This is a genomic window from Pseudomonas sp. TR47 (genome assembly GCF_044143025.1).
Taxonomy (GTDB): domain Bacteria; phylum Pseudomonadota; class Gammaproteobacteria; order Pseudomonadales; family Pseudomonadaceae; genus Aquipseudomonas; species Aquipseudomonas putida_E.
Genome location: NZ_JBHFCS010000007.1, coordinates 1 through 113,114 on the forward strand (window position 1 = coordinate 1; position 113,114 = coordinate 113,114).

Below are 113,114 nucleotides of genomic sequence, written 5' to 3' on the forward strand. Positions count from 1 at the left end.
GGTACAGCGCAGACCTCAAGAGCTGCGCGGTCCCTGTGAATGCTAACGCTTCTTGCCCCCGAGCAATGACCCCATCAACCCCCGCACCAGCTGGCGCCCCAACTGGTTGGCCGCCTGACGCACCGCCGACTTGATCGCCTGCCCCGCCGCGCTCTGCAAGAAATCCCCGGCCTTGTCGACCAGGCTGTCATCATCCGCCTTGGGCGCCGGCACGGGCTCTACCGGCTCGCCTTTGCGCCGGGCCAGCATTTCGTACGCCGACTCCCGGTCAATAGGCTTGTCATAGCGCCCCGCCAACGGTGACCCTGCTATCAGGGCACTACGCTCGGCCACACCCAACGGCCCGATTCGCGATTGCGGCGGCGCAATCAGCACCCGCTGAACCATCGCCGGAGTGCCCCTTTCTTCAAGCGTACCCACCAGAGCCTCGCCAATCCCCAGCTCGGTCAGCACTGCCAGAGTGTCGAATGCCGGGTTCGGGCGAAAGCCGTCTGCCACGGCCCGCAGCGATTTCTGCTCCTTGGCGGTAAAGGCCCGCAGCCCATGCTGGATGCGCAACCCCAGTTGGGCCAGCACGCTGTCGGGCAGATCGCCCGGCGACTGGGTGACAAAGAACACCCCCACGCCCTTGGAGCGAATCAGCCGAACCACCTGTTCCAAGCGATCCTGCAGGGCTTTCGGGGTGCCGTTGAACAGTAGATGCGCTTCATCGAAAAACAGCGCAAGTACCGGCTTGTCGGCATCGCCTCGCTCCGGCAACTGCTCGAACAGCTCGGCCAGCAGCCACAGCAGGAAGGTGGCGTATACCTTCGGGGCCTCATGCACCAACCGGCTGGCATCGAGCAGGTGAATTCGCCCACGACCATCAGCGTCCGTGCGCAACAGGTCCTCAAGTTGCAATGCCGGCTCACCGAACAGCGCCTCGGCACCCTGTTGCTCCAGCGTTGCCAAACGCCGCAACAATGCCTGGGTCGAGGCCGTGGTCATCAGCGCACTGTCTTCGCCCAGCAACTGGGGATTGTCTTTAAGGTGGGCCAGCAGCGCCTTGAGGTCCTTGAGGTCGAGCAGCAGCAACCCGTCACGGTCAGCCACCTTGAATGCGGCATACAACGCAGCCTGCTGGCTGTCGGTCAGCTCAAGCAGATTGCCGAGCAACAGCGGCCCCATCTCACTGAGGGTGGTGCGCAGCGGGTGGCCGGACTGCCCGGCGATATCCCACAGGCTCAGCGGGTAGGCCTGCGCCTTGTAACCCAGCCAAGGCATGCCGGCAATGCGCTCGGCCACCTTGCCCTGGGGCGCACCCGCCGCACCGACACCGCACAGGTCACCTTTGACATCGGCGGCGAACACTGCCACACCGGCATCACTGAACACCTCCGCCAGGTGTTGCAAGGTCACGGTCTTGCCGGTACCGGTGGCACCGGCAACCAGGCCATGGCGGTTAGCCAGGCGCATGGCTTGAGTCACAGGCTGGCCATCCGGGCCAGCGCCTACAACTATGGTCGAAGTTTCCGACATCTTTTTAATCCTCTGCTCAAGCTTGACCACCCACCAGCCGATAGCTCTGGATGATATTCGCCTTTGAAGACAGAACACCCCTGAAAGGACTTTCGGGATGTTGCACTGTTTTAAGCGGTACTCGTGCGAACGCCCGATAAAAACCTTAGCGGAACCGATCACGCCATGAACAAAAGCCTTCGTTTCAGCCACAAGATTCTTTTGGCCGCATCACTGATCGTGATACTCGCCTTCAGCCTGTTCACCCTCTACAACGACTATCTCCAGCGTAATGCCATCCGTGAAAACCTGGAGAATTATCTGGCTGAAATGGGCACATCCACTTCGAACAACATTCGCAACCTGTTCGAAGGCCGTATAAAACTGGTTGAAAACCTGGCGCAGAACATCGCCCAGCAACCTGCCAGCGCAGAAACGCTGATGGGCCAGAGCGCCCTGACGTCAAGCTTCCTGACCGTCTACCTGGGCAAGGTCGACGGTGGCTTCAGCGTGCGACCCGACTCGAAGATGCCTGATGGCTACGACCCACGCACCCGCCCCTGGTACAGGGATGGCATGAGCGCCCCGGGCGCCATCCTCACCGAGCCCTACATCGACATGACCACCAACCAGATGGTCATCGGCATCCTCAGCAAAGTGTCCGCGAGTGTCGGCGTAGTCGGTGGCGACCTGGCCCTGGACGGCCTGGTGCAGATCATCAACTCGCTGAACTTCGGCGGCATGGGCTATGCCTTCCTGGTCAACGACCAAGGCAAGATTCTGGTGCACCCGGACAAGGCACTGGTCATGAAATCGCTGTCGGACCTGTTCCCGCAGCACACGCCGAAACTGACCGGCGAGCTCACCGAAATCGAGGCCGATGGCCAGACCCGCCTGCTGACCTTCACCCCGATCAAGGGCCTGCCATCGGCCAACTGGTACATCGGCCTGTCGGTGGACAAGGACAAAGCCTTTGCCATGCTCAGCAACTTCCGTACGTCGGCCGTGATCGCCACGGCGGTGGCGGTCGTGATCATCATTGGCTTGCTGGGCCTGCTGATCCGCGTGCTGATGCAACCCTTGCTCACCATGACCCGCGCCATGGAAGACATCGCCGAAGGTGAAGGCGACCTGACCAAACGCCTGAAAATCCACAACCATGATGAGTTCGGCATCCTCGGCACCGCCTTCAACCGCTTCGTCGAACGCGTCCACGGCTCGATCCGCGAGGTGTCCTCGGCCACCGAGCAGGTCAACGAAGTGGCCCTGCGCGTGATCAGCGCCTCCAACTCGTCGATGACCAACTCGGACGAGCAGTCCAACCGCACCAACAGCGTTGCCGCGGCCATCAACGAACTGGGTGCCGCCGCCCAGGAAATCGCCGGCAATGCCGCCCAGGCTTCGCAACATGCAAGCTCTGCACGCCTGCTGGCCGAAGAGGGCCAGCAAGTCGTGACGCGCAATATCGAGGCGATGAATCGCCTGTCGGACCTGATCGTCACCTCCAGCGCGCACATCGAAACGCTCAACAGCAAGACGGTGAACATCGGCCAGATCCTTGAGGTGATCACCAGTATTTCCCAACAGACCAACCTGCTGGCGCTGAACGCCGCCATCGAAGCCGCACGGGCTGGAGAAGCCGGGCGTGGTTTTGCCGTGGTCGCCGACGAAGTACGCAACCTGGCGCACCGCACCCAAGAGTCGGCGCAACAGGTACAGGCGATGATCGAGGAGCTGCAGGTCGGTGCCCGCGAGTCGGTCGATACCATGGGCCAGAGCCAGCGCCACAGCCAGGACAGCATGGCGATCGCCAACCAGGCCGGTGAGCGCCTGGACAGCGTCACCGTGCGCATCGGTGAAATCGACGGCATGAACCAGTCGGTGGCCACTGCAACCGAGGAGCAGACAGCCGTGGTCGACTCGATCAACATGGACATCAATGAGATCAACATGCTCAACCAGGAAGGGGTCGAGAACCTGCAGGCCACCCTGCGGGCGTGCTCGGACCTGGAGCAGCAGGCCTCCCGCCTCAAGCACCTGGTAGGCAGCTTCCGCATCTAGCGCCAAGCGGCAAGCTGCAAGTAAAAGCGGATTTGGCGCCGCCTCTTGCTTGCAGCTTGCAGCTTGCAGCTCCCACCCAACCCAACCGAACAAACTATCCTTCAGGTAGGTCAACCTTAGGCGCGTCATCCCCGGCCTGTTACAGCCCGATGACGGACCAAAAGTCGATCCCGGAGGGATGCTGATCGTGCACATCGCTGACATCACCATGTTCTACGCCCCGGCCAGCGGCGGCGTACGCACTTATCTTGATGCCAAACACCACCGCCTCGACGCCATTGACGGCGTACGCCACAGCCTGTTGATTCCCGGAGCCAGCGCTCGCCAGGAAGACGGCATCTATCAAGTTCCGGCTCCGCCCCTGCCCTTCGGCAAAGGCTACCGCTTCCCAGTGCGGCTGGCCCCCTGGTGCAATGTGCTGCGCGGCCTCAAGCCCGACCTCATCGAGGTGGGTGACCCCTACCTGACCGCCTGGGCGGCCCTCGAGGCCCGGCGTCAGCTGGATGTACCCGTGATCGGTTTCTATCACTCCGACTTGCCGCTGCTGGTCAGCAACCGCATGGGCAACTGGTTCATGCCAAATGTAGAAGCCTATGTCAGCAAGCTGTACGGCAATTTCGACCGAGTGCTGGCGCCCAGCCAGGTGATGGCCGACAAGCTTCGCCGCCTGGGTGTGCGCGATGTCCATGTGCAGCGCCTGGGCGTCGATCTGGCCACGTTCAACCCGCAACACCGTGACCCGCAACTGCGCGCCGAACTGGGCATACCCGATACCAGTCGCCTGCTGGTCTTCGCTGGCCGTGGCTCGCGGGAAAAAAACCTGCCCGTACTGCTCGATTGCATACAGCGCCTTGGCCGCCCTTACCACCTGTTGCTGGTGGGCTCGAACATGCCAGCCAACGTCCCTGACAACGTCAGCGTGATCAATCGATTCTGCGCGCCGCAGGACGTCGCCAGGCTGGTGGCCAGCGCCGACCTGTTGGTGCATGCCGGCGACCAGGAAACCTTCGGCCTGGTCATCCTTGAAGCAATGGCCAGCGCCACTCCCGTGGTGGCCGTGCACGCCGGGGCCTTCGGCGAGATCGTCAATGAGCAGTGTGGGCGCCTGTGCCGGGCAAACGATGGGCAGGCCATGGCCACTGCAGTGCGTGAGGTGTTCGAAGCCGGCGTGCGCAAGCTCGGGGCCCAGGCCCGCAGCCACGTTGAGCAACATTATTCGTGGGACAATGTCGTCGCCGGCCTGCTGCAGCACTATCAAGCGGTGCTTGGCCATCAACCACAGGTACGCGCCCATGCTTGAGGCCAGCACCGCGCCGGGCAGCCTGATGCTCGTGCTGCACGATATCGCGCCTGAGACCTGGCCGGACTACCAGCCCTTCGTTCAGGCGGTCGACGAAATGGGCCATGTGCCCATGACCTGGCTGGTAGTGCCGAACTTCCATCACCGCAACCCGCTGGCAGGCTCCCCAGCATTCTGCCGCCTGCTCGAACGGCGCCTGGCGCGCGGCGATGAACTGGCGTTGCATGGCTTGTACCACGCCGACGATGGGCCATCGCCAAGCAGCCTGCGTGAGTACTTCATGCGCCGCCTGTACACCCATGAAGGTGAATTCTATGCCTTGAACCAGGCGCAGGCCATGCAACGCCTGGAGGCCGGCCTTGAAGTCTTCGCCCGGCAAGGCTGGCCCGTCGCAGGCTTCGTCGCCCCGGCCTGGCTGATGAGCCAAGGCACCCGCCAGGCCCTGAGCCAACTGCCGTTGCGCTACACCAGCACACCACAGCACCTGTATCGCTTGCCGGACTTCACTGCGTTCAATGCCCCCGGCCTGGTCTGGAGTGCCCGCAGCGCCTGGCGCCGCAGCGTGTCGCGAGTGGTCTGTGACTGGCAATGCAGGCGCTGGCGCAACGCGCAAACCCTGCGCCTTGGGCTGCATCCGGTGGACATGCGCCACCGCTCCTCACGAGATTACTGGCTGCGAACGCTGGACAAGCTGCTGATGCAAGGCCGCGCCCCCCTGACCAAGTCGGCCTGGCTACAGCGCCAGGCAAACGGATGAACCGTCTGGGCTGGCTGGCCATGGCTTTGGTGACGGCCATGGTGATACCGGCCCTGCTGGGGGGAAGCGAACTGCTGCCCCGGCTCAAGGCCTTCGACCCCGGCTTGATGCTGACCCTGCTGGGCATGATCCTGCTGTGCTGGGTGATCAATGCCGTGCGGCTGCGCCTGCTGCTTGGCCAGCAGGGAGCAAAGCTTGGGCACGTACGCAGCCTCGGCGTGGTGATGGCCACCGAATTCGCCATTTGCACCACCCCAGGCGGCAGTGGTGGGCCGCTGACACTCATGGCGCTGCTGGCCCGCGACCGTATCGGCCCGGCACGCAGCGGTGCGGTGTTTGCCATGGATCAGTTGAACGACCTGCTGTTCTTCTTCTGTGCCATGTTGGCAATAGCCGGTTACGCACTGTTCCACAGCCTTGGCCGCAGCCAGCAGAGCATGTTGCTGGGCAGCGCGCTGTTGCTGTGCTCGGCACTGGCGGCAATAGTGGCGCTGCTACGTTACCGACGGACGGTGATGCGCCTCAACGGGCGGCTTTTGCAGCGCATGGGGATGGCGCCGGCGCGCAAACGGCGCTGGGCACGCAAGCTGTTGCATTTCATCGATGCCTTGGCGCAGACCTGGCAGCTTCCCAAAAGCACGTTGGTGCTTGTGTTCACCCTCACCTGCGCGCACTGGAGCCTGCGCTACAGCGTGCTGTACCTGGTGTTGCAAGGCTTGGGCGTGGAGTTGTCGTGGATCCCGAGTTTTCTGGTGCAGATGCTCTCGCTCAGTGCCGGGCAATTCAGCCTGCTGCCGGGCGGAGCCGGGGCCGCCGAGCTGACATCGGCAAGCCTGTTGACGCCTCTGGTGGGCAGCTCCACCGCTGCCGCAGCGATCCTGATCTGGCGTGCGGTCACTTACTATTTTTACCTGCTGGCCGGGGGGCCGGTGTTCGTCTGCCTGCTGGCGCGCCCGCTACTGGAGCGCTGGCGGCGTCAGGCGGGTTGAGCTGGTGCCAGAGCTCGGCGGCACCGGGAAAATCGGTGCCGTCCTGTTCGCTCAGGGCATCGGGGTCATAGCGGGCAAGGCAGCCTTCACCAAGGGTGGGCGGTGCTGATGCGGTGGGTTTGTTGCGTGAGCTTGTCATGTTGCATCCCCTGCATAGCTGGGGCTGCGTTGCAGCCCCAAAGCCCGTATCAGTCGAACACGACAGTCTTGTTGCCGTGCACCAGCACGCGGTCTTCCAAGTGATAGCGCAGGCCACGGGCAAGCACCATCTTCTCGACGTCGCGGCCGAAGCGGACCATGTCCTCGATGCTGTCGGCATGGCTCACACGTACCACGTCCTGCTCGATGATCGGACCTGCGTCCAGCTCTTCAGTCACGTAGTGGCAAGTAGCACCGATCAGCTTCACCCCACGCAGGGCGGCCTGGTGGTAAGGCTTGGCACCGACGAACGACGGCAGGAAGCTGTGGTGGATGTTGATGACTTTTTCGGCGTAATCCTGGCACAACTGCGGTGGCAGGATTTGCATGTAACGCGCCAGCACCACCACATCGGCCGCATGTTCCTGAACCAGGCGCGACACTTCAGCAAACGCAGGCGCCTTGTCTTTCGGGTCGACCGGTACATGGAAGAACGGGATGCCGTGCCACTCGACCATGCTGCGCAGGTCGTTGTGGTTGGAAATCACGCAGGGGATCTCGCAATCCAGTTCATCGGTGTGCCAGCGGTGCAACAGGTCAGCCAGGCAGTGGGATTCGCGGCTCGCCATCAGCACAACGCGCTTTTTCTGAGCCGAGTCAGTAATGCGCCAGGCCATGGAAAACTCTTCGGCGATCGGCGAGAAGGCTTCACGGAAGGCCTCGATACCAAATGGCAGCGATTCGGCGCGGATTTCATGGCGCATGAAGAACCAGCCACTCTGCTCATCGGAGTGGTGGCTCGCTTCGTTGATCCAGCCATTGTACAAAGCCAGGAAATTACTGACTTTCGCCACGATACCAACACGGTCGGGGCAAGCGATCACCAGACGATAGGTGCGCATGAATAAGACTCCAGAACTTCGCAAAGGCGCTCATTCTAGCGGCCCGCCCGGAAAAACGCAGTAATCATTGCACCCCACCGCCGCCCGCCTCCTCGCTTACACGCAAGCTGCGGCACGCTGCAACAGCGAGGGTGAAACATGACGAATTGCCGGGCCTTATGTAAATATTTTTTTAACCTTGAGATATTTTGTCACAGCGACATAAACAGTTGAGGAACTGATTAATAGGTTTACTTGAGAGTTTCGCCTGTCTATTATTGCTCCACACATTTCCGAACACGCATTAAGGAACACTCCATGTCCCTGATCAACGAATACCGCGCCACCGAAGAAGCCATCAAGGAACTTCAGGCCCGCCTGGCCAACCTGTCGCAGGATGACAAGCTGAAAAAAGAACTGGAGTTCGAAGGCAAACTGCGCACCCTGATGGGCGAATACTCCAAATCGCTGCGCGACGTCATTGCCCTGCTCGACCCGGAGTCGAAACTGAGCAAAGGGCCACGTGGCGCCGTCAAGACCACCGCCACCAAACGTGCGCGCAAGGTCAAGCAATACAAAAACCCGCACAATGGTGAAGTGATCGAAACCAAAGGCGGCAACCACAAAACCCTGAAAGAGTGGAAAGCCAAATGGGGTGGCGATGTGGTTGAAAGCTGGGCGACCCTGCTGGACTGATTGTCCGCTCGATCGCTGTACTGCTAAAAACAAAAACGCCGGCACGATGCCGGCGTTTTTGTTTGCTTGTATAAAACCACTCAAACACTGATGGCAAACTGCTCCGCCAGTTGTCGGGCATGCGCCTGCCAGGCATCCAGCACCTGACGCCCGGCCTCGTCCGCGTTGGCCCAGGCGCTTTGGCGCGCCTGCTCGAAGTCACCCAGCGTGTTGGGTGCACCCCAATGCGGATCGCTCAGCCGCTGCTGGCAGAAACCATACCAGCGTTGCCGCTCTTCGCTATTCAAGGTTTCCGGGAAGTTGCGCGCCCGATACCGGAACAACAACTCAGGCATGCGCGGGTCATCGAACATCCAGTGGCCTTGCCCCAACTGTGCAGGGTCCAGCGTTCTTACTTGTTCGCACAGCCGGCGGTCGCGGTCGCCGAGAAACCCTTCATACAATTGCTGTTCCGGATCGTCACTCGGAACAAAGTCGTCCTTGCCGTAAATGTGTTCCAGCTTGTGTTGCCAAGCATTCTGTTGATTGGCCAACTCTTCAGCGCGTGATTGCACGAGCGCCAAATCGATACCGAGCCGTTGCTGATCGGCCGCGCGCAATACCGAGAGCGGCGCCACTACCGGGCAGCGATTGATCTGCACCAACTTCAGCGGTATGGGTAATTGCCCGTCAGACAATTCCTCACGACGCGTGTACAAGCGTTCACGAAGCACCTCGGCACTTTCCCTTAATAAGGGTAGGGTTTCCTGTTGCAGGTCGCACACAATCAGCGCGTTGCGATTACGTGGGTGCCAGGCCAAAGGCAAGACCACCCCCAGATAATTGCGCGCCGCCGAGAACCGCCCCGATATATGCACCAACGGCTGCAGCAGACGGATTTGCTCCATCACTTTGTGCTTGCTGCGCAACTGGAACAGCCACTCATACAACTTGGGTTGCTTGTGCCGGATCAGACGCGCCAGTGCGATGGTGGCCCGCACGTCGGAAAGTGCCTCGTGTGCATGCCCATGCTCGATGCCATTGGCCTTGCTGAGCAGTTCAAGACGCAGGCTGGTGCGCCCGTCCTGTTGCGGCCAGACGATGCCTTCAGGGCGAAGGGCATAAGCAGTGCGTACCACATCGATCAAGTCCCAGCGGCTATTGCCGCCCTGCCACTCCCGGGCATAGGGGTCGAAGAAGTTGCGGTACAGGCTGTAGCGGGTAACCTCGTCGTCGAAGCGCAAGGTGTTGTAACCGGCGCCGCAGGTCCCCGGGAGGGCCAGTTGCGCGTGCACCCGCGTCATGAACTCGGCTTCGCACAGGCCTTGGCTGGCCAGTTGCTGCGGGGTGATACCCGTCACCAGGCAGGCCGCCGGGTGCGGCAGGATATCGTCGCTGGGGCGGCAATAAAGACTGATCGGCTCGTCGATCTCATTGAGCTCGAAGTCGGTGCGCACTCCGGCCACCTGCAACGGCCTGTCGCAGCGCGGGTTGATACCGGTGGTTTCGTAGTCGTGCCAGAAAATGCTAGAGGTCACGGGGACGTCCTGATCAAAGGTCGCCCCGATTCTAGCGGACATGGCCTCAGACGGAAGCGTTGGCCGGGTGGAAACTGAAATAGTCGCGCAACGAGCGCACGAATTCGTCGTATTCGCGTGGTGCCTGCAGCAGCATGAAGCCCGAATCGTAATGGCCAGGCGTCTGGTCCTCACGGCACCACAGGCAACTGGCGGTCAGGTTGATGAACTGAAAGCCACCACCGGGCAGCGGCAGGCGCAACTGCAACTCGAAATCCGGCCCCACCAGCACCGGTAACTGGCTGATCAACATCAAGCCATCTTCCGAGGCATTGCCCAGCTGCCCGATCGGCTGATCGGTAAAGCGGTTGAAGACCCTCAGTACACAAGGTAACTGATGGCGTTCGATATGACGCTGATTGAACATGGTCACAATTGCAGTCCGTACCCGATGCCAGGAATACGAGGTACTGGCGGTTGTTGTAACAACTGAGTTACAGGTTAACGCAGCGCACGCGGCAAATCCCGTGAAATAAACGATACCTTGGTGTTAACGCCAAGGAGAGGTATTCACCGGGCTGGCCATCGCACCCTCGCCAGCGCGGTAGTGGCCCAGCTTCTCCAGAGTCTGCAGTCGCGCCTTGGCCCGGTAGGCATACTCGTTGCGCGGATACTGCTGGATCAGGTATTCGTAGGTTTGTGCTGCGTCCACGAAAAGCTTCTGGCGCTCCAGGCACTGACCCCGCAGCAACGACACTTCCGGATGGATGAACGGCCGCGCGCGGCTGGTACGATCGACCTGTGACAGCTCGAGCATGACCCGCTGGCAATCGCCTCGGTCGTACGCACGATAGGCGTTGTTCAGATGGTGGTCCATGGACCAGCGGGTACAGCCGACGGCGCTGGCCGCCAGGGCAAAAACGATCAGGGCTCGCATGGGGATCTCCTTTAATAAAGAGTATATCGGCGTGCCGGTATATTTCTTCAGCTTGCAACTTGCAACTTGCAGCTTGCAGCTGCCCTATCGTACCCGCCTGCAGGTAGTGCAACGGAACAATGACTACAGGGCGATTCAGGAGTAGCCTTTCGCTGCGCTTCACTATAGGAGTCTGTGCATGACCATCCGCCGTACCAAAATCGTCGCCACCCTCGGCCCCGCCAGCAATTCGCCGCAAGTGATCGAACAACTGATCCTCGCCGGCCTGGACGTGGCACGCCTGAACTTTTCCCACGGCACCCCGGACGAGCACAAGGCGCGCGCCCGCCTGATCCGTGAAATCGCTGCCAAGAACGGCCGCCATGTCGCATTGCTGGGCGACCTGCAGGGTCCGAAGATCCGCATCGCCAAGTTCAGCAACAAGCGCATCGAACTGAAGATCGGTGACAAGTTCACCTTCTCCACCGCCCACCCGCTGACCGAAGGCAACCAGGACATCGTCGGTATCGACTATCCCGACCTGGTCAAGGACTGCGGCGTTGGTGACGAACTGCTGCTCGACGACGGCCGTGTGGTCATGCGCGTCGAGACCGCTACCGCGGATGCACTGCACTGCGTGGTGATCATCGGTGGCCCGCTGTCGGACCACAAAGGCATCAACCGCAAAGGTGGCGGCCTGACCGCGCCGGCCCTGACCGAAAAAGACAAGGCCGACATCAAGCTGGCCGCGGAAATGGACCTGGACTACCTGGCCGTGTCCTTCCCGCGTGACGCCAGCGACATGGAATATGCCCGCAAGCTGCGCGACGAGTCCGGCGGCAGCGCCTGGCTGGTGGCCAAGATCGAGCGTGCCGAAGCCGTTGCCGACGACGAAACCCTCGACAAGCTGATCGCCGCCTCCGATGCCGTGATGGTTGCCCGTGGCGACCTGGGCGTGGAAATCGGCGACGCCGAGCTGATCGCCATCCAGAAGAAGATCATCCAGCACGCACGCCGCAACAACAAGGCGGTGATCGTGGCGACCCAGATGATGGAGTCGATGATCCAGAACCCGATGCCGACCCGCGCCGAAGTGTCCGACGTGGCCAACGCCGTGCTGGACAACACCGATGCGGTGATGCTGTCGGCCGAAAGCGCCGCCGGTTCCTACCCGATCGAAGCGGTACAGGCCATGGCGCGCATCTGCCTGGGCGCTGAAAAGCACCCGACCAGCCAGAAGTCCAGCCACCGCCTGCACACCACCTTCGAGCGCTGCGACGAAAGCATCGCCCTGGCGGCCATGTACACCGCCAACCACTTCCCCGGCGTCAAGGCGATCATCGCCCTCACCGAGAGTGGCTACACCCCGCTGATCATGTCGCGCCTGCGCTCGCACGTGCCGATCTACGCACTGTCGCCGCACCGCGCTACCCAGGCGCGCGCGTCGATGTTCCGCGGCGTCTACCCGATCGCGTTCGACCCGGCTTCGCTGCCGGCCGACAAGGTCAGCCAGGCGGCGGTCGACGAACTGCTCAAGCGTGGCCTGGTGGCGCAAGGTGACTGGGTGATCCTGACCAAGGGCGACAGCTACCACACCATCGGTGGTACCAACGGCATGAAGATCCTGCATGTCGGTGATCCGCTGGTCGGCTGATCTGCCTCAACCGGCGCCGCTCTGCGGCGCCGGTTCAATCACTGCACACCGTCTTCAGGCATGCTCGACGAACACATCGGCAAATACCAGATTCCTCGGTACCCCCGCAATGAACAGCCGCCGCGCGAACCGCTCCACACTTCCCGGCGAGCCACACACCAGCGCAATGGTCTGCCGCGATGATGGCCGCAATGTCGCCAGCGCTGCATCCAGCTGATCCGCCAGTACCCGCTCGACACTCACGCCTTCGATCTGCATCAACGGCTCAGCCAGGTAATGCCCGGCGGCATCATGCGCCACATGCATCACCCTGATCTCCCCCCGATGCCCCTGCCGCACCGCCTCGCGCAAGATGCCCCACAATGGCGCAAGCCCGGTACCTGCTGCCAGCAACCATAGCGCCCGCCCCTGCCAGTCCAGGTCGTAATGCAGCGCCCCACCGCGCAGTTCCCCCAGGCGCAGCGTATCGCCAACTTGCAAACCACGGGCCTTGTCGCAAAAGGCGCCCGGGCGCTGGCAGTCGATATGGAACTCAAGGAAGTCGTCTTCGCCCGGCAGGCTTGCCAATGAATAGGGCCGGGCCACCGCACCGTTCCACAGCACCACATGCTGACCGGCCTGATAACGCAATGCCCGCTCCGGCCGCAGGCGCAAGCGCAGCACATCACCGAACCAGTCCAGCGCACAGACCTGTGCAGGGATGCCGTCCTGCAGGGGGTCGAACACCGCTACGCGCAGGTCGTCAATCACCCGGCACTGGCATGCCAGCCGCCAGCCCTGTGTGTGTTTTTCCAGCGCCAGGGCCTCGGGCCGTGCATCGGCGGGTTGCCCGTCCAGGCAATGCACCAGGCAGGCGTGACAGCTACCTGCACGGCAGCTGTAAGGCACATTCAGCCCGGCGTCGTTCAGGGCATCGAGCAGATTGCTGCCGGTGGGCACCGTCCAGCGGCGCTCGCCCACACAGAGTTCAGGCATGGTCATCACTTCTCCGGCTATACATCGCCACTCTAAGGCAAGCCGGCATCGGCAGCAAAAAGGATGCCCGTCGCCTGCAGACCATGGTCCAGACCACACGCAGGTGTTTCGCAGGCACAGGCGCGCTATACTGCCGCGCCTTTTTGCGTCGGCCTGACCTGTCGACGCCTTGCCAGGCGTTTCGACACGCAGGTGTGCAGTGTCGGAAGGCCTTTACGAATGTTCCCGTCTTTAAGAGGAGCGCGCTGCATGACCGTGATCAAGCAAGACGACCTGATTCAGAGCGTCGCCGACGCCCTGCAATTCATTTCGTACTACCACCCCGTCGATTTCATCCAGGCGATGCACGAGGCCTACCTGCGTGAAGAGTCGCCTGCCGCGCGCGACTCCATCGCCCAGATCCTGATCAACTCGCGCATGTGCGCCACCGGCCACCGGCCGATCTGCCAGGATACCGGTATCGTCACCGTATTCGTGCGCGTCGGCATGGACGTGCGCTGGGACGGCGCCACCCTGAGCGTCGACGACATGATCAACGAAGGTGTGCGCCGCGCCTACAACCTGCCTGAAAACGTTCTGCGCGCTTCGATCCTGGCCGACCCGGCCGGTGCCCGCAAGAACACCAAGGACAACACTCCAGCCGTCATCCACTACTCGATCGTCCCTGGCGACAAGGTCGAAGTCGATGTGGCAGCCAAAGGCGGCGGCTCGGAAAACAAGTCGAAGATGGCCATGCTCAACCCGTCCGACTCGATCGTCGACTGGGTCCTGAAGACCGTCCCGACCATGGGTGCCGGCTGGTGCCCGCCTGGCATGCTCGGTATCGGCATCGGCGGTACCGCCGAAAAAGCCGCAGTCATGGCCAAGGAAGTGTTGATGGAGTCCATCGACATCCATGAACTCAAAGCCCGTGGCCCGCAGAACCGCCTCGAAGAGATCCGCCTGGAGCTGTTCGAGAAGGTCAACCAGCTGGGCATCGGCGCCCAGGGCCTGGGTGGCCTGACCACCGTGCTCGATGTCAAGATCATGGACTACCCGACCCACGCCGCATCCCTGCCGGTGTGCATGATCCCCAACTGCGCCGCCACCCGTCACGCGCACTTCGTGCTCGACGGCTCCGGCCCGGCCGAGCTGGAAGCCCCGTCGCTGGACGCCTACCCGGAAATCGTCTGGGAAGCCGGCCCGAGCGCCCGCCGCGTCAACCTCGACGACATCACCCCGGAAGAAGTGGCCAGCTGGAAGCCGGGCGAGACCATCCTGCTCAACGGCAAGATGCTCACCGGCCGCGATGCCGCGCACAAGCGCATGGTCGAGATGCTCAACCGTGGCGAAGCGCTGCCGGTTGACCTCAAAGGCCGCTTCATCTACTACGTCGGCCCGGTCGACCCGGTCGGTGACGAAGTGGTAGGCCCGGCTGGCCCGACCACCGCCACCCGGATGGACAAGTTCACCCGCCAGATCCTTGAACAGACCGGCCTGCTGGGCATGATCGGCAAGTCCGAGCGTGGCCCGACCGCCATCGAAGCGATCAAGGACAACAAGGCCGTTTACCTGATGGCCGTCGGCGGCGCTGCCTACCTGGTGGCCCAGGCGATTCGCAAGTCCAAGGTTTTGGCCTTCGCCGAACTGGGCATGGAAGCGATCTACGAGTTCGAAGTCAAAGACATGCCAGTCACCGTCGCGGTGGACAGCAACGGTGAGTCGGTGCACATCACCGGCCCTGCGCTGTGGCAGAGCAAGATCGCCGAAAGCCTGGCGGTAGAAGTCAAGTAAGCGGTATCGGGGCTGCTTTGCAGCCCCAATCGTTCATGCACCCCTATGGTTCACTGGCAGCCCGCCACGCGGATCATATGGGTAGTTCCTTGAGCCAGAATGACATGATCTTGTTGCTGCTTTCCTGTTCGCCCAAATCGCGCCAAGCGTAATGAGTGCGCAGGGATGGGTCATGCAGGAAGCCCCGGTTTCGCCAGAAACCGTGCAATGGCTTGTAGTTGGCAGGCCGTCTGGGGTGCATGCCAGGGCGCTCGACGGTGCAAAACGCGCAGTAGTCGAATTCGGCCAGCTTGTGCGCGTAGGACTCACGCTCGATGAAGAAGCGCACACCCAGGCCTTGGCCACGGTATTCGGGCAGCACCAGCGATTCGCCGAAATAGTACACGCTGGCAGGGTCGCGCCCCTGCGCCAGGAACGGCTGCTGAAACTTGGGCGCAACGTCCACCAGTGGCAGGCCGGTCGAGGCGCCAACCACACGCCCATCGTCCAGGGCCAGCACTACCAGGCTGCGGCCGGAGCGGGCATAGGCTGCCATGTGCTCGGCCTCAAACTCTACTGTGCCGTCATACAGATAGGGGAACTCGCGCAACACAGTCAGGCGCAGGCGAGCGAGGTCATCGATGTAAGGCGCGATAGCGGCAGCGTGCAACAGGCGTATTTCCATGCTTGGCGGTCGTTCTGTCGAGGTGGGTGACGCGCTCGGCTAAGCCGGGCTTGAGGGGAAACCCTAACATCCGTACCAATGCCCCACCTTTTCCCCACACGACAGGAACTGTTCCAGGACCGCTACCGAACGGGTAAATGCCCACTACGCAGCTTTCAATGCCGGTGCACCCCAGCTTTCCTTGACTCGCTCAGCTGATACGCGTCCCCAGCACCTTGAGGAAGGCCGCAAGCCATGCCGGGTGCGCCGGCCACGCAGGAGCCGTCACCAGGTTGCCATCTACGTGAGCCTGGTCCACGGCGATGTCGATGAACTTCCCCCCTGCCAGACGTACCTCCGGCGCACACGCCGGATACGCACTGCACTCACGCCCTTCCAGCACGCCAGCCGCCGCCAGCAACTGCGCACCATGGCAAACCGCCGCAATCGGCTTGCCGGCCTGATCAAAAGCCTTTACCAGCGCCAGCACACGCTCATCCAGGCGCAAGTACTCCGGAGCTCGGCCACCCGGGATCAGCAAGGCGTCGTAGCTTTCGGCACGGACCTGGACGAAATCATGGTTCAGGGCAAAGTTGTGGCCTGGCTTCTCGCTGTAGGTCTGCTCGCCTTCAAAATCGTGGATCGCCGTGCGCACCGTCTGGCCCGCGATTTTTTCCGGGCACACCGCATGCACCGTGTGGCCCACCATGCTCAAGGCCTGGAAAGGCACCATCGCCTCGTAGTCCTCGACGTAGTCGCCCACCAGCATGAGAATCTTCTTCGCAGTCATCGCATCCACTCCTTCGGTAGTTTGGGGAACAACCACTGCACGATAGTCTGCTTCAGTCGCGACGGTCGAGCAGGTTGACCACAAGGCGGTCGAGCCAGCCCCACACCCGCTGCTTCACGCGGCGCCACAACGGCCGGGCGTGCCAGTGGTCAAGATCGACCTCGTCACTCAGGCTGAAGTCGCGCTCGAAGCTGGCGACCACGGCGGCCGTCAGCGGCGGGTCCAATGCCTCGACGTTGGCCTCCAGGTTGAAGCGCAGGTTCCAGTGATCGAAGTTGCACGAGCCGACGCTGACCCAATCATCCACCAGCGCCATCTTCAGGTGCAGGAAGCACGGCTGGTATTCGTAGATACGTACCCCCGCGCGTAATAAACGAGGGTAGTAACGATGACCGGCGTAGCGTACCGAGGGGTGATCGGTCCGCGGGCCGGTGAGCAGCAGGCGCACATCGACACCCTTGCCTGCCGCCCGGCGCAGCGAGCGGCGCACGCTCCAGGTAGGCAAAAAGTAAGGTGTGGCCAGCCAGACCCGCTGTTTACCGCTGTTGAGCGCACGCACCAGCGAATGCAGGATGTCACGGTGCTGGCGGGCGTCGGCATAGGCCACCCGGCCCATGCCCTGGCCCTGCACCGGCACCTTGGGCAGGCGCGGCAGGCCGAAGCCTTCAGCGGGGCGCCAGGCCGTACGGCGGTTGTTGGCCTGCCACTGGCGGTTGAACAGTAGCTGCCAATCGCTGACCACCGGGCCGCGCATCTGCACCATCACCTCATGCCACTCGCTGGTCGCTTCACCCGGCATCCAGAACTCATCGGTGACACCGGTACCACCGACCACCGCCAAGCGCTCGTCAACCAGCAGCAACTTGCGATGGTCGCGATACAGGTTGCGCAGGCCGCGGCGCCAGCGCAGGCGGTTGTACCAGCGCAGGTACACACCGGCATCCAGCAGGCGTTGGCGCAAAGCAGCATTGAAAGCCAGCGAGCCGTAGTCGTCGAACAGGCAACGCACGCGTACACCGCGCCGGGCCGCCTGCTCCAGTGCCTGGACCACCGCCTCGGCGCAGGCACCAGCCTCGACCAGGTACAGCTCAAGATCGACCTGGGCTTGAGCATTCTCGATCGCCTGGAGCATGCGTGGAAAGAATTCGGGGCCGTCGATCAGCAGCTCGAACTGGTTGCCATCGCGCCAGGGAAAGACCGGCCCCGGCATGTCAGCGGGCGTTGAAAATCAGCACCGCATTGACCGGTACCGTCGGGTTGATGGATTTGAGCTTGGCGAACTTGCGCAAGGTTTCCAGGCCGGGCAGCAGGCCGAAGTCGTGGGCGTGCAGTATCAACGGTTCGAGGGTCACCACCTGGAAGCGCCGCGCATCGAGGCGGGTTGCCAGCAACAAGGCGTTGTAGCTGTGCGACTGGCCATGCAGCGTAACGGTCAGTGGCAGGCGCAATTCGACCTGCGCGCCGTCGGCCAGGTCGTTTATCGGCCGCAGGTCGAGTTGGGCCTTGACCGTCGCTTCGGCAAAGCGGCCGACCTCGAACAGGTCGTCACGCATGCGCTCGTCCCGTAGCGGGATACCACTGCTCACCGAGTCCATCTCGATACGCAGCCCGGCTGCGCCCTTGCGGTCGACGGTGCCATGCAGTACCAGAAAACGATGGACCTCGGCCGTATCGCCGTCCTTGCCGGTGACGAATGAAAGGCGTGAGGATTCACCATCGAGGTGCCAATTGGCGTGGGCGGGCAGGCACAGAGCCAGCAACAGTGCGGGTAGAAGACGGGGCAGCTTGAACATGACAGATCTCGTGAAACCATACCGCCAACCTTACCCGGCCGTCTTCATGGCAGCAAGCGGCAGCCAGCCTGCGCCCCCTGCCATGCCGCCTGATTGCGCTGGCCCAGGCCCGCTGCGACAACCAGACGCTGCTGGCTGTCCTCCTCCAGCATGCTCAACGGCAACCACTGCGCGACATAACCCCGGCAATAGGCGGGGTCCAAGCCCATGACAAAACGGCAGGAGCAATATTCCTTGGCCGAATAAGCCGAAAGAATACCGGGGAAATCCGCCAATGCCTGGCGTTCCAGCCAGGCCCAGCCCAACAAGGCAACCATCACCAGCCCCAGCAGGCGCTTCATGCACCCTCCTTGGCCAGCGCTGCCAGCACACGCTTGAGCAGTTCGTTATGGTGGTAACTGCCATCACGGTCGTCGGCGTAGCGGACGATGACCAGCTTGTGGGTCGGCAGTATGTAAAGGGCCTGGCCCCAGTGGCCGAGGGCGGCATAGGTGTCTGCCGGCGCGTCAGGCCAAGGTGAAGCACTGCCCGGCAGTGGCTGGTTGAGCCACCAGTGGCCACCCGGGTTGGCTTCGCCGGGCAGCGGTGTAGCCTGGCTGAACAGGGTACGGTTGAAAGCAACCCAGCTTGCCGGCAGCAACTGGCGGCCACCCCAGCGTCCTTCACGCTGCATCAACAGGCCGATGCGCGCCAGGTCGCGGGCACTGAGGTAGAGGTAGGAAGAGCCAACGAAGGTGCCACTGCCATCGCGTTCCCAAACGGCGCTGTGAATGCCCAGCGGGGTGAACAGCGCCTCCCAGGGGTAGTCAGGGTAAGCACTGCCCTTGAGCATGCCGCGCAATGCGGCGGCCAGGACATTGCTGTCGCCACTCGAATAAATGAATCGCTGCCCGGGCTTTTCGGCGACGGGCCTTGAAGCGGTATAAGCCGCCATGTCATGGCGCCCGCGCGTGTAGAGCATGGCCACTACCGAGGATTTCAGCGGTGCGTATTCGTAGTCTTCCTGCCAGGCCAGGCCACTGGCCCAATGCAACAGATCGGCCAGACGCACGTCGGGGTGTGGCTGCATGGGCGGGTAAAAGCGGGCCGCAGGGTCCTGCAGCTGAAAACGCCCCTCACCTTGGGCCACGCCCAGCACTGTCGCCAGCACGCTTTTGCTCACCGACCAGGTCAGGTGGGCGGTTTTCGCGGTGGTAGGTGCGGCGTACCGTTCGTGCAGGATACGGCCGTCACGGATGATCAGCAGGGCGTCGCTGCGAATGCCGCTGCGCTTGGGGGCGTCGCGTTCAGGGAAGGCATAGCTGTCGACAGCCTGCCAGTCGATGGCCGTGATGTCGGCCTGCCAATCCGGCAGGGGCCAGTCCTCTGCCCTGGCCGAACCGACCGCCACCGCCAGGATCAACAACCCTGCCCTCAACATAAACGCCTCTTGGGGCCGCAAGGCGACCCGGGTTTTCAACGGATCAGGCGATCCTGGCAGGCGTTCATGACAATCCGGCAGCCTCCCAAGCCTTGGCCAGGCGCTTTTCCCGAGCAGCCGTCGCCAGCGCCATCACCCCCTGATCACGCTGCCACAGCAGCGCCCATTGCGCCGGCCCGGCCGACAGCGCTTTGTCGATGGCCCCTTTCAGTGCCTGAAACTGCGCAAACAAGCCCGCCAACAACAAATGGCAGCCAACACTGTCGGCGCACTGGCGGCTGGCCTCGGCACAGCCGGCCAACAAGGCAATCAGGCGCAACCGCAGCTCCTGTTGCCAGCCGCATTCCTGCGCTACGCCATACAACCAGGCAACCATCGCCGCCAGTACGTACAAATCTTCCAGCGAGCGAAACGGTTTGACGTACGCATCCCAACCATCACCTGCCAACAACTCGCAGGCAGCCTGGTGCAGTTGCAGGCGCCCGTGGCCGACCTCAGGCATCAAAGGCAGGGTCGGCAACGCCTCCAGGGTCACTCCTGGCTCACCCGGATAAACCACTCCCAGGCTCAGGCGCGGTGCTTCACCCTGCCCTTCGCTGCGCGCCGCCACCAGCAGCCATTCGGCGTCAAGCCCGGCGGTCACGAAGTCCTTGCGGCCGGTCAGGCGTAAACCCTCCAGGCGCGTCTGCATGTCCGCAGGGCGCACGCTACGCCGTTCGGTGGCGCATAACGCGCCGAGACTGGCCGGGGCGCTAGGCCACAGCATGCGCAAGGCGGCCTGGTAGCCAATGAGAAACGCCAGGCCGGGTGTGGCCATGGCGCGCCCACCCAGCACCGCCAGCTCGAACGGGGCGCACCCACCGAGGCGCTCGAGCTGCGCGGCATATGCCTCACCCAAAGTACCGGCCATAGGCTGGCGAAAGGGATCGTTGAGTCGTTGCAACCAGGCCATCGGACGCTCCTCGCTTGTCAGGGGGTGTCACGCAAGCATCACCAAAGGTTCACAGGGGTGACACCGCGCCTACCTAGGCTGACTTTGCACAACAAAGCCGACCGGCCGCAACCCTTCATGGCTGGCTTAGGGAGACTCGCAATGACTCGGACAGCTCGCTCTGGCGACAACAGCACTGAACGCCGTCTGCAAGCCGAACGCCTGGTCGGCGCCGCGGCCCTGCAGGAAGCACAGGCCCTGCGCTACAAAGTGTTCAGCGCAGAATTCAAGGCCAGGCTCAAGGGCGCTGAACTGGGCCTGGACATGGATGACTACGACGTACATTGCCGGCACATCGGTGTACGCGACCTGAGCACCGGCGAACTGGTCGCCACCACCCGTCTGCTCGACCATCAGGCCGCCAGCAGCCTGGGGCGCTTCTACAGCGAAGAAGAATTCAGCCTGCATGGCCTGCTGCAACTGCAAGGCCCAATCCTCGAACTGGGCCGCACCTGCGTCGACCCCGGCTACCGCAACGGCGGCACCATCGCTGTGCTCTGGGGTGAGCTGGCCGAAGTGCTCAATGAAGGCCGCTACAGCTACCTGATGGGCTGCGCGAGCATCCCCATGCAGGATGGCGGGGTTCAGGCCCATGCCATCATGCAACGCCTGCGTGAGCGTTACCTGTGCAACGAACACCTGCGTGCGGAGCCAAAGAACCCGCTGCCCACCCTGGCCCTGCCGAACAACGTCATCGCCGAAATGCCGCCGCTGCTGAAGGCCTACATGCGCCTGGGTGCGAAGATCTGCGGTGAACCCTGTTGGGATGAGGACTTCCAGGTTGCCGACGTGTTCATCCTGCTCAAGCGTGATGACCTCTGCCCACGTTACGCCCGCCACTTCAAGGCAGCGGTCTGATGCCCAAACTGCGGGTGTTCGCCCGCCTCGCAAGGCTGGTGCTGGTACTGCTTTTCGGCATGCTCATGGCCAGCGTGATCGCCATCGGTGAACGCATGGGCATGAAGGCCTCCATCGAGCGCCGCCAGCGCTGGACCTGCCTGTTCATGAAACGCCTGGTCGCTGCCCTGCCCTTCGACGTGCGGGTAATCGGTGAACTGCCCAAACGGCCGATGTTGTGGGTCAGCAACCACGTGTCCTGGACCGATATCCCGCTGCTCGGCATGCTGCTGCCGCTGTCGTTTCTGTCCAAGGCCGAAGTCCGCCACTGGCCCGTGGCTGGCTGGCTGGCGGAGAAAGCCGGCACATTGTTCATCCGCCGCGGCGGCGGCGATAGCCAGCGCTTGCGTGAACAGATCAGCGCACAACTGGGCGACGCCAGGCCGCTGTTGATCTTCCCCGAGGGCACCACTACCGACGGGCGCCAGTTGCGCACCTTCCATGGGCGTTTGCTGGCAGGCGCCATCGATCAGGGTGTGGCGGTGCAGCCTGTTGCCATTGAGTACCTGCGCAACGGCGAGGCTGACCTGGTTGCGCCGTTCATCGGTGATGATGACCTCGTGTCACACCTGATGCGGCTGTTCGCCGAGCCGCGGGGTGAGGTGTGCATCCACCTGTTGCAGCCGATCAGCAGCGTGGACAAAGAACGCGCGGCGTTGGCATTTCAGGCGCAACAGGCTATCCAGATGGCGTTGTTCGGGGTTGGCGAAGTCGAGGTGGCAGCGCGCCGGCAGGCCCGTGCTGCTTGATGCCTGATTGGCAGTACACCGCTATCGGCCAGACCTCTGTGCGGCGGCAAACGTCTGCAACTGCGGATAGAACTCACGGAAATCAGCCAGCAACGGCTCGTACAACCGCTCAAGCTCCGCCATCACGCCCATCATGCCCTCAGGCCGGGACAAGCGTCGCCCAATGCCGTTGAAGACCTGCTCCAGGGTGGAAAAATCGCCATACGCCCCCAGCCAGTCATCTGCGGCCATCAAGGGCGCAATGCGCGCCAGCCGCCCTGGCAACTCGGGCTCGGCCAGCAACACGCGATAGAACGCACCGGTGAACTGCTCCAGCGGCTGTTCGGCATAGTCGCCCCAGTGTTGCGCCAGGCAATGGTCGAAGAACACATCCACAATGATCCCGGCATAGCGGCGCCGCTCCCGGGGGAACCGCGCCAGCGCCGCCAATACCAACGGGTGCTGATCGGTGTAGCTGTCGATGTGCCGATGCAGCCGAATGGCAGCCTCCAGCGTCGGCGCAAAGCGCCCCTTCAGCGAGCCTTTGACGAAATCGCCGTACAGGCTGCCAAGCAGTTGTTGCGGCGCCGGGCCGCCCAGGTGCAGGTGTGCGAGGTAATTCATGGGCGCAGTTTAGCACTGCGCATCCGTATATCGTTATAACGCGATATAACGATTCGCGCTCAGCTCAGAACCACTTCATATTTCTATATCGCGAAATACCGATTTATATTTCGTCATATCGCGATATACCGCTACACCACGAGCCCCATACCATGCCTCTCGATCTCGACGACATAATAAAAGCCCTGGCCCACCCGGTCCGGCGAGAAATCCTCAACTGGCTGAAAGACCCGGCAGCGCACTTTCCCGCCCAGCACCACAGCACCGAGCACGGTGTCTGTGCCGGCCAGATCGATCAACGCTGCGGCCTGTCGCAGTCGACCGTTTCTGCCCACCTGGCAACGTTGCAGCGCGCAGGCCTGATCAGCAGCCAGAAGATCGGCCAGTGGCATTTTTTCAAACGCGACGAAGCCACCATCCAGGCGTTCCTCGAACAACTGCGCCAAGCGCTTTGACAAGGTAGGTAACCCGTTATGACCACGCTTTTCGATCCGATCACACTGGGCGATGTGCAACTGCCCAACCGCATCATCATGGCGCCGCTCACCCGCTGCCGCGCCGACGAAGGCCGGGTGCCCAACGCGCTGATGGCCGAGTACTACGTGCAGCGCGCCAGCGCCGGGCTGATCCTCAGTGAAGCGACCTCGGTCTCTGCCATGGGCGTCGGCTACCCTGATACGCCAGGCATCTGGAACGACCAGCAGGTACGCGGCTGGAACAACGTGACCAAGGCCGTGCACGGCGCAGGCGGTCGTATATTCCTGCAGTTGTGGCATGTTGGCCGCATTTCCCACCCCAGCTATTTGAACGGTGAACTGCCGGTGGCTCCCAGCGCCATCCAGCCCAAGGGCCATGTCAGCCTGGTGCGCCCGATCACCGAATACCCGACCCCACGGGCCTTGGAAAGCGAAGAAATCGCCGACATCGTCGAGGCTTACCGCAGTGGCGCAGAGAACGCCAAGGCTGCCGGTTTCGATGGCGTGGAAATCCACGGTGCCAACGGCTATCTGCTCGACCAGTTCCTGCAGAGCAGCACCAACCAGCGCACCGACCGCTACGGTGGTTCACTGGAAAACCGTGCCCGCCTGCTGCTGGAGGTGACAGACGCCGCCATCGGCGTGTGGGGCGCAGGCCGTGTCGGCGTGCACCTTGCGCCGCGCGCAGACTCCCATGACATGGGTGATGCCGACCGCGCCGAGACCTTCACCTATGTAGCGCGGGAACTGGGCAAGCGGGGTATCGCCTTCATCTGCTCTCGGGAGAAAGAAGCCGATGACAGTATCGGCCCGCTGATCAAAGCAGCGTTCGGTGGCCCTTACATCGTCAACGAGCGGTTCGACAAGGCCAGTGCCAATGCCGCGTTGGCCAGTGGCAAGGCGGATGCGGTGGCATTTGGCGTGCCGTTCATTGCCAACCCGGACCTGCCGGCACGGCTGGCGGCCGATGCGCCGCTGAACCAGGCGCACCCGGAAACCTTCTATGCAAAAGGGCCGGTGGGGTACATCGATTACCCGCGGCTGTAGGGAAGATCGCCGGGGCCGCTTTGCGGCCCTTCGCGACACAAGGCCGCCCCGACAGTCGACCGCTCAATTTCGTGTAGGAGCGGCCTTGTGTCGCGAAAGGAGGGCGAAGCCCTCCCCAAAGGCCCAAAGGCCCTAAGGCCGAGCATTGATCTGCTGCTGCAGGTTCTGAATCTGGCTCTGCAAGGTGTTGAAGTTACGCGTGGTCTGCCCACGAAACGCATCGAACTCCTGCACCGAAGCGCCACTTGCTGGCGCCGCAGCCGGGCGATTGTCCACCTGGCTCTTCAATACCAGCACGTCCTGCTCCAGGCTCTCGATCGCCGCTTTCGGGTTGCCCTGCTTCTTCAGTGCGGCCACCTCCTCGCTAAGGCTCTTGAGCTGCCCATCGAGCTTGCCGCCATCCACCTGGCCTGACTTCAACGCCGCCAGCTCGGCATTCACCGCCTTCAACTGCGCCTGTAACTGGGTTTGCAGCTCAGTTACCGCCTTTTGCTGCTCGCGGGTATCGGCCAGCACCTGCTCCAGACGCTTGCCCAGGTCACCCGTCTGCCCGGCCACCCCCTGCTGTTGCTTGCCCTGCTCGGCCAGGCTGGCCTGCAGTTGGCGGATCTGCAGCTTGAGCGCCTCACTGCCGGTGCTGGTAGAGCTCTCGGTGGCAGCGACCTTGCCACTGATCGCCTGCAAGCGCCCCGCTGCTTCCTCGCTGATGCGCGCAAAGCTTTCCTGAGTGGCCACCAGTTGCTGCTCCATCAGCGAGATCTGCTGAAAGCTCCACCAGCCGAGCCCGGCCAGCGCGATGAACGAAGCCCCCAGCAACGCCCACAGTGGGCCGGTACTGGCGGGCCTGGTGGCCTTCTGGCGGTTGCGCGACACACGCGCCGGCAACAGTTCGTCGTCATCCGGGGTGCCGGCACGCAGGGTTGGCACATCATCAAAATCGTCGTGGGCATCGTTACGCATGGATAGTTTCAACCGCGGTAGTAGCAAAGAGACATGAGTATAAACCGCTCACGCGGCGCACTGATGACCATCATCCTGGCGCCTGGTTCACTGGCCAAGGGGCTGGTGCTTCCACCACGCGCAAAATTCATCCAGCGCCGTCCACAGGCTGACCTTGGGCTGATAGTCCAGGTACTGCCGGGCGCGGCTGATATCCAGGGTGAAATCGCGGCTCATCACTTGCATCCCCAGGCGCGTGAGGGTGGGCTGGGGTCGCCCGGGCCAGAGCATGCAAGCGGCCTCGTTCAGCGCCGCCATGCTGTAGGCCATGCCGTAGGCGCGATAACGGGTCACCTGGGGCAACTGCATCTGGCGCATCACGTAATTGACCACATCCCACAATGGCAACGGTTGACCATTACTGATGTTGTAGGCCTGCCCTAACGCGCGATCATCGGCGAACAGCGCGCCAAGCAGTGCCTCATTGAGATTGTGCACGCTGGTGAAATCGACTTTGTTCAGGCCGTTGCCGATGATCGCCACACGGCCCTTGCGCTGCATCTGCATCAGCCGCGGGAAAATACTGGCATCACCGGCTCCGGTTACAAAGCGCGGGCGCAGGGCCAGAACTTCGAGCCCGAACTCCTGGGCGCCGAAGACCTTTTGTTCAGCAAGGTATTTGGTCTGCGCGTAATGATGGTGAAAGCGGCGCGGCACCTGGTCTTCGCGGATATCCAGGCGCGAACGGCCATTGAAGTAGATCGACGGCGACGACAGGTGTACCAGGCGACGGACATGCTCCTTCAAGCAGCCCTCGACCACGTTCTCGGTGACCACCACATTGCCCTGGTAAAAATCCTGATAGCGCCCCCAGGTGCCCACCGCCCCCGCGCAATGCACCACCGCCTCGACGCCCTGGCACAGGCGCCGGGCCAGTTCGGCGTCACCGAGGTCGCCGGGGATGAACTGCGCACCGCGCTTGACCAGGTGCTCGACGCCCTCGGCGCGCCGGCCGCTGACCCGCACATCCAGGCCTTGCTCCAGGGCGAAGCGCGCAAAGCGCCCGCCGATGAAGCCGCTCGCGCCAGTGACCAGAATTCGCATGTAACACTCCGCCTCAGATTTCAGATGCAACAGACGCCAGCCGCCACTACAAGGGCACCAGCCAATGCTGTGCCGTGTGCCGCAGGTGTTCGGTCAGTTGCGCGAGCAGTTGCCCGCCGTTACGCCAATGATGCCAGTACAGCGGCACATCGATGGGGGTATCGGCACAAATTTCCACCAGTCGCCCACTACTCAACTGCTCACGGGCCTGCAACTCAGGCACCAGGCCCCAGCCCAGGCCGGCTTCGGTCATGCGCAGGAAACCTTCGGACGACGGGCAAAGGTGGTGCAGGAAGCCATCTTCGATACCGAGAGAAGCGAGGTATCGGTGCTGCAGAAAATCGTCCGGGCCGTACACGATCGCCGGCGTGCGGGCCAGGCGCCGGGCCTCGAAACCCATTGGGAAATAGCGCGCCATGAATGCCGGGCTGGCCAGCGCCCGGTAGCGCATGGCACCCAGCGGCATGCTGCGTGCGCCGGCCACCGGCCGCTCACTGCCGCACAGGCAGGCCGCCACCTCCCCGGCACGCATGCGCTTCAGGCCAACCTCCTGGTCTTCCACCACAAGGTCGGTGAGTACCTGCTGCTCGGCGCAGAACGAACCCACCGCAGCTGCCCACCAGGTCGCCAGGCTATCAGCGTTGAGCGCAATGCGCAGACGCTCTGGCATGCCCTCTTCATCGAGTGCCGGTACCTGGCGCTGCAGGTCACGTTCGAGCAGCCGCACCTGCTGCACATGGTTGAGCAACTGTCGCCCGACCTCGGTCGGGCTCGGTGGCGCGGCGCGCACCAGCACCGGCTGACCAACCCGGGCCTCGAGCAGCTTGATGCGCTGTGAGATAGCCGATTGCGACAGCCCCAGCACCTGCGCTGCACGTTCGAAACCACCTTGCTCGATCACCGCCGCGAGCGCGGCAAGCAGCTTGTAGTCGAACATCGATTTTCCTAATGACGGATCAGCACTATTTGTTTTTCTTATACAGGGGGTATCCGCACAATAGCCAGCATCTTCTCTGGAGTATCTGCCATGTGGCAAAGCTATCTGAACGGCATGCTGGTGGCCTTCGGCCTGATCATGGCCATTGGCGCACAGAACGCCTTCGTCCTGGCGCAGAGCCTGCGCCGTGAACATCACCTGCCGGTGGCAGCACTGTGCATCGTCTGCGACGCCCTGCTGGTAGCCGCCGGTGTATTCGGCCTGGCCACGGTACTGGCGCACAATCCGACGCTGCTGGCGATCGCGCGCTGGGGTGGTGCGGTGTTTCTGCTCTGGTACGGCGCCAAGGCGCTGCGCAGTGCATGCTCCAAACAGAGCCTGCAGCATCAGCAAGGCCAAGGCATGCGCTCGCGGCGTGCGGTGCTGCTCAGTGCACTGGCCGTTACCCTCCTGAACCCGCATGTGTACCTGGACACCGTGTTGCTGATCGGCTCGCTGGGCGCACAGCAGACCGTGCCGGGCGCCTATGTGGCAGGGGCCGCCAGCGCTTCGCTGCTATGGTTCTCGACTTTGGCGATCGGTGCTGCATGGCTGGCGCCCTGGCTGGCCCGCCCGGCCACCTGGCGGATGCTCGACCTGATGGTGGCCGTGATGATGTTCGCCGTGGCGGCGCAGCTGATCTTTGCTTGAGCTGCAAGCTGCAAGCTTGCAACGGAGCGCCACCCGTCGGCGGCAGGCAACCGCTCTGGAACCTCTATTCCCTATCTTTGTTGCGTGGTTATGCGGCGGGGCTGGTGCTATGATCCAGCCCTTGCGTCGCAAAGAGTACAAACTCGCCGACGCACATAGGGCCGCCCGTGATCGGCCTTGCGCAAACCGCGAACTAGACCTGAATCAGGAGATCCACCATGGCTTTTGAATTGCCGCCGCTGCCGTACGCCCACGATGCCCTGCAGCCGCACATCTCCAAGGAAACCCTGGAGTATCACCACGACAAGCACCACAACACCTACGTCGTGAACCTGAACAACCTGGTCCCAGGCACCGAATTCGAAGGCAAGACCCTGGAAGAGATCGTCAAGAGCTCTTCGGGCGGCATCTTCAACAACGCCGCTCAAGTCTGGAACCACACCTTCTACTGGAACTGCCTGTCGCCAAACGGTGGTGGCCAGCCTACCGGTGCGCTGGCTGAAGCCATCAACGCCGCATTCGGTTCCTTCGACAAGTTCAAGGAAGAGTTCACCAAGACTTCGGTTGGCACCTTCGGTTCCGGCTGGGGCTGGCTGGTCAAGAAAGCCGACGGCTCCCTGGCCCTGGCCAGCACCATCGGTGCCGGCTGCCCGCTGACCAGCGGCGACACCCCGCTGCTGACCTGCGACGTCTGGGAACACGCCTACTACATCGACTACCGCAACCTGCGTCCGAAGTACGTAGAAGCATTCTGGAACCTGGTCAACTGGGCCTTCGTTGCCGAGCAGTTCGAAGGCAAGACCTTCAAGGCCTGATCTTGCGCCTTGAACTGAAAACCCGGCCATGCGCCGGGTTTTTTTATGGCCGGTGCCGGCATCACAGGCTCCCAACGAACAGTTTTCCCGGCGGCTCTTGCTCCCCCCGCAGAGCGCGCTAACATCAAACGTCTGAAAGTTCGCTACAGCGCACTCAAGTTGCAGGGTCAGGCAACCGATACACTGCTCAGGGCAGCTCCACCGGCCGATAGTGTATCGCCAAGGTTAATGGCAAAATGATGTCATGCGCATGGATTAAGGAAACCCCCATTGAAGCTGGAATTGCGGAACAGCTTATCGGTCAAGTTGCTCAGGGTCGTGCTCCTTTCGGCGCTGGCGGTCGGTGTCGTTCTTAGCTGCGCGCAGATCGTCTATGACACCTACAAGACCCGTCAGACCGTCGACAGCGACGCCCAGCGCATCCTCGACATGTTCCGTGACCCCTCGACCCAGGCGGTCTACAGCCTTGATCGGGAAATGGGCATGCAGGTCATGGAAGGCCTGTTCCAGGACGAGTCTGTACGCCAGGCTTCCATCGGCCACCCCAATGAAACCATGCTCGCCGAAAAGTCCCGCCCGCTGCAGGACTCTCCCGTACGCTGGTTGACCGACCTGCTCCTTGGCCAGGAACGCACCTACACCACTCAATTGGTCGGCCGCGGCCCCTACAGCGAATACTACGGTGACCTGAGCATCACCCTGGACACTGCCGCCTACGGTGAAGGCTTCCTGCTCAACGCCATCATCATCTTCATTTCCGGCGTGCTGCGCGCCCTGGCCATGGGCCTGGTGCTGTACCTGGTCTACCACTGGCTGCTGACCAAACCGCTGTCGAAAATCATCGAGCACCTCACCCAGATCAACCCTGACCGCCCCAGCCAGCACCAGATTCCGCTGCTCAAAGGCCATGAAAAAAACGAACTGGGCATCTGGGTCAACACCGCAAACCAGCTGCTGGCCTCGATCGAGCGCAATACCCATCTGCGCCACGAAGCCGAAAACAGCCTGCAACGCATGGCCCAATACGACTTCCTGACCGGCCTGCCGAACCGCCAGCAGCTACAGGCACAGCTCGACAAGATCCTTATAGACGGCGCCCGCCTGCAGCATCGCGTCGCCGTACTGTGCGTGGGCCTGGACGACTTCAAAGGCATTAACGAGCAGTTCAGCTATCAGGTCGGCGACCAGTTGCTGCTCGCCCTGGCTGACCGCCTGCGCGCCCACAGTGGCCGCCTGGGGGCGCTGGCACGCCTGGGTGGCGACCAGTTCGCCCTGGTGCAGGCCACTATCGAACAGCCCTACGAGGCCGCAGAACTGGCGCAGAGCATCCTCGATGACCTGGAAGCACCGTTCGACCTGGATCACCAGCAGATTCGCCTGCGCGCCACCATCGGCATCACCCTGTTCCCCGAAGACGGCGACAGCACCGAGAAGCTGCTGCAAAAGGCCGAGCAGACCATGACCTTGGCCAAGGCCCGCTCGCGCAACCGCTACCAGTTCTACATCGCCAGCGTCGACAGCGAGATGCGTCGACGCCGTGAATTGGAAAAGGACCTGCGCGAGGCGCTGTCGCGCAACCAGTTGTTCCTTGTCTACCAGCCGCAGATCAGCTACCGCGATCACCGCGTGGTCGGCGTCGAAGCCTTGCTGCGCTGGCAGCATCCTGAACTTGGCATGGTCCCGCCGGACCAGTTCATCCCGCTGGCCGAACAGAACGGCAACATCATCACCATCGGCGAGTGGGTACTCGACCAGGCCTGCAGGCAACTGCGCGAATGGCATGATCTGGGCTTCAGCGAACTGCGCATGGCAGTCAACCTGTCCACCGTGCAACTGCATCACAACGAACTTCCGCGCGTGGTCAACAATCTGCTGCAGGCTTACCGTCTGCCACCGCGCAGCCTGGAACTGGAAGTGACCGAGACCGGCCTGATGGAAGACATCAGCACCGCCGCCCAGCACCTGCTCAGCCTGCGCCGCTCCGGTGCGATGATCGCCATCGACGACTTCGGCACCGGTTACTCGTCGCTCAGCTACCTCAAGTCGCTGCCTCTGGACAAGATCAAGATCGACAAGAGCTTCGTCCAGGACCTGCTGGACGACGATGACGATGCCACCATCGTTCGGGCAATCATCCAGTTGGGCAAAAGCCTGGGCATGCAGGTGATCGCCGAGGGCGTGGAGACGTCCGAGCAGGAAGCCTACATCATTGCCCAAGGCTGCCACGAAGGTCAGGGCTATCACTACAGCAAGCCACTGTCAGCGCGCGAGCTGACCAGCTTCCTGCGCCAGGCCCAGCGCAATCAGGTTTCTGCGTTATAACCCCTGCTCCTGTTGGTTCCAGGCCTTAACCGGCATTTACATAATTGCGCCCCACCCCTTTACAGCAAATGCAAATCTTTCGCATGATGTTGTAGTTTTACGTGCCACGGCGCACTGTCCAACCACACGACGCAGGGAAACCAACAATGATTCGTATGCCTCTGGCCTCCGCCAGTCTGCTGGCCATCGCCATCGCTCTCGCCGGTTGCGGTGAAAGCAAGGACGAGAAGGCCGCCGCCCCGCAAGCTGCGGCACCTGCCGCCGCGAGCACCGCCGCCGCAGCACCGGCTGCTGTCGACGAAGCGGCCGGCAAGGCCGTGGTCAAGCATTACACCGAGATGGTCTACGCCGTTTACAGCGACTCGCTGAGCACGGCCAAGTCCCTGCAAACAGCCATCGATGCATTCCTCGCCAACCCCAACGACGACACCCTCAAAGCTGCCAAAGAAGCCTGGGCTGCAGCGCGCGTACCGTACCTGCAGAGCGAAGCCTTCCGCTTCGGCAACACGATCATCGACGACTGGGAAGGCCAGGTGAACGCCTGGCCGCTTGACGAAGGCCTGATCGACTACGTCGACAAGAGCTACGAACATGCGCTGGGCAACCCGGCTGCCAGCTCGAACATCATTGCCAACACCGAAATCCAGGTTGGTGAGGAGAAGGTCGATGTCAAGGACATCACCCCTGAGAAACTGGCCAGCCTGAACGAACTGGGCGGCTCCGAAGCCAACGTCGCCACTGGTTACCACGCCATCGAATTCCTGCTCTGGGGCCAGGACCTCAACGGTACCGGCCCAGGCGCAGGCAACCGCCCTGCTTCGGACTACCTCGAAGGTAAAGGCGCCACCGGCGGCCACAACGAGCGTCGCCGCGCCTACCTGAAGTCGGTCACCGAGCTGCTGGTCAAGGACCTCGAAGAAATGGTCGGCAACTGGGCCCCGAACGTCGCCGACAACTACCGCGCCACGCTGGAAGCCGAGCCTGCCACCGACGGCCTGCGCAAGATGCTGTTCGGCATGGGCAGCCTGTCGCTGGGCGAACTGGCTGGCGAGCGCATGAAGGTCTCGCTGGAAGCCAATTCGCCGGAAGACGAGCAGGACTGTTTCAGCGACAACACCCACTACTCGCACTTCTACGACGCCAAGGGCATCCGCAACGTCTACCTGGGCGAGTACACCCGCGCCGACGGTACCAAGCTGACCGGCCCAAGCCTGTCGTCGCTGGTGGCCAAGGCCGACCCGGCTGCCGACGCTACCCTCAAGGCCGACCTGGAAGCGACCGAGGCGAAGCTTCAGGTCATTGTCGACCACGCGCTCAAAGGCGAGCATTACGACCAACTGATCGCAGCCGACAACGCTGCCGGCAACCAGGTCGTACGCGATGCCATTGCCTCCCTGGTCAAGCAGACCGGTGCGATCGAGCAGGCTGCGGGCAAGCTGGGCATTGCCAACCTGAACCCGGACACTGCCGATCACGAGTTCTGATTCGGCATTGGCAGGCAAAAAGGCTAACGCCAGTCAGTTAGCGTTAGTAGGGCTGCTACGCAGCCCGTCGCCGGCAAGCCAGCTCCCACCGGGGCCGCGCAGTTCTTGAGTTCTGCGCGGTATCTGTGAGGGCTGGCTTGCCTGCTACAGGGCCAAAACTGACAGCAGTTTCATCCAGCAATTGCAAATTCCTCTTATTCAAACATTCTCAGCCTGCTAAGCTTGCACGCCGGTTTTTCGCCTACGCCCAGGATTTTGCATGTCCTTGTCGCTGTCCCGACTCTCCCCTCCGCTGCTGGCCCTCGCCCTTGCCGCCTGTGACGACGCCCCGCGTTTCACTCAGGCAGAGCCTGGCGAAGCGCTGTCCGGTGGCCAGGCGACTGTCCAGCGCAACGACCGCAATGCCTTTTCCCTGCCCTCGGCCAACCTGTCGCCCGAGCGCCGCCTGGACTTTGCCGTAGGCAACAGTTTCTTCCGCAACCCCTGGGTGATCGCCCCGTCCACCACCACTGCACGCGATGGCCTGGGCCCACTGTTCAACACCAACGCCTGCCAGAACTGCCACGTACGCGACGGCCGTGGCCATCCGCCAGAGCCTGGCGACAGCAACGCGGTGTCGATGCTGGTGCGCCTGTCGATCCCCGACCAGCCTTACCTGGCAAAAGAAATCGAGCGCCTGGGCGTGGTCCCGGAGCCTGTCTATGGCACCCAGTTGCAGGACATGGCCAACCCTGGTGTGGCCCCGGAAGGCAAGGTGCGCGTGACTTACGACAACCAGACCGTCAGCTTCAACGACGGCCATCAGGTCGAACTGCGTCGCCCTACCCTGCAAATCACCCAGCTCGGCTATGGGCCGATGCACCCTGACACCCGCTTCTCTGCACGGGTGGCACCGCCCATGATCGGCCTGGGTCTGCTCGAAGCCATCCCCGAAGCTCAGATTCTGGCCAACGAAGACCCCGATGATCGCAACCGCGACGGTATTCGCGGCCGGGCCAACCGGGTTTGGGACGACGCCCAGAGCAAGACCGTGGTCGGTCGCTTCGGCTGGAAGGCCGGGCAACCGAACGTCAACCAGCAGAACGTGCACGCTTTTGCCGGTGACATGGGCTTGACCAGCACCCTGCAGCCCCGGGACGACTGCACCCCAGCGCAGCGCGATTGCCTTGCAGCCCCCAATGGCGACGGCACCGACGGCGAAAAGGAAGTCAGCGACAACATCCTGCGCCTGGTCACCTTTTACACCCGCAACCTGGGCGTGCCAGCCCGGCGCGATGTCGGCGCCCCGCAAGTGCTGGCCGGCAAGAACCTGTTCTATCAGGCCGGCTGCCAGGGATGCCACACCCCGCAGTTCACCACTGCCGCCGACGCCCCCGAGCCAGAGCTGGCCGGGCAAGTGATCCGCCCCTACAGCGACCTGCTGCTGCACGACATGGGCCCGGGCCTTGCCGACGATCGCACCGAATTTGCCGCCAACGGCCAAGACTGGCGAACCCCGCCGCTGTGGGGCATCGGCCTGAGTCCAGCGGTCAGTGGCCACACCCAGTACCTGCATGACGGCCGCGCCCGCAACCTGCTCGAGGCCGTGCTCTGGCACGGCGGCGAAGCGCAGGCAGCGCGCGACCATGTTCTGACTTTCAATGCCGAGCAGCGCGCTGCGCTGCTGGCTTTCCTGAACTCACTTTAAAAGCGCAAGGAGCCGGGCATGTTCCGACCCAAACTGTTGTTCACTAGCCTCGCCGCACTCGCCCTCGGTGCCTGTTCACCGCAAGACCCGCAGGCCGTGACCTCCGCCGCCATCGCCAAGCAGGTGATCCTGCCCACCTACAGCCGCTGGGTCGAAGCCGACCGCCAGCTGGCCGCCAGTGCCCTGGCCTACTGCGAAGGCAAAGAGAGCCTGGACAGCGCTCGTGCCGATTTCCTCAACGCGCAAAAAGCCTGGGCCGAGCTGCAGCCACTGCTGGTCGGCCCGCTGGCCGAGGGCAACCGCGCCTGGCAGGTGCAGTTCTGGCCCGACAAGAAGAACCTGGTCGGTCGCCAGGTCGAGCAACTGGTCAATGGCGACAAGCCGATCGACGCCCAGACCCTGGGCAAGTCCAGCGTCGTGGTGCGCGGCCTGTCGGCCTACGAATACATCTTGTTCGACAGCAAGCCGGATGTCGCCACCGCCGAACAGAAAGCCCGATACTGCCCGCTGCTGGTCGCCATCGGTGAGCACCAGAAGGCCTTGGCTGAAGAGATCCTCAAAGGCTGGAACAGCACCGACGGCATGCTCTCGCAGATGACCAAGTTCCCCAACCAGCGCTATGCCGACTCGCACGAGGCGATCGCCGACCTGCTGCGTGCGCAGGTGACTGCGCTGGATACCCTGAAGAAGAAGCTCGGCGCACCGATGGGCCGCCAGAGCAAAGGCATTGCGCAGCCACTGCAGGCCGAAGCCTGGCGCAGCCACGCCTCGCTGAAAAGCCTGGAAGCCAGCCTCAAGGCCGCCCAGGCGGTCTGGGTCGGGGTCGACAACCAAGGCCTGCGCGGCTTGCTGGGCAGCGACCAGAAAGCCCTGGCGCAAAAGATCGACGACGCCTACGCCACCTCGGTCAAACTGCTGACCGATAACCAGAAGACCTTGGGCGAGTTGCTGGCTGACGAAGATGGCATGCAGCGCCTCAACCAGATCTACGACAGCCTCAACGTCGTTCACCGCCTGCACGAAGGCGAACTGGCCAAGGCGTTGAACATCCAGCTGGGCTTCAATGCCAACGACGGTGACTGATCATGCTGCGACGCCAGGCACTCAAAATCGGTAGCGTTCTGCTCAGCGCCCTGACCTTGGGAGGCTGGAGCCTGATGCGCAACAAAGGCAGCGATCCTTTGCTGCTGTCGGCGCGTGACGATGGCGACGGCAAGCACTATGCCGTCGGGTTCCGCCTGGACGGCACCCGGGTGTTCAGCACCCAGGTGGCCCAGCGTTGCCATGCCATCATCAACCATCCAGAGCTGCCGATCGCCCTGTTCGTCGCACGCCGTCCCGGTACCGAAAGCTACCTGATCGACCTGCGCGACGGGCGCTTGTTGCAGACCGTCTCGTCGCAGCCTGACCGGCACTTTTACGGCCACGCCGTGATTCATAAAGGCGGCGAATGGCTGTATGCCACCGAGAACGACACCACCGATCCAGGGCGTGGCGTACTGGGCGTGTACCGCTTCGAGGGTGAACGCCTGGTTCACACCGGCGAGATCCCCACCCACGGCATCGGCCCGCATGAAGTGGCATGGCTGCCCGATGGCGAGACTCTGGTCGTGGCCAATGGCGGTATCCGCACCGAGGCCGAAAGCCGGGTCGAGATGAACCTCAATGCCATGGAGCCGAGCCTGGTACTGATGCAGCGCGACGGCACGTTGCTGAGCAAGGAAACCCTGGCCCAGCAAATGAACAGCGTGCGCCACCTGGCAGTGGGCAGCGATGGCACCATCGCCGCCTGCCAGCAGTTCATGGGCGATGCCGATGAAACCGCCGAGCTGCTGGCAATCAAGCGCCCAGGCAAGCCGTTCAAGGCCTTCCCGGTGCCAGAGCGCCAGCTGCAAGCCATGGCCCAGTACACTGCCAGCGTCGCCATCCACAGCGACCTGCGCCTGGTGGCACTGACGGCGCCGCGGGCCAACCGCCTGTTCGTCTGGGACCTGGACAGTGGCGCAGTCAGGCTGGATGCGCCGATGCCGGACTGTGCCGGGGTTGGCGCGGTGAAGGATGGTTTTGTCGTGACGTCCGGGCAGGGGCGTTGCCGGTTCTATGATTGCCGCAAGCAGGAATTGATCGGCCAGCCGATGGATTTGCCTTCCGGTTTCTGGGACAACCACCTGCACCTGGCCTGATCAGGCCTGCGCGCCCCTACGGGGGCGCAATCCATTTCCCCTCAATCGAAAAACAGTCAATACTTCCCCCATCCGCACGTGGGCAGGACCGCCCGTTGTCGTGTCAAAACCAATAACAACCTCGCATCCAAGGAACCGGACTTATGCTGCGCCGCCGCATGCTCATCATGTTGGCCGTCGTTCTGCTGATCGTGCTGGCCCTGGGGGGCTACAAGGCCTTCTCGATCTACCGGCAGATCCAGGTGTTCACTGCCCCCAAGCCTCCCATCACCGTGGCGGTGGCCATGGCCGAGCAGCGCGAGTGGCAGCAGCGCCTGCCCGCCGTCGGCAGCCTCAAGGCCCTGCAGGGTGTCGAGCTGAGCCTGGAGGTGGAAGGCATCGTTCAATCCCTGCACTTCGACTCCGGTCAGAAGGTAAAGGCCGGGCAACTGCTGCTCAAGCTCAATGACGATCAGGAAACCGCCCTGCTGGGGACTGCCCAGGCCGACCTGGGGTTGGCCAAAGTGGACTTCGGCCGCGGCAGCCAGCTGGTGGGGGATTCGGCCATCTCCCGCGGCGAATATGATCGCCTCACTGCCCAATACCGGCGCAACCAGGCGGTGGTCGACCAGCTCAAGGCCGCAAAAACCAAGAAGAGCATCAGTGCCCCGTTCAGCGGCACGATCGGCATCCGCCAGGTGGATGTGGGTGACTACCTGGCGGCCGGCTCTGTGATCGCTACCCTGCAGGACCTTTCCAGCCTTTACGTCGATTTCAATGTACCGGAGCAGGCACTGCCAGAGCTGAGCCTCGGCCAGCAGGTACAGGTGCAGGTGGCGGCCTACCCTGGCCAGACCTTCCCTGCCAGCCTCAGCGCCATCAACCCCAAGGTTGAAGAGAGCACGCGCAACCTGCTGGTGCGCGCGACAATGGCCAACCCGGATGGCAAGCTGCTGCCGGGCATGTTCGCCAACCTGCTGGTCCTGTTGCCTGACCCGCGCCCACAGGTGGTGGTGCCCGAAAGCGCCATCACCTACACGCTGTATGGCAATTCCGTGTATGTCGCCACGCCGAAGAAAGACAAGGACGGTAATCCCGAGCGGGACGACAGTGGCCGGCCGCAGCTCAGCGCCGAACAGCGCAGCGTGCAGACCGGCGAGCGGCGCGACGGCGTGGTGGTGGTCAGCAAAGGGCTCGCAGCGGGCGAACAGGTGGTCACCGCCGGCCAGCTCAAGCTGAGCCCTGGCGCGGCGATCCGCATCGGCCAGGACGCAGCGCTCGAACCCGAACAAGGCGCCCCGCGCGCGGACTGACCAGGAGGCAGGCATGGCGTTCACCGACCCGTTCATCCGCCGCCCGGTGCTGGCCAGCGTGGTCAGCCTGCTGATCCTGCTGCTGGGTTTCCAGGCCTGGAACAAGCTGCAGATCCGCCAGTACCCGCAGATGGAAAACGCCCTGATCACGGTGACCACGGCCTACCCCGGCGCCAACGCAGAAACCATTCAGGGCTACATCACCCAACCGCTGCAGCAGAGCCTGGCCAGCGCCGAAGGCATCGACTACATGACCTCGGTGAGCCGGCAGAACTTCTCGATCATCTCCATCTATGCGCGCATCGGTGCCGACAGCGACCGCCTGTTCACGGAGTTGCTGGCCAAGGCCAACGAAGTGCGCAACCAGTTGCCGCAAGACGCAGAAGACCCGGTACTGAGCAAAGAAGCCGCAGATGCCTCGGCGCTGATGTACATCAGCTTTTACAGCAAGGAAATGAGCAACCCGCAGATCACCGACTACCTGTCACGGGTCATCCAGCCGAAACTTGCAACCTTGCCGGGCATGGCCGAGGCCGAGATCCTCGGCAACCAGGTGTTCGCCATGCGCATCTGGATCGACCCGGTCAAACTGGCAGCGTTCGGCCTTGCCGCCACTGACGTGACCAGCGCCGTACGCCGTTACAACTTTCTCGCCGCCGCTGGTGAGGTGAAGGGCGAATACGTGGTCACCAGCATCAACGCCAACACCGAACTGAAGTCGGCCGAGGCTTTTGCCGCATTGCCGCTCAAGACCTCCGGCGACAGCCGTGTATTGCTCGGTGATGTGGCACGGGTCGAGATGGGCGCGGAAAATTACGACACGGTCAGCTCGTTCGATGGCACGCCTTCGGTCTACATCGGCATCAAGGCCACCCCGGCCGCCAACCCGCTGGAGGTGATCAAGGAAGTACGCCGCATCATGCCGGAGCTGCAAAGCCAGTTGCCGTCCGCGCTCAAGGGGTCGATTGCCTATGACGCCACGCTGTTCATCCAGGCCTCGATCGACGAAGTGGTCAAGACCCTTGGCGAAGCGGTGCTGATCGTCATCGTGGTGGTGTTTTTATTCCTCGGCGCGCTGCGCTCGGTACTGATCCCGGTGGTGACCATCCCACTGTCGATGATCGGGGTGCTGTTCTTCATGCAGATGATGGGCTATTCGCTCAACCTGCTGACCCTGCTGGCAATGGTGCTGGCCATCGGCCTGGTGGTGGACGATGCCATCGTCGTGGTGGAAAACATCCACCGGCACATGGAGGAAGGCAAGTCACCGGTGGACGCGGCACTGGAAGGTGCGCGGGAAATCGCCATGCCAGTGGTGTCGATGACCATCACCCTGGCGGCGGTATACGCACCGATCGGCTTCCTGACCGGGCTCACCGGCGCCTTGTTCAAGGAGTTCGCCCTGACCCTGGCAGGGGCGGTGATCATCTCGGGCGTCGTCGCCCTGACCCTGTCGCCGATGATGTGTGCCCTGCTATTGCGTCGTGAGCAGAATGCCAGCGGCCTGGCCCATCGCCTTGACGTGCTGTTCGAGCGGATCAAGGGCCGCTACCAGCGCCTGCTGCACACCACCCTGGACAGCCGCCCGGTGGTGCTGGTGTTCGCCGTGATCATCCTGTGCCTGATCCCGGTGCTGCTCAAGTTCACCCAGAATGAGCTGGCACCGAACGAGGATCAGGGGGTCATCTTCATGATCAGCAGCTCGCCACAACCAGCCAACCTCGACTACCTCAATGCCTACACCGACCAGTTCACCCCACTGTTCAAGGCCTTCCCCGAATACTACTCGTCGTTCCAGATCAACGGATTCAACGGCGTGCAGAGCGGCATCGGCGGTTTCCTGCTCAAGCCCTGGAACGAGCGCGACCGCACGCAAATGGAGTTGCTGCCCCTGGTACAGGCCAAACTCGATAACATCAGCGGCCTGCAGATCTTCGGCTTCAACCTGCCGTCACTGCCGGGGACCGGCGAAGGCTTGCCGTTTCAGTTCGTCATCAATACCGCAGGTGATTACCCGGCGCTGCTGGAGGTTGCCCAACGGGTCAAGGAACGCGCCCAGGCATCAGGCAAATTTGCCTTCCTCGACATCGACCTGGCGTTCGACAAGCCCGAGGTGGTAGTCGACATCGACCGCGCCAAGGCTGCACAGATGGGTGTATCCATGGACGTCCTTGGCGGCACCTTGGCGACCTTGCTGGGCGAGGGGGAAATCAACCGTTTCACCCTCGAAGGCCGCAGCTACAAAGTCATCGCCCAGGTCGAACGGCCCTACCGCGACAACGCCGGCTGGCTCAACAGCTATTACGTCAAGAACGACCAAGGCCAACTGCTGCCACTGTCCACACTGATCACCCTTAGCGACCGAGCGCGTCCACGCCAGCTCAACCAGTTCCAGCAACTGAACTCGGCAATCATCCAGGGCGTGCCTTTGGTCAGCATCGGCGAAGCCTTGCAGACGGTACGGGATATCGCTGCCGAGCAAGCGCCGGAAGGGTTCTCCTTCGACTATGCCGGCGCGGCACGGCAGTACATACAGGAAGGCAGCGCGCTGTGGGTGACCTTCGGCCTGGCGTTGGCGATCATCTTCCTGGTACTGGCGGCACAGTTTGAAAGCTTCCGCGACCCGCTGGTGATTCTGGTGACGGTACCGCTGTCGATCTGCGGGGCGCTGTTGCCGCTGTTCCTGGGTGTTTCCAGCATGAACATCTATACCCAGGTCGGGTTGGTGACGCTGATCGGGCTGATCAGCAAACACGGTATCCTGATCGTCGAATTCGCCAACCAGTTGCGTGAGGAAAAAGGGCTGAGCGCAAGGGAGGCGATCGAGGAAGCTGCGGCCATTCGACTACGCCCGGTGCTGATGACCACTGCTGCGATGGTGTTTGGCATGGTGCCGCTGATTCTGGCGACCGGGGCCGGGGCGGTGAGCCGCTTTGACATCGGTACGGTGATTGCGACGGGGATGTCGATCGGGACGTTGTTTACCTTGTTTGTGCTGCCGTGCATTTACACCCTGTTGGCGCACAAGACAGCAGCGACGGAACCTGTCGTTGCCTGAGCGGGCCAACTCCAGAAAGCAAAGGCCCCGCAATAGCGGGGCCTTTTGTGCTCAAAGCAGGTCAGCCTGCAGGCCGCAAGCCCTGCCGCAGCCCGAACAGAAGCAACAGCAAATCCTGGTCCGGCTGGGCCTGGACCTGCTGCTTCACGTCCCTGGGCAACGCGCATTGTTCTGCCTGTTCAGCCTTGCTGAACACTCTGGGCCGTGGCTCTTCCCACGCCGCTATCGCCACGGTGGTCACAGCCAGGCCCGCTATCAGAAACAATGCTCGAGCGATTTCTAGTTTCATTGCCCTAACCCTTTGACAGCGCTGCCAAACGCCATCTGGTAAAAGTAGAGCAACGATTGCCATTCCGCGTCATTGAGCGACGAATGGCGGCGCAACTGACGCAGGTCATTGCCCGCCGCGCGCTGGCAGCTGATACGGCGGCGGCACTTCTCCAGATCGAGCAATGCCACTTCAACACGGGCCTGTTCGCCCTCGCCGATCACTTTGACGAATACGTGCTTGCCATACAGGCAGCCATGCTGCCAGTGGCCCAGGTGCATGCGGGCCAGGTTGTCAGCCAACTCCTTGAGCATGCGTTCATGTACCACTTGCGGGTAGTGCTCGCGCGCACCTTGGGCATGCCAGGCATCGAGTTCGATGAAACCATCGAGCGCTTCGCTGACCAGCAGCGCACGCCATTGGTGGTCGGCATCGCGCTCGGCCCCACAAAATACGATGCGCGGGACACGCACGCCCAGTTGCTCGAAGCTGTTCAGCGCGTCGAGCTCACGCAGCACCGTCGGCCTGCCGAAGGGGTGCAACAGGCTGCGGTAGATGTGCCCGACCTGGCGCTTGGCATACAGCAACTTGCCATCGGCATCGTTGAGGCGTTGCACGCCACTTTCACCACCGCGGCGCTGGTTGGGTTCCTCGACCCATTCGCCCTGCTGACGCCAGTAATAATCGAAGCGTGACTCCCCGCTCTGGGCTACAGCCATCAAACACTACCCCTTACGTAATACATAGACCCGCCACATGGCATAGAACGGCAGGAAATCGAGGCGTTCCTGGATCCTGAAGCCGGCGGCCTTGAATTCTTCTTCGACTGTCTCTGCCGGTAACACGAAACGATTCTGGTAACTGCCCGGCTCGGCTTTGGCACTGCGCCGTCGCTCGAGCTTTTGACGCCGCCAGGCCTTGAAGTTTCCGTCCACCCACAATGACAGGATTACGCTGTCACGGCTAACCCTTTGAAACTCCGAAAGAATCGTTTTTCTGTGGGCTGCCTCACCGATGTGGTGAAACAAGCGCATGCAAAAAATGCTGTCGACCGAGTTGTCCGGCAAGTCGATGGCGAACGCTGACGTTTGCAAAGGGCGTACCCGCGCTACCACCTCTGGCGGTTGTGCGGCACAGGCAGTCTCGATCATCGCCTCGGAATTGTCGGCACCAATGATTACCCTGTTGGGTTTTTCTGCCAGCAGTGGCCAGAAACGGCCCGCGCCGCAAGGCAGATCCAGCACCAACCCCGGTTCTCCGGCCAGCGCCAAGGCTCGACGGGCCAATTGCTCATCGCGCTTGTGGGAAAGGCGACGTGCCAGACCATCCTGGTGCTTGAGGAAGTACTCCCGAGCATGTTGCTGGTCGTACTTCTTGGAAAATTCGAGTTTGATAGGGCTACGCATTGGGCATCTCCTGGCTCCATTGCATGTACCTTAAGTAACACTGCGTAGGAAACAGGTCATGCCAATGTGAAAAAAGTGTTATCCCTAAAGGAATATAGCCCAGTAATTTACTCGCAAAGCTTTAACGGATCGGACTTTTCAGCGCCTTGGCTCAAGTCCACCTGAAAGCGGCAACCATGGGGGGCGGTAGAAGTCAGCGTAACGCGCCAACCCTGGTCGTCACAGATCCGTTGTACCAGCGATAAGCCAAGCCCCAGACCTTCGCCGCGTCGCTCATCACCACGCACGAACGGTTTGAACATCGCCTCGCGCTGCTCCTCCGGAATGCCGACCCCGCTGTCCTCGACGCTGAACCCATTGGCTTCAAGACTCAGGCGGATGTAACCACTGTCGGTGTAGTGCGCAGCGTTGCGCAACAGGTTGCCCATCACCGATTGCAGGAACGTCGCGTTGTACAGCAGCGGGCCTGCACTGACGCGGCCATCGAAGTACAGCGTCAGCCCTTTCTGCTCGATGGTGTCGCGCCATACGCCTATCAGATCGTCGGCCACCTCGCGCAGCGTCGCCTGGGAGGCCACGGCACCTTGGTCGCGCTGGGCACGGGCGAGCATCAGGAAGGTTTTGACCAACTCGCGCATTTCTTCGGTGGCCCGGGCGATGCGTTCGACCTGGCTGCGTGAGCGGCTATCCAGATTGGGGTTTTCGATCAACAGCTCGCAGGAGGTGGCCAGCACCATCAGCGGCGTGCGCAATTCGTGGCTGACATCACTGGTGAACAGACGCTCGCGGGTCAGTGCATCGCGCAAACGGCCAAGGGTATCGTCGAAGGCCACCGCTAGCTGGCCGACTTCATCGGCTGCGTAATCGGGTGCCAAGGGCGGTGCCAGGCCAAGAAGCTGATCACGATGGCGTACTTGCCGCGCCAGGCGGATCACCGGTGCCATCACTCGCCGTGCCAGCAGCCAGCCGAGGAACACCGCCAGTACCAGGCTGAGCACGAAGCCCACCATGACGACGGCGAACAGTACCCGCTCGCGCTCTTCGAAATCGCTTTGGTCCTGCAGCAATACATAACGTCGGCCGTCTACGATTTCCACCATTGCGTGGTAGGAAAGCTGGTCGCGAAATACCTCATGAAAGCCTGCATCGAGGTGGCGCAAATCTTTTGGCAGCTCGAAGTCATCGCGCCCACCGCTGAAGTAGAACAGCTGGTCAGGGCGCGGCCGATGGCTCCAGTCACTGATGCTGTCCATGCGCAACAGGCGCTGCAGGTCGCCGCCCAGCACCGAGGAGATCAAGCGCTCTTCAACCAGGTGGACAGTGGCGACGATACCGAAGGCGAACGCCCCAGCCACCAGCGCGCTCATCAGCGCAAACGCGATGATGATGCGCTGCGCCAGGCTTTGCTTAAACTCCATCGCGACCCTCGGCGAGGCGATAGCCGACGCCATGGACGGTATGCAGCAACGGCTTTTCGAACGGTTTGTCGATTACTTGGCGCAGCTGGTGTACATGGCTGCGCAAGCTGTCGCTGTCGGGGCAATCATCACCCCACAGCGCCTCTTCCAGTACCTCGCGGCGCAACACGTGGGGGCTTTTCTGCATCAGCACCGCGAGCAGCTTGAGGCCGACAGGGTTGAGCTTGAGCAAGCGCCCCTGGCGAGTGACTTCGAGGGTGTCCAGGTCGTAACTCAGGTCGGCAACCTGCAGGGTACGTCGCCCGCCGCCCTGGGCGCGGCGCAGCACGGCTTCGATGCGCGCAGCGAGTTCGGACAGGGCGAACGGTTTGAGCAGGTAATCGTCGGCGCCGGAGCGGAAGCCCTGCAGGCGGTCGTCGAGTTGGTCGCGGGCGGTCAGCATGATCACCGGCGTATCGCGACGGGCATCCTCGCGCAGGCGCTTGCACAGGGTGTAACCGTCGATTCCAGGCAGCATGATATCGAGCACGATCAGGTCGTAGTGCTCGGTGGCAGCCAGGTGCAGACCTGACAGGCCGTCCTGGGCGCAGTCGACGGTATAGCCCTTCATGCCCAGATAATCAGCCAGGTTGGCAAGGATATCGCGGTTGTCTTCAACCAAAAGAATGCGCATCGGGTTCTCCTGTGCGGCGCTTCGCTATGGTGCGCGGCAGGCGCAGCTTAAGGCCATCGCACGGACAGTGCCAGTGCTGGTGGAAATTCAACGAAGTTGACGCAAACGAAAAAGCCCCGGTTCTCACGAACCGGGGCTTTTCCTGTTACAGGGGGTGAGGCTGGCTTACATCATGCCGCCCATACCGCCCATGCCGCCCATGTCTGGCATGCCGCCAGCTGGCTTGTCTTCCGGCAGGTCGGCAACCATGGCTTCGGTGGTGATCATCAGACCGCCGATCGAAGCAGCTGCTTGCAGGGCCGAACGGGTGACCTTGGCTGGGTCAAGGATACCCATCTCGATCATGTCGCCGTATTCGCCGGTAGCGGCGTTGTAGCCGTAGTTGCCCGAACCTTGCTTGACCTTGTCGGCCACAACGCTTGGCTCGTCGCCGGCGTTGGCAGTGATCTGGCGCAGCGGCGCTTCAACAGCGCGACGCAGCAGGGCGATACCGACGTTCTGGTCTTCGTTGTCACCTTTGAGGTCGACAATGGCGCCCAGGGCGCGAACCAGAGCAACACCACCGCCAGGCACCACGCCTTCTTCGACGGCTGCACGGGTAGCGTGCAGGGCGTCTTCAACGCGGGCTTTCTTCTCTTTCATTTCAACTTCGGTGCCAGCACCGACCTTGATCACGGCAACACCGCCAGCCAGCTTGGCCAGGCGCTCTTGCAGCTTCTCACGGTCGTAGTCCGAAGAGGTCTCTTCGATCTGGGCACGGATCTGCTTGACGCGTGCTTCGATGTCGGCGTCCACACCAGCACCGTCGATGATGGTGGTGTTTTCCTTGGACAGGATGACGCGCTTGGCGTTACCCAGGTGCTCCAGGGTGGTGGTTTCCAGGGTCAGGCCGATTTCTTCGGAGATGACCTGGCCGCCGGTCAGGACGGCGATGTCCTGCAGCATGGCCTTGCGACGGTCGCCAAAACCTGGTGCCTTGACTGCAGCAACCTTGACGATGCCGCGCATGTTGTTGACGACCAGGGTAGCCAGGGCTTCGCCTTCGACGTCTTCAGCAACGATCAGCAGTGGGCGGCCGGCCTTGGCAACGGCTTCCAGAACTGGCAGCAGCTCACGGATGTTGGAGATTTTCTTGTCGACCAGCAGCAGCAGCGGGCCTTCCAGCTCGGCAACCATGGTGTCCGGCTTGTTGACGAAGTACGGCGACAGGTAGCCGCGGTCGAACTGCATGCCTTCTACGACGGACAGTTCGTTTTCCAGGCCCGAACCTTCTTCAACGGTGATCACGCCTTCTTTGCCGACTTTTTCCATGGCTTCAGCGATGATTTCGCCGATGGAGTTGTCGGAGTTGGCGGAGATGGTGCCAACCTGAGCGATGGCCTTGGAGTCGGCGCATGGCTTGGACAGGTTTTTCAGCTCGGCGACGACGGCAGCGGTGGCCTTGTCGATGCCACGCTTGAGGTCCATCGGGTTCATGCCGGCAGCGACGGCCTTCAGGCCTTCGTTGACGATGGCCTGAGCCAGAACGGTCGCGGTGGTGGTGCCGTCACCGGCAGCATCGTTGGCCTTGGAAGCGACTTCCTTGACCAGTTGGGCGCCCATGTTTTCGAAGGCGTCTTTGAGTTCGATTTCTTTGGCGACGGAAACGCCGTCCTTGGTGATGGTCGGCGCGCCGAAGCTCTTGGCCAGGACCACGTTGCGGCCTTTCGGGCCCAGGGTCGCTTTTACCGCGTCAGCCAGAACGTTGACGCCAACCAGCATTTTTTTACGGGCGGAATCGCCGAATTTTACGTCTTTAGCAGCCATGATCGTTTAATCCTTGAAATTCTTTGGAGTAACGGGAAGTCGGGGAAATCAGCCTTCGACAACGGCGAGGATTTCGTTCTCGCTCATTACCAGCAGGTCTTCGCCATCGACTTTCACGGTGTTGCTGCCCGAGTAAGGGCCGAAAACCACTTTGTCACCCACTTTGACGGCCAGCGCACGTACTTCGCCGTTGTCCAGGATGCGACCGGTGCCGACGGCGACAACTTCGCCACGGTTTGGTTTTTCAGCGGCCGAACCCGGCAGGACGATACCGCCAGCGGTTTTCGATTCTTCTTCGCTGCGACGGATGACTACGCGGTCATGCAGAGGACGAAGCTTCATTGTCGATCTCTCCCAATTTGTGGTTTTCATCGGCCGGTGTCGACACCGGCGGGTTGATGCGGTCCGGCGTTGCCGGGGGTGGCCCGCGACGGGCGAACCACCTGTGTATTGTCTGGCGTTGCCACCAGAAACCTTGCGGTGACCACATACATGAGGCCGGCATGATCAATTACAAGGCTTGCTGCAGAAAATTTTTCAACGAGCAGAAAAGCTTGGGGCCGCAAAGCGGCCCCGGGGATGTCTACTTGTCGCGACGTTCGTATTCGCCTTCGATCACATTGGGCCGATGGCCGCTGTCGCGCGGCTGTGCCTGAGAGGGGTCGTCCTGGAACGCGCGCTGGCGCATGGCCTGGGCCTCGGCACGCTGACGCATCTTGCGAGCGGCTAGATGGCGGGTGAAGGGCAACAGGCAGAGCAGGCCCAGCACGTCACTGATGAAGCCCGGAAGCAGCAGGAGGCCACCGCCCACCGCCAGCATCAGGCCCTGGAACATGTCCTCGGCGGGCAGTTCGCCACGCTGCAGGCTTTCACGGGCACGCAAGGCGGTGGCCAGGCCGGCCACACGCATCACCAGCACACCCAAGGCGGAACCTGCGATGATCAACAGCAGCGCCGGGAAGAAACCGATGGCTGAGCTGACCTTGACGAAGACGAACAACTCCAGCACAGGGAAAAGCAGAAACAGCAGTAGAAAAACACGCATCAAGGATTCCTCGACGGAAGACTATCTTCCTTTAAGACCATCAGATGGATGCGTGCGCTCGGTTTTTCAAGCTTCGACTTCTGTCGCGGCCGGCCATTGGTCGGCGCGCGCCAGTAAAACCAAGGCCTCGCGAACTTGTGTCGGCGTATTGCAATTGCTTGGGAAAGCCAGCCAATGGATACCTTGGCCTATGCGCAGGTGCATGCCTTCGCTGTCGATGCCGACCATCTGCGCTGGCGCGCTACGCGGCAGGTCGCTCAATTCGACGTAGTGGGCGATGGCGTTGGCATGATCGCTGTTCATGTGTTCGATCATGCTGGCCTCCGCCTTGCCGGCGAAGGGGTTGGCCAACGTAACCTGATCGAGCCAGTGGATCGCCCCGAAGCCACCTATGTAACGATGGCGCACCGGCTGCAGCACCCAGAAGTCGAAATCGTGCGCCTTGTGATAGTTGGCGGCATCGGGGAAGTAACGATAATAGCGCTCGGCAGCGGCGTCGACGGCAGCCTCGTCGACCAGCTTGTGCGCCTCGGTCATGATCGTCAGGCGGCCAACGGCCTGCACGTCCTCGGCTTCCCGCTCCCCCACCAGCAAGGAGCACTTGGGGTCTTTCTGCAGGTTGTGGGTGTGCTGGGCGATGCGGCTGATGAGGATCAGCGGGTTGCCCTCGGCATCCAGGCAGTACGGCACCACAGAACCGAAAGGGAAGCCAGGCATGGACTTGGAATGGGTCGAGAGTACACCGCGGTACTCCTTGAGCAGCAGTTCCCGGGCGGGGCGGATGGCCTTCTGACTCACGTCTGACTCCTCGACAGGTGGCTATTGGGTTGCAAGCTACCTGTAAGCTTCAAGCTTCAAGCTGCAAGCTGCAAGCTGCAAGAAAAAGCAGGAGCGAGGCGCCATGCCACTCGCTTTTAGCTTGCAGCTTGAAGCTGACCCCTACCAGGTCACGCCAAAGCCTGCGGTATAGCGCGTCTTGTCCAGGTCACTCTCACGCGTGCCGGTGATGATGTCTTTTTCTGCCTTGAGATTGAGCGAGGCCCATTCGGTCACTTTGTAGCGCAGCCCCACCTCGGCATCCAGCGAATAGTCGGCAACGCCCCCCAGCGGCTTGGCGAACTCACCGTTGGTGAACAGCTGGACATTCTTGCCGATCAGGTAACGGGTGTAGTCCCACTTCACCGCTGCCGAATAGAAGTTGTCCTTGCCGCCATTCTGATACTCGAAGTCGGTGCGATTGATCAGTGAACCAAGCGAGAACGCACCTAGTTCGTCATCCCAGAACTGGTAACCGGGGCCGGTACCCACGGTGCGCTGACGCGCCAGATCCTCGATGTGATCCCGCTTGTACTCAAGACGCCCCTGCCAGAACCATTTCTCTGTGATGAAGCGATCGAGCGCATACTCTGCGCTCCAGTTGTTGGTCGTGGTGACGTCGTCCTTGGTCTCGCGGTTGTACTCGCCTTCGGCGTTGTGCCGCCAACGGCCATGACGGGCCGTGGTCTTGAAACCGATGTCATAGTCGTCGGTATCGTTCTCGGCACGCTGGTAGTCCAGCGCGGCATCGATATTGCCTTTCCAGACCAGGTCCTCGACCACAGGCTTGGGCTTCATGATCTGCTCGATGCTGGCAAGCTCTACAGTCTTGGGCGTCTCACCGTTGGCCAGGGTCACCTTGCCAGGCTCGGCGGCCTTCAACGACTTGGCCCGCTCGCCGTTGTAGGCGTCCTGCTTGACCAGCAGCTCCTGGTCGCTCTCCAGGGTCTGGACCTGCTTCCAGTCCAGCGAGATAGAACCACCGTATGGGGTTTCCAGCAGCAGCTTGCCACCATCGAAGACCCGAATCTTGCCGCTCAAGCGGTCACCGTTCTTCATCCACACGGTGTCGGCGAACGCAGGAGCAGCGCACAGGGAAGCGGTCAACAGGCACAGCAAGGATCTAGAATGCATAAGCGAAATACAGGTTCGATTAGACGAATGAGCCGGGCATTATCCGGATGCGGACGACCAGAGCAAGGAAAGACCCCCACTATGGCGTTGAGTTCAATACGCATTTGCCGTGACCACTGGTCCGGTTTCACTTCAGGCCAGGGCTGCCGGGATGTCTGAGGCACATGAGTACGCGCTGCAGACGCCCGAGGCCCGACGAACGGCGCTTTATTCAGTGCTGGGCCAGGTGCCAGCAGGCAAGGTGGTCAGCTACGGCCAGCTCGCCGAATTGGCGGGCCTTGGCCGAGCGGCGCGTTGGGTTGGAAAGACCCTCGGCCAGCTTCCTGCGGACACCCGTCTGCCGTGGCACCGTGTACTGGGTGCCGGCGGTCGTCTGAGCCTGGCGCTGGGGACTCCCTCGGGAGATGAACAAAGGGCGCGGCTGCGTGCGGAGGGCGTGAATGTAGCCAATAATCGTGTGGATATGATGCGCCATGGCTGGCGCCCAATGGAGCACAGCGGTTAGAGTGCGCGTTTTGTTTTCGCAAACTTGAGGCAGATGTTGGCCCATGCCCCGTAAAACCTGGCGCGCTGCGCTCGCTGCCTATGCCAGCCCGTCAACCCTGGTGCTTCTGCTGCTCGGCTTTGCTGCCGGTCTGCCCTACATGCTGGTGTTTTCGACCCTGTCGGTGTGGCTGCGCGAAGCTGGCGTGGCGCGCGAAACCATTGGCTATGCCAGCCTGATCGGCCTGGCCTATGCCTTCAAATGGGTATGGTCGCCGCTGCTCGATCAATGGCGGTTGCCGCTGCTGGGTGGGCTGGGTCGCCGGCGCTCGTGGCTGTTGCTGTCACAGGCACTGGTGGTGATCGGCCTGGTGGGCATGAGCCTGTGTGACCCTCAGCAACATCTGTCGTGGCTGATCGCTTTGGCCGTGCTGGTCGCGTTCGCGTCTGCCACCCAGGACATCGCTGTCGATGCCTATCGCCTGGAGATTGCCGACGATCAACGCCAGGCCGCCCTGGCCGCAAGCTACATGGCCGGTTACCGGATCGCTGCGCTGCTCGCCACTGCTGGCGCCCTGTTCTTTGCCGAATGGTTCGGCTCCACCGGTTTCAGCTACCTGCACAAGGCCTGGGCCGGCACTTACGTACTGTTCGGCGTGATGATGCTGCCTGCGCTGTTCACCACGCTGGTGATGCGCGAACCTCCCGTACCATTGCGCACCCAGTTGTCGGCAGCGCGCTATGGGCTTATTCACCAGTTGGCCTCGGTGTTTGTGCTGATCATCCTGCTGGTGTCGGTACCGGCTAGCTTCACCCAGCTGTTCAACACCGACTGGGCCAGCGTCATCTTCGGCGATGCCACACCACTGGACCTGCTGCTCGAAGACCGCGCCTTCTTGCGTCTTATCCTTTATGTGCTGCTGAGTTGGGCGTGCCTGTCGAGCATGGGCCGTCGCGGCCTGGCGCCAGTGCTGACGCCAGTCAACGACTTCATCACCCGCTATCGCTGGCAGGCCCTGCTGCTGCTGGGCCTGATCGCCACCTATCGGATGTCGGACACGGTGATGGGCGTCATGGCGAACGTGTTCTACATCGACATGGGCTTCACCAAGGACCAGATTGCCAGCGTCAGCAAGATCTTCGGCCTGATCATGACCTTGGTGGGCGCAGGTGCAGGTGGGCTGCTGATCGTGCGCTTCGGCATACTGCCGATCCTGTTCATCGGCGGTGCGGCCTCGGCGGGTACCAACATCCTGTTCCTGATGCTGGCCGACATGGGGCCAAATCTTCAGATGCTGGTGGTCACCATTTCGCTGGACAACTTCAGCTCGGGCCTGGCGACATCGGCATTCGTCGCCTACCTGTCGAGCCTGACCAACCTGAAGTTCTCGGCCACGCAATATGCCCTGCTCAGCTCGATCATGCTGCTGTTGCCACGCCTGATCGGCGGCTATTCGGGGGTGATTGTCGAGAAGTTCGGTTATCACGACTTCTTCCTGATCACCGCCCTGCTGGGTGTACCGACCTTGATCCTGATCGCCTTGCAATGGCGACAGGAAGCGGGCCGCGGGAAACAGGCACCGGTGGAGAACTCGGCAACCGAGCAGCCCTGAGGGAGACTCGCGGCCTGTACCCGCCCCATCGCAGGCATGCCGGCGATGGGGCCAGGCAATCGCTACTGAGCGACAGCACCCTCATCAGGCCGGCCACCGACCACAAACCACAACGGCCAGAGCGCCAGCGCCCCCGCTACACCTGCCGCCAAGGCAAAGTGCATCAAGCTCGCCCCCGCCCCGATCATTGCCATGAGCGCCCCGCCCAAGCCCAGCAAGGCGATGGTGATCATCCCCAGCATCGCAGACACCAAGCCTTTGCTCTGATCGCTGGAGAACAGCGTCATGCGGTACAGCACCGCATTGGCCACGCCCAGGCCCAGCGCATACAGCGACATGCCCGCCACCACGCTGGTCACGGTGGGCCAGTACCAGGTGGCAAGCACCATCAGGCACAAACCTGCCAGGTATGGCCACAGCGCACCGCGCACCAGCGCCGGCAGCGGATAGCGGTCAGCGATGCGGTTGATGATCAGGTTGCCCAGGATCAGCCCACCGAATACTGGCAACTGCCACAGGGCGTATTCCATCGTGCTGAGCCCCTCGTCGTGGATCAGCAATACCGGTGACAGGCCGATCCAGCCGATCAGCGGCAGGCCCACCAGGCCCAACGCCGCGCTGCCGGCGACGAAACGCCGGTTGGCCAGCAGCTGGCCATAGCCCGCCAGTAGCGGCAGCAGGTGGATCGGCGTGAACGCCAGGCGTGAGCCGTCGCGCCGCTCCACGCCCAAGGTCTCGGGCATCAAGCGGTACAGCAGCCCCCACACCAACACAGCGCCAACGGCGAACGCCACGAACAGCCAGCGCCAGTCCAGCCATTGCAACATCAGGGTACCCACCAGCGGGCCGAGCAGTGGCGACAGCAAGGCAATATTGGCCAGCAACGCCATCATCCGCACCGCATCGGCCTCGCTGAACGCTTCGTTCAGGGCCGGGTAGCTTACCGTCACCACAAAGCCCAGGCCGATGCCTTGCACTAGCCGCAGCAGGTTGAAAAGGCCAATGTCCTGCACCCAAAAGGTGGCCAGGCAAGCCGCACCAAAGAGCGCGCAACCGGCCAGCAGCAGTGGGCGACGACCATAACGGTCAGCCAGCGGGCCGATCAGCCACTGCAGCACCACACCACCGAGCAGGTACAGGTTCAACGCGTGAGGGATGTATTCGGGGCTGGCGTTCAGATGGTCGACCACCACCGGCATGGCTGGCATGACGGCGTCGCTGGCCAGGTAGGTCAGCAGTTCGAATAGGGCCAGGGTCAGGCCGAACAACAGGGCTCTGAGAGGGGTGATGTACAGCAATGGTTTCATGGTGGGGTATCGGTGCAGAGGCAGGTGGGGTCAGGCTATATGCCAGAAATGACGCGGCTTGGCTGTGAACAAGTGTAAATACAAGGGGCCGCTGCGCGCCCCAATCGTCGGCAAGCCGGCTCCTCCAGGCCCACTGCAAGCATCAGGCGCAGTGCATACCTGTTAGAGCCGGCTTGCCGGCGATTGGGCCGCACAGCGGCCCCCATGGTGCAACCTCAGCGTTACTGCGCGGCAGGCTCCTGGACCACACGAATCACCCGCTGCGGGAACGGAATGTCGATTCCTTCGGCCTTCAAGCGATCACGCGCATGTTCATTGAGCATGAACAGCACATCCCAGTAATCGCTGGTCTTGGTCCACAGGCGCAAGGATACGGTGATAGAGCTGTCACCCAGCGTCGCCACCACGGCCTGCGGCGCCGGGTCGGGCAACACGCGAGGGTCCTGCGCAAGCTCCAGCAGTACGTTGCGGGCCTTCTGTAGGTCGGCCTCGTAATCCACACCTACGTCGAACACCACCTTGCGCGTCGGCTGGCGGTTGGTGTTGGTGATGATGCCGTTGGACAGGCTGCCGTTAGGCATGATCACTGTCTTGTTGTCACCGGTGCGCAGCACAGTGTGGAAGATCTGAATGCTGTCCACCGTGCCCGCCACACCCTGCGCCTCGATCCAGTCGCCGATGCGGAACGGGCGGAACATCAGGATCAGCACGCCACCGGCAAAGTTCGCCAGGCTACCCTGCAGGGCCAGGCCGATGGCCAGGCCGGCGGCACCGATGGCAGCGACGAAGGAGGTGGTTTCGATGCCGATCATCGAGGCCACACTGACCAGCAGCAGCACCTTCAGCACGATGTTGGCCAAGGTGCTGATGAAGCCCTGCAGCGCCAGGTCGGCGTTACGCAGACCTACCAGTTTGCCCAGGCGGGCGCTGACCTTGTTGATGATCCACCAGCCGACCGCCAGGGTCAGCAGTGCCAGCAGCACACGGCTGCCGTACTCCATGATCAAGGGGATCCAGGTCTGCGATTGGCGGACCAGCTGATCGACTTCAGCGTTCAAATCCATGTTCATCTCCTGATGCCGAACGGCAAGTACACGGTAAAACCGGCCGCGAAAAATTCAGCGGCCATGGCCCCCATGGACATCATTGCGCCATCGGGGTTCCTGGCAACAAGGATCAGTCGCGGAAGTTGTTGAACTGCAGCGGCATGTCGAACTCTTTGGCACGCAAGGCAGCGATGGCCTCTTGCAGGTCATCACGCTTCTTGCCGGTCACGCGCACCTGCTCACCCTGAATGGCAGCCTGGACCTTGAGCTTGGCATCCTTGATGTGGGCGACGATCTTCTTGGCCAGCTCTTTGTCGATGCCTTCGCGGAACTTGGCCTCCTGCTTCATTTCCTTGCCCGAGGCGTAGGCGTCTTGGGTTTCCAGGCATTTCACGTCGATCTTGCGCTTGACCAGCGCCAGGCGCAGGATCTCGATCATCGCTTCGAGCTGGAACTCAGCCTCGGCAGTCAGCAGCACGGTCTGTTCCTTTTCCTTGAACTCGAAGCTGCCCTTGCCCTTGAGGTCGTAACGACGGTCGAGCTCCTTGATGGCGTTTTCGACGGCGTTCTGCACTTCGTGCTTGTCCAGTTCCGATACCACGTCGAACGAAGGCATGGTTGTTCTCCATAAAATAAAAGCGCGCTCGGTCTGAAGATGGAGCGCGTCGGGGTTTGAAGGTTAAAATGCGGGCTTATTATAACGGGTTGCGAAACGCAGATGAGCAGCACCTGGCATATTCTCGGCGCCGGTAGCCTCGGCACCCTCTGGGCTTGCCGACTGGCACGTGCCGGCAAGGCGGTGCGCCTGATTCTGCGCGATCGGCAGCGGTTGCTGGCCTATGAACAGACTGGCGGCCTGACGCTGGTCGAACAGGACCACGCCAATCATTACGCGATCCCTGCCGAAACAGCCGATACCAACGGGCCGGTGCACCGCCTGCTGGTGGCCTGCAAGGCCTACGACGCAGCACCTGCGATCGCACGGCTGGCCCCGCGCCTGGCCGCTGGCGCGGAAATCGTGCTGCTGCAGAACGGGCTGGGCAGCCAGGACGAAGTCGCCGATCAGGTACCGCTGGCCCGCTGCATCTTCGCCTCCAGCACCGAGGGCGCATTCCGCGAGGACGACTGGCGGGTACGCTTTGCCGGCCACGGTTTCAACTGGCTGGGCGACCCGGCCAACCCCGCGGCGCCAGAGTGGTTCGACGAGCTCCATGACGCCGGCATCCCGGCTGAATGGACCGTCGACATACTTACCCGCCTGTGGCGCAAGCTTGCGCTCAATTGCGCGATCAATCCGCTGACCGTGCTGCATGACTGCCAGAACGGCGGGCTGCTGGGGCACCTGAGCGAAGTCGATGGGTTGATCGCCGAACTCGGCGAACTGCTGGGACGGTGTGGCCAACCCGAAGCCGCCGATAATCTGGGCGAAGAAGTACAACGGGTGATCCTCGCCACCTCAGCCAACTACTCTTCGATGTATCAGGATGTGCGCGCAGGCCGGCGTACCGAGGTGCATTACCTGCTTGGCCATGCCTGCCGCTCAGCCGCGCGCCATGGCATGGTGCTGCCTGGGCTGGAACGCCTGCACCAGCGGCTGGTCGATAACCTGCGTGCACGTGGCTTGCCAAGCGCCTGACGCGCCCTTTCAACCGGATACGGACATTGCCTAGCCCATGACCTTGCGCCAACGCCTGGAAAACCTCCCGGTCGGGCAGAAGCTGCTGGCCGCCCTGCTGGTACTGCTGGTGACCATCCTGCTGGTGGCCAACCTGACGTTCATCAGCGCCGCCTACTGGATCACCCAGGAAAGCATGGCGCCGCAAGCGTTGCAGACCATCGGCCGCCTGGTCGCCAACCCTCAGCTGGCAGCACGCGCCGGCGAATCCCAGGACACTGCCACGGCGCTGCTCAAAGAGCTGGACAGCTATACGCCGCTGCGCGCTGCGGCGGTCTATGGTGGCGATGGTCGCATGCTGGCCCAATTGCAACATGGCGACCCGCTGGCCCTGCCCAAGCGCTATCGAAACATCGACGGCTGGCGCCTGATGGAATTTCGCAGCACCCAACTGATCCGTATCCCCCGTGATGCCAGCCCGCCCGCGCACCTGCTGCTGGTGGCCAGCAGCGAACTGCCAACCGCGTTCTACACCGGCACCCTGAGCGCCAGCCTGGCGATCCTGGTGTTCAGCATCCTGCTATGGCTGGTCATCGCCCGGCAGATCAAACGCCTGATCACCCAGCCGATCAATCAGCTCGAAGAACTCAGCCGCCAGGTCACCCGTGAAGAAAGCTACGCGCTGCGTGCCAAAAGGGGCAACGACGATGAGATCGGCAGCCTCGCCGACGCTTTCAACACCATGCTCTCGCGCATCGAGGCGCGCGAGCAGCAACTCAAGCGCACCCGCGACGAATTCCAGGACGCTTACGATCAGGCCCAGGGCCTGGCCGAGGAAACCCGCCACACCAACCGCAAGCTGGAACTGGAAGTCCAGGTGCGCAGCAAGATCGAGAAAAAGCTCACGGGCTTTCAGAACTATCTCAACAGCATCATTGACTCCATGCCCTCGGCGCTGATCGCCCTCGACGAGCAGCTTTATGTCACCCAGTGGAATCACGAGGCCACGGTGCTCTCCGGCACGCCGCTGGACGAAGCGCTGAACCAGCCGATCTTCATCGCTTTCGAGCCGCTCAAGCCGTTCCTGCCGCAGCTCAAGGAAACCGTGGAAAAACACCGTGTCGCCAAGATCGAGCGGGTCACCTGGGCCAAAGGCGAAGACACACGCCACTACGCCCTGACCTTCTATCCACTGATGGGTGGCGGCGGCCGCGGCGTGGTCATCCGCATCGACGACATCACCCAGCGCCTGTCGCTGGAGGAAATGATGGTGCAATCGGAAAAGATGCTCTCGGTCGGTGGCCTGGCGGCCGGCATGGCACACGAAATCAACAACCCGCTGGGCGCGATCCTGCACAACGTGCAGAACATCCGCAGGCGACTGTCGCCGGAGCTGCCGCGCAACCAGGAGCAAGCCAGCGAGCTGGGCATCGACCTGCCCAGCGTCAATCGCTACCTGGAAAGCCGCGAGGTACCGCAACTGCTCGATGGCATTCAGCAGGCCGGTGCCCGGGCGGCCAAGATCGTCACTCATATGCTCAGTTTCAGCCGCCGTAGCAACCGCCAACTGGCGCCCTGCGACCTGCCGGCATTGATCGACCAGGCCGTGGAAATCGCCGGTAACGACTTCGACCTGACCATCGGTTTCGATTTCAAGGGCCAGGCCATTGTCCGCCAGTTCGACCCCAACCTGGGGCCGGTGCCGTGCACCGCCAACGAGCTGGAGCAAGTGCTGCTGAACCTGCTGAAGAATGCCGCCCAGGCCATTCACCAACGGCCTCAGCCCAGCGAGCCAGGAAGGATCACCTTGCGTACCCGGCTCAGCCCGCCGTGGGCCGAGATCCAGGTCGAGGACAACGGCGTCGGCATGCCCGAAGCGGTCCGCAAGCGCACCTTCGAGCCCTTCTTCACCACCAAGGAAATCGGCCAGGGCACCGGGCTCGGTTTGTCGGTTTCCTACTTCATCATCACCAATAACCACAAGGGGCAGATGGAAGTGCAGTCCACGCCCGGCCAGGGCACCTGCTTCACCCTGCGCCTGCCCCTCGGCCAGCCGTCGGCAGCGGCCCCGAACCAGACGGAGACATGACATGGGCTATCGCCTGTCGAAGATTTACACCCGCACCGGTGACACAGGTGAAACCGGCCTGGGCGATGGGCGCAGAGTGCCCAAGGACCACCCGCGGATCGAGGCAATTGGCGAGGTGGACAGCCTTAACAGCCAGCTTGGGCTGCTGCTGGCCGGCCTTGCAGAGCAAGGTCTGGATGAGGTCAGCGAGGTTCTGGCGCCATGCCAGCACCGCCTGTTCGACCTGGGCGGCGAGCTGGCGATGCCCAGTTACAAGGCACTGAACGAGGTCGAGGTGGAACGGCTTGAGGCTGCCATCGATGGGTGGAACGAGGAACTGGGGCCGTTGACGAACTTTATCCTGCCCAGTGGATCGGCGCTGATCGCCCAGGCGCACGTCTGCCGAAGCCTGGCACGCAGTGCGGAACGACGCTGCCAGCAACTGAATGCGGTTGAGCCGCTGGAAGGCGTGGGGCTGGCGTATATCAATCGCCTTTCCGATCTGCTGTTTGTGGCGGCGCGGATCATCGGGCGGCGGCAGGGGGTTGCCGAGGTGTTGTGGCAGGCTGCGGACAAGCCAGCAGGCTGACACCGCAAAGGGGCTGCCTGGCAGCCCCCTGCGACGGCCGCCTCAGGCCTCAGGCCAAAAGGCCCGAATCCCGGCAACACCTTGCGCCCCGGTTTGCCAGGCCCGCTCACGCTCGCCTGGCCCAACACCACCGAGCAGGAACACCGGCTTGCCGAACCCGGCAATCAAGCGCTGAGCCTCATCCCAACCCAGCGGCGAGGCCTCAGGATGCGTCTGCGTCAGCTGCACTGGCGAGAGCGTGACGAAATCCACACCCATCTGCTCAGCCAGTGCCAGCTCTTCAGCACTGTGACAGGACGCTGCCAGCCAACGATCTTTAGGGAAAGGCCGGCCCTTGGCGGCGTATTTGCGCAGTTGCGCAGCCGTCAGGTGCCAGCCTGCCGCGGGGAAGTCGCCCAACCACTCCAGCGGCCCCTTGAGCATCAATTGCGCCTTGCCCGCACATAGCCCCACCGCATCCACCGCCACATCGCGGTACTTGGGGTCGTACATGTCCGGCGCACGCAACTGGATCAGGCGGATGCCGGCGGCGACAGCCTTCTGGATGCCCTTGAGCATCTCGGGCACGTCCAGGCCGTCCGGGGTGATCAGGTACTGATCGGGCAAGCGCGCGGCGGCCACGATCGGCTTGTTGGCCTCGGGGAACTCATACTGTGGCAATTCCCTCGGCGACACCCAGGCCAGCGGCTGCCCTTCAGCCCCGTGGGGTTCACCGGTGAACGCTTCGACCTCACGGACATCGAGCAACACCTGTTTGTCCGGGTAGTCGTGGCTGACTTTGATCAGCGCCCGTGAACGGGTCACTACGATACCCAGCTCTTCGCGAAGCTCGCGAGCCAGCGCCGCTTCGACGCTTTCGCCCTCCTCCACCTTGCCGCCAGGGAATTCCCACAGGCCACCCTGATGCTGGCTGTCGGCCCGTCGGGCAATGAGGATGCGGCCGTCTGTACCGCGAATCACCGCTGCTGCTACATGAATCCGTTTCACCCTTCACGCTCCGCCAGGCCTGCTTGCTGCCAGGCCTTGAAGGCCGGCCATTGGTAAATGGTTTCGATATAGCTCGCAGCCTGCGCTGGCACCTCTACACGGTAAGTACGCAGGCGCACGGCAACCGGGGCGAAGAAGGCATCGGCCAGGGTCGGCTTGCCGAACAGGAACGGGCCGCTGTCCTTGGCCACCAGGCGGCATTCGGACCACAGCGCGACGATACGGTCGATATCCACTTGCACATCCAGCGGGATGTTTTCCAGCGCTTCGTCCCGGGACAGATCGAAGGGCATGGCGCCACGCAGGGCGAAAAAACCGCTGTGCATCTGCGCACAGGCCGAACGGGCCTGGGCACGGGCTGCCACATCGACAGGCCACAAGTGGGCCTCGGGGTGGCGCTCGTTAAGGTATTCAGCGATGGCCAGGGAGTCGGCGATCACCCCGTGCTCGGTCTTGAGCAGCGGCACCTTGCCGGTGGAGGAGAACGCGAGAATGCGCTGACGGGTGTCGGGCTGGTTGAGTTTGATCAGGGTTTCTTCGTAGGGAACGCCGGCCAGCTCAAGGGCCAGGGCGCCGCGTAGCGACCAGGAAGAATACAGCTTGTCGCCGATGATCAGGTGATAGCTCATGGGTCGGCTCCGATGATGTGGCAATGTCGGTGGCCTTGGGGCTGCTGTGCAGCCCATCGCCGGCAAGCCGGCTTCCACAGGTGGCTGCGAGCAGGCTTTTCGGCGATTAGGCCATTGGATCAGGTACGGTATTCGGCGTTGATCTTCACGTACTCGTGGGACAGGTCGGTGGTCCAGATGGTTTCGCTGCACTGGCCACGGCCCAGCTCGATACGGATGGTGATCTCTTCCTGAGCCATCACTGCCGAGCCCTGCTCTTCGGTATAACTCGGGCTGCGGCCGCCTTTGCTGGCGATACACACATTGTCGAGGTACACGTCGATCAGGCTTACATCCAGCGCAGGCACCCCAGCGCGCCCTACGGCAGCAAGGATACGGCCCCAGTTCGGGTCGGAGGCGAACAGCGCGGTCTTGATCAGCGGCGAGTGAGCGACAGCGTAACCGACATCCAGGCACTCCTGATGGTTGCCACCGCCATTGACCTGCACGGTCACGAACTTGGTAGCGCCTTCGCCGTCACGGACGATGGCCTGGGCCACTTCCATGCACACTTCGAACACCGCCTTCTTCAGCGCTTCGAACAGCGCGCCGCTGGCCTCGGTGACTTCCGGCAGGCCCGCTTTGCCGGTGGCGATCAGCATGCAGCAGTCGTTGGTCGAGGTGTCGCCATCGATGGTGATGCGGTTGAACGATTTGTTGGCACCGTCGAGCATCAGGTCCTTGAGCACGGCCGGGGCAACTTTGGCGTCGGTAGCGATGTAGCCGAGCATGGTGGCCATGTTCGGGCGGATCATGCCGGCGCCTTTGCTGATACCGGTAACGGTGACGGTCACGCCTTCGTGCTGGAACTGGCGGCTGGCGCCCTTGGGCAGGGTGTCGGTGGTCATGATGCCGGTGGCGGCTTCAGCCCAGTTGTTTTCCGACAGGTTGTCCAAAGCGGCCTGCAGGGCACCTTCGATCTTTTCGACCGGCAGCGGCTCACCGATCACACCGGTGGAGAATGGCAACACCGACTCGGCAGGCACACCGGCCAGTTCCGCCAGCTTGGCGCAGGTACGCTCAGCAGCGGCCAGCCCCGGCGCGCCGGTGCCCGCGTTGGCGTTGCCAGTGTTGGTCAGCAGGTAACGCACAGTGCCCTGAACGCGTTGCTTGGCAAGGATCACCGGTGCTGCGCAAAAGGCGTTGAGGGTGAACACGCCTGCCACGCTGGAGCCCTCGGCGCAGCGCATGACCACCACATCCTTGCGCCCTGGGCGCTTGATGCCGGCAGAAGCGATGCCGAGTTCAAAACCCGGAACCGGGTGCAGGGTGGGCAAAGGACCAAGACCAACAGCCATTAGAGCGCTCCTAGAAAAACGGTGAAGTGATGAGGAAAGAGCGGGGCCGCTTCGCGCCCCATTCGCGGCACAAGGCCGCTCCTACAGGGACCGCGCCAACCGGTGGGCGAGCGCGATATGTGAGAGCGGCCTTGTGTCGCGAAAGGGCCGCAATGCGGCCCCAGGCTTTTACAAACGTCTGTTCAGATCACTCGATCTGACCATGGCAATGCTTGAACTTCTTGCCCGAACCACACCAGCACGGCTCGTTGCGGCCCAGCTTCTGATCGTTGCGCACCGGGGCAACGGCGACTGCCACTTCGGCACCTTCTTCGCTCAGTTGCTCGCTCTCAAGGCCTGGCGCAGGGGCGTGCTGGAACTGCATGCGGCTGGCCAGTTCTTCGGCTTCGCGGCGCAGGCGGGCCTCTTCTTCGACCGGGTCTTCGCGGCGTACCTGAACGTGCGACAGCACGCGGATGGTGTCGCGCTTGATCGACTCGAGCAATTCCTGGAACAGGGTGAAGGATTCGCGCTTGTACTCCTGCTTCGGGTTCTTCTGCGCATAACCACGCAGGTGAATGCCGTGGCGCAGGTGGTCCATGGTCGACAGGTGGTCTTTCCACAGGTCGTCCAGCACGCGCAGCAGGATCTGCTTCTCGAAGGTGCGCAGGGCGTCGATGCCGGCCTGGTCTTCCTTCTCGTTGTAGGCGTCGGTGATTTCCTTCAGCAGCTTCTCGCGCAGGGTCTCCTCGTAGAGGTGATCGTCCTCGTCGAGCCACTGCTGGATAGGCAGCTTGATGGCGAAGTCGCTGGCCAGCGAAGCCTCCAGGCCGGCAACGTCCCACTGTTCGGGCAGCGACTGCGGCGGGATGTGCTGGCTGATGGTGGCATCGAGCACTTCCTGACGGAACTCGGCGATGGTGTCACCGATGTTTTCGGCAGCCAGCAGGCTGTTGCGCATGTGGTAGATCACCTTGCGCTGTTCGTTGGCCACGTCATCGTATTCGAGCAGTTGCTTACGAATATCGAAGTTGCGCCCTTCGACCTTGCGCTGCGCCTTTTCGATGGCGTTGGTGACCATGCGGTGTTCGATGGCCTCACCGGACTGCATGCCCAGTGCTTTCATGAAGTTCTTCACCCTATCGGAGGCAAAGATACGCATCAGGCTGTCTTCCAGCGACAGGTAGAAGCGGCTGGAACCCGGGTCGCCCTGACGGCCGGAACGGCCACGCAGCTGGTTGTCGATACGGCGCGATTCGTGGCGCTCGGAGGCGATCACGTGCAGGCCACCGGACTCGATCACCTGCTGGTGACGCTTCTGCCAGTCGGCCTTGATCTGGGCAATCTGCTCGGGGCTTGGGTTCTCCAGGGCGGCCACTTCGGCTTCCCAGTTACCGCCCAGAAGAATGTCGGTACCACGACCGGCCATGTTGGTAGCGATGGTCAGTGCACCCGGAGCCCCCGCTTGCGCGATGATCTCGGCTTCCTTTTCGTGGTACTTGGCGTTCAGGACCTTGTGCTCGATGCCTTCCTGCTTCAGCAGGTTCGACATGTGCTCGGAGGTTTCAATGGTCGCAGTACCCACCAGAACCGGACGGCCCTGGGTCATGCTTTCCTTGATGTCGGCAATGATCGCGGCGTACTTCTCGTCCGCGGTCAGGTACACCAGGTCGTTGAAGTCCTTACGCGCCAGCGGCTTGTTCGGCGGAATCACCATCACGTTGAGGCCGTAGATCGACTGGAACTCGAACGCTTCGGTGTCGGCGGTACCGGTCATGCCGGACAGTTTGGTGTACAGACGGAAATAATTCTGGAAGGTGGTCGAAGCCAGGGTCTGGCTCTCGGCCTGGATGTTCAGGTTCTCTTTCGCCTCGATGGCCTGGTGCAAGCCTTCGGACAGGCGACGGCCAGGCATGGTACGGCCGGTGTGCTCGTCGATCAGCAGGACCTGACCGTCCTGAACGATGTACTCGACATTGCGGTGGAACAGTTTGTGCGCACGCAGGCCGGCATAGACATGAGTCAGCAGGCCCAGGTTGTGCGACGAGTAGAGGCTCTCGCCCTCAGCCAGCAGGCCGGACTGGGTGAGCATCTCTTCGATGAACTGGTGACCGGCTTCGTTGAGCTCGACCTGACGGCTCTTCTCGTCGATGGAGAAATGGCCTTCCTGGGTGACCTGGCCTTCGACTTCTTCGATGTGCTGGGTCAGGCGCGGGATCAGGCGGTTGATCTCGATGTACAGCTTGGAGCTGTCTTCGGCCTGGCCGGAGATGATCAGCGGCGTACGGGCTTCGTCGATGAGGATCGAGTCGACTTCGTCGATCACGGCGAAATTCAGTTCACGCTGGAACTTCTCTTCCAGGCTGAAAGCCATGTTGTCGCGCAGGTAGTCGAAACCGAACTCGTTGTTGGTGCCGTAGGTGATATCGGAGGCATACGCAGCGCGCTTTTCCTCTGGCGGCTGGAAGGCCGAGACGATGCCTACGGACAGACCGAGGAATTCGTACAAAGGGCGCATCCAGTTGGCGTCACGGCGGGCCAGGTAGTCGTTGACAGTGACCACGTGCACCCCTTTGCCGGAAAGGGCGTTGAGGTAAACGGCCAGGGTACCGACCAAGGTCTTGCCTTCACCGGTGCGCATTTCTGCGATCATGCCCTCGTGCAGGGTCATGCCGCCGATCAGCTGCACATCGAAGTGGCGCATGCCCATCACGCGCTTGCCGGCCTCACGGGCCACGGCGAAGGCTTCAGGCAGCAGTTGGTCCAGTGTCTCGCCTTTGGCCAGACGCTCCTTGAACTCTGCGGTTTTGGCGCGCAGTTGCTCATCGGAGAGGGCGACCATTTTCTCTTCGAAGGCATTGACGATGTTCACCGTCTTGAGCATGCGTTTGACTTCACGCTCGTTCTTGCTTCCAAAAAGTTTCTTTAACAAAGGCGCAAACATATCGGCAGGATCTTCCACACGTAGGGATGGAGGGCGGCCCCATGAGTCGCCCGTGCAGCCCTTGGGCCGCATGCGAACGAGCATTCTACCCGGAAACGATGGTGAGGAAAGTGGTGGATTTCCACGATGCTGGCACAGCGCTTTGGCGGGGGCGTTTCTAAGATAAGGGCATTTTCGCTGAGTTCAACCCGGAGCATCATGAAACGTATCGAGAATGACTCGTATGCTGTCTGTGTGCGATGGCGCTGGCGCCGTCAGTGGGGCCGACAGAGGTGTTAGACTGCCAATCTTGTAACCTGATGCGACCCCCCATGGCCCACAAACCCTCCCCCGCCCAGCCCCCTTCGGCACTGCTGCGCCAGGTGCGCCCGCTGCGCCTGTTGCTGAACCAGGCCGAACGCCTGGCGCACCTGCAGCGCCTGCTGGAAAGCCAGTTGCAACCGGCAGCCCGCGAGCACTGCCACGTGGCTTCGTGGCGCGACGGCACGCTGCTGCTGGTGGTCACGGACGGGCACTGGGCCACCCGCCTGCGCTATCAGCAGAAGCGCCTGATGCGTCAGCTGCAGGCGCTGGAAGCGTTCGGCAACCTTCAGCGCATCCTTTACAAGGTGCAGCCGCCGCTGGTTCCGGCCAAGCGCGGCGGTAACATGACCGAGCTGTCGACCAATGCCGCCGAAGGCATTCGGGGTTCCGCCGAAGGCATCACCGACCCCAAACTGCGTGAAGCACTGGAACGCCTGGCCAGTCACGCCAAGGGCAAGGGTTGAGTCAGCAGGCCTGAGCACAACCCATAAAAAAGGCCACCCGAAGGTGGCCTTAATCACTAGAGAGAGTGTTCGAACTTACACGGCCGCAACAGGGCGCATATAAGAGATCGGTGCCGTACTGGCATCTTCGAAAGTGACCACTTCCCAGGCATCGGTTTCATTGATCAGCTTGCGCAGCAGCTGGTTGTTCAGCGCGTGCCCGGACTTGTAGCCCTTGAACTCGCCAATCAGGCTGTTGCCCAGCAGGTAAAGGTCGCCGATGGCGTCGAGGATCTTGTGCTTGACGAACTCGTCTTCGGAGCGAAGGCCGTCTTCGTTAAGGACACCGGTCTCATCGACAACGATGGCGTTCTCGACACTGCCACCCAGCGCAAGGTTGTGCTTGCGCAGGTACTCGATGTCACGCATGAAGCCGAAAGTACGGGCGCGGCTGACTTCCTTGACGAACGAAGTGCTGGAGAAGTCGACGACGGCGCTCTGGGTCTGGCCCTTGAGGACCGGGTGATCGAAGTCGATCTCGAAGCTCACCTTGAAGCCTTCGAAAGGCAGGAAGGTAGCGCGCTTGTCGCCCTCCTCCACTGTCACTTCACGCAGGATGCGGATGAACTTCTTGGCTGCGTCCTGCTCTTCCAGGCCGGCAGACTGAATCAGGAATACGAAGGGACCGGCGCTGCCATCCATGATCGGAACTTCCGAGGCGGAGAGCTCGACGTAGGCGTTATCGATGCCCAACCCCGCCATGGCGGAAAGCAGGTGCTCGACGGTATCGACCTTGACGTCACCGTTGACCAGCGTGGTGGACATGGTGGTCTCACCGACGTTGGCCGCACGTGCCGGGATCTCGACCACAGGGTCGAGGTCGGCGCGACGGAAGACGATGCCGGTATCGACAGGCGCAGGCTTGAGGGTCAGATAGACCTTCTCCCCGGAGTGCAGGCCGACGCCTGTGGCACGGATGGTATTCTTCAGGGTGCGTTGTCTAATCATGGCATTGGCCGCTTCAGCGCAAATTGCGAACAGGTATCAACAAAGGCTGAGGATGATAACAGACCCGGCCTTTGCTGAACACCAATCACCCTTATACCCCTGATAAATTCCATTAATCGGCCTGACGACGCAGGAAGGCCGGGATATCCAGGTAGTCCAAGTCATCCTGAGGGTTGAGTTTAGCTGCTGCGGCAGCGCCTGCGTGGGCCTGGTTGCGCATCACGGTCGGACGCTCCAGGTCACGGTAGTTGACCGCTGGCTGCTCCTGACGAACAGGGGCCGGGTTGGAGGCCTCGTACGCCTGCTGGGCAGTCTGCAGTGTGTTGTCGACCACCTTGACCGGCTTCTCGATACGCGCGCCCAGGCCAGTGGCCACCACGGTCACGTGCAACTCATCGCGCATGTCCGGGTCGATCACGGTGCCCACCTTGACCATCGCGTGGTCGGAGGCGAAGGCTTCGATGATGCTACCCACATCGGAGTACTCGCCCAGCGACAGGTCAGGGCCTGCGGTGATGTTCACCAGGATGCCGCGGGCGCCCTGCAGGTTGACGTCTTCGAGCAGCGGGTTGCGGATTGCCGCCTCGGTGGCTTCGCGAGCACGGTTCGGGCCGCTGGCGCAACCAGTACCCATCATCGCCATGCCCATCTCACCCATCACGGTGCGCACGTCGGCGAAGTCGACGTTGATCATGCCGGGGCGCTTGATGATGTCGGAAATACCGCGAACGGCACCGGCCAGTACATCGTCAGCCTTGGCAAAGGCGGACAGCAGGCTGGCATCCTTGCCCAGGATGGTCAGCAGCTTCTCGTTGGGAATGGTGATCAGCGAGTCGACGCTCTCGGCCAGCATGCGGATGCCTTCATCGGCGATCTGCATACGTTTGCGACCTTCGAACGGGAACGGACGGGTCACCACGGCAACCGTGAGAATGCCCATTTCCTTCGCCACTTCGGCGATGATCGGCGCTGCACCGGTACCGGTACCGCCGCCCATGCCGGTGGTGATGAACACCATGTTGGTGCCCTGCAGCACCTCGGCGATGCGCTCACGGTCTTCCAGAGCAGCCTGACGGCCGACTTCCGGATTGGCACCGGCACCAAGGCCTTTGGTGACCCCGGTACCCAGTTGCAGGATGGTGCGCGCGCCGATGTTTTTCAGCGCCTGAGCATCGGTGTTGGCGCAGATGAACTCGACGCCTTCGATGCTGCTTTTCACCATGTGGTTGACGGCGTTGCCGCCGCCACCGCCGACACCGATCACTTTGATGACCGGGCTTTGCGGGACGTTGTCTACGAGCTCGAACATTTTCCCTCTCCTTTCAGTTCTCTAGTTGTCGCGCCTACCACTACTGCTTTGAAACTTAGAAGTTGCCCTGAACCCACCGCTTGAAGCGCTCAAGCACTGGGGCCTTCGGTTCATCGCCATAGCTGTTGCTGCTGCTGTTACCGGTCAGGGGCAAGTCTTCGGACTGCTTCTGCAGGCCGTAAGCGAGCAAGCCCACGCCGGTGGAATAGATCGGGTTGCGCACCACGTCGCTCAGCCCCCGAACGCTGTGCGGTACGCCCAGGCGTACCGGCATGTGGAAGATTTCTTCGGCCAGTTCCACGGCGCCTTCCATCTTCGCGGTGCCGCCGGTGAGGACGATGCCGGCCGGCACCAGGTCCTCGTAACCGCTGCGGCGCAGCTCGGCCTGGATCAGCGTGAAAAGCTCGTCGTAACGGGGCTCTACCACCTCGGCCAGGGCCTGGCGCGACAGTTCGCGCGGTGGGCGGTCGCCCACGCTCGGCACCTTGATGGTCTCGCCGGCGCCGGCCAGTTTGGCCAAGGCGCAGGCGTAACGGATCTTGATTTCCTCGGCGTACTGGGTGGGTGTACGCAGGGCCATGGCGATGTCGTTGGTGACCTGGTCGCCGGCAATCGGGATGACCGCAGTGTGACGGATCGCGCCTTCGGTGAAGATGGCGATGTCGGTGGTGCCGCCGCCGATGTCCACCAGGCACACACCGAGCTCTTTCTCATCGTCGGTCAGCACCGAGTAGGCCGAGGCCAGTTGCTCGAGGATGATATCGTCGATTTCCAGGCCACAACGGCGCACGCATTTCTCGATGTTCTGCGCCGCGTTGACCGCGCAAGTGACCACGTGAACCTTGGCTTCCAGGCGCACGCCAGACATGCCCAGCGGCTCGCGCACACCTTCCTGGTTATCGATCACGTAGTCCTGCGGCAGGGTGTGCAGCACGCGCTGGTCAGCCGGAATGGCCACGGCCTGGGCAGCGTCAAGCACACGCTCGAGGTCGGCAAGGCTGACCTCGCGGTCGCGAATGGCGACGATGCCGTGGGAGTTCAGGCTGCGGATATGGTTGCCGGCCACGCCGACGAACGCCGAGTGGATGCGGCAGCCAGCCATCAGCTGCGCTTCTTCCACTGCGCGCTGGATCGACTGCACGGTGGACTCGATGTTCACCACCACGCCCTTCTTCAGGCCGCGGGAAGGGTGAGTACCGATCCCGACGATCTCCAGGGTACCGTCTTCGCCAACTTCACCCACCAGCGCCACCACCTTGGAGGTGCCAATGTCCAGCCCGACGATCATTTTGCCGCTATGCGCGTTTGCCATGGTCCTGCCTCTCTCTAATTCTTCGCAACGGCGGGTTGGGCCGTCGTCGGTGCGTTCGGTTCCCGCCAACCAACGGCAAGTCCGTTGGAATAACGCAGATCAATGCGGGCGATGTAGGTGATCTGCTCTTTGAGTGTCTTGTCGTAAATGGCAATGAAACGGCGCATCTTCTCCACCAGATGATCGCGCCCCAGCAGCAGCTCGACGCCCTGCCCGGTGCTGCCCGCACCGGTGGTCAGGAACCAGCTGCCACGCTCGCGCAGCTCCAGGCGAGCGATGGAAAAGCCCAAGGGGCGCAGCATCTGGCTCAAAACCTGATACTGCTGCATGACTTGCTGCTGGGCACGCTGCGGCCCGGCCAACTGTGGCAGATGCTCGTAGTTGGCCAGCTCGCGCGGGGTGAAGGCCTGGCCCTGGTTGTTGAGCAAGGCTTCCTCACCCCAGCGTGCCACCGGCAACTGTTCTTCCAGGCGAATCACCACCTCGTCCGGCCAAACCCGGCGTACTTCGGCGTGGGCGATCCATGGCATCTGCTCGAGCTCGGCTCGCATCGCCGTGAGGTCGACGCTGAAGAAACTCGCTGCCACGTATGGCGCGATCCGCTGCTGCACCGACTGCTGACTGATGTAACTGAGGTCGCCCTGCACGTCGATCTTGGTGATCGGCCGGTCGGCGTACGGCATCAGGCGAATGGCGCCCTCGTAGGCGCCAAAGCCTGCGGCCACCAGCAACACCGGCCACAGCAGGCGCTTGAGGCCGCCCAGGCTGGGCCGCGGCAGGCGCGCCGATACGGGCTCGTCGGCCACCAGTCGGCTGGCACCACGCGGCACCGGCTTGCTACGGCCGGTAACGGGTTGCTGCTGACGTATCATTGCGCCTTGCATGGTTTGTTAACCTCGCGTCGCTACGCTGTCGGCCAGGATCGCCAGCACCAGTTGCTGGAAGTCCAGACCGGCCGCGCGGGCCGCCATGGGCACCAGGCTATGATCAGTCATGCCCGGTGCGGTGTTTACTTCGAGCAGCCAGAACCGGCCCTGCTCGTCCTGCATCACGTCCAGACGGCCCCAGCCTTCGATGCCGATGGCATCGCAGGCGCGCGCGGTCAGGTCGATAAGCTCCTGCTCCTTGGCACTGTCCAGCCCGCACGGAATGCGGTACTGGGTGTCATTGGCGATGTACTTGGCGTCGTAGTCGTAGAACACGTGCGGAGTGCCCAGGGCGATCGGCGGCAGCACCTGGCCACGCAGAACGGCAATGGTGAACTCCGGGCCGTGAATCCATTGCTCGACCAGCACCTGAGAATCGTATTTGGCGGCGTCTTGCCAGGCAGCGACCAGTTCCTGCTCGCTGTTCACCTTGGCCATGCCGATGCTAGAGCCTTCATGGGCAGGTTTGACGATCAGCGGGAAGCCCAGTTCCGTACCGGCTACAACACAATCTTCTTCGCTGGCCAGCACAGCATGACGCGGGGTCGGAATGCCCAGGCTTTGCCATACCTGCTTGGTCCGCAGCTTGTCCATGGCCAGGGCCGAGGCGAGGATGCCACTGCCGGTGTAGGGAATGCCCAGGCACTCCAGCAGGCCTTGCATGCTGCCGTCCTCACCGCCGCGGCCGTGCAGGATGATGAAGGCACGGTCGATCTTCTCGCTTTGCAGGCGGGCCAGCAGGTCATCGCCCACGTCGATGGCGACCACGTCGACACCGGCGCTGCGCAGCGCCTCGATCACGGCAGCGCCCGACTTGAGCGAGACTTCACGCTCGGCGCTCTTGCCGCCGTACAGTACAGCGACACGGCCGAACGCGTTGACGTCCAGGGTTGAATGCAGCTTCTCGTAGGCGCTGGTCATTTCGACTTCTCCTGCTTGGCGCCAGCGAACAGCGGGCTTTTCATCAATTGCGGGGCCAGGCCACCGACATCGCCGGCACCCTGGCACAGCAGGATGTCACCGGCACGCAGCAGCGGCTTGACCAGCGGTGCCAGCTCGGCGCCGCGTTCGATGTAGATCGGGTCCAGCTTGCCGCGCTGGCGGATGCTGTGGCACAGCTGACGGCTGTCGGCACCGGGTATCGGCTCTTCACCGGCCGGGTACACCTCCATCAGCAGCAGCACGTTGGCATCGCCCAGCACCTGCACGAAATCGTCGTACAGGTCACGGGTGCGGCTGTAACGGTGTGGCTGGTAGACGATGACCAGGCGACGGCTTGGCCAGCCACCGCGTACAGCCTTGATCACCGCCGCCACTTCGGTCGGGTGGTGGCCGTAGTCGTCGACCAGCATCACGCTGCCGCCTTCAACCGGCAGTTCGCCGTACACCTGGAAGCGTCGACCGACACCCTGGAAGCCCGAAAGCCCCTGCACGATGGCTTCGTCGCTGATGCCTTCGTCGGTGGCGATGGCGATGGTGGCCAGGGCATTGAGCACGTTGTGGTTACCCGGCATGTTGACCGACACTTCCAGCGGCTCACGATCACGGCGCAGCACGGTGAAGTGGGTCTGCATGCCCTTCTGGCTGACGTTGATCGCGCGGATGTCGGCCTCTTCGCTGAAACCGTAGGTCACGGTCGGGCGCTTGACCTGCGGCAGGATCTCACGCACCACCGGGTCGTCCAGGCACATCACGGCCAGGCCGTAGAACGGCAGGTTGTGCAGGAACTCGACGAAGGTTTTCTTCAGTTTGTTGAAGTCACCCTCGTAGGTGGCCATGTGGTCGGCGTCGATGTTGGTGACCACAGCAACCATCGGCTGCAGGTGCAGGAAGCTGGCGTCGCTTTCGTCGGCTTCGGCGATCAGGTAACGGCTGGTTCCCAACTGCGCATTGGTGCCGGCAGCGGTCAGGCGGCCACCGATGACGAACGTCGGGTCCAGGCCACCGGCGGCAAATACCGAGGCCAGCAGGCTGGTGGTGGTGGTTTTGCCATGGGTACCGGCAACCGCCACACCATGGCGGTAGCGCATCAGCTCAGCGAGCATTTCGGCACGCGGCACCACGGGAATGCGCCGTTCAAGCGCAGTGGCGACTTCCGGGTTGGCCGGGTTGATGGCGCTGGACACCACCAGTACATCGGCATTGGCGGCGTTTTCGGCACGGTGGCCAACGAAGATCTCGGCACCGAACGACTCCAGGCGCTGGGTAACCGGCGACACCTTGAGGTCGGAGCCGGACACTTCATAGCCCAGGTTCAGCAGCACTTCGGCAATACCGCACATGCCCACGCCGCCGATACCGACGAAGTGGATACGATGAATACGGCCCATCTTCGGCTGGGGCATGGCTTTCTGGCTTTCAACCATGGGCCACCTCCAGGCAGATATCGACCACGGTGCTGGTTGCGGAAGGTTTGGCAAGGCCCCGTGCGGTGCGTGCCATGGTGTTGAGTTTCTCGGGTTGCATCAGCACCTCGTTCAGGCGTTCAGCGAGTTGCGCTGCGCCAGTTGTCGCTTGTGGCATGAGGAAGGCGGCGCCTTCCCGAGCCAGATATTGGGCGTTATGGGTCTGGTGGTCGTCGATGGCATGGGGCAAAGGCACCAGCATCGAAGGCAGGCCGGCCGCCGCGAGCTCGCTGACGGTCAGGGCACCGGCCCGGCACACCACCAGGTCGGCCCAGCCATAGGCGTGGGCCATGTCCTTGATGAACGGCTCTACCTGAGCCTCGACACCCGCCTCTTGATAACGCTCGGCGGTGATCGGCGCGTGGTGCTTGCCGGCCTGATGGAACACCTCGGGCCGCAGGTCAGCGGGCACCTCGGACAGGGCCTTAGGCAACAATTTGTTCAATGGTTCCGCACCCAGGCTGCCACCCATGACCAACAGGCGGGCACGGCGCTCGCCCAAGGGCGCACGCTGCGGATCCATGAACAGCTCAGGGCGCACCGGATTGCCGGTGGTACGCAGCTTTTCGCCAGCTTCAAACGTGCCTGGGAAAGCCTCGCAGACACGCGCCGACAACGGCACCAGCAGGCGATTGGCGGTACCGGCGCGGGCGTTCTGTTCGTGAATCACCAGCGGCACACCGCACAGACGCGCGGCGACGCCGCCAGGGCCGGTCACATAGCCACCGAAGCCGATCACGCAGACCGGCTTGAGCTGGCCAATGATACGCCGCGCCTGGAGCACGGCCTTGACCAGGGTAAACGGTGCCTTGAGCAGCGACAGCTTGCCCTTGCCACGCAAGCCGCTGACCTGGATCAGGTGCAGCGCCAGGCCGGCCTGGGGGACCAGCTCATTCTCGATGCCACGGGGGGTGCCCAGCCAGTGCACGGTATAGCCGCGCGCCTGGAACTCACGTGCGCAGGCTAGGGCCGGGAACACATGGCCTCCGGTGCCACCCGCCATGATCAGTACGTTTTTGCCGTCAGCGGCCATGACTGGTCTCCTCGGCAAAATCGCTTTCGCTGAATTCGTGTTCCTCGCTGCCCAGGTGCGTGCGGCTTTCCCATTCGATACGCAGCAACAAGCCGACGCAGGCACAGCAGATCACCAGGGAGCTGCCCCCGTAACTGAGGAAGGGCAAGGTCAGGCCCTTGGTCGGCAGCAAGCCGACGTTCACGCCAATGTTGATCAGGAACTGGCCAATCCACAGGAACGCCAGGCCAAATGCCATGTAGGCGGCAAAGTACTGCTTGGCCTTCTCGGCCCACAGGCCGATGTAGAGGGCGCGCACGGTCACGAATACGAACAGCGCGATGGTCACCAGCGAACCGACCACGCCCAACTCCTCGGCGAGTACCGAGAACACGAAGTCGGTGTGCGCTTCAGGCAGGTAGAACTGCTTTTGCACACTGTTGCCCAGCCCTACGCCCAGCCACTCGCCGCGGCCGAAGGCGATCAATGCCTGGGTCAACTGGTAACCAGAGCCGAACTGGTCGGACCAGGGGTCGGTAAAAGTGATCAGGCGCGCCATCCGGTAGGGCTGCGCCTGCACCAGCACGAACACTGCGACCACCGCCAGCACCACCATCAGGCTGAAGCGGAACAACCCTACGCCGCCGAGGAACAGCATGGCTGCGGCAGCGCCCATCATGACCACGGTGGCACCGAAGTCCGGCTCCATCAGCAGCAGGCCGGCCATCGGCAGCAGCACGATGAACGGTTTGAAAAAGCCCATCCAGCTTTCGCGCACTTCGGTCTGCCGACGTACCAGGTAGCCGGCGAGATAAATGACCACGAAGACCTTGGCGATCTCCGAAGGCTGGACGTTGAAGAAGCTGAAGCCGATCCAGCGCATCGAGCCGTTCACTTCCCGACCGATGCCAGGCACCAGCACCAGTACCAGCAGGCCAAAGGCGCCAACCAGCATCATGAAGCCCATGCGCTGCCACGTGGCGATCGGCACCAGCAGGGTCGCACCACAGGCGACCAGGCCAATGGCCACGTAAACCAGATGGCGGAACATGTGGTACAGCGGGTTGCCTGACTGTACTGCGGCCACCTCCGACGACGCCGAGGTGATCATCACCAGGCCCAGGCCGAGTAGCGCCAGGCAGCCGGCCAGGAAGGCGAAGTCGAGGTCGATGCCACGGCCGCTGATAAGCGGCGACGGGTACGGCTTGAGGATGCCGAAGATCATGCCAGCCCTCCCGCCGCCTGGGCGAACAGCCGCCCGCGTTCTTCAAAGTTCTTGAACATGTCGAGGCTGGCGCACGCCGGCGACAGCAACACGGCGTCACCCGGCAGAGCCAGCTCGGCGCATTGCTGCACGGCCTCGTCCAGCGTCTTGACCCGCACCAGCGGCACGGCATCACCTAGCACCTCGGCCAGGCGTTCGGCATCACGGCCGAGCAACACAACGGCGCGGCAAAAACGTGCCACCGGCTCACGCAGGGCGGCAAAATCGGCACCCTTGCCGTCGCCGCCGGCGATCAGCACCAGCTTGCCGTCGATATCCGCGCCCAGGCCTTCGATGGCGGCCAGGGCAGCACCGACGTTGGTCGCCTTGGAATCGTCGTACCAGCTCACACCGTTGCGCGCACGCACCCATTGGCAACGATGGGCCAGGCCGCCGAATTCGCGCAGGGCTTCGAGCATCGGCTCGAACGGCAGACCGGCGGCATGCCCGAGGGCCAGGGCCGCCAGGGCGTTGCTCTGGTTGTGGGCACCCCGAATTTTCAGGTCACGGACCGGCATCAGTGCCTGGAACTCGAAAGCCAGGTACTTCTCGCCCTCGACTTCACGCAAGCCGAAGGCCTTGAAGTCCGGCTGATTCAGGCCAAAGCTCCAGCACGGGCGATTTTCGACCGGCAACGGCCGGCTCAGGGCATCCTGGCGGTTCACCACCACTTGGCGGGCGCCACGGAATATCCGGTGCTTGGCCAGGTGATAGGCCGGCAGGCCGCTGTAGCGGTCCATGTGGTCTTCGCTGATATTCAGCACGGTGGCAACTTCGGCATTGAGCTGGTCGGTGGTTTCCAGCTGGAAGCTCGACAGCTCCATGACATACAGCTCGACATCATCACTGAGCAGGTCCAGGGCCGGTGTACCCAGGTTGCCGCCGACGGCCACGCGCTTGCCGGCCTTGGCGGCCATCTCGCCGACCAGGGTGGTTACCGTGCTTTTCGCATTGGAGCCACTGATCGCCACGATCGGCGCCTTGGCATGGCGGGCGAACAGTTCGATGTCACCGGACAGCTTCACGCCACGCGCAGCCGCCTGCTGCAGGGCCGGCGTGGCCAGTGCCAGGCCTGGGCTCACGTACAACTCGTTGGCGCGGCACAGGAAGTCCACGTCCAGTTCACCACAGCGTACTTCCACCTGCGGGTAATCACGGCGCAGGGTGTCCAGTTCCGGCGGTTGCTCGCGGGTGTCGGCGACCGCAAAGGCAATGCCCTGGTTCGCCAGGAAGCGAACCAGGGACATGCCGCTCTTGCCGAGGCCGACAACGATGCGGAATTGGTCGGAAGCGATCAGTGACACGCTCGTCTACCTCAGTTTCAGGGTTGCAAGGCCGATCAGCACCAGAATCACGGTGATGATCCAGAAACGGACAATCACCCGTGGTTCAGGCCAACCCTTGAGTTCAAAGTGGTGGTGGATCGGTGCCATGCGGAACACGCGCTTGCCGGTCAGCTTGAAGGAAGCCACCTGGATCACCACCGACAGGGTTTCCATCACGAAGATGCCGCCCATGATGAACAGCACGATTTCCTGGCGCACGATCACGGCGATGGTGCCCAGTGCAGCGCCCAGCGCCAGCGCGCCGACGTCACCCATGAACACCTGGGCCGGATAGGTGTTGAACCACAAAAAGCCCAGGCCGGCGCCGATCAGCGCGCCGCAGAACACGATGAGCTCACCTGAACCCGGCACATAAGGAATGAGCAAGTACTCAGCGAACTTCACGTTACCCGACAGGTAGCAGAAGATGCCCAGCGCACCGCCAACCATCACTGTCGGCATGATCGCCAGGCCATCAAGGCCATCGGTCAGGTTGACCGCATTGCTCGAGCCGACGATGACGAAGTAGGTGAGGACGACGAAGCCGATGCCCAGCGGGATGGTGACGTCCTTGAGGAACGGCACGATCAGGGTGGTTTCGACTGTGGTCGGGGCCGTCTGATACAGGAAGATCGCCGCCGTCAGGCCGAACACCGACTGCCAGAAGTACTTCCAGCGGCTAGGCAGGCCGCGCGAGTTCTTTTCGATCACCTTGCGGTAGTCGTCGACCCATCCGATGGCGCCGAACAGCAGCGTGACGATCAGTACCGTCCACACATAGCGGTTCGACAGGTCGGCCCACAGCAGGGTGCTGATGCCGATGGCGGACAGGATCAAGGCACCACCCATGGTTGGCGTGCCGGATTTGGACAAGTGCGATTGCGGGCCGTCATTACGGACGGCCTGACCGATCTGGCGGATCTGCAGGGTACGGATCATCCACGGGCCCAGCCACAGCGCCAGCGACAACGCGGTCAGTACGCCAAGGATCCCGCGCAGGGACAGGTACTGGAAGACCGCGAAGCCTTTGTGGAACTGTTGCAGATACTCAGCCAACAGCAGCAGCATTAATGTTTCTCCCCGCTGGCACCGCACAATGCAGCCACGACGTTTTCCATCGCAGCGCTGCGCGAGCCCTTGATCAAGATAGTGGTGTTGCTGGCAGTTTCGGCACGAACGGCCTCGATCAGCTCAGCTTGAGTTGCGAAATGACGGCCATTGGCGCCGAACGCCTTGACCGCATGTGTCATGTTGGTACCCACTGCATACAGGGCATCGACCTTACCGCGCGCGTAATCGCCCACCTGACGGTGGCCTTCTTCGGCCCACTGCCCCAGCTCGCCGATATCCCCCAGCACCAGAACGGTGCGACCGGAAAAGCCGGCGAGTATATCAATGGCCGCGCACATCGAGGTGGGATTTGCGTTGTAACTGTCATCGATCACGCGCACGCCATTCGGGGCGATTTGCGCCACGGTACGGCCCTTGACCGGCTGCATGGCGTTCAGGCCGGCGGCAATGCCGCTCAGGCTCAGACCAACGGCATGGGCGGCGGCGGCGGCGGCCAAGGCGTTGCTGACGTTATGCTCACCGAGCACATTGAGCTGCACGGCCACCGATGCGCCGGCGCCATGCAGTGTGAACGACGGGCAACCCCGCGCGTCGCGCCCGATGTCGGTGGCATGGAAGTCGGCGCGGGCGTCGCTGCGGGCAAAGCTGATGACCTTGTGCGCACCCGCACGCGCCTTCCAGATGGCAAAGGCCTTGTCGTCCAGGTTGAGGATGGCCGTGCCACCCTCGCCCAGCCCTTCGAGAATCTCGCCCTTGGCTTCAACGATCTTCTCTGGCCCGCCGAACTCGCCGACGTGGGCAGTACCTGCGTTGTTGATGATGACCACCTGTGGCTGGGTGAGGCCCACGGTGTAGCGGATCTCGCCAATGCGCGAAGCGCCCAGCTCAATGACGGCGGCGCTGTGCTGCGGGGCAATTTCCAGCAGGGTCAGCGGTGCACCCAGGTCGTTGTTCAGGTTGCCACGGGTGGCATGAACAGGGCCACGGGTACGCAGGATGCAGGCAAGCATCTCTTTGACCGTGGTCTTGCCGCTGGAGCCGGTGATCGCTACCACAGGTTTGTCGTAGCCGGCACGGTTCAGCGCACCAAGCTGGCCGAGGGCCAGACGACTGTCGGCAACCACCAGTTGCGGCAGGTCGACATCGGCCACTTCACGCTCCACCAGCGCTGCCACAGCCCCCTTGGCCTGCACATCGGCCAGGTAGTCGTGGCCATCGAAACGCGGCCCCGCCAGGGCGACGAACAACTGCCCGGCGCCGACGCTGCGGCTGTCGATGCTGACACCGCTGAAGCTGGCGTCTGCGCCGACCAGGCGAGCGCTCAGTGCTGCGGTCAGCTGGCTGAGTGTCATGGGCTCAAGCATGTGGAGCCTCCCAGGCTGCAAGTGCCTTTTCGGCTTCGACCAGGTCGGAGAAGTCATGGCGCTGGCCATTGATTTCCTGGTAATCCTCGTGCCCCTTGCCGGCCAGGACGATGACGTCCGAGGCGGCAGCAGAAGCGATCAGGTGTGCAATGGCCTCGCCACGGCCAGCGATGAACTCGACCTCGGCGGGCCGGGCAAAACCAGGGCGAATGTCGTTGAAGATGGCCTGCGGGTCTTCGGTACGGGGGTTATCGTCAGTGACCAGTACACGGTCAGCCAGGCGCTCGGCCACCTCGGCCATCAGCGGACGCTTGCCACGATCGCGATCGCCGCCACAACCGAACAGGCACAGCAACTGGCCGTGGGCGTGCGGGCGCAGGGCCTGGAGTACTTTTTCCAGGGCGTCAGGAGTGTGCGCGTAGTCGACCACAACCAGCGGCTTCTCACCACCGCCAAGGCGCTGCATGCGGCCCACCGGGCCCTGCAATTGCGGGGTGACCTTGAGGATTTCATCCAGCGAATAATCCAGAGCCATCAGAGTGGCCACGGCCGCGAGCATGTTGCTCAAGTTGAAGCGGCCCAGCAGCTGGCTGCGCAAGGTGCGCTCACCCTGGGCAGTGACGATGATGGCGCGTACGCCATCGTCGTCGAATTTGGCTTCACGGCAATACAAGGAAGCGTCGGAGTTTTCCAGGCTATAGCTGAGCAAACGGGTCTCGATATGATCGACACTCGGACGACGGGCAAAATCAGCCGCCAGGCGACGCCCGAATCCGTCATCCAGGTTGACCACCTGGCAACGCAGGCCAGGCCAGGCGAAAAGCTTGGCCTTCGCGGCCTCATAGGCCTCCATGCTGCCGTGATAGTCCAGATGATCACGGGACAGGTTGGTCATCACCGCGATATCGAATTCCAGCGCAGCAACACGACCCTGTTCCAGGGCGTGCGAGGATACTTCCATCGCCACAGCCTTGGCGCCGGCCTTTTTCAGATCATAAAGGGTCGACTGCACCGCAATCGGGTCTGGCGTGGTCAACCGACCGCTCTGCAACTCACCATGAAACCCGGTACCCAGGGTGCCGATCAGGCCGCACCGCTGGCCAAGTGCATCGAGCGCCTGGGCCACCAGCTGAGTGACGCTGGTCTTGCCGTTGGTGCCGGTAACCCCGACCAGGTTCAGCTGACGGCTCGGCTCGCCATAGAAGCGGCCGGCAATATCCGACAGCTGGGCGATCAGGCCTTTGACCGGGATCAGCGGCACATCGGTGATCGGTAGCACATGGGTGCCCTGCTGTTCGTAAGCGACTGCGGCGGCACCACGGGCCAGCGCGTCGCTGATATGGTCACGGCCATCGACCTTGGCCCCCGGCACGGCCAGGAACAGGTCACCTGCGCGCACAGCACGGCTGTCCAGGGTCAGCTCACGGATCAGCGGGTCGCGACTGGCGTGGGCGAAAAGCTTGCTCAATGGCATTGTCATCATCCACGCCCTCCCTTGGCGGGTACTGCATTGACTTGTTGCGGGTCGGCAGGCGGTGGCAGGTTGTCTGGCGGCACATTCATCAGCCGCAGGGTGCCCGACATGACGTTGCTGAACACCGGCGCCGATACCAGACCACCGAAATAACCGCCTTTCCTCGGCTCGTCGATGACCACGACAATGGCGTAACGCGGGTCGCTCATCGGGCCGAAGCCGGCGAACAGCGAGCGGTAGGCGTTTTCGGTGTAGCCCTTGGCGCCAACTGTGGCTTTACGTGCGGTACCGGACTTGCCGGCCACGTGATAGAACGGCACCTGGGCACGGAATACCCCGCGCGGCGCCTCGATCACTTGCTGCAACATGCCTTGCACGGTCTCGGCGGTGTCCTTTGGAATGGCCTGGACTGCCTCGGGCGCCTTGTCGACCTTGAGGATCGACAGCGGCACCATCTTGCCGTCGTTGGCCAGCGCCGCGTAGGCATGCACCAGCTGCAGGGCGGTAACCGAGACGCCGTAGCCATAGGACAAGGTCGCGGTTTCGGCCTTGCGCCACTCGCGATGGTTGGGCAGGTTGCCAACGCGCTCCCCCGGGAACCCAAGGCCGGTGTACTGGCCAAGGCCGACCTGGGACATGACCCGGTAGATGGCTTCGCCGCCGATATCGAAGGCGATCTTGCTCATGCCGACGTTACTGGAGTTGATCAGGATGCCGGTCAGGTCGAGGATCGGCCCCTCGCTCCTGGACACGTCCTTGATGGTGTAGCGGCCGATCTGCAAGCTGCCCGGGTACACCTCGACCTTGTCGGTGGGCTTCCAGCGCCCACTCTCCAATGCGGCGCTCATGGAGATCGGTTTGACCGTGGAGCCTGGCTCGAACACGTCAATGATCGCCCGGTTACGCATCGCCGCCGGGAACATGGTGCGACGGTTGTTCGGGTTGTAGGTCGGCTGGTTGACCATCGCCAGGACCTCACCGGTCTTGACATCCATGATCACCAGGCTGCCTGCCTTGGCGTCCTGTTCGGCGATTGCGTTACGCAGTTCGCGAGTGGCCAGGTATTGCAGGCGCAGGTCGATGGACAACGCCAAGGTCTTGCCGGCCTTGGCGTTCTTGGTTACCTGAATGTCCTTGATCAAGCGGCCGCGCCGGTCCTTGATCACTTGCCGCTTGCCGGGCACCCCGGCCAGCCATTCATCGTAGGCCAGTTCCACCCCTTCGCGGCCATGGTCATCCAGGTCGGTGAAACCGACCATGTGCGCGGTGACATCACCGGCGGGATAGAAGCGGCGGAATTCTTCAAGGCCGTATACACCCGGCACTTTCAGGTCGAGCACATGCTGCCCCTGCTCCGGGGTCAGGCCGCGGACCAGGTAGATGAATTCTTTGCTGGCCTGCTGGGTCAGGCGCTCGCTCAGCTGTTGGGCGTTTTGCCCCAGTGCTGCGGCCAGTTGCGGCCAGCGCTCCTTGGAGGCTTGCATTTCCTTGGGGTTGGCCCACAAGGTGGTGACAGGCGTACTGACGGCCAGAGGCTCACCATTGCGATCGGTAATCAGACCACGGTGTGCCGGAATAGGGATATGACGCAGGCTGCGGGCATCACCCTGGCCCTTGAGGAAGTCACGGTCGACCACCTGCAGGTCGATGATGCGCCAGCAGATGGCACCGACCATCAACGCCAGCAAGCCGATCACCACGCGGAAGCGCCAGGGGTAGAGCGCGCCTTCGAGCTTCATCATGGCGCCACCATCCGTACTTCGTCGGCGGCAGGCACGTGCATCTTCAGCTGCTCGGAAGCCAGGTTCTCGATGCGGCTGGCAGCGGTCCAGGTGCTTTGTTCGAGGATCAGCCGGCCCCACTCGGCCTGGGCCTTGTCGCGCTCATTCAACTCGCCGTACAGGGTGTTGAGCAACTGGCGATTCCAGTGGGCGCTGTACGATACGGCAATGGCCGAAACAAGCACGCCAACGAACAGCAGAAGCATCAGGAAGCTTCCGCCTGGCAAAGGTTTGGCGAATAGCCGGCTCACCGAAGCTTCTCCGCCACCCGCATCACGGCGCTGCGCGACCGCGGGTTGGCCTTGAGCTCGGCTTCGGAAGCAAACTGGGCCTTGCCGATCAGACGGATTTTCGGCTCGAAGACCTTGTGCTGAACCGGCAGGTTGCGCGGCAGGTTATCCGCTTCACCCTTGACCAGTTTGCGCATGAACAGCTTGACGATACGGTCTTCCAGCGAGTGGAAGCTGATCACCGCCAGGCGGCCGCCGACTTCCAGCGCATCGAGTGCGGCCTCAAGGCCGGCCTCAAGGTCGCCCAACTCGTTGTTGACGTGAATGCGCAGGCCCTGGAAGGCACGGGTAGCCGGATTTTTACCTTTTTCCCAGGCAGGGTTGGCGACCTTGAGCACTTCGGCCAGGTCCGCAGTACGCGTGAACGGCTGCTTTTCGCGGCGCTCTACCACGGCACGCGCCATGCGCCCGGCAAAACGCTCCTCGCCGTACTCTTTGAAAACGCGGGCAATTTCCTCAACCGGCGCGGTGGCGATGAACTCGGCAGCACTGATGCCCTGGTCGGGGTTCATGCGCATGTCCAGCGGGCCGTCATTGAGGAAACTGAAACCGCGCTCGGGGTCGTCCAGCTGGGGCGAGGACACGCCCAGATCAAGCAGGATACCGCTGACCTTGCCAGCCAGCCCGCGCTCGGCCACTTCCGCGCCCAGTTCGGCAAAACTGCGCTGCACAATGACAAAGCGGCCGTCTTCGGCCGCCAGCGCTTGCCCCGTGGCAATCGCTTGAGGATCTTTGTCGAAGCCCAGCAGCCGCCCTTGCGGCCCGAGCTTGCTGAGGATCAGACGGCTGTGCCCGCCGCGGCCGAAGGTGCCGTCGAGATAGCAACCGTCGGCGCGCAGGGCCAATGCCTCGACAGCTTCGTCGAGCAGGACGGTGATGTGGTTGAAGCCGCTATCTATGGTCACAGGATCAGGTCACGTAAATCGTCGGGCATGGCGCCCGGTTGTTGGATAGCTGCAAGGTCGGCTGCCGAAACTGCGTTCCAGGCATCCTCATCCCACAGCTGGAATTTGTTCAACTGCCCCACCAGCATCGCCTTCTTGTCCAGCTTGGCGTACTCCCGCAGGCGGGGCGGTACCAGGAAACGGCCACTGCCGTCGAGCTCCAGGTCCACCGCATTACCGATCAGCAAACGCTGCAGGCGGCGGTTTTCCTCACGCAACGACGGCAAGGCACGCAACTTGGCTTCAATCTGCTCCCACTCATCGAGGGGATAAACACACAAGCAGGGATCGACGGCGTCGATGGTCACGATCAACTGACCATTGCAACGCGAATCGAGCTCGTCACGGTACCGGCTCGGCATGGCGAGACGGCCCTTTGCATCGAGGCTGACGGCGTTGGCTCCGCGGAACACGGCTGCGATTCCCCACAATGGTAGCTTTTTTGTGCCAGAAAACCCACTTCATCCCACTTTCTGCCACTTGCGCACACTATAGGAATCCGTCCGCCGCACCGTCAAGGCGCGTTCATAGGGAAAACCCTTACAGGACCGAGATTTAGCTCAATAAAGGAAGAAGGAAGGAGTACTGGGGGCAAAAAAAATCGTGAAAAATCAAACCCGCTCAAACGGATACCGTTTGAACTTAAAGTAATTTATTAAGAGTAAGATCTTTTCGGTATTACAAACGCGCTCTGCTATCGATCGAGCAGAAGGGAGGAGAGGTGGAGAGTCGATCTGTAAGCCGGGTTTTGTCGAGGACAGTCATTCCTCTACGACGGCCATCACTGGACGCCTCTAGCAACCTACCCGGTTCCGACGCGGGCCACGCCTGATGGAACCCTATTTGGTCTTGCTCCGAGTGGGGTTTACCTAGCCACGAACTGTTGCCAGACGTGCGGTGCGCTCTTACCGCACCTTTTCACCCTTACCGGCACCGAAGTGCTTAGGCGGTTATTTTCTGTGGCACTTTCCGTAGGCTCGCGCCTCCCAGGCGTTACCTGGCACTCTGCCCTATGGAGCCCGGACTTTCCTCCCCCCGCCGTTACGCAACAAAAGTTGCGGAACAAAAGCAGGCAGCGACTGTCCGATCGACTCTCCGGCGCCAAGGTTAACGGCAGCTGCGCTCAAGAACAAGCAATACCGCAACTATATCAAATTGCCACTACTGCGGTTTCTGCTTTTCCAGTGCCGCCTGATACAACAGGTTCTTGCGCACACCGGTGATCTCGGCCGCCAAGGCCGCCGCACGCTTGAGCGGCAACTCGGCCAGCAGCAGGTCCAGCACACGCTGCGCTTGAACACTGATCGCCGCCTCACCTTCCGGCGCACTCCAGCCACCGACCAACACCACGCACTCGCCGCGCTGCTGGTTACTGTCACCCGCCACGAACTCGCACAACTCTGCGAGCGGCAGCCCTTTGAGGGTCTCGAAGGTTTTGGTCAGCTCACGTGCGAGCAACGCCGGGCGCTCGGCACCGAACACCAGCTTCATATCCTCCAGACACTCAAGAATACGATGAGGCGCTTCGTAGAAAATCAACGTGCGCGGCTCCTCCTTCACCTGCTCGAGCCGGCCACGGCGACCGGCGCTTTTGGCGGGGAGGAAACCTTCGAAAATGAACCGATCGGAGGGCAGCCCGGCCGCCGAAAGCGCGGCGATCAGCGCGCAGGCGCCAGGCACAGGCACCACATCGACACCTGCGGCTCGCGCCTGACGCACCAGGTGGTAGCCAGGATCGGAAATCAACGGTGTACCGGCATCGGAAACCAACGCCACATCCTCACCGGCCAACAGCTTGGTGATGAATCGCCCGCCTTCGTCCCGCTCATTGTGCTCGTGACAGGCTGCCAGCGGCGTATCGATGCCGAAATGCTGCAGCAGGCGGATCGAGTGCCGGGTGTCCTCGGCGGCGATCAAGGCGACGTTGGCCAGCACCTTCAATGCCCTGGCGCTCATGTCGTCGAGGTTGCCAATGGGGGTTGCGACCACATACAGCGTCCCCACGGTGGATTTCGAAGCCCCTGCCACATCAGTCACTGCGCACACCTGCCTTTCGGATCAAAGGCGCCATTGTAGCCCGAGCGCCGGTAACAGGGCGCAAAGAACTTCACCTGCGGCCACGTCAAGTACACCTATAGTGAAGGTTCCCGTTCAGCAACATCGCGCCCCGGCCAACGCTTGGGTACAATTGCCGGCCAACTTGATCGAGTAACAGGACCTTTACATGATCGCTTGCCTGCGGCTGCTCACAGCCCTCTGCCTCGCTGCCCTGCTGGCAGCCTGCGCCAGCTCGCCCTCATCCAGCCTCGGAGAGCTGCCACGCACGCCGGACGCCAGCATCGAGCAACTGCTCGAAAAAGCGGCGGCCAGCACGTCTGCCGAAGATGCCGCCCTGCTGCGCCTGAGCGCTGCCGACCTGGCTTACAAGCAGAAGGATTACCCGCGCGCCGCACGCATCCTCGAGCAGGTCCCCATGGATACGCTCAAGCCCGCCCAACAAATCTTCGCCGCCACACTTGGCGCCGAACTGGCCATGAGCCGCAACCAGCCCAAAGCCGCCCTCAGCGCCCTCTCGCACAGCAGCCTGCAGCACCTCGCCCAACTGCCGGCAGAGCAGCAGGTGCGCACCTATGGCGTCCACGCCGCCGCCCTTGAAGCCGACGGCCAGGCCCTGGCCGCTGCACAACAGCGCGTAATGCTGGGCCCACTGCTCAGCGGCCAGGCTGCCAGCGCCAACAATGACGCGATCTGGGCCCTGGTCGCCTCGCTGCCGGCAGAGCAACTGCAGCAGCCCGCCGGCGACCAGACCCTGGCCGGCTGGACCAGCCTGGCCCTGGCCGTGAAAAGCGCCGGCACCCTGGAGCAGCAACAGGCCGCCATCGAAACCTGGCGCAAGCAGCACCCCGACCACCCCGCGGCACAGCAGCTGCCATCGGCTCTGGTCAAGCTCAAGGAACTGGCAAGCCAGCCGCTGACCAAGATCGGTCTGCTGCTGCCCCAGGAAGGCCCGCTTGCCGGTGTCGCCCGCGCCCTGCGTGACGGCTTCATGGCCGCGCACTTCCAGGCCCAGCAGGCTGGCCAGCAAGCGCCGGCCGTACAGGTGTACGACAGCTCACGCATCGGCTCGCTGGACGAGTTCTATCGTCAGGCCCAGGCCGATGGCGTGCAACTGGTAGTCGGCCCCCTGGAAAAAGCGCTGGTAAAGAAACTGGCCGCCAATGCGCAGCTGCCCATCACGACCCTCGCCCTGAATTACGCCGACGCCGGCCAGAACGCCCCACCACAACTGTTCCAGTTCGGCCTGGCGGCTGAAGACGAAGCCCGCGAAGTCTCGCGCCGCGCCCGCGCCGACGGCATGGTTCGCGCAGTGGCCCTGGTGCCGAGCGGTGAATGGGGCGAACGCGTGCTTGCCGCGTTCCGCCAGGACTGGGAAGGCAATGGCGGCACCATCATCGCCGCCGAGCGCATCGCCCAGCCGGTCGCCCTGGCCCAGCAGATCGCCAACCTGTTCCAGCTGCGCCAGAGCGAAGGCCGCGCACAGAGCCTGCAAAGCACCGTGGGCGGCACCATTGCCGCGCAGCCATCGCGCCGCCAGGACATCGACTTCATCTTCCTGGCCTCGACCCCGCAACAGGCGCAGCAGATCAAACCGACCCTGAACTTCCAGTACGCTGGCGACGTTCCGGTCTACGCCACCTCGAACCTTTACAGCGCCAGCGGTGACGTCAACCAGTACAAAGACATGAACGGCATTCGCTTCTGCGAAACCCCGTGGCTGCTCGACACCACCAACAGCCTGCGCCAGCAGGTGGTTCAGCAGTGGCCACAAGCCGCTGGCAGCCTCGGCCGCCTGTATGCAATGGGTGTAGATGCCTATAGCCTGGCGCCACGCCTGGGCCAGCTCAAAGCACTGCCGGACAACCGTGTACAAGGCCTTTCCGGCAGCCTGAGCATGAGCGCCAGCCAGCGCATCGAGCGCCAGCTGCCATGGGCTGAATTCTCTGGCGGCCAGGTCAAGCGCCTGCCCGATACCATCCGCTGATGCCCCAAGCATCGCCAACCAGCGCCGGCCAGGCCGCAGAAAACCAGGCCCTTGAGTTTCTTCAAGGGCAAGGCCTGCAACTGCTGACGCGCAATTGGCGATGCAAAGGCGGCGAGCTTGATCTGGTCATGCTCGACACCGATACAGTAGTATTCGTCGAAGTCCGCTATCGGTTGCACGCGGGCTTCGGTGGCGCCCTGGGCAGTATCGACGGGCGCAAGCAGAAGCGACTGGTGCATGCCGCCAGCCTTTTTCTGCTGAAGGAGTCTTGCTGGGCCAACCACCCTTGCCGCTTCGATGTTGTCGCCTTGCAGGGTAGCCACCATGCAGGCAGGCCGCTTCAATGGCTGAAAAACGCCTTCGAATGCTGAACCCACTCCCCTATTTTTGCTCTATGTTTCGCGGGCTGGTCCCTGTTGCGCGTAGCAAAGGCCACCGCCCCACTTAAGGTCACCAGATGGACATGCAATCCCGAATTCGCCGGCTGTTCCAGGCCAGCATCGATACCAAGCAACAGGCAATGGACATCCTGGCACCGCACATCGAGCAGGCCAGCCTGGTCATGGTCAATGCGCTGCTCAACGAGGGCAAGATGCTCGCCTGCGGCAACGGCGGCTCGGCCGGCGACGCCCAGCATTTCTCTTCGGAGCTGCTCAACCGCTTTGAGCGCGAGCGTCCGAGCCTGCCGGCAATCGCTTTGACCACCGACAGCTCGACACTGACCTCGATTGCCAACGACTACAGCTACAACGAAATCTTTTCCAAGCAGATTCGCGCCTTGGGCCAGCCCGGCGACGTCCTGCTGGCGATTTCGACCAGCGGCAACTCGGCAAACGTGATTCAAGCGATCCAGGCGGCACATGATCGCGAAATGATTGTCGTAGCATTGACCGGGCGTGACGGTGGCGGCATGGCTTCGCTGCTGTTGCCCGAGGACGTGGAGATCCGCGTACCCTCGACGGTCACTGCACGCATCCAGGAAGTCCACCTGCTGGCGATCCACTGCCTGTGTGATCTGATCGACAGCCAACTGTTCGGGAGTGAAGAATGATCCCCAAGCGCCTCGGCCTGATGGCCCTGACCCTGTGCCTGAGCGTCACCGGCTGCAGCTCGGTACTGACCTCGACCCGCAATTCGCCGATCGAGGATGATCGCGGCACTCGCACCATCGGCAGCAAGATCGACGACTCGTTGATCGAAACCAAGGCCGCTGTAAACATCTCCAAGGCCAACCCTGATCTGGACAAGGGTTCGCACATTGTCGTCAGTAGCTACAACGGCATTGTCCTGCTCGCCGGCCAAACCCCGCGCGCCGACCTGAAGAGCCTGGCCGAGCAGACTGCCAGCCAGGTGCAGCGGGTCAAGCGGGTGCATAACGAGCTGCAGGTGATGCAACCCTCCTCCATCCTTGCGCGCAATAACGACGCCTGGCTGACCACCAAGATCAAGACCCAGATGCTCACCGACAATGCCGTGCCCAGCTCACGCATCAAGGTCATCACCGAGAACGGTATCGTCTACCTGCTAGGCCTGGTTACCCAGCAGGAAGCCAACTCCGCCACTGCCGTGGTACAGGGCGTGTCGGGCGTGCAAAAGATCGTCAAGCTGTTCGAGTACATCGACTGATACGCTTGCCTGCACCGGCCCTCGCATACCGGCACAGGCATCCTAATGGCTCCACCTTCAGAACTTCAGGAAACACCGCATGAAAAAGCTTCTGCTGCCCGCCCTGTTGATCGGCGCCTTCGCCACCCTGGCCGGCTGCTCCACCCCTAGCCTGATCACCCTGAACGACGGTCGCGAATTCCAGACTGTTGACGAACCACAGTTTGATCAGGACTCCGGCTTCTACGAGTTCCAGCAGCTCGACGGCAAACAGACCCGCGTTAACCGTGACCAGATTCGCACCATCAGCGACCTGTAACCACCACCGTGCTGCAAAGAAAAAGGCGACCCAACCGGATCGCCTTTTTTGTTACTTGACCACCTTCAGGCTCGGCCGACCACTCGGGCGCGGCGGCTGCCCCCCACCTTCCGGCGGGCCATCATCATCCGGCTCGACACCCTCGTCTTCCAGCTCTTCACCCTCCATCAACGGAGGCTCCAGCTCGAAGACCATGCCTTGGCCGTTCTCCCGGGCATAAATGCCCAGAATCGCGCCGACCGGCACGAACAACGAGTGGGCAACGCCACCGAAGCGCCCCTCGAAGCTCACCGCGTCGTTGTCCATGTGCAGGCTGCGCACGGCACTTGGGGAAATGTTCAGGACGATCTGGCCGTCACTGGCGAAACCTTGCGGCACCTGGACTGCCGGATATTCGGCATTGACCAGCATATGGGGCGTGCAATCGTTGTCGACGATCCACTCGTACAGTGCTCGAACCAGATAGGGGCGACTGGAGTTCATCAACGGCTCCTTAAAGCTTGCGCATTTCACGTTCAACGGAGGACAGGCTCGCCAGGAAAGGCTCACGGGCGAACTGCCGCTCCATATAATCCAGCAGCGGCTTTGCTTGCCGCGGCAATTCGATACCCAGTACCGGCAAACGCCAGAGTATGGGCAATAGACAACAATCGACCAGGCTTTGCTCATCGCTCATGAAACAAGCGAACTCGTTGAACAATGGCGAGACGCCCGTCAGGCTCTCACGCAGTGCCTTGCGCGCCTCGGCACGAGCGGCATCACTGCTGCGCGAATCGAGCACGGTATCGGCCAGCGCGCACCAGTCACGCTGAATGCGATGCATCAACAAGCGGCTGTTACCACGCGCCACCGGATACACCGGCATCAGGGGCGGATGCGGATAACGCTCCTCGAGGTATTCCATCACCACGGTCGATTCATACAACGCAAGATCGCGGTCGACCAGGGTCGGCACGCTGCCGTAAGGGTTCACTTCACCCAGCTTGGGTGGCAGACGACCGGGATCGACGTCGATGATCTGCACGCTGACACCTTTCTCGGCGAGAACCAGGCGTACCCGATGAGAATAATGGTCAGCGGGGTCGGAATAGCAGGCTAACCTGATGGTCGCGCCCATGTAGCGCCTCCTCGCATGGGGATGCTTGTGAAACTGCAAATGCAAACGCGCCCTGGAGGCCCCTTCGCATACACGAGGGAGCGCCCAGGGCGCGTTCAACTACCAGAAACTACTGCGTGATCAGTGCACGTCCTTCCAGTATTCGCGCTTGAGCAAGTAGGCGAACACGAAGAAGAAGGCCAGGTACAGCAACACATACGTGCCGATGCGCTGGCTTTCCAGTTTGACCGGGTTGGCCGAATAGGCCAGGAAGGTCACCAGGTTCTTGACCTTCTCGTCGAACTGCTCAGGCGTCAGGGTACCGGAATTCGGCGTGATGGTCAGCTGGTCACACGCTTCATGGGTCAAAGGGCTGCCGGTCAAGGGGTCGAATTGCTTCTTGCCATCGACCACCATCTGCACCTGCTTGCACCCGATCACCTGATTGCCCTGCAGCCCGACCAGCACATTGGGCATACCGACATTCGGGAACACCTTGTTGTTAACCCCGTAAGGTCGCGACTTGTCCTCATAGAAGCTGCGCAGGTAGGTGTACAGCCAGTCGGTACCACGCACCCGGGCAACCAGGGTAAGGTCCGGTGGCGCAGCACCGAACCAGGTCTTGGCGTCATCGGGCTTCATGCCGATGTTCATGTGGTCGCCGATCTTGGCACCCGTGAACACCAGCTTCTCCAGCATCAACTCATGGGGTATTCCCAAGTCATCGGCTACGCGCTCGTAACGCTGGAACTTGGCACTGTGGCAACCCATGCAATAGTTGGCGAAAGTCCGTGCGCCATCCTGCATCGCAGCCTTGTCCGTCAGGTCGACATCGACTTTGTCCAGCTCCAGCCCCGGTCCGGCAGCAAAGGAAAAGGCAGGCATCACTGCCAGCAAAAATACTGCAATCAACTTTTTCATCAGCCAGTCACCCTTTCCGGAACCGGTTTGGTCTTCTCAAGCCTTGTGTAGAACGGCATCAGCAGGAAGTAGGCGAAGTACAGCACGGTGCACACCTGCGACAGCAGCGTGCGACCTGGCGTAGGTGCCAGCACCCCCAAAATGCCGAGGATGACGAAGGAAATGCAGAACACCAGCAGGAAGACCTTGCTGATCCAGCCCTTGTAGCGCATGGAGCGTACCGGGCTTCGATCGAGCCAAGGCAATACGAACAGCACGGCGATCGCCGCCCCCATGGCGATTACGCCCATAAGCTTGTCGGGCACCGCACGCAGAATCGCGTAGAACGGCGTGAAGTACCAGACCGGCGCAATATGCTCAGGCGTCTTGAACGCATTGGCCTGTTCGAAGTTGGGTTTTTCCAGGAAGTAACCGCCCATTTCCGGGAAGAAGAACACTACCGCACAGAACACGAACAGGAATACCACCACGCCGACAATGTCCTTGACGGTGTAGTAAGGGTGGAACGGAATACCATCCAGCGGGATACCGTTTTCGTCCTTTTTCTTCTTGATATCGACCCCGTCCGGGTTGTTCGAACCCACCTCGTGCAGGGCCAGAATGTGCAACACGACCAGCCCGAGAATGACGATCGGCAGGGCCACGACGTGCAGCGCGAAGAAGCGGTTCAGGGTAATGCCGGAAATAAGGTAGTCACCACGAATCCACTGGGTGAGATCGTCGCCGATCACCGGAATGGCACCGAACAGCGAGATGATCACCTGCGCCCCCCAGTAAGACATCTGACCCCACGGCAGCAGATAGCCCATGAAGGCCTCGGCCATCAGCGCCAGGTAGATCAGCATGCCGAACAGCCAGACCAGTTCACGTGGCTTCTGATAGGAGCCATAGAGCAGGCCGCGGAACATGTGCAGGTAGACCACGACAAAGAACGCCGAAGCACCGGTGGAGTGCAGGTAGCGCAGGATCCAGCCGTACTCCACGTCACGCATGATGTACTCGACCGAAGCGAAGGCCTCCTCCGCCGAGGGTGTGAAACTCATGGTCAGCCATACACCGGTGACAATCTGGTTGACCAGCACCAGCAGGGCCAGCGAGCCGAAGAAATACAGGAAGTTGAAGTTCTTGGGCGCGTAATACTTGCTCAGGTGCTCTTCCCACATCTTGGTGGCGGGGAAGCGAGCATCAATCCAGTCCATGAACTTGCTCATCATGCTTTCTCCTGGTCGACGCCGATGACGACGATGTCATCCGACTCGTAAGAGTGCGGCGGCACTGGCAGGTTGAGAGGCGCTGGCTGCGATTTGTAGACACGCCCCGCCAGGTCGTAGTGGGAACCATGGCAGGGGCAGAAATAGCCGCCCACCCACTTGGGCCCCAGATCGGCGGGCGCAACTTCCGGGCGGAAGGTCGGTGAGCACCCAAGGTGAGTGCACAGGCCCACGAGAATGAGGATTTCCGGCTTGATCGAGCGTACCTGGGGGTCGACGTACTCCGGCTGTACGGAGGCCTTCGATTCAGGGTCGGCGAGCTCGGCAGTGACTTTTTTCAGGTTACCGAGGATCTCATCCGTTCGCCGCACGATGAACACAGGCTGGCCACGCCATTCCGCAACCATCTGCTGCCCAGGCTCAACCTTGGCGATGTTGACCTTCACCGGTGCCCCGGCCGCCTTCGCCTTGGCGCTGGGAAACCATGACCCCACGAACGGTACCGCAGCCCCCACTGCCCCCGCTGCCCCGACCACGGATGTCGCGGCTACGAGGAAGCGGCGCCGGCCTGCGTTGACGCCGTCATTGCTCATTCAGTCCTCTCCCATCAGCTTGCTTGGCCTGTTGGATCAGGCCTGTACTTAGGTAATGTCTGTGGCACCCCAAATTGGCCGCCATGGTAAGAAACAAATCCACACAGTGACAAGGTGATTAACCCAGGTATGGGCTACAACCCTCGCTTTGCTTGATCTGCGTCTATGCGACAGGACACCACGGACATGCTGACAGGTTAGTTCAAGCCATAAAAAAAGCCCGGTTCCAAAGAACCGGGCTTTTTTCGACTGCCGAAGCGGTATTAACGCTTGGAGTACTGAGGACGCTTACGCGCTTTACGCAGACCCACTTTCTTACGCTCGACTTCACGAGCGTCGCGGGTGACGTAGCCAGCACGACGCAGAGCGCCACGCAGGGTTTCGTCGTATTCCATCAGAGCGCGGGTGATACCGTGACGGATCGCACCGGCTTGACCGCTGACACCACCACCGGCAACGGTGACGTAGATGTCGAACTTCGCGGTGGTCTCGGTCAGCTCCAGCGGCTGGCGAACAACCATACGAGCGGTTTCGCGGCCGAAGAAGGTGTCCAGAGGACGGTTGTTGATGGAGATGTTACCAGTACCCGGACGCAGGAAAACGCGAGCGGTTGCGGTCTTGCGACGGCCAGTGCCGTAATTTTGAGTCGCCGACATAATGAACTATCCCGTTAGATCTTCAGTTCTTGAGGCTGCTGAGCAGTGTGTGGGTGAGCAGCACCCGCGTACACTTTCAGCTTACGGTACATGTCGCGACCCAGCGGGTTCTTCGGCAGCATGCCTTTGACCGCGGTTTCGATAACACGCTCAGGGGCCTTGGCGATCAACTTCTCGAAGTTGATTTCCTTGATACCGCCCGGGAAGCCGGAGTGGGAGTAGTACATCTTGTCGGAAGACTTGGCGCCAGTTACACGGATTTGCTCGGCGTTGATGACGACGATGTAGTCGCCGGTGTCAACGTGAGGAGTGTATTCTGGTTTGTGCTTGCCACGCAGACGGCTAGCGATTTCGGTAGCCAGACGACCCAGGGTCTGGCCAGCGGCGTCGACTACGAACCACTCGCGCTTTACTGTTTCCGGTTTAGCAGTAAAAGTTTTCATTCTCTAAAGCCTCAGAGGCCGCCCAGCGAAAAATAGACGGCGAATCTTACTGGATAGTGCACAGCTTGCCAAGGGCAAGCGCGCAGCCGAACACAGACGCTTTTGGGGGCTCGGGTCGGGCACGCCAATGTTCGACGGGGTTCTTCCTGCGTGGTGGTGCATCACTTCCGCCACACGGAGAGGGGCCGAATTATCCAGATTGCGCGAAAAATTTCAACCTGCTTTTATGGGTGTCTTTGCCAAGGAGTGTTTTCCCGATGGAATACCGCAAGCTCGGCCGTACCGATCTCGATGTCAGCGCCCTGTGCCTGGGCACCATGACCTGGGGCGAGCAGAACGACGAGGCCGAGGCCTTCGCCCAGATCAAACTGGCCAAAACCAGCGGGGTCAATTTTATCGACACCGCCGAAATGTATCCGGTGCCGCCACGCCCCGAGACCTATGCCGCCACCGAGCGCATCATCGGCAACTGGTTCCGCCAGCACGGCGACCGCGATGACTGGATTCTCGCCAGCAAGGTCGCCGGCCCCGGCAACGGTATCAGCCACATCCGCGACGGCCAGCTCAAGCACAACCGCCAGCACATCGTGGCGGCGCTGGATGCGAGCCTTGAGCGCCTGCAAACCGACCGTATCGACCTGTATCAGCTGCACTGGCCGGAGCGCAGCACCAACTTCTTCGGCAAGCTGGGTTACCAGCACCTGCCGCATGACCTGTTCACCCCACTGGAAGAAACCCTCGAGGTGCTCGACGAGCAGGTGCGGGCAGGCAAGATCCGCCACATTGGCCTTTCCAACGAAACGCCGTGGGGCACCATGAAGTTCCTGCAACTGGCCGAAACCCGCGGCTGGCCACGGGCGGTGTCGATCCAGAACCCGTACAACCTGCTCAACCGCAGCTTCGAGGTGGGCCTGGCGGAAGTGGCCATCCGCGAGCAGTGTGGCCTGCTGGCCTACTCGCCGCTGGCCTTCGGCATGCTGTCGGGCAAATACGAGAACGGCGCCCGGCCGGAAAAAGGCCGCCTGACCCTGTTCAGCCGCTTCGCCCGCTACTCCAACCCGCAGACCGTGGCGGCCTGCAGCCGCTATGTGCAACTGGCCCAGGCACACGGGCTGGACCCGGCACAAATGGCCCTGGCATTCGTCACCCGCCAGCCCTTCGTGACCAGCAACATCGTCGGTGCCACTGACCTGGTACAACTTCAGAGCAACCTCAAAAGCCTGGAGCTGAACCTGAGTGATGAGCTGCTGGCGGCGATCGAGGCCGTTCATCAGGAGCAGCCCAACCCGGCACCTTGAACAAAGCGGCAAGAAAAAGCAGAGCGGTGTCGCAGCCTCTGCTTTTTTCTTGCCGCTTGCAGCTTGAAGCTTGCAGCTCGACAAAAAACATAAGACGATCCAGCCGGTGATTGACCACTCTACCCTATAAGAACAATGACAATGATGTTTACCCAACCCTCCGCGTCATTGCGGCGCGTCAGCATCCTGGCCATTGACAAGGTGTTCGCTTCGACCTTGATGCAAGCCAAGGACTTTTTCCACCTCGCCAGCCTGCGCTACAGCAAACAGCTGGGCCTGGGCCTGCAGCCCATGTTCGAGATCTGCCTGGTGAGCCCCGACGGCCAGCCGGTGGACAGTTTCAGCAATGTGCAGCTGCCGGTCGATGGCGGCCTGGACGACGCCGATGTGATCATCCTCCCAGCCTTCTGGGAAGACTTCGACAACCTGCTGCAACGTTATCCGCAAGTGCTGCCCTGGTTGCGCGAGCAACATGCCCGCGGCGCCGTACTCTGCGCTGAAGCCAGCGGGGTATTCTGGCTGGCCGAGTCCGGCCTGCTCGACGGCAAGGAGGCGACCACCTACTGGCGCTTCTTCACCAGCTTCGCCGAGCGCTACCCGAAGATCCGGCTGAACCAGGACAAGCACCTGACCGACGCCGACAACCTTTACTGCGCCGGCGGCACCACCTCGGCCTGCGACCTGTACATCTACCTGATCGAACGCTTCTGCGGGGCCAACGTGGCCCGCGCCGTGGCCCGTGACATCCTCTACGAAGTGCAGCGCAACTACACCCCTGGGCGCATGGGTTTCGGTGGGCAGAAGCTGCACCAGGACCTGATCATCCTGCAGATTCAACACTGGCTCGAGGAGCACTTTGCCGACAAGTTCCGCTTCGAGGATGTGGCCCGCAACCATGGCATGAGCATCCGCAACTTCATGCGGCGTTTCCAGGGCGCGACCGGCGACAAGCCGCTGCACTACCTGCAGCGGCTACGGATAGAAACAGCCAAGGGGTTGCTGTCGAGCACACGCAAGAGCATCAAGACCATCAGCTATGAAGTCGGCTATGACGATGCGAGTTTCTTTGCGCGGCTGTTCCGCCAGCACACGGAATTGTCGCCGAACCAGTATCGGCAGCAGTTTATGCAGGAAGCCTGAATTCAGCCCAAGCGACCATCTGTAGGAGCGGCCTTGCCGGGGCGCCGGACCGGCAAGGCGCTCCTACAGCGCAAGGACCTCAGGGCTTGTGCGCGCGGGCCAGGAATTCGTGCGACTGCATCTCCAGCAACCGGCTCAAGGTGCGCTGGAACTCGAAGCTCAGGCGCCCACCGGTGTACAAATCCTTCAGCTCTACCTCGGCCGAAATGATCAGCTTGACGTTGCGGTCGTAGAACTCGTCCACCATGTTGATGAAGCGCCGGGCGATGTCGTCGGTGGTGACGCCCATCTGCTCGACGTTGCTCAACAGCACGGCATGGAAAATCTTGCCCAGTTCAATGTAGTCGTTCTGGCTGCGCGGCCCGTCGCACAGGGCGCGGAAGTCGAACCAGGCGACATCGTCACAGGTACGCAGCGCATGGATCGGGCGGTTCTCGATCATCAGCACGTCATTGTCGACGGCCTGGGTGCACTCGGGTGTCAGCGCCTTGAAGCTCGCACGCATGCTCTGCTCGGCAGCCTCGTCGAGCGGGAAGTGGAACAGTTCGGCCTGCTCCAGGTGACGCAGGCGGTAGTCGACCCCGCTGTCGACGTTCACCACGTCCGTATACTGCTTGATCATGGCGATGGCCGGCAGGAAGCGCGCACGCTGCAGGCCATCCTTGTACAGGCCGTCGGGGACGATGTTGGAGGTCGCCACCAGCGATACGCCGTTCTTGAACAGCTCTTCCATCAGGGTGCCGAGGATCATGGCATCGGTGATGTCGGAGACGAAGAATTCGTCGAAACAGATCACCTTGGCTTCATCGCTGAAGCGCTTGGCGATCAGGGTCAGCGGGTTCTTCTCGCCCTTGAGGGTTTTCATCTCCTCGTGAACGCGCTTCATGAAGCGGTGGAAGTGCGTACGCATCTTCTGCTTGAACGGCAGCGCTTCATAGAAGGTATCGACCAAGTAGGTCTTGCCCCGGCCTACCCCGCCCCAGAAATACAGGCCTTTGACCGGCGTCTGCTCCTTCTTGCCGAACAGCTTGCCGAACATGCCCGGCTTGTTGTTCTGCGCGTGCACCAGGTCGTCGTACAGGCGCTGCAAGTGACGCACCGCAGTTTCCTGCGCCGCATCATGGAAGAAGTCGGGACGTTTCAGATCTGCTTGATATCGTTCTAGGGGCGTCATGATTTCGTTAGCGAGGCAACAAAAAACGGGCCGTCACTGTAGCGACCGGCCCGCCTAATGGCAATCAGACTTGCGTCAAACTGTCTCAGTCCTGCTGCGGCGCCAGGGCCTCACGCAGGCTTTGAACGGCCATGTCACGGGCCTGGGCACTGGCAAACTGCGGCCCGTCGGCAACCTGCTCGCCGTTCAGCCACAAGCTGAAGCCCAGGCCTTCGACACGCACATCGGCGTCGCCGCCCTGCTGCAACTGCTTGCTCACCGCACCCGCGCTCTTGCCGTCGGCGAAGCTGCGAGACAACAGCAGTTGCTCGCCATCAGCGGCCAACAGGCGGAAGCGGAAGCTGCCGTCCTCGTCACGGAAGCTGACGAAGCGTGCGCTCTTGACGGCCTTCTTCTTCACCTCTGTAGTGGCCTGCACGCTGCTACGGAACGAGCGCAGGCCAACGGCCTCGCGCAGTTGCTCGAGGAACGGCGTGGCGGTCTTGCGGGCCTTGGCAGCGCCGGCCAGCAGGATGTCTTCCAGGTCCGACGGGCGGGAAATCAGTTGGTGATAGTGCTCACGCTTCTCGGCCAGTTGCCCGTCAAGCAGCTGGAACAGGCGCTGCTTGGCCTCGCCCCAGCCCAGGCCCTGCAGCAGTTCTTCGCGAAACTCGGCGCATTGCACCGGCGTCGAGAAGGCCTGGAACAGGGTGAACAGGTGCGCGTTGTCCGGGTCTTTCGCTTCGCCAGGTGCACGCGAGTCGGTGACGATGCGCGAAATGGCGTCCTTCATGTCCTTGGCGCTGGAGAAAAGCGGGATGGTGTTGTCATAGCTCTTGGACATCTTGCGCCCGTCCAGGCCAGGCAACGTCGCCACACTTTCTTCGATAACCGCCTCTGGCAAGGCGAAGAAGTCCTTGCCTTGGCCGAACAGGTGGTTGAAGCGCTGGCCGATGTCACGGGCCATTTCCACGTGCTGGATCTGGTCGCGACCGACCGGCACCTTGTGCGCGTTGAACATCAGGATGTCCGCCGCCATCAGCACCGGGTAGCTGTAAAGGCCCATGGTCACGCCGGCGTCCGGGTCTTCGCCATTTTCGAGGTTCTTGTCCACCGAAGCCTTGTAGGCGTGCGCACGGTTGAGCAGGCCCTTGGCCGCGACGCAGGTGAGCAGCCAGGTCAGCTCGGGAATCTCGGGAATATCGGACTGACGGTAGAAGGTCACTTTGTCCGGGTCGAGGCCGCCGGCCAGCCAGGTAGCAGCGATTTCCAGACGCGAGCGCTGAATGCGCAGCGGGTCATCGCACTTGATCAGGGCGTGGTAGTCGGCCAAAAAGTAGAACGAGTCGGCCCCCGGCTGCTGGCTGGCGACGATCGCCGGGCGAATGGCACCGGCGTAGTTGCCCAGGTGTGGGGTACCGGTGGTGGTGATACCAGTGAGAATGCGCGTGGTCATGGGTGTTCGCTTATTCAGGCTTGGCTCAATTCGAAAGGCGCGGCAGCAGCAGATCCTTCAGATCGGTCAGCTTGCCATGGAAGAAGTGTCCGCATTCTGCCACTTTCAGCAGCTCATGGGGGCGCGACAGCGCGTCAGACCATTCGTAAACGAGCTGCGGTGCAACGACTTCGTCGGCATCTGGCTGCACCACGGTGATCGGGCAGCGCTGCGGCAAGGGGAACTCTGCAGTCAGGCGCATCACGGCCGGGGCAATCATGAACAGGTGCTGCAGCGTGACGTCGGCGCTCTCAAGGCACCCGGCCAGGCTGGTGGCGACAAAGCCGCCGAACGAGAAGCCCATCAACACCAGCGGCAGGTGCGGGTGTTTTTCGCGCAACCAGGCTGCGGCAGCTTGTGCGTCGGCCACTTCACCAGCGCCCATGTCATGGCTGCCCGCGCTCTGGCCAACACCGCGGTAATTGAAACGCAATGTCACGTAGCCAGCGTCGCGTGCCGTGCGCTGCAGGGTCGAGACCACCTTGTTGAGCATGGTGCCACCCTGAACCGGATTGGGGTGGCAGATCAGCACCGCGCCACGGGCGTCGGCCACGTCCAGGTACAAGGCTTCCAGCTGGCCGACGGGGCCATCGATGAACAAGGGGGTTTCGCGGACAAGCAAGGCACTCACTCCGTGACCTCGAAGGGGGTCGATTCGTCTAGGGTAGGAATTCTGTTCTGATTTGCGATCGCTCGCGGTATACAGCGCAGGTCTGAGCCGTTAACGTAAAGCAAAGCCGTTTATAGAGGAAGGACTCGTGGAACTCTCGCTCCTTGTTTGGTTGTTGCCAACCCTGGCCCTGGTCATCGGTGTGGCGGTCGGTTTCATCGTGGCCCGCCTGCTGCCCAATGCTGCGCCGACCAACACCCAGCGCCAACTGGACGACATCCAGAAGCGCTTCGACAGCTACCAGAACGAAGTGGTCACCCACTTCAACAGCACCGCAATGCTGGTCAAGAAACTGACCCAGAGCTACCAGGATGTCCAGGATCACCTGGCCGAAGGCGCCAATAGCCTGGCCCTCGATGAAGTCACTCGCCAGCGCCTGCTGGCTGCACTGCACTCCGAGTCGGCCCAGGCACCACGCGACCGCCTGACGCCGCCCAAAGACACCGCAGAAGTCCCACGCGACTATGCGCCGAAGACGCCTAACTCACCGGGCATGCTCGATGAGAGCTACGGACTCAAGCGCTGAAATGAAAGAAGGCCTCGCAAGAGGCCTTTTTTGTGCTTCGAATCACCAAGGAAAACCCCGGCAGTGCGGGGTTCCCAGTTCAGATCAAGGCTTGCGCCAGGACTGGCCACCTTCATCCTCGTCACCGCCACTGCGGCAAATGAGCAGGTCGATGTATTTCGGGAATACGGTCATTGTCAAACTCCTCTTGGATAAGCCGGCCGATTCACCAGCTCATCCAAAGTGACATCGCCTGATCCTGTAAGGCATTGGGCAATTGTTCCCGATCCTCCAAGCAAGTTCATGCACACGCCTTTAACGCCACCTCGATATCTGCCAGCAGGTCCTCCACATCCTCCAGCCCTACCGACAGGCGAACCAGCCCTTCCGATATCCCGTGCTGCGCCCGCTCATGCGGCGTATAGCTTGAGTGCGTCATGCTCGCCGGGTGTTGCGCCAGCGACTCGGCATCCCCCAGGCTCACTGCCCGGGCAAACAGCTGCAGGGCATTCATGAAGCGCCGCCCAGCCTCGATACCACCCTTGAGCTCAAACGCAATCATCCCGCCCGGCAAACGCATCTGCCGCTGTGCCAGTTCGTACTGGGCAAACGACGGCAACCCCGGGTAATGAATCAGCTCTACCTGCGGCTGCCGAGCCAGGCATTGCGCCACCTGCAGCGCATTGGCGCAGTGGCGGTCCATGCGCAGTGCAAGGGTCTTGATACCGCGCATCAATAGCGAAGCGTCATGCGGCGACAGTACTGCCCCGGTCATGTCTTTCAGCCCTTCCAGGCGAATGCGGTCGACCAGCGCTTTGCGCCCCACCACCAGGCCGGCGGTAATATCGCCATGGCCACTAAGGTACTTGGTCGCCGAATGCACCACCAAGTCCGCCCCAAGCTCCAGCGGCCGCTGCAGATAAGGCGTGCAGTAGGTGTTATCGACCACCACAAGCACATCACTGCCTTGCACTGCCTCGACGACGGCCGCTATATCCACCAATTGCATGTTGGGATTGGCCGGCGTTTCGAAGTAGATCATCCGCGTTTTGCCGTTGATCGCCGCTTTCAGGGCCTTGGCATCGTTAAGGTCGACATGGCGAATCTTGACCCCGAACTCGCCGATGCCATGGTGCAGGAACGCGAAGGTGCAGCCATACAAGGTGCGCCCGACGATCAACTCATCACCAGGCCGCAGCAGGGTCCAGATGGTCGAAGTGATGGCGCCCATCCCCGACGCCAGCGCCAATCCCGCCTCACCGCCCTCCAGCGAGGCCATGCGCTGCTCAAGCAAGGCCAGGGTGGGGTTGGAGATGCGGCTGTAGAAGTGCCCCGCCTCCTCCCCGGCGAAGCAGGCAGCACCGTATTCGACAGTCGGGAAGGCATAGGTAGCGGTCTGGTACACCGGTGGCACCAGGGCACCACCGTGGGAAAGCGGGTCGTAGCCATGGTGAATGGCCCGAGTGGAAAAACCGGTGTTGTTATGGGAGTCGCGCATGGCAACAGCCTCTTGTGGTTTGTTATAAGCTTATGCCACCGAGCTGCCTGATTTTTTCCAAAATAGCCCACGCATCTGCGTGCTTGCTGGAACAAAAACAACAATTAACGGACCAGGGGGGCAAAACATGCCTTCAAGCCTCGACCGCACCGACCGCGCCCTACTCGCCGCCTTACAGGACAACGCCCGCCTCACCGTCGCCGAACTCGCCGACCAGGTAGCCCTGACCACCTCGCCCTGCTGGCGACGGGTCAAGCTACTGGAAGACAACGGCTACATCACCGGCTACCAGGCTATTCTTTCGCCCAAATCGCTAGGGTTTGGGGTAACTGCGTTCGTCAGCATCATGATGGACTCGCACACCAAGGAAATGGCGCTGGCGTTCGAGCAGCGGCTGATGGAAATCCCCGAGATCGTCGCCTGCCACAACATCTCCGGGCGCTATGACTTCCTGCTGGAAATCCTCGCACGGGACCTGGAGTCGTTCGGCGAATTTACCCGCGAAGTGCTGCAGCGCTTGCCCGGGGTGAAGGAGATCTATTCGAGTTTTTCCTACAAGGCAGTTAAGGAAAAACGCGTGATCCCCGTGTCGGAAACGCATATCTGAATGAGACCTTTCAAGCCGGAAGTAGGGCTAGCTTTCCCCATTTCCTCCAATGAGCAGTTGCTCAATAACACAACCAGTCAAAAAGTCACCTAAGAGCGCACTAAAATCTAAATCCACATAAAACCACCAAGCGTATTAAGTTTGGTGGTCTACATTCAGCGAAACGCGATTATGCATCACGGATAGTCATGTGGAATCTTAATGAGTGGCGGAGGGATTGGTGGATAGACCTCCGGATATATTTTGGTTCTACGCGGCAGCCGTCCAGGCACATAGCCATAGCGCGCCCATCGCACCTCCCCATTACGACCGTCAAAGATCAGGATATTTCCCGTATCAGTCAACGCAAGATAGTTGTTTTCCCAGTAGGACCTATCCAGTGTTTCAGTGGACTGTGCGGACCAGATCCGCAGTCGGACAGGATCATATAAAAATCCGGAGTTGCTGACAACGAACTGGAGTGACTCGCGAGTTCGTAACCGAAATGTAGAGCTATGAGGTTGACTCTCGTCTGCCACCCATACGACGGTCCCCCCATCTTCCAACACAAGATTTCCATCATTTCGAAGACGCAGAATAAACCGGCCATTCTCTGATTTTATAAACTGCCCAGCCTGCATGGCTTGATTAGGAGGTAGCAATATCCCACCAGAACCAAGGAAAGGCTGATAGCGTATTTTCCGATACTTACTTCGCCCCATTGCACACCTCATTCCTATGGATACACATGGAGTGCTCAAGCAGCGCTCCATGGCCATCATGGGTACATAGCGCGCAAAACAACACATAGAATACTCCCCACCAAATCCGGAACAAATTCCTACGCATCAAGGCGGAATTTCCTACACCTATTGCGCCATATTAATTCTCGAAAACAAGGCATAATTCAAGAACAAACCGCTCACCCAGTCCCTGCACAGCAACGTGTACCCCTCGAGCAAATAATTACTTTAACGAACTCTACCCATGAAAAAGCTAGCGATCACCACCCTATTATTCCTAAGTGGATGCACCGGCGAAATGCCTATGCTTCTCCCTGACAAACAAGAAATCCACTTTAAATGCGACATGGACCCCTACAAGCAGGGCTGCGAACGACAGAAGGATTACCAAGAACACTTCCGATGGATAGATAACACAAAACAAAACAACCCTACGGAGTAATTACTCGAAATTCGAAATCCATGTGCTTGCTTCGCGACAACACAGAACTGCAGCAGCCTCATGCAGACCTGCCAAAGGCAATCGAGCGCAGGATCCGGCAGATACAATTGGAGCAGCAGATCTGTTTCGACTGTCTGCCTAACTTCGTACAGCATCAGGTGGTTCAGGCCACGTCCATTCAGGATACCGATACCCTGCCCCAGCGGCTGTCGGCATACTTGAATACCGCCAACGGCCTGATTGAGGCCAAGAAGGCGTAAGTACCGGCATTCAGCGAATCCAACCCGAACATCATCGGGCCACTGCCCAAGCCGCAAACCGAAGCCTTGCAACATTTGGTCGATGAGCAGGCCACACGTCGAGCCGGACAACTGTGGGCGGACTACCATCGCGCACTCGCGCTGACAGAATCCATTCGCTACCTGCAAGGGTCAGCGCTGCGATGGGCAACCTGGCTCAGCGCGCCATTGAGGCGGAGCAACTTCAAGCCAGGCACGCGGCAGAACAGGCTGCGGGCCAGGAAGCTGCACGACTGAAGGCCGAAACGCAACGATTGGCTGCCGAAGAGGCTGCACGAAAACAGGCAGAAGCCGAACGACTGGCAGCACACGCTGAACGTCAGCGCCAAGAAGCGGCACGCCAACGCATCAGCTACATCAGCGATGCCCGAACCGCATCCTCAGTACCCACCATCACTCCGATCGGCGCGGCAACGTTCGCACTAGTGGAAAGTGCGTCCACTGTAATGCTGGAGGCTATCAAAGCAGCAGTAGCTGGCATGGGGGCGGTGACCGTTGCGGCTGCTCCTCAGTTCATCGTCACCGCTCTGGCAGCAGCTTGGCCATCAACACTCGGTAGTGCTGATCGGCGCTACCTTGTCAGCACCCCACTCTCCAGACCCAAGCCTTCTTGGCACTTTCGGCGCCTTGGCCATCATCTTTTCCACCGGATGTAGCGGATTAGCCATGCGCCCTCCAATAAACAAAAAACCCGCCGAAGCGGGTTTTTTGATGCAGCAGCCAGCGCTTAGATCGCGCCGCGCTGACGCAGCACGTCCAGCACCTGTTTCACACCTTCGTCCACGCTAGTGGCCTGGGTGTCGATCACAAGGTCAGCATCCAGCGGCACATCGAACGGGAAGCTTTCACCCGGGATGTTGTCGCCACCGGCAGCGTACAGGCCTTGCGGGTCGCGCTCACGGCAGGCCAATGGCGAGGCCTGGACGTAAACGGTCACCAGGCGCTCCTTGCCGATCAGCGCCTTGGCCTGTTCGCGGCCTTCGGCGTCCGGGGCCACGAACGCAGCCAGGGTCAGCAGGCCGGCTTCGTTGAACTGGCGCGCCACATGGGCGGCGCGGCGCCAGTTTTCGGTGCGACCGGCGCGGTCTTGCGGCAGGCCCTTGTTCAGGTCATGGCGCAGGTTCTGGCCGTCGAGCACGTAAACTGCACGGCCCATGTCGAACAGCTTGCGCTCGACCGCGTAGGCCAAGGTGCTCTTGCCAGCGCCGGACAGGCCGCTGAACAGCACGGTGGCTGGCTGCTGGCCGAAGCGCAGGGCGCGCTCTTCGGTGGACACGTGGGCCTGCTTGCCATGCTGGCCGGTGCTGCCGTGCGGCAGAACAGGCGGAGCGATGATCATGCCGGCGCCGACGGTGCCGTTGGTCAGGCGGTCGATGACGATGAACGCACCGGTGGTGCGGTTGCTGTCATAGCCGTCCAGGGCGATGGCGCTGTCCAACGACACCTTGACGCGACCGATCTCGTTCAGCTGCAGCGCGCTGGCTGCATCTTTTTCGAGGGTGTTCACATCGACCTTGTGGGTGATGCTGGCAATCGAGCCCGGCACGTAGCTGGTGGCGCGCTTGATGTCGTATTTCTTGCCCGGCAGCATCGGTTCTTCGGCCATCCATACCAGCATGGCGTCGAACTGGTCGGTCACTGGCGGGACGTTGTCGGCATGCACCAGCAGGTCGCCACGGGAGATGTCGATCTCGTCTTCCATGGTCAGGGTCACGGCCTGGCCCGGGCCGGCGTTCTCCAGCTCACCTTCGTAGGTGACGATGGACTTGACCCGGCTGCTCTTGCCCGATGGCAGCACGACGATTTCGTCACCTTTGTGCACAACGCCGCTGGCAAGGGTACCGGCGAAGCCGCGGAAGTTCAGGTTCGGGCGGTTGACGTACTGCACCGGGAAACGCAGGTCGGTGAAGTTGCGGTCGGCCGCGACCTCGACGGTTTCGAGGATTTCCATCAGCGCAGGGCCGGTGTACCACGGCGAACGCTCGCTGCGGTTGACCACGTTGTCGCCCTTGAGCGCCGACATCGGCACGAAGTGCAGGCTGCTCGGGGTCAGGTTGATGGCATCGGCGAACTTCAGGTAGTCGGCCTTGATTTCCTCGAAGACGCCTTCATCGAAGCCTTTGAGGTCCATCTTGTTGACCGCGACGACGATGTGCTTGATGCCCAGCAACGAAGCGATGTAGCTGTGGCGGCGGGTCTGGGTCTGCACGCCGTAGCGGGCATCCACCAGAATGATCGCCAGGTCGCAGGTGGACGCGCCGGTGGCCATGTTGCGGGTGTACTGCTCGTGGCCCGGGGTGTCGGCGATGATGAACTTGCGCTTGGCAGTGGAGAAGTAGCGGTAGGCGACATCGATGGTGATGCCCTGCTCACGCTCGGCCTGCAGGCCATCGACCAGCAGCGCCAGGTCGACTTCCTCACCGGTGGTGCCGGACTTCTTCGAATCACGGGTGATGGCCTCGAGGTGGTCCTCGTAGATCATCTTGGAGTCGTGCAGCAGGCGCCCGATCAGGGTGCTCTTGCCGTCGTCGACGTTGCCGCAGGTCAGGAAACGCAGCAGTTCCTTGCGCTCGTGCTGGGCCAGGTAGGCGAGGATGTCCTCGCTGATCAGATCAGATTGGTGCGACATGGAGTAACCCTGAAATTAGAAGTAGCCTTGGCGTTTCTTGTCTTCCATGGAACCGGCGCCATCGTGGTCGATGACACGGCCCTGGCGTTCGGACGTTCGGGTCAGGAGCATTTCCTGAATGATGTCCGTCAGGGTCTCGGCTTCCGACTCGACAGCACCCGTCAACGGGTAGCAGCCCAGGGTACGGAAACGCACCTTCTTCTTGACGATGCGCGCTTTCTCTTCCTCGGAGAGATGCTCGAGGATGCGCTCGTCGTCGATCATGATCAGGGTGCCGTTCTTCTCGATGACTTCACGCTCGGCGGCGAAGTACAACGGCACGATCGGGATGCCTTCAAGGTAGATGTACTGCCAGATGTCCAGCTCGGTCCAGTTCGACAGGGGGAACACGCGGATCGACTCGCCCTTGTTGACCTTGCCGTTGTAGACGTTCCACAGTTCCGGGCGCTGGTTCTTCGGGTCCCAGCGGTGCTTGCTGTCACGGAACGAGTAGACACGCTCTTTGGCACGTGACTTCTCTTCATCGCGGCGGGCACCACCGAAAGCGGCGTCGAAACCATGCTTGTCCAGTGCCTGCTTGAGGCCCTGGGTTTTCATGATGTCGGTGTGCTTGGAGCTGCCATGGGTGAACGGGTTGATGCCCTGCGCCACACCTTCGGGGTTGACGTGGGTGATCAGCTCCAGGCCCATTTCCTCGACCATCTTGTCGCGGAAGCGGTACATCTCCTGGAATTTCCACTGGGTGTCGACGTGCATCACCGGGAACGGCAGCTTGCCTGGGAAGAAGGCTTTGCGCGCCAGGTGCAGCATCACGGCGGAATCCTTGCCGATCGAGTACAGCATCACCGGGTTGTCGAACTCGGCGGCCACCTCGCGGATGATGTGGATGCTTTCCGCCTCCAGCTGTTTCAAGTGCGTCAGTTTGTCGACCATGGCTACTCACGTAAAACGATCTTATGGACGGCCTTCGGGCCGTGTTCGAGCGAGCCACTTTATCACAGCGGCTGATTCTATTTAGGCGCCGGACTAGATCGAAAAGGTCTAACGATATGACTGGGGGTTTGGCTATCAAAGGGCCGCTCTGCGGCCTCAGATAGGGTTCGGGCAGTCGATGAACAGGTGCTCCAGAGCAAAGCGCCGCGCCAGGTAGTCGCCCAGCGCCTGCACACCATAGCGCTCGGTGGCATGATGCCCGGCGGCAATGAAGCTCACGCCATTCTCGCGGGCACTGTGGTAGGTCTGTTCGGACGCCTCACCACTGATGAACAAGTCCACCCCGGCAGCAATGGCCGTATCGATATAGCCCTGCCCACCGCCCGTACACCAGCCGACGCGACGGATCACCTGGTCACCTTCGACCAGCAGGGGTTCACGCCCCATGACCTCCTGAACACGGCGGGCGAAATCGCGCGCCGTCACAGGCTCGGCCAACGAGCCGACCAGCCCGACCACCTTGGGGTTGTTCGGGTCCAGCGGCCCTTCGACGGTGATGTCCAGCTGGCGGGCCAGTTGCACGTTGTTGCCGACCTCAGGGTGCACATCCAGCGGCAAGTGGAAGGCCAGCAGGCTGATGTCGTGCTTGAGCAGGGTTTTCAAGCGCCGCTGCTTGATCCCGGTAATGCACGGGTTCTCGCCCCTCCAGAAATAACCGTGGTGTACCAGCACCAGGTCGGCCTGTGCCTCGACCGCCGCATCCAGCAATGCCTGGCTGGCGGTGACGCCGCTGACGATGCGGCTGACCTGCGGGCGGCCTTCGACCTGCAGGCCGTTGGGGCAGTAATCCTGGATTTTCGCGCTACCCAGGTAACGCTCGGCTTCTTCAACCAGGGTGTCAAGGGCGACGGCCATGGAAAATCTCCTCGAAATCTGCACGTTCAACGGGAACAACGCCCGTATAATGGCCGCCATTATGGGCCGTCGCCGGCGTTGGGGAAACCGGTGTATGATCGCGCGCGTTCGCGCCCCGCCGCGCCACCATGGCCCTCGCCCACTCCCAGGATTCGTTCATGTTCAAGGCTTTGCGTTATTTTGGCTGGCCCCTGCTTACCGGCATACTGATCGCCATGCTGATCATCCAGCGCTTCCCGCAGTGGGTCGGCCTGCCCAGCCAGGATGTAAACCTGCAACAAGCGCCACAGACCACGCAGATCATGCAAGGCCCGGTGTCCTATGCCGACGCCGTCACGCTCGCCGCCCCTGCCGTGGTCAACCTGTACACCACCAAGGTGGTGAACAAGAGCGCCCACCCGCTGTTCGAAGACCCGCAGTTCCGCCGCTTCTTCGGCGACAACCTGCCCAAGCAACGGCGCTGGGAGTCGAGCCTGGGCTCGGCGGTGATCATGAGCCCCGAGGGCTATCTGCTGACCAACAACCACGTCACCAGCGGCGCCGACCAGATCGTCGTGGCGCTCAAAGACGGCCGCGAAACCCTGGCTCGGGTGATCGGCAGCGACCCCGAAACCGATCTGGCGGTATTGAAGATCGACCTCAAGAACCTGCCGGCCATCACCATCGGCCGCTCCGACACCATCCACATCGGTGACGTCACCCTGGCCATCGGCAACCCCTTCGGCGTCGGCCAGACCGTTACCATGGGCATCATCAGCGCCACTGGCCGCAACCAGCTGGGCCTGAACAACTACGAAGACTTCATCCAGACCGACGCCGCAATCAACCCGGGCAACTCCGGCGGCGCGCTGGTCGATGCCAACGGCAACCTGGTCGGCATCAATACGGCGATCTTCTCCAAATCGGGCGGTTCGCAGGGCATCGGCTTCGCCATACCGGTCAAACTGGCGCTGGAAGTGATGAAGTCGATCGTCGAGCATGGTCAGGTGATTCGTGGCTGGCTGGGTATCGAAGTTCAGCCGCTGAGCCAGGAACTGGCCGAATCGTTCGGCATGCAAGGGCGCCCAGGCATCGTTGTAGCGGGCATTTTCCGCGATGGCCCGGCGCAGAAGGCCGGGTTGCAACTGGGTGACGTGATCCTGAGCATCAATGGTGAGCCGGCCGGTGACGGGCGCAAGTCGATGAACCAGGTGGCGCGGATCAAGCCCAACGAGAAGATCACCATCGAGGTGATGCGCAACGGGCAGCAGTTGAAGCTGATCGCCGAAGTGGGGCTACGGCCGCCGCCTGCGCCGGCTGCGGCTCAGGAAGATAAGTAAGGCTTCAAGATCCGGGGCTGCTTTGCAGCCCTTTCGCGACACAAGGCCGCTCCTGCAGGCAAAACGCGTGACCCTGCAGGAGCGGCCTTGTGCCCCTACAGCATCAGTGCAGGATCTGGCTTAGGAACAGCTTTGTCCGGTCACTGCGTGGCCGGTCGAAGAAGTCATCCGGCGCAGCCTGCTCCACGATCTCCCCCTTATCCATGAAGATCACCCGGTTCGCCACGGTTCGGGCAAAGCCCATTTCGTGGGTCACGCAGAGCATGGTCATGCCGTCCTCGGCCAGGCCAACCATGGTGTCGAGCACTTCCTTGACCATTTCCGGGTCGAGCGCCGATGTCGGCTCGTCGAACAGCATGATCTTCGGCTTCATGCACAGCGCCCGGGCAATGGCCACGCGCTGCTGCTGACCACCGGACAACTGCCCAGGGTACTTGTGCGCCTGCTCCGGGATACGTACCCGCTCCAGATAGTGCATGGCGATTTCCTCGGCCTTGCGCCGCGGCATCTTGCGTACCCACATGGGCGCCAGGGTGCAGTTTTCAAGGATGGTCAGGTGCGGGAACAGGTTGAAGTGCTGGAACACCATGCCCACCTCACGGCGGATCGCCTCGATCTGCTTGAGATCGTTGGTCAACTCCACACCATCGACCACGATGCGCCCCTGCTGGTGTTCTTCCAGGCGGTTGAGGCAGCGGATGGTGGTGGACTTGCCCGAACCGGAAGGCCCGCACAGCACGATACGCTCACCCTGGCGCACGTTCAGGTTGATGTCCTTCAGTACATGGAACTGGCCGTACCACTTGTTGACGCCCTGCATCTGGATGATGCCTTCGGGGCCGGCAGGCTGCTTGATCGCTTCACTCATTTCGAAACTCCTAACGCTTGTGGCCAGTGTCCAGCTTGCGCTCCAGGTGCATGGAGTAGCGGGACATACCGAAACAGAAGATCCAGAACACCAGGGCTGCGAACACATAGCCCTCGGTGGCCATGCCCAGCCAGGCCGGGTCGGCGGCAGCCTGCTTGACGCTGTTGAGCAGGTCGAACAGGCCAATGATGATGACCAGGCTGGTGTCCTTGAACAGGGCGATGAAGGTATTGACGATGCCAGGGATCACCAGCTTCAAGGCCTGCGGCAGGATCACCAGGCCCATCGAACGCCAGTAGCCCAGGCCCATCGCCGCAGCGGCTTCATATTGCCCCTTGGGGATGGCCTGCAGGCCGCCGCGCACCACCTCGGCGATGTACGCCGACTGGAACAGGATCACGCCGATCATGGCCCGCAGCAGCTTGTCGAAGCTCATGCCTTCGGGCAGGAATAACGGCAGCATCACCGACGACATGAACAGCACGGTGATCAACGGCACGCCACGCCAGAACTCGATGAAGGTCACGCAGACCACCTTCACCGCAGGCATGTTTGAACGCCGCCCCAGGGCCAGCAAGATGCCCAGCGGCAAGGCGCCGACGATACCCACCGTGGCGATCACCAGGGTCAGCATCAGCCCGCCCCACTGGCTGGTCGGCACGCTTTCCAGGCCCAGGTAGCCGCCATGCAGCAGCGTGTAGGCCAGGAACGGGTACACCACCAGAAAGCCCAGGCCGTAAACGGCCTTGCGCGGGAAGCGCTTGATGAACAGCGGCGCAGCGCCAAGCACGGCAAGCCATACGGTCAGGTCCACGCGCCAGCGCAACTCAGCCGGGTAATAGCCGTACATGAACTGGCCAAAGCGCTGCTGGATGAACACCCAGCAGGCACCCTCCTTGGTGCAGTCGGCGCGCGTGGTGCCGACCCAGTTGGCGTCGATCAACGCCCACTGCAGCAGCGGCGGCACGATCAGCCATACCAGGTACACGGCGAACAGGGTCAACAGGGTGTTGAGCCAGCTGGAGAACAGGTTTGCCCGCATCCATGCGAGCACGCCGACGGTCTTGACCGGTGGCGGCATGTCAGGTTTGAAAACATGAGCATTCACGGGCGTATCCTCACCGCTCGATCAGCGCAATGCGCTTGTTGTACCAGTTCATCAGCAGCGAAATGCTGATGCTGATGGCGAGATAGACACTCATGGTGATGGCGATCACCTCGATGGCCTGGCCGGTCTGATTGAGCACGGTACCGGCGAACAGCGAGACCATCTCCGGGTAGCCGATACCGGCCGCCAGCGACGAGTTCTTCGCCAGGTTCAGGTACTGGCTGGTCAGTGGCGGAATGATCACCCGCAGTGCCTGGGGGATGATCACCTTGCGCAGCGTCGGGCCTTCGCGCAGCCCGAGCGAACGGGCGGCTTCGGTCTGGCCATGGCTGACCGAACGGATGCCCGAACGCACGATTTCGGCGATGAACGCGGCGGTGTAGATGGTCAGCGCCAAGGTCAGCGCCAGCAGTTCCGGGATCAGTACCCAGCCGCCAACGAAGTTGAAACCTTTGAGCTGCGGGACTTCCCACTGCACAGGGCTGCCGAACAGCAATGCACAGAGGCCTGGAATCACCACCAACAGGGCAAGCCCTGCCCAGAACTTATGGAACGGCTCGCCGGTTTCGTTGAAGCGCTTGTTGGCGTAACGCACCATCGCCATGACTGCCACGATCGCCAGGACCACGGCAGCGACGAACGGCCAAAAGCCTTCGGCCATGGTGGCGCCGGGCATATTCAGGCCACGATTGCTGATGAAGAAGGCATCGTCGAAGCTGATGCTGCCCCGTGGCCCCGGCAGGGTCAGGAACACGGCGAAATACCAGAAGAGGATCTGCAGCAGCGGCGGGATGTTGCGGAACGTCTCGACATACACGGTCGCCAGCTTGTTGATCATCCAGTTCGGTGACAGGCGAGCCACACCGATGATGAACCCCAGGATCGTTGCCAGGATAACGCCGATGAAGGTGACCAGCAGGGTATTGAGCAAGCCGATCACGAACACCCGCGCATAGCTGTCGGACTCCACATAGGGAATCAGATGCTGGGCGATGCCGAAGCCGGCACTGCGGTCGAGGAAGTCGAAGCCGGACGTAATGCCCCGGTGTTGCAGGTTGGTTTGAGTATTGTGGAACAGGTACCAGCCCAGACCCACCACGAAGATGATCGTGAGAATCTGGAACAACCACGCGCGCACACGTGGATCGCTCAGGGTCAGCCCCTTTTGTGCGCCGATTCGATTTTGCATGAAGTGCCCCGGACAGTAGGGATTCGAACAGCCTGCGGCGGCGGAATGCCGCCGCAGGGTGCAGCCATCAGCGCACAGGTGGCGCGTACTGGATGCCGCCGTTGTTCCACAGGGCGTTCATGCCACGGTCGATCTTCAGGTCAGTGCTCTGGCCCAGGTTCTTCTCGAACACCTCGCCATAGTTACCCACTTGCTTGACGATCTGCACTACCCAGTCCTTGGGCAGCTTCAGGTCCTTGCCGTACTCACCGTCAGCGCCGAGCAGGCGGGCGGTGTCCGGGTTCTTGGTGGACTTGGCCTCGGCTTCGACGTTCTTCGAAGTGACGCCCGCCTCTTCGGCATTGAGCATGGCGAACAGGGTCCACTTGACGATGCTGAACCACTCCTCGTCGCCCTTGCGCACCACCGGGCCCAGCGGTTCCTTGGAGATGGTTTCCGGCAGCACCACGTAGTCGGTTGGCCCGGCCAGCTTGGAACGCTGGGCGAACAGCTGCGACTTGTCCGAGGTCAGCACGTCGCAACGGCCCGACTCCAGCGATTTGGCGCTCTCGTCGGAGGTATCGAAGGTGATCGGGGTGTACTTCAGGCCGTTGGCGCGGAAGTAGTCGGACACGTTCAGCTCGGTGGTGGTGCCTGCCTGGATGCAGATGGTCGCGCCATCGAGTTCCTTGGCACTGGAAACACCCAGCTTCTTGTTGACCAGGAAGCCGACGCCGTCATAGTAAGTGACGCCTGCGAACACCAGGCCCATGCCGGCATCGCGCGAGCTGGTCCAGGTGGTGTTGCGCGACAGCACGTCGACTTCGCCGGACTGCAGCGCAGTGAAGCGTTCCTTGGCGTTGAGCTGGCTGAACTTGACCTTGGTGGCATCGCCGAACACGGCGGCGGCCACGGCGCGGCAGACATCAGCGTCGATACCGACGATCTTGCCCTGCGCATCAGGTACCGAGAAGCCTGGAAGACCGTCGCTCACGCCACACTGGACGAAGCC

General features: G+C 62.0%; 107 protein-coding genes, 1 other RNA gene and 1 pseudogene (1 of these 109 running past the window's edge). 39 read left to right on the top strand and 70 right to left on the bottom strand.

Annotation, left to right across the window (positions count from 1 at the left end; all coding sequences use genetic code 11):
- Positions 1-42: 42 nt before the first annotated feature.
- Positions 43-1,518: a helicase HerA-like domain-containing protein gene (locus ACEWE8_RS09610; RefSeq protein ID WP_046784905.1), complete on the bottom strand. Its 1,476-nt coding sequence runs from the start codon at positions 1,516-1,518 to the stop codon at positions 43-45.
- A gap of 165 nt (positions 1,519-1,683) precedes the next feature.
- On the opposite strand from ACEWE8_RS09610, the pseudogene ACEWE8_RS09615 reads away from it, so the two are divergent.
- The 5 genes and pseudogenes from ACEWE8_RS09615 to ACEWE8_RS09635 form a co-directional block, all read left to right on the top strand.
- Positions 1,684-2,700 (top strand): annotated as a pseudogene (locus ACEWE8_RS09615) (cache domain-containing protein); the annotation flags it as partial.
- 93 nt (positions 2,701-2,793) lie between these two features.
- Positions 2,794-3,558 carry a methyl-accepting chemotaxis protein gene (locus tag ACEWE8_RS09620; RefSeq protein WP_371316836.1) on the top strand — a complete coding sequence of 255 codons (765 nt, stop codon included), beginning with the start codon at positions 2,794-2,796 and terminating at the stop codon, positions 3,556-3,558.
- A gap of 178 nt (positions 3,559-3,736) precedes the next feature.
- On the top strand, positions 3,737-4,858 hold the full coding sequence (locus ACEWE8_RS09625; protein WP_046784903.1) for a glycosyltransferase family 1 protein: 1,122 nt from the start codon (positions 3,737-3,739) through the stop codon (positions 4,856-4,858).
- The gene (locus ACEWE8_RS09630) at positions 4,851-5,615 is read left to right on the top strand and encodes a DUF2334 domain-containing protein (RefSeq protein WP_046784902.1); all 765 of its coding nucleotides are present in this window, start codon (positions 4,851-4,853) and stop codon (positions 5,613-5,615) included. The genes ACEWE8_RS09625 and ACEWE8_RS09630 overlap by 8 nt, the downstream gene beginning before the upstream one ends.
- The gene (locus tag ACEWE8_RS09635; RefSeq protein WP_046784901.1) at positions 5,612-6,604 is read left to right on the top strand and encodes a lysylphosphatidylglycerol synthase transmembrane domain-containing protein; all 993 of its coding nucleotides are present in this window, start codon (positions 5,612-5,614) and stop codon (positions 6,602-6,604) included. The genes ACEWE8_RS09630 and ACEWE8_RS09635 overlap by 4 nt, the downstream gene beginning before the upstream one ends.
- Before the next feature lie 188 nt (positions 6,605-6,792).
- Here ACEWE8_RS09635 and purU read toward each other — a convergent pair whose 3' ends face one another.
- A complete protein-coding gene (gene purU, locus ACEWE8_RS09640; protein WP_012312928.1) occupies positions 6,793-7,644 on the bottom strand; it encodes a formyltetrahydrofolate deformylase in 852 nt (283 codons plus the stop codon).
- A 297-nt stretch (positions 7,645-7,941) separates the two neighbouring features.
- On the opposite strand from purU, the gene mvaT reads away from it, so the two are divergent.
- Positions 7,942-8,319: a histone-like nucleoid-structuring protein MvaT gene (gene mvaT / locus ACEWE8_RS09645; protein WP_012312927.1), complete on the top strand. Its 378-nt coding sequence runs from the start codon at positions 7,942-7,944 to the stop codon at positions 8,317-8,319.
- A gap of 80 nt (positions 8,320-8,399) precedes the next feature.
- Here mvaT and sbcB read toward each other — a convergent pair whose 3' ends face one another.
- The 3 genes from sbcB to ACEWE8_RS09660 all read right to left on the bottom strand — a co-directional run bounded on the left by sbcB (position 8,400) and on the right by ACEWE8_RS09660 (position 10,752).
- Positions 8,400-9,836, bottom strand: coding sequence for an exodeoxyribonuclease I (sbcB, locus tag ACEWE8_RS09650; protein ID WP_046784900.1), 1,437 nt, complete (start codon positions 9,834-9,836; stop codon positions 8,400-8,402).
- Between the two features lie 46 nt (positions 9,837-9,882).
- The gene (locus tag ACEWE8_RS09655; RefSeq protein WP_046784962.1) at positions 9,883-10,242 is read right to left on the bottom strand and encodes a PilZ domain-containing protein; all 360 of its coding nucleotides are present in this window, start codon (positions 10,240-10,242) and stop codon (positions 9,883-9,885) included.
- Between the two features lie 123 nt (positions 10,243-10,365).
- Positions 10,366-10,752, bottom strand: coding sequence for a hypothetical protein (locus ACEWE8_RS09660; protein ID WP_046784899.1), 387 nt, complete (start codon positions 10,750-10,752; stop codon positions 10,366-10,368).
- A 178-nt stretch (positions 10,753-10,930) separates the two neighbouring features.
- Here ACEWE8_RS09660 and pyk point away from each other — a divergent pair, with 178 nt between their 5' ends.
- A complete protein-coding gene (pyk, locus tag ACEWE8_RS09665) occupies positions 10,931-12,385 on the top strand; it encodes a pyruvate kinase (RefSeq protein WP_039604343.1) in 1,455 nt (484 codons plus the stop codon).
- Positions 12,386-12,439: 54 nt separating this feature from the next.
- On the opposite strand, the gene ACEWE8_RS09670 is transcribed toward pyk, so the two are convergent.
- Entirely contained in the window at positions 12,440-13,360 is a 921-nt protein-coding gene (locus ACEWE8_RS09670) for an iron-sulfur-binding ferredoxin reductase (RefSeq protein WP_046784961.1), read from the bottom strand.
- 249 nt (positions 13,361-13,609) lie between these two features.
- Between ACEWE8_RS09670 and ACEWE8_RS09675 the strand changes: the two genes are divergently transcribed.
- Positions 13,610-15,133, top strand: coding sequence for a fumarate hydratase (locus ACEWE8_RS09675; protein WP_016488901.1), 1,524 nt, complete (start codon positions 13,610-13,612; stop codon positions 15,131-15,133).
- Positions 15,134-15,206: 73 nt separating this feature from the next.
- Here ACEWE8_RS09675 and ACEWE8_RS09680 read toward each other — a convergent pair whose 3' ends face one another.
- The 7 genes from ACEWE8_RS09680 to ACEWE8_RS09710 form a co-directional block, all read right to left on the bottom strand.
- Positions 15,207-15,797 (bottom strand): GNAT family N-acetyltransferase, encoded by a 591-nt coding sequence (locus ACEWE8_RS09680; RefSeq protein ID WP_046784898.1) that lies wholly within the window; start codon positions 15,795-15,797, stop codon positions 15,207-15,209.
- A 190-nt stretch (positions 15,798-15,987) separates the two neighbouring features.
- Positions 15,988-16,566, bottom strand: coding sequence for a DJ-1/PfpI family protein (locus ACEWE8_RS09685; RefSeq protein WP_012312917.1), 579 nt, complete (start codon positions 16,564-16,566; stop codon positions 15,988-15,990).
- A gap of 52 nt (positions 16,567-16,618) precedes the next feature.
- On the bottom strand, positions 16,619-17,776 hold the full coding sequence (locus ACEWE8_RS09690; RefSeq protein ID WP_046784897.1) for a phosphatidylserine/phosphatidylglycerophosphate/cardiolipin synthase family protein: 1,158 nt from the start codon (positions 17,774-17,776) through the stop codon (positions 16,619-16,621).
- Between the two features lies 1 nt (position 17,777).
- The gene (locus tag ACEWE8_RS09695; RefSeq protein WP_046784896.1) at positions 17,778-18,359 is read right to left on the bottom strand and encodes a YceI family protein; all 582 of its coding nucleotides are present in this window, start codon (positions 18,357-18,359) and stop codon (positions 17,778-17,780) included.
- A 44-nt stretch (positions 18,360-18,403) separates the two neighbouring features.
- Positions 18,404-18,700, bottom strand: coding sequence for a hypothetical protein (locus ACEWE8_RS09700; RefSeq protein WP_046784895.1), 297 nt, complete (start codon positions 18,698-18,700; stop codon positions 18,404-18,406).
- The gene (locus tag ACEWE8_RS09705; RefSeq protein WP_046784894.1) at positions 18,697-19,779 is read right to left on the bottom strand and encodes a serine hydrolase; all 1,083 of its coding nucleotides are present in this window, start codon (positions 19,777-19,779) and stop codon (positions 18,697-18,699) included. The genes ACEWE8_RS09700 and ACEWE8_RS09705 overlap by 4 nt, the downstream gene beginning before the upstream one ends.
- Before the next feature lie 64 nt (positions 19,780-19,843).
- Complete coding sequence (locus tag ACEWE8_RS09710; RefSeq protein ID WP_046784893.1) at positions 19,844-20,731, bottom strand: acyl-CoA dehydrogenase; 888 nt, start codon at positions 20,729-20,731, stop codon at positions 19,844-19,846.
- 141 nt (positions 20,732-20,872) lie between these two features.
- Between ACEWE8_RS09710 and olsB the strand changes: the two genes are divergently transcribed.
- Together olsB and ACEWE8_RS09720 are read left to right on the top strand one after the other, a co-directional pair.
- The gene (gene olsB / locus ACEWE8_RS09715; RefSeq protein ID WP_046784892.1) at positions 20,873-21,628 is read left to right on the top strand and encodes an L-ornithine N(alpha)-acyltransferase; all 756 of its coding nucleotides are present in this window, start codon (positions 20,873-20,875) and stop codon (positions 21,626-21,628) included.
- Positions 21,628-22,416 carry a lysophospholipid acyltransferase family protein gene (locus ACEWE8_RS09720; RefSeq protein ID WP_046784891.1) on the top strand — a complete coding sequence of 263 codons (789 nt, stop codon included), beginning with the start codon at positions 21,628-21,630 and terminating at the stop codon, positions 22,414-22,416. Before olsB ends, ACEWE8_RS09720 begins: the two co-directional genes overlap by 1 nt.
- Before the next feature lie 21 nt (positions 22,417-22,437).
- Here ACEWE8_RS09720 and ACEWE8_RS09725 read toward each other — a convergent pair whose 3' ends face one another.
- Positions 22,438-23,019 (bottom strand): ACP phosphodiesterase, encoded by a 582-nt coding sequence (locus ACEWE8_RS09725; protein ID WP_046784890.1) that lies wholly within the window; start codon positions 23,017-23,019, stop codon positions 22,438-22,440.
- A gap of 152 nt (positions 23,020-23,171) precedes the next feature.
- Between ACEWE8_RS09725 and ACEWE8_RS09730 the strand changes: the two genes are divergently transcribed.
- On the top strand, positions 23,172-23,474 hold the full coding sequence (locus ACEWE8_RS09730; RefSeq protein ID WP_046784889.1) for a helix-turn-helix transcriptional regulator: 303 nt from the start codon (positions 23,172-23,174) through the stop codon (positions 23,472-23,474).
- Positions 23,475-23,492: 18 nt separating this feature from the next.
- A complete protein-coding gene (locus ACEWE8_RS09735; RefSeq protein ID WP_046784888.1) occupies positions 23,493-24,542 on the top strand; it encodes an alkene reductase in 1,050 nt (349 codons plus the stop codon).
- A gap of 132 nt (positions 24,543-24,674) precedes the next feature.
- On the opposite strand, the gene ACEWE8_RS09740 is transcribed toward ACEWE8_RS09735, so the two are convergent.
- The 3 genes from ACEWE8_RS09740 to ACEWE8_RS09750 form a co-directional block, all read right to left on the bottom strand.
- Positions 24,675-25,502 carry an ATPase gene (locus tag ACEWE8_RS09740; RefSeq protein WP_046784887.1) on the bottom strand — a complete coding sequence of 276 codons (828 nt, stop codon included), beginning with the start codon at positions 25,500-25,502 and terminating at the stop codon, positions 24,675-24,677.
- 87 nt (positions 25,503-25,589) lie between these two features.
- The gene (locus ACEWE8_RS09745; protein WP_046784886.1) at positions 25,590-26,585 is read right to left on the bottom strand and encodes an NAD(P)-dependent oxidoreductase; all 996 of its coding nucleotides are present in this window, start codon (positions 26,583-26,585) and stop codon (positions 25,590-25,592) included.
- Positions 26,586-26,631: 46 nt separating this feature from the next.
- Positions 26,632-27,522 carry a LysR family transcriptional regulator ArgP gene (locus ACEWE8_RS09750; protein ID WP_046784885.1) on the bottom strand — a complete coding sequence of 297 codons (891 nt, stop codon included), beginning with the start codon at positions 27,520-27,522 and terminating at the stop codon, positions 26,632-26,634.
- A 90-nt stretch (positions 27,523-27,612) separates the two neighbouring features.
- Between ACEWE8_RS09750 and ACEWE8_RS09755 the strand changes: the two genes are divergently transcribed.
- The 9 genes from ACEWE8_RS09755 to ACEWE8_RS09795 all read left to right on the top strand — a co-directional run bounded on the left by ACEWE8_RS09755 (position 27,613) and on the right by ACEWE8_RS09795 (position 41,053).
- On the top strand, positions 27,613-28,212 hold the full coding sequence (locus ACEWE8_RS09755) for a LysE/ArgO family amino acid transporter (RefSeq protein ID WP_046784884.1): 600 nt from the start codon (positions 27,613-27,615) through the stop codon (positions 28,210-28,212).
- Positions 28,213-28,430: 218 nt separating this feature from the next.
- Complete coding sequence (locus ACEWE8_RS09760; RefSeq protein ID WP_012312902.1) at positions 28,431-29,027, top strand: superoxide dismutase; 597 nt, start codon at positions 28,431-28,433, stop codon at positions 29,025-29,027.
- Positions 29,028-29,297: 270 nt separating this feature from the next.
- Positions 29,298-31,349, top strand: coding sequence for a bifunctional diguanylate cyclase/phosphodiesterase (locus ACEWE8_RS09765; protein ID WP_046784883.1), 2,052 nt, complete (start codon positions 29,298-29,300; stop codon positions 31,347-31,349).
- A 146-nt stretch (positions 31,350-31,495) separates the two neighbouring features.
- A complete protein-coding gene (locus ACEWE8_RS09770; protein WP_046784882.1) occupies positions 31,496-32,833 on the top strand; it encodes an imelysin family protein in 1,338 nt (445 codons plus the stop codon).
- A gap of 259 nt (positions 32,834-33,092) precedes the next feature.
- Entirely contained in the window at positions 33,093-34,520 is a 1,428-nt protein-coding gene (locus tag ACEWE8_RS09775; RefSeq protein WP_046784881.1) for a di-heme oxidoredictase family protein, read from the top strand.
- Positions 34,521-34,538: 18 nt separating this feature from the next.
- Positions 34,539-35,603, top strand: coding sequence for an imelysin family protein (locus ACEWE8_RS09780; protein WP_046784880.1), 1,065 nt, complete (start codon positions 34,539-34,541; stop codon positions 35,601-35,603).
- A 2-nt stretch (positions 35,604-35,605) separates the two neighbouring features.
- Positions 35,606-36,703 (top strand): DUF1513 domain-containing protein, encoded by a 1,098-nt coding sequence (locus ACEWE8_RS09785; RefSeq protein ID WP_395589300.1) that lies wholly within the window; start codon positions 35,606-35,608, stop codon positions 36,701-36,703.
- A 143-nt stretch (positions 36,704-36,846) separates the two neighbouring features.
- Entirely contained in the window at positions 36,847-37,995 is a 1,149-nt protein-coding gene (locus ACEWE8_RS09790) for an efflux RND transporter periplasmic adaptor subunit (protein WP_046784878.1), read from the top strand.
- Between the two features lie 13 nt (positions 37,996-38,008).
- Positions 38,009-41,053 carry a multidrug efflux RND transporter permease subunit gene (locus ACEWE8_RS09795; RefSeq protein ID WP_046784877.1) on the top strand — a complete coding sequence of 1,015 codons (3,045 nt, stop codon included), beginning with the start codon at positions 38,009-38,011 and terminating at the stop codon, positions 41,051-41,053.
- A gap of 61 nt (positions 41,054-41,114) precedes the next feature.
- On the opposite strand, the gene ACEWE8_RS09800 is transcribed toward ACEWE8_RS09795, so the two are convergent.
- From ACEWE8_RS09800 to ACEWE8_RS09845, 10 genes are all read right to left on the bottom strand, one after another.
- Entirely contained in the window at positions 41,115-41,342 is a 228-nt protein-coding gene (locus ACEWE8_RS09800) for a hypothetical protein (RefSeq protein WP_395589301.1), read from the bottom strand.
- Complete coding sequence (locus tag ACEWE8_RS09805) at positions 41,339-42,040, bottom strand: lipopolysaccharide kinase InaA family protein (RefSeq protein WP_046784875.1); 702 nt, start codon at positions 42,038-42,040, stop codon at positions 41,339-41,341. Before ACEWE8_RS09805 ends, ACEWE8_RS09800 begins: the two co-directional genes overlap by 4 nt.
- A gap of 6 nt (positions 42,041-42,046) precedes the next feature.
- Positions 42,047-42,727 carry a class I SAM-dependent methyltransferase gene (locus tag ACEWE8_RS09810; RefSeq protein ID WP_046784874.1) on the bottom strand — a complete coding sequence of 227 codons (681 nt, stop codon included), beginning with the start codon at positions 42,725-42,727 and terminating at the stop codon, positions 42,047-42,049.
- A 107-nt stretch (positions 42,728-42,834) separates the two neighbouring features.
- On the bottom strand, positions 42,835-44,145 hold the full coding sequence (locus tag ACEWE8_RS09815; protein ID WP_046784873.1) for a HAMP domain-containing sensor histidine kinase: 1,311 nt from the start codon (positions 44,143-44,145) through the stop codon (positions 42,835-42,837).
- Positions 44,135-44,818 (bottom strand): two-component system response regulator ColR, encoded by a 684-nt coding sequence (gene colR / locus ACEWE8_RS09820; RefSeq protein WP_003255215.1) that lies wholly within the window; start codon positions 44,816-44,818, stop codon positions 44,135-44,137. The genes ACEWE8_RS09815 and colR overlap by 11 nt, the downstream gene beginning before the upstream one ends.
- 165 nt (positions 44,819-44,983) lie before the next feature.
- Positions 44,984-46,624: a chaperonin GroEL gene (gene groL / locus ACEWE8_RS09825; RefSeq protein WP_046784872.1), complete on the bottom strand. Its 1,641-nt coding sequence runs from the start codon at positions 46,622-46,624 to the stop codon at positions 44,984-44,986.
- Between the two features lie 48 nt (positions 46,625-46,672).
- Positions 46,673-46,966, bottom strand: coding sequence for a co-chaperone GroES (locus ACEWE8_RS09830; RefSeq protein ID WP_009395550.1), 294 nt, complete (start codon positions 46,964-46,966; stop codon positions 46,673-46,675).
- Positions 46,967-47,207: 241 nt separating this feature from the next.
- Complete coding sequence (locus ACEWE8_RS09835) at positions 47,208-47,669, bottom strand: FxsA family protein (protein WP_046784871.1); 462 nt, start codon at positions 47,667-47,669, stop codon at positions 47,208-47,210.
- Between the two features lie 66 nt (positions 47,670-47,735).
- Entirely contained in the window at positions 47,736-48,467 is a 732-nt protein-coding gene (locus ACEWE8_RS09840; protein ID WP_046784870.1) for a HugZ family protein, read from the bottom strand.
- A 141-nt stretch (positions 48,468-48,608) separates the two neighbouring features.
- Positions 48,609-49,619: a DUF481 domain-containing protein gene (locus tag ACEWE8_RS09845; protein ID WP_046784869.1), complete on the bottom strand. Its 1,011-nt coding sequence runs from the start codon at positions 49,617-49,619 to the stop codon at positions 48,609-48,611.
- Positions 49,620-49,770: 151 nt separating this feature from the next.
- Here ACEWE8_RS09845 and ACEWE8_RS09850 point away from each other — a divergent pair, with 151 nt between their 5' ends.
- Complete coding sequence (locus tag ACEWE8_RS09850; protein ID WP_080952075.1) at positions 49,771-50,124, top strand: MGMT family protein; 354 nt, start codon at positions 49,771-49,773, stop codon at positions 50,122-50,124.
- 43 nt (positions 50,125-50,167) lie between these two features.
- Positions 50,168-51,715: an AmpG family muropeptide MFS transporter gene (locus tag ACEWE8_RS09855; RefSeq protein WP_039603670.1), complete on the top strand. Its 1,548-nt coding sequence runs from the start codon at positions 50,168-50,170 to the stop codon at positions 51,713-51,715.
- A gap of 62 nt (positions 51,716-51,777) precedes the next feature.
- Here ACEWE8_RS09855 and ACEWE8_RS09860 read toward each other — a convergent pair whose 3' ends face one another.
- The 3 genes from ACEWE8_RS09860 to ACEWE8_RS09870 form a co-directional block, all read right to left on the bottom strand.
- Positions 51,778-53,022, bottom strand: coding sequence for an MFS transporter (locus ACEWE8_RS09860; RefSeq protein ID WP_046784867.1), 1,245 nt, complete (start codon positions 53,020-53,022; stop codon positions 51,778-51,780).
- A gap of 221 nt (positions 53,023-53,243) precedes the next feature.
- Entirely contained in the window at positions 53,244-54,086 is an 843-nt protein-coding gene (locus ACEWE8_RS09865) for a mechanosensitive ion channel family protein (RefSeq protein WP_046784866.1), read from the bottom strand.
- Positions 54,087-54,198: 112 nt separating this feature from the next.
- Positions 54,199-54,684: a YajQ family cyclic di-GMP-binding protein gene (locus ACEWE8_RS09870; protein WP_046784865.1), complete on the bottom strand. Its 486-nt coding sequence runs from the start codon at positions 54,682-54,684 to the stop codon at positions 54,199-54,201.
- 102 nt (positions 54,685-54,786) lie between these two features.
- Between ACEWE8_RS09870 and ACEWE8_RS09875 the strand changes: the two genes are divergently transcribed.
- From ACEWE8_RS09875 to ACEWE8_RS09885, 3 genes are read left to right on the top strand one after another with little or no spacing between them, the layout of a single operon-like run.
- Positions 54,787-55,704, top strand: coding sequence for a putative 2-dehydropantoate 2-reductase (locus tag ACEWE8_RS09875; RefSeq protein ID WP_046784864.1), 918 nt, complete (start codon positions 54,787-54,789; stop codon positions 55,702-55,704).
- Between the two features lie 37 nt (positions 55,705-55,741).
- Positions 55,742-57,772: an ATP-binding protein gene (locus ACEWE8_RS09880; RefSeq protein WP_046784863.1), complete on the top strand. Its 2,031-nt coding sequence runs from the start codon at positions 55,742-55,744 to the stop codon at positions 57,770-57,772.
- A 1-nt stretch (position 57,773) separates the two neighbouring features.
- Positions 57,774-58,340, top strand: coding sequence for a cob(I)yrinic acid a,c-diamide adenosyltransferase (locus ACEWE8_RS09885; protein ID WP_046784862.1), 567 nt, complete (start codon positions 57,774-57,776; stop codon positions 58,338-58,340).
- A gap of 42 nt (positions 58,341-58,382) precedes the next feature.
- Here ACEWE8_RS09885 and ACEWE8_RS09890 read toward each other — a convergent pair whose 3' ends face one another.
- The 4 genes from ACEWE8_RS09890 to secA form a co-directional block, all read right to left on the bottom strand.
- Positions 58,383-59,327: a Nudix family hydrolase gene (locus ACEWE8_RS09890; protein ID WP_046784861.1), complete on the bottom strand. Its 945-nt coding sequence runs from the start codon at positions 59,325-59,327 to the stop codon at positions 58,383-58,385.
- The gene (locus ACEWE8_RS09895) at positions 59,324-59,956 is read right to left on the bottom strand and encodes a glutathione S-transferase family protein (protein ID WP_046784860.1); all 633 of its coding nucleotides are present in this window, start codon (positions 59,954-59,956) and stop codon (positions 59,324-59,326) included. The genes ACEWE8_RS09890 and ACEWE8_RS09895 overlap by 4 nt, the downstream gene beginning before the upstream one ends.
- A gap of 119 nt (positions 59,957-60,075) precedes the next feature.
- Positions 60,076-61,293, bottom strand: a complete 1,218-nt coding sequence (gene argJ, locus ACEWE8_RS09900) for a bifunctional glutamate N-acetyltransferase/amino-acid acetyltransferase ArgJ (RefSeq protein WP_046784859.1) — start codon at positions 61,291-61,293, stop codon at positions 60,076-60,078.
- A gap of 187 nt (positions 61,294-61,480) precedes the next feature.
- Positions 61,481-64,216 carry a preprotein translocase subunit SecA gene (gene secA / locus ACEWE8_RS09905; RefSeq protein WP_046784858.1) on the bottom strand — a complete coding sequence of 912 codons (2,736 nt, stop codon included), beginning with the start codon at positions 64,214-64,216 and terminating at the stop codon, positions 61,481-61,483.
- 311 nt (positions 64,217-64,527) lie between these two features.
- Between secA and ACEWE8_RS09910 the strand changes: the two genes are divergently transcribed.
- On the top strand, positions 64,528-64,983 hold the full coding sequence (locus tag ACEWE8_RS09910; RefSeq protein ID WP_046784857.1) for a DUF721 domain-containing protein: 456 nt from the start codon (positions 64,528-64,530) through the stop codon (positions 64,981-64,983).
- A 75-nt stretch (positions 64,984-65,058) separates the two neighbouring features.
- Here the strand turns inward: ACEWE8_RS09910 and lpxC are convergent, their stop codons facing one another.
- The 18 genes from lpxC to rsmI all read right to left on the bottom strand — a co-directional run bounded on the left by lpxC (position 65,059) and on the right by rsmI (position 84,484).
- Complete coding sequence (gene lpxC / locus ACEWE8_RS09915) at positions 65,059-65,970, bottom strand: UDP-3-O-acyl-N-acetylglucosamine deacetylase (RefSeq protein ID WP_039603495.1); 912 nt, start codon at positions 65,968-65,970, stop codon at positions 65,059-65,061.
- Between the two features lie 112 nt (positions 65,971-66,082).
- Positions 66,083-67,279, bottom strand: a complete 1,197-nt coding sequence (gene ftsZ / locus ACEWE8_RS09920; RefSeq protein ID WP_003251871.1) for a cell division protein FtsZ — start codon at positions 67,277-67,279, stop codon at positions 66,083-66,085.
- A 55-nt stretch (positions 67,280-67,334) separates the two neighbouring features.
- On the bottom strand, positions 67,335-68,591 hold the full coding sequence (gene ftsA / locus ACEWE8_RS09925) for a cell division protein FtsA (protein WP_012312872.1): 1,257 nt from the start codon (positions 68,589-68,591) through the stop codon (positions 67,335-67,337).
- 14 nt (positions 68,592-68,605) lie between these two features.
- Positions 68,606-69,475 (bottom strand): cell division protein FtsQ/DivIB, encoded by an 870-nt coding sequence (locus ACEWE8_RS09930; RefSeq protein WP_046784856.1) that lies wholly within the window; start codon positions 69,473-69,475, stop codon positions 68,606-68,608.
- Between the two features lie 6 nt (positions 69,476-69,481).
- Entirely contained in the window at positions 69,482-70,438 is a 957-nt protein-coding gene (locus tag ACEWE8_RS09935; RefSeq protein ID WP_046784855.1) for a D-alanine--D-alanine ligase, read from the bottom strand.
- Complete coding sequence (gene murC, locus ACEWE8_RS09940; protein ID WP_046784854.1) at positions 70,435-71,883, bottom strand: UDP-N-acetylmuramate--L-alanine ligase; 1,449 nt, start codon at positions 71,881-71,883, stop codon at positions 70,435-70,437. Before murC ends, ACEWE8_RS09935 begins: the two co-directional genes overlap by 4 nt.
- A complete protein-coding gene (gene murG / locus ACEWE8_RS09945; RefSeq protein WP_046784853.1) occupies positions 71,876-72,955 on the bottom strand; it encodes an undecaprenyldiphospho-muramoylpentapeptide beta-N-acetylglucosaminyltransferase in 1,080 nt (359 codons plus the stop codon). The genes murC and murG overlap by 8 nt, the downstream gene beginning before the upstream one ends.
- Complete coding sequence (ftsW, locus tag ACEWE8_RS09950) at positions 72,945-74,159, bottom strand: putative lipid II flippase FtsW (RefSeq protein ID WP_046784852.1); 1,215 nt, start codon at positions 74,157-74,159, stop codon at positions 72,945-72,947. The genes murG and ftsW overlap by 11 nt, the downstream gene beginning before the upstream one ends.
- On the bottom strand, positions 74,156-75,502 hold the full coding sequence (gene murD / locus ACEWE8_RS09955) for a UDP-N-acetylmuramoyl-L-alanine--D-glutamate ligase (RefSeq protein WP_046784851.1): 1,347 nt from the start codon (positions 75,500-75,502) through the stop codon (positions 74,156-74,158). Before murD ends, ftsW begins: the two co-directional genes overlap by 4 nt.
- A 6-nt stretch (positions 75,503-75,508) precedes the next feature.
- Positions 75,509-76,591: a phospho-N-acetylmuramoyl-pentapeptide-transferase gene (gene mraY / locus ACEWE8_RS09960; protein WP_012312865.1), complete on the bottom strand. Its 1,083-nt coding sequence runs from the start codon at positions 76,589-76,591 to the stop codon at positions 75,509-75,511.
- Positions 76,591-77,958, bottom strand: coding sequence for a UDP-N-acetylmuramoyl-tripeptide--D-alanyl-D-alanine ligase (gene murF, locus ACEWE8_RS09965; RefSeq protein WP_046784850.1), 1,368 nt, complete (start codon positions 77,956-77,958; stop codon positions 76,591-76,593). Before murF ends, mraY begins: the two co-directional genes overlap by 1 nt.
- Positions 77,951-79,441: a UDP-N-acetylmuramoyl-L-alanyl-D-glutamate--2,6-diaminopimelate ligase gene (murE, locus tag ACEWE8_RS09970; RefSeq protein ID WP_182445246.1), complete on the bottom strand. Its 1,491-nt coding sequence runs from the start codon at positions 79,439-79,441 to the stop codon at positions 77,951-77,953. The genes murF and murE overlap by 8 nt, the downstream gene beginning before the upstream one ends.
- Positions 79,438-81,171, bottom strand: a complete 1,734-nt coding sequence (locus ACEWE8_RS09975) for a penicillin-binding protein 2 (RefSeq protein WP_161872110.1) — start codon at positions 81,169-81,171, stop codon at positions 79,438-79,440. Before ACEWE8_RS09975 ends, murE begins: the two co-directional genes overlap by 4 nt.
- On the bottom strand, positions 81,171-81,464 hold the full coding sequence (gene ftsL / locus ACEWE8_RS09980) for a cell division protein FtsL (protein ID WP_012312861.1): 294 nt from the start codon (positions 81,462-81,464) through the stop codon (positions 81,171-81,173). Before ftsL ends, ACEWE8_RS09975 begins: the two co-directional genes overlap by 1 nt.
- Positions 81,461-82,408 (bottom strand): 16S rRNA (cytosine(1402)-N(4))-methyltransferase RsmH, encoded by a 948-nt coding sequence (gene rsmH, locus ACEWE8_RS09985; protein WP_012312860.1) that lies wholly within the window; start codon positions 82,406-82,408, stop codon positions 81,461-81,463. Before rsmH ends, ftsL begins: the two co-directional genes overlap by 4 nt.
- Positions 82,405-82,860: a division/cell wall cluster transcriptional repressor MraZ gene (gene mraZ, locus ACEWE8_RS09990; RefSeq protein ID WP_011535546.1), complete on the bottom strand. Its 456-nt coding sequence runs from the start codon at positions 82,858-82,860 to the stop codon at positions 82,405-82,407. The genes rsmH and mraZ overlap by 4 nt, the downstream gene beginning before the upstream one ends.
- A 308-nt stretch (positions 82,861-83,168) precedes the next feature.
- Positions 83,169-83,542, bottom strand: an RNA gene (gene rnpB, locus ACEWE8_RS09995) — RNase P RNA component class A.
- Between the two features lie 66 nt (positions 83,543-83,608).
- Positions 83,609-84,484 carry a 16S rRNA (cytidine(1402)-2'-O)-methyltransferase gene (gene rsmI, locus ACEWE8_RS10000; RefSeq protein WP_046784848.1) on the bottom strand — a complete coding sequence of 292 codons (876 nt, stop codon included), beginning with the start codon at positions 84,482-84,484 and terminating at the stop codon, positions 83,609-83,611.
- A 187-nt stretch (positions 84,485-84,671) separates the two neighbouring features.
- Between rsmI and ACEWE8_RS10005 the strand changes: the two genes are divergently transcribed.
- The 5 genes from ACEWE8_RS10005 to ACEWE8_RS10025 all read left to right on the top strand — a co-directional run bounded on the left by ACEWE8_RS10005 (position 84,672) and on the right by ACEWE8_RS10025 (position 88,413).
- The gene (locus tag ACEWE8_RS10005; protein WP_046784847.1) at positions 84,672-86,489 is read left to right on the top strand and encodes a penicillin-binding protein activator; all 1,818 of its coding nucleotides are present in this window, start codon (positions 84,672-84,674) and stop codon (positions 86,487-86,489) included.
- Positions 86,489-86,860, top strand: a complete 372-nt coding sequence (locus ACEWE8_RS10010; protein ID WP_046784846.1) for a YraN family protein — start codon at positions 86,489-86,491, stop codon at positions 86,858-86,860. The genes ACEWE8_RS10005 and ACEWE8_RS10010 overlap by 1 nt, the downstream gene beginning before the upstream one ends.
- Before the next feature lie 86 nt (positions 86,861-86,946).
- Complete coding sequence (locus ACEWE8_RS10015; protein ID WP_008097558.1) at positions 86,947-87,540, top strand: phosphoheptose isomerase; 594 nt, start codon at positions 86,947-86,949, stop codon at positions 87,538-87,540.
- The gene (locus ACEWE8_RS10020) at positions 87,537-88,115 is read left to right on the top strand and encodes a BON domain-containing protein (RefSeq protein ID WP_012312856.1); all 579 of its coding nucleotides are present in this window, start codon (positions 87,537-87,539) and stop codon (positions 88,113-88,115) included. The genes ACEWE8_RS10015 and ACEWE8_RS10020 overlap by 4 nt, the downstream gene beginning before the upstream one ends.
- Before the next feature lie 79 nt (positions 88,116-88,194).
- The gene (locus tag ACEWE8_RS10025) at positions 88,195-88,413 is read left to right on the top strand and encodes a YgdI/YgdR family lipoprotein (protein ID WP_046784845.1); all 219 of its coding nucleotides are present in this window, start codon (positions 88,195-88,197) and stop codon (positions 88,411-88,413) included.
- Between the two features lie 51 nt (positions 88,414-88,464).
- Here ACEWE8_RS10025 and ACEWE8_RS10030 read toward each other — a convergent pair whose 3' ends face one another.
- The 7 genes from ACEWE8_RS10030 to rplM form a co-directional block, all read right to left on the bottom strand.
- Entirely contained in the window at positions 88,465-88,896 is a 432-nt protein-coding gene (locus ACEWE8_RS10030; protein ID WP_046784844.1) for a ClpXP protease specificity-enhancing factor, read from the bottom strand.
- A gap of 10 nt (positions 88,897-88,906) precedes the next feature.
- Positions 88,907-89,530, bottom strand: a complete 624-nt coding sequence (locus ACEWE8_RS10035) for a glutathione S-transferase N-terminal domain-containing protein (RefSeq protein WP_046784843.1) — start codon at positions 89,528-89,530, stop codon at positions 88,907-88,909.
- A 120-nt stretch (positions 89,531-89,650) separates the two neighbouring features.
- Complete coding sequence (locus ACEWE8_RS10040; protein ID WP_046784842.1) at positions 89,651-90,430, bottom strand: cytochrome c1; 780 nt, start codon at positions 90,428-90,430, stop codon at positions 89,651-89,653.
- Positions 90,430-91,641: a cytochrome bc complex cytochrome b subunit gene (locus ACEWE8_RS10045; RefSeq protein ID WP_042111179.1), complete on the bottom strand. Its 1,212-nt coding sequence runs from the start codon at positions 91,639-91,641 to the stop codon at positions 90,430-90,432. The genes ACEWE8_RS10040 and ACEWE8_RS10045 overlap by 1 nt, the downstream gene beginning before the upstream one ends.
- Entirely contained in the window at positions 91,641-92,234 is a 594-nt protein-coding gene (gene petA, locus ACEWE8_RS10050; RefSeq protein ID WP_039604011.1) for a ubiquinol-cytochrome c reductase iron-sulfur subunit, read from the bottom strand. Before petA ends, ACEWE8_RS10045 begins: the two co-directional genes overlap by 1 nt.
- A gap of 263 nt (positions 92,235-92,497) precedes the next feature.
- Positions 92,498-92,890 carry a 30S ribosomal protein S9 gene (gene rpsI, locus ACEWE8_RS10055; protein WP_046784841.1) on the bottom strand — a complete coding sequence of 131 codons (393 nt, stop codon included), beginning with the start codon at positions 92,888-92,890 and terminating at the stop codon, positions 92,498-92,500.
- 14 nt (positions 92,891-92,904) lie between these two features.
- On the bottom strand, positions 92,905-93,333 hold the full coding sequence (rplM, locus tag ACEWE8_RS10060; protein WP_008097538.1) for a 50S ribosomal protein L13: 429 nt from the start codon (positions 93,331-93,333) through the stop codon (positions 92,905-92,907).
- A gap of 257 nt (positions 93,334-93,590) precedes the next feature.
- On the opposite strand from rplM, the gene ACEWE8_RS10065 reads away from it, so the two are divergent.
- Positions 93,591-94,631 carry an NADP(H)-dependent aldo-keto reductase gene (locus ACEWE8_RS10065; RefSeq protein ID WP_046784840.1) on the top strand — a complete coding sequence of 347 codons (1,041 nt, stop codon included), beginning with the start codon at positions 93,591-93,593 and terminating at the stop codon, positions 94,629-94,631.
- Between the two features lie 219 nt (positions 94,632-94,850).
- Entirely contained in the window at positions 94,851-95,771 is a 921-nt protein-coding gene (locus ACEWE8_RS10070) for a GlxA family transcriptional regulator (protein ID WP_172655354.1), read from the top strand.
- 79 nt (positions 95,772-95,850) lie between these two features.
- On the opposite strand, the gene zapE is transcribed toward ACEWE8_RS10070, so the two are convergent.
- From zapE to ACEWE8_RS10085, 3 genes are all read right to left on the bottom strand, one after another.
- Complete coding sequence (zapE, locus tag ACEWE8_RS10075) at positions 95,851-96,945, bottom strand: cell division protein ZapE (RefSeq protein WP_039603943.1); 1,095 nt, start codon at positions 96,943-96,945, stop codon at positions 95,851-95,853.
- 85 nt (positions 96,946-97,030) lie between these two features.
- Entirely contained in the window at positions 97,031-98,380 is a 1,350-nt protein-coding gene (locus ACEWE8_RS10080; RefSeq protein ID WP_046784839.1) for a tryptophan--tRNA ligase, read from the bottom strand.
- A 25-nt stretch (positions 98,381-98,405) separates the two neighbouring features.
- Positions 98,406-99,041, bottom strand: a complete 636-nt coding sequence (locus ACEWE8_RS10085; protein ID WP_046784838.1) for an alpha/beta hydrolase — start codon at positions 99,039-99,041, stop codon at positions 98,406-98,408.
- A gap of 136 nt (positions 99,042-99,177) precedes the next feature.
- Here ACEWE8_RS10085 and ACEWE8_RS10090 point away from each other — a divergent pair, with 136 nt between their 5' ends.
- Positions 99,178-99,615 (top strand): YhcB family protein, encoded by a 438-nt coding sequence (locus tag ACEWE8_RS10090; protein WP_046784837.1) that lies wholly within the window; start codon positions 99,178-99,180, stop codon positions 99,613-99,615.
- A gap of 280 nt (positions 99,616-99,895) precedes the next feature.
- Here the strand turns inward: ACEWE8_RS10090 and ACEWE8_RS10095 are convergent, their stop codons facing one another.
- Positions 99,896-101,092, bottom strand: a complete 1,197-nt coding sequence (locus tag ACEWE8_RS10095; RefSeq protein ID WP_046784836.1) for a methionine gamma-lyase — start codon at positions 101,090-101,092, stop codon at positions 99,896-99,898.
- Positions 101,093-101,219: 127 nt separating this feature from the next.
- Between ACEWE8_RS10095 and ACEWE8_RS10100 the strand changes: the two genes are divergently transcribed.
- From ACEWE8_RS10100 to ACEWE8_RS10110, 3 genes are all read left to right on the top strand, one after another.
- Positions 101,220-101,699, top strand: coding sequence for an Lrp/AsnC family transcriptional regulator (locus ACEWE8_RS10100; protein ID WP_039604488.1), 480 nt, complete (start codon positions 101,220-101,222; stop codon positions 101,697-101,699).
- A gap of 1,190 nt (positions 101,700-102,889) precedes the next feature.
- Positions 102,890-103,123 carry a hypothetical protein gene (locus ACEWE8_RS10105; RefSeq protein ID WP_144415435.1) on the top strand — a complete coding sequence of 78 codons (234 nt, stop codon included), beginning with the start codon at positions 102,890-102,892 and terminating at the stop codon, positions 103,121-103,123.
- 182 nt (positions 103,124-103,305) lie between these two features.
- Entirely contained in the window at positions 103,306-103,818 is a 513-nt protein-coding gene (locus tag ACEWE8_RS10110) for a hypothetical protein (RefSeq protein WP_144415434.1), read from the top strand.
- 71 nt (positions 103,819-103,889) lie between these two features.
- Here ACEWE8_RS10110 and cysN read toward each other — a convergent pair whose 3' ends face one another.
- The 3 genes from cysN to ACEWE8_RS10125 all read right to left on the bottom strand — a co-directional run bounded on the left by cysN (position 103,890) and on the right by ACEWE8_RS10125 (position 107,639).
- Positions 103,890-105,791 (bottom strand): sulfate adenylyltransferase subunit CysN, encoded by a 1,902-nt coding sequence (cysN, locus tag ACEWE8_RS10115; RefSeq protein WP_046784834.1) that lies wholly within the window; start codon positions 105,789-105,791, stop codon positions 103,890-103,892.
- Between the two features lie 15 nt (positions 105,792-105,806).
- A complete protein-coding gene (gene cysD / locus ACEWE8_RS10120; protein ID WP_009684445.1) occupies positions 105,807-106,724 on the bottom strand; it encodes a sulfate adenylyltransferase subunit CysD in 918 nt (305 codons plus the stop codon).
- A gap of 156 nt (positions 106,725-106,880) precedes the next feature.
- Entirely contained in the window at positions 106,881-107,639 is a 759-nt protein-coding gene (locus ACEWE8_RS10125; protein WP_046784833.1) for a Nif3-like dinuclear metal center hexameric protein, read from the bottom strand.
- A gap of 158 nt (positions 107,640-107,797) precedes the next feature.
- Between ACEWE8_RS10125 and algW the strand changes: the two genes are divergently transcribed.
- On the top strand, positions 107,798-108,958 hold the full coding sequence (algW, locus tag ACEWE8_RS10130) for a Do family serine endopeptidase AlgW (RefSeq protein ID WP_046784832.1): 1,161 nt from the start codon (positions 107,798-107,800) through the stop codon (positions 108,956-108,958).
- 103 nt (positions 108,959-109,061) lie between these two features.
- Here the strand turns inward: algW and ACEWE8_RS10135 are convergent, their stop codons facing one another.
- The 4 genes from ACEWE8_RS10135 to ACEWE8_RS10150 form a co-directional block, all read right to left on the bottom strand.
- Positions 109,062-109,826, bottom strand: a complete 765-nt coding sequence (locus ACEWE8_RS10135) for an amino acid ABC transporter ATP-binding protein (RefSeq protein ID WP_012312835.1) — start codon at positions 109,824-109,826, stop codon at positions 109,062-109,064.
- 10 nt (positions 109,827-109,836) lie between these two features.
- Positions 109,837-110,934 (bottom strand): amino acid ABC transporter permease, encoded by a 1,098-nt coding sequence (locus tag ACEWE8_RS10140; protein WP_046784831.1) that lies wholly within the window; start codon positions 110,932-110,934, stop codon positions 109,837-109,839.
- 10 nt (positions 110,935-110,944) lie between these two features.
- The gene (locus tag ACEWE8_RS10145) at positions 110,945-112,123 is read right to left on the bottom strand and encodes an amino acid ABC transporter permease (RefSeq protein ID WP_046784830.1); all 1,179 of its coding nucleotides are present in this window, start codon (positions 112,121-112,123) and stop codon (positions 110,945-110,947) included.
- A gap of 67 nt (positions 112,124-112,190) precedes the next feature.
- Positions 112,191-113,114, bottom strand: partial view of an amino acid ABC transporter substrate-binding protein gene (locus ACEWE8_RS10150; protein ID WP_046784829.1) — the 3' portion only. The gene runs 105 nt beyond the window's last position; only the last 924 of its 1,029 coding nucleotides appear in the window; the start codon falls outside the window, past its right edge — the gene reads right to left on this strand; its stop codon occupies positions 112,191-112,193.

Bases quoted from the DNA above. Each gene is read 5' to 3' on its own strand.
- ACEWE8_RS10045 (WP_042111179.1), bottom strand. From the start codon at position 91,641: ATGAGCAAGTTCATGGACTGGATTGATGCTCGCTTCCCCGCCACCAAG.
- ACEWE8_RS09845 (WP_046784869.1), bottom strand. From the start codon at position 49,619: ATGCATTCTAGATCCTTGCTGTGCCTGTTGACCGCTTCCCTGTGCGCT.
- ACEWE8_RS10145 (WP_046784830.1), bottom strand. From the start codon at position 112,123: ATGCAAAATCGAATCGGCGCACAAAAGGGGCTGACCCTGAGCGATCCA.
- ACEWE8_RS09710 (WP_046784893.1), bottom strand. From the start codon at position 20,731: ATGGCCTGGTTGCAACGACTCAACGATCCCTTTCGCCAGCCTATGGCC.
- ACEWE8_RS09800 (WP_395589301.1), bottom strand. From the start codon at position 41,342: ATGAAACTAGAAATCGCTCGAGCATTGTTTCTGATAGCGGGCCTGGCT.
- ACEWE8_RS10015 (WP_008097558.1), top strand. From the start codon at position 86,947: ATGGACATGCAATCCCGAATTCGCCGGCTGTTCCAGGCCAGCATCGAT.
- ACEWE8_RS09815 (WP_046784873.1), bottom strand. From the start codon at position 44,145: ATGGAGTTTAAGCAAAGCCTGGCGCAGCGCATCATCATCGCGTTTGCG.
- ftsW (WP_046784852.1), bottom strand. From the start codon at position 74,159: ATGATCTTCGGCATCCTCAAGCCGTACCCGTCGCCGCTTATCAGCGGC.
- ACEWE8_RS09705 (WP_046784894.1), bottom strand. From the start codon at position 19,779: ATGTTGAGGGCAGGGTTGTTGATCCTGGCGGTGGCGGTCGGTTCGGCC.
- ACEWE8_RS09850 (WP_080952075.1), top strand. From the start codon at position 49,771: ATGTCTGAGGCACATGAGTACGCGCTGCAGACGCCCGAGGCCCGACGA.
- ACEWE8_RS09875 (WP_046784864.1), top strand. From the start codon at position 54,787: ATGAGCAGCACCTGGCATATTCTCGGCGCCGGTAGCCTCGGCACCCTC.
- cysN (WP_046784834.1), bottom strand. From the start codon at position 105,791: ATGTCGCACCAATCTGATCTGATCAGCGAGGACATCCTCGCCTACCTG.
- ACEWE8_RS09690 (WP_046784897.1), bottom strand. From the start codon at position 17,776: ATGCCGGGGCCGGTCTTTCCCTGGCGCGATGGCAACCAGTTCGAGCTG.
- algW (WP_046784832.1), top strand. From the start codon at position 107,798: ATGTTCAAGGCTTTGCGTTATTTTGGCTGGCCCCTGCTTACCGGCATA.
- pyk (WP_039604343.1), top strand. From the start codon at position 10,931: ATGACCATCCGCCGTACCAAAATCGTCGCCACCCTCGGCCCCGCCAGC.
- ACEWE8_RS10030 (WP_046784844.1), bottom strand. From the start codon at position 88,896: ATGAACTCCAGTCGCCCCTATCTGGTTCGAGCACTGTACGAGTGGATC.
- ACEWE8_RS10070 (WP_172655354.1), top strand. From the start codon at position 94,851: ATGCAAGCCAAGGACTTTTTCCACCTCGCCAGCCTGCGCTACAGCAAA.
- ACEWE8_RS09880 (WP_046784863.1), top strand. From the start codon at position 55,742: ATGACCTTGCGCCAACGCCTGGAAAACCTCCCGGTCGGGCAGAAGCTG.
- ACEWE8_RS09760 (WP_012312902.1), top strand. From the start codon at position 28,431: ATGGCTTTTGAATTGCCGCCGCTGCCGTACGCCCACGATGCCCTGCAG.
- ACEWE8_RS09885 (WP_046784862.1), top strand. From the start codon at position 57,774: ATGGGCTATCGCCTGTCGAAGATTTACACCCGCACCGGTGACACAGGT.
- ACEWE8_RS10005 (WP_046784847.1), top strand. From the start codon at position 84,672: ATGATCGCTTGCCTGCGGCTGCTCACAGCCCTCTGCCTCGCTGCCCTG.
- ACEWE8_RS09975 (WP_161872110.1), bottom strand. From the start codon at position 81,171: ATGAAGCTCGAAGGCGCGCTCTACCCCTGGCGCTTCCGCGTGGTGATC.
- ACEWE8_RS09745 (WP_046784886.1), bottom strand. From the start codon at position 26,585: ATGCGAATTCTGGTCACTGGCGCGAGCGGCTTCATCGGCGGGCGCTTT.
- ACEWE8_RS09695 (WP_046784896.1), bottom strand. From the start codon at position 18,359: ATGTTCAAGCTGCCCCGTCTTCTACCCGCACTGTTGCTGGCTCTGTGC.
- groL (WP_046784872.1), bottom strand. From the start codon at position 46,624: ATGGCTGCTAAAGACGTAAAATTCGGCGATTCCGCCCGTAAAAAAATG.
- mraY (WP_012312865.1), bottom strand. From the start codon at position 76,591: ATGCTGCTGCTGTTGGCTGAGTATCTGCAACAGTTCCACAAAGGCTTC.
- ACEWE8_RS09810 (WP_046784874.1), bottom strand. From the start codon at position 42,727: ATGCGTAGCCCTATCAAACTCGAATTTTCCAAGAAGTACGACCAGCAA.
- ACEWE8_RS09910 (WP_046784857.1), top strand. From the start codon at position 64,528: ATGGCCCACAAACCCTCCCCCGCCCAGCCCCCTTCGGCACTGCTGCGC.
- ACEWE8_RS09635 (WP_046784901.1), top strand. From the start codon at position 5,612: ATGAACCGTCTGGGCTGGCTGGCCATGGCTTTGGTGACGGCCATGGTG.
- ACEWE8_RS10080 (WP_046784839.1), bottom strand. From the start codon at position 98,380: ATGACCACGCGCATTCTCACTGGTATCACCACCACCGGTACCCCACAC.
- ACEWE8_RS09865 (WP_046784866.1), bottom strand. From the start codon at position 54,086: ATGGATTTGAACGCTGAAGTCGATCAGCTGGTCCGCCAATCGCAGACC.
- ACEWE8_RS10100 (WP_039604488.1), top strand. From the start codon at position 101,220: ATGCCTTCAAGCCTCGACCGCACCGACCGCGCCCTACTCGCCGCCTTA.
- ACEWE8_RS09700 (WP_046784895.1), bottom strand. From the start codon at position 18,700: ATGAAGCGCCTGCTGGGGCTGGTGATGGTTGCCTTGTTGGGCTGGGCC.
- ACEWE8_RS09930 (WP_046784856.1), bottom strand. From the start codon at position 69,475: ATGCAAGGCGCAATGATACGTCAGCAGCAACCCGTTACCGGCCGTAGC.
- ACEWE8_RS09740 (WP_046784887.1), bottom strand. From the start codon at position 25,502: ATGCGTAACGATGCCCACGACGATTTTGATGATGTGCCAACCCTGCGT.
- ACEWE8_RS10010 (WP_046784846.1), top strand. From the start codon at position 86,489: ATGCCCCAAGCATCGCCAACCAGCGCCGGCCAGGCCGCAGAAAACCAG.
- ACEWE8_RS09775 (WP_046784881.1), top strand. From the start codon at position 33,093: ATGTCCTTGTCGCTGTCCCGACTCTCCCCTCCGCTGCTGGCCCTCGCC.
- rpsI (WP_046784841.1), bottom strand. From the start codon at position 92,890: ATGTCGGCGACTCAAAATTACGGCACTGGCCGTCGCAAGACCGCAACC.
- ftsZ (WP_003251871.1), bottom strand. From the start codon at position 67,279: ATGTTCGAGCTCGTAGACAACGTCCCGCAAAGCCCGGTCATCAAAGTG.
- ACEWE8_RS09680 (WP_046784898.1), bottom strand. From the start codon at position 15,797: ATGGAAATACGCCTGTTGCACGCTGCCGCTATCGCGCCTTACATCGAT.
- ACEWE8_RS09895 (WP_046784860.1), bottom strand. From the start codon at position 59,956: ATGAGCTATCACCTGATCATCGGCGACAAGCTGTATTCTTCCTGGTCG.
- ACEWE8_RS09610 (WP_046784905.1), bottom strand. From the start codon at position 1,518: ATGTCGGAAACTTCGACCATAGTTGTAGGCGCTGGCCCGGATGGCCAG.
- ACEWE8_RS09830 (WP_009395550.1), bottom strand. From the start codon at position 46,966: ATGAAGCTTCGTCCTCTGCATGACCGCGTAGTCATCCGTCGCAGCGAA.
- lpxC (WP_039603495.1), bottom strand. From the start codon at position 65,970: ATGATTAGACAACGCACCCTGAAGAATACCATCCGTGCCACAGGCGTC.
- ACEWE8_RS09630 (WP_046784902.1), top strand. From the start codon at position 4,851: ATGCTTGAGGCCAGCACCGCGCCGGGCAGCCTGATGCTCGTGCTGCAC.
- murF (WP_046784850.1), bottom strand. From the start codon at position 77,958: ATGCTTGAGCCCATGACACTCAGCCAGCTGACCGCAGCACTGAGCGCT.
- murG (WP_046784853.1), bottom strand. From the start codon at position 72,955: ATGGCCGCTGACGGCAAAAACGTACTGATCATGGCGGGTGGCACCGGA.
- ACEWE8_RS09785 (WP_395589300.1), top strand. From the start codon at position 35,606: ATGCTGCGACGCCAGGCACTCAAAATCGGTAGCGTTCTGCTCAGCGCC.
- ACEWE8_RS10065 (WP_046784840.1), top strand. From the start codon at position 93,591: ATGGAATACCGCAAGCTCGGCCGTACCGATCTCGATGTCAGCGCCCTG.
- argJ (WP_046784859.1), bottom strand. From the start codon at position 61,293: ATGGCTGTTGGTCTTGGTCCTTTGCCCACCCTGCACCCGGTTCCGGGT.
- ACEWE8_RS09730 (WP_046784889.1), top strand. From the start codon at position 23,172: ATGCCTCTCGATCTCGACGACATAATAAAAGCCCTGGCCCACCCGGTC.
- mvaT (WP_012312927.1), top strand. From the start codon at position 7,942: ATGTCCCTGATCAACGAATACCGCGCCACCGAAGAAGCCATCAAGGAA.
- olsB (WP_046784892.1), top strand. From the start codon at position 20,873: ATGACTCGGACAGCTCGCTCTGGCGACAACAGCACTGAACGCCGTCTG.
- ACEWE8_RS09720 (WP_046784891.1), top strand. From the start codon at position 21,628: ATGCCCAAACTGCGGGTGTTCGCCCGCCTCGCAAGGCTGGTGCTGGTA.
- secA (WP_046784858.1), bottom strand. From the start codon at position 64,216: ATGTTTGCGCCTTTGTTAAAGAAACTTTTTGGAAGCAAGAACGAGCGT.
- ACEWE8_RS10095 (WP_046784836.1), bottom strand. From the start codon at position 101,092: ATGCGCGACTCCCATAACAACACCGGTTTTTCCACTCGGGCCATTCAC.
- ACEWE8_RS09660 (WP_046784899.1), bottom strand. From the start codon at position 10,752: ATGCGAGCCCTGATCGTTTTTGCCCTGGCGGCCAGCGCCGTCGGCTGT.
- murE (WP_182445246.1), bottom strand. From the start codon at position 79,441: ATGATGACAATGCCATTGAGCAAGCTTTTCGCCCACGCCAGTCGCGAC.
- ACEWE8_RS09860 (WP_046784867.1), bottom strand. From the start codon at position 53,022: ATGAAACCATTGCTGTACATCACCCCTCTCAGAGCCCTGTTGTTCGGC.
- ACEWE8_RS09755 (WP_046784884.1), top strand. From the start codon at position 27,613: ATGTGGCAAAGCTATCTGAACGGCATGCTGGTGGCCTTCGGCCTGATC.
- ACEWE8_RS09685 (WP_012312917.1), bottom strand. From the start codon at position 16,566: ATGACTGCGAAGAAGATTCTCATGCTGGTGGGCGACTACGTCGAGGAC.
- ACEWE8_RS09795 (WP_046784877.1), top strand. From the start codon at position 38,009: ATGGCGTTCACCGACCCGTTCATCCGCCGCCCGGTGCTGGCCAGCGTG.
- ACEWE8_RS10040 (WP_046784842.1), bottom strand. From the start codon at position 90,430: ATGAAAAAGTTGATTGCAGTATTTTTGCTGGCAGTGATGCCTGCCTTT.
- zapE (WP_039603943.1), bottom strand. From the start codon at position 96,945: ATGACGCCCCTAGAACGATATCAAGCAGATCTGAAACGTCCCGACTTC.
- ACEWE8_RS10125 (WP_046784833.1), bottom strand. From the start codon at position 107,639: ATGGCCGTCGCCCTTGACACCCTGGTTGAAGAAGCCGAGCGTTACCTG.
- ACEWE8_RS09750 (WP_046784885.1), bottom strand. From the start codon at position 27,522: ATGTTCGACTACAAGCTGCTTGCCGCGCTCGCGGCGGTGATCGAGCAA.
- ftsA (WP_012312872.1), bottom strand. From the start codon at position 68,591: ATGGCAAACGCGCATAGCGGCAAAATGATCGTCGGGCTGGACATTGGC.
- murC (WP_046784854.1), bottom strand. From the start codon at position 71,883: ATGGTTGAAAGCCAGAAAGCCATGCCCCAGCCGAAGATGGGCCGTATT.
- ACEWE8_RS09670 (WP_046784961.1), bottom strand. From the start codon at position 13,360: ATGCCTGAACTCTGTGTGGGCGAGCGCCGCTGGACGGTGCCCACCGGC.
- ACEWE8_RS09835 (WP_046784871.1), bottom strand. From the start codon at position 47,669: ATGCGTGTTTTTCTACTGCTGTTTCTGCTTTTCCCTGTGCTGGAGTTG.
- ACEWE8_RS09725 (WP_046784890.1), bottom strand. From the start codon at position 23,019: ATGAATTACCTCGCACACCTGCACCTGGGCGGCCCGGCGCCGCAACAA.
- ACEWE8_RS09855 (WP_039603670.1), top strand. From the start codon at position 50,168: ATGCCCCGTAAAACCTGGCGCGCTGCGCTCGCTGCCTATGCCAGCCCG.
- colR (WP_003255215.1), bottom strand. From the start codon at position 44,818: ATGCGCATTCTTTTGGTTGAAGACAACCGCGATATCCTTGCCAACCTG.
- ACEWE8_RS09625 (WP_046784903.1), top strand. From the start codon at position 3,737: ATGCTGATCGTGCACATCGCTGACATCACCATGTTCTACGCCCCGGCC.
- ACEWE8_RS09805 (WP_046784875.1), bottom strand. From the start codon at position 42,040: ATGGCTGTAGCCCAGAGCGGGGAGTCACGCTTCGATTATTACTGGCGT.
- ACEWE8_RS09780 (WP_046784880.1), top strand. From the start codon at position 34,539: ATGTTCCGACCCAAACTGTTGTTCACTAGCCTCGCCGCACTCGCCCTC.
- ACEWE8_RS10035 (WP_046784843.1), bottom strand. From the start codon at position 89,530: ATGGGCGCGACCATCAGGTTAGCCTGCTATTCCGACCCCGCTGACCAT.
- ACEWE8_RS09935 (WP_046784855.1), bottom strand. From the start codon at position 70,438: ATGACCAGCGCCTACGAGAAGCTGCATTCAACCCTGGACGTCAACGCG.
- purU (WP_012312928.1), bottom strand. From the start codon at position 7,644: ATGCGCACCTATCGTCTGGTGATCGCTTGCCCCGACCGTGTTGGTATC.
- ACEWE8_RS10110 (WP_144415434.1), top strand. From the start codon at position 103,306: ATGGGCAACCTGGCTCAGCGCGCCATTGAGGCGGAGCAACTTCAAGCC.
- rplM (WP_008097538.1), bottom strand. From the start codon at position 93,333: ATGAAAACTTTTACTGCTAAACCGGAAACAGTAAAGCGCGAGTGGTTC.
- ACEWE8_RS09735 (WP_046784888.1), top strand. From the start codon at position 23,493: ATGACCACGCTTTTCGATCCGATCACACTGGGCGATGTGCAACTGCCC.
- petA (WP_039604011.1), bottom strand. From the start codon at position 92,234: ATGAGCAATGACGGCGTCAACGCAGGCCGGCGCCGCTTCCTCGTAGCC.
- ACEWE8_RS10025 (WP_046784845.1), top strand. From the start codon at position 88,195: ATGAAAAAGCTTCTGCTGCCCGCCCTGTTGATCGGCGCCTTCGCCACC.
- ACEWE8_RS09770 (WP_046784882.1), top strand. From the start codon at position 31,496: ATGATTCGTATGCCTCTGGCCTCCGCCAGTCTGCTGGCCATCGCCATC.
- ACEWE8_RS09620 (WP_371316836.1), top strand. From the start codon at position 2,794: ATGACCAACTCGGACGAGCAGTCCAACCGCACCAACAGCGTTGCCGCG.
- ACEWE8_RS10135 (WP_012312835.1), bottom strand. From the start codon at position 109,826: ATGAGTGAAGCGATCAAGCAGCCTGCCGGCCCCGAAGGCATCATCCAG.
- ACEWE8_RS09655 (WP_046784962.1), bottom strand. From the start codon at position 10,242: ATGTTCAATCAGCGTCATATCGAACGCCATCAGTTACCTTGTGTACTG.
- cysD (WP_009684445.1), bottom strand. From the start codon at position 106,724: ATGGTCGACAAACTGACGCACTTGAAACAGCTGGAGGCGGAAAGCATC.
- ACEWE8_RS09870 (WP_046784865.1), bottom strand. From the start codon at position 54,684: ATGCCTTCGTTCGACGTGGTATCGGAACTGGACAAGCACGAAGTGCAG.
- ACEWE8_RS09790 (WP_046784878.1), top strand. From the start codon at position 36,847: ATGCTGCGCCGCCGCATGCTCATCATGTTGGCCGTCGTTCTGCTGATC.
- ACEWE8_RS09675 (WP_016488901.1), top strand. From the start codon at position 13,610: ATGACCGTGATCAAGCAAGACGACCTGATTCAGAGCGTCGCCGACGCC.
- ACEWE8_RS10020 (WP_012312856.1), top strand. From the start codon at position 87,537: ATGATCCCCAAGCGCCTCGGCCTGATGGCCCTGACCCTGTGCCTGAGC.